The following is a 109690-nucleotide window of genomic DNA, read 5'->3' as shown; positions in this document are numbered from 1 at the left end:
CGGTCTGTCGCAAGAGGTACCCGTGTTGACGCGCCAACCGCTGCGGGCGGACACCCCCGGCCCGTCCCCTTCCCGCCGTACGCGGCCCACCCGCCATCGCGGCTGCGCGAACGCCGGGTGGGCGGTGCGCCGTACGCGGCCCAACCGCCATCGCGGCTGCGCGAACGCCGGGTGGGCGGTGCGCCGTACGCGGCCCACCCGCCATCGCGGCTGCGCGAACGCCGGGTGGGGGGTGCGCCGTACGCGGCTTTCCCCCGTGGTGGCTGCGGGGCGTGACGGTTGGGTTCGGCGGGGGCGCACGGGCGCGTTCGGCGGGGCGCAGGGCTGCGTTCGGCAGGGGCGCGTGACCTGCCGGGTCCGCCGTACGTGATGATCCTGAGGGTTCGTCACGACCCACCTCACCGACCACCTCACAGGGGATTCTTCATGCGCTCCGTGCCGTCCGTACCGTTCACCGTCGCCGCCCTCGCCGCGGCCCTGCTCCTGACCGCCTGTGACAGTGGCGGCGCCGGCGAGGGCGACGCGGGAGGGGACGGCGGCGGGAGGACGACCCGCGCGGCGGCCGCCGCGTGCGCGGCCGACGGGATCGCCGTCGAGGTCGGCCCCGCCAACGCCGCCCCCGTCGCCGGGGACACCGGCAACCTGCCCGTGACGCTGACCAACGAGGGCTCCGAGTGCATCCTCGACGGCTTCCCCGTCGTGAAGTTCTCGGCCGGCGGCGAGAAGGTCGCCGTACCGGTCGACGAGGCGGCGAAGGCGCAGAAGCTGACGCTCGCCGAGGGCGCCGCCGCGTCGTTCACCCTCACGTACGTGCGGGGCGAGGAGGGTGCCGCGGGCAGCCTCGCCGTGGAGGCCCTGGAGATCGCGCTGCCGGGTGCGGCGGAGGGCGGCAGCCACCCGTGGTCGTACGGGCCGGTGGCGGGCGGGGAGGCGGCGCCCGAGGCGTCGGTCGGCGCCTTCCAGCAGGCGGGCGACTGAAGGGCCGGCCTCACTCGAGCCGTCGGCGCGCTCTCACCTCCGCCCGGTCGGCCGCGCGGGCGCCCTCCGTCCAACCGGCCGCGTCGGTCACTCCGCGCAGCCGGGTCGTGGTGGTCTCCGGGAACAGCTGCTCCATCCGTCCGGTGACCGCGACCTCGCGGGAGGCGAGTACCGGCAGGAGCTCGTCGGCCACCTCGCCCCGGGCGGCGGCCTCGGCGGCGGCTTCCTCGGCGGCCTGTTCGGCGGCGGCCTCCAGACGCAGGCCGATGCGGTGGGCGTAGGCGGCGAGGAAGGACTGCCGGAAGGTCCTGGTGCGCTTGCGGCCGCGGGCCCGCTGGGCGGCCTCCGCCTTGGTCATCGCGGTCGTCGCCTGCACCAGGAGCGAGGTGTAGAGCAGTTCGACGGCCTCCAGGTCGGGTGCGAAGCCGACGACGGTGGAGAAGCCGAAGGGTTCGTTCCACACGGCCCGGCAGTGGTTGGCGGAGGCGACCGCGTCCAGCAGCACCGCCTTGGCCTGCTCGTAGGGCGGTTCGACGCCGATCCGGCATGCGGTGGGCTCGTCGGCGGCCGGGGCGTGCGCGGCGAGCAGGGCCTCGTCGATGCTGTGCCGGGCCATCAGCTCCTGCGCCTTGGCGGTGAGCGCCTCGGCCTCGTCCGGGTAGCTCGTCGCCTCGGCCTTGGCGAGCAGGGCGCGGATACGGCCCAGCGCCCTCGACTCGCCCTGTGGCCTGCCGCGGGCGGGCGTGCGGGGCCGCGGCTCGTCCAGGGACTCCAGGGCGGGCAGGCGCGCCAGCAGCCGGTACAGCTCCAGGACGGCGGTGGCGTGGGCGAAGCGGTCGCCCGAGGGCTCCTTTCCGGCCTGCGGGTCCAGCCGGCCGAGTTGGGCGATCTGGGCGGTCCAGCGAGGTCCGCGCGGACGGTCGTCGGACGCCTGGGACCGGATCAGGGAGGCGGCGAGCCGTACGTGGACGTCGTCGAGGTCGCGCCGCACGATCCGTACGACGTCGGCGGGCTCCCAGCCGCGCCGCCACAGGTCGGCGACGAACCCGCGCCCCCGCGCGGCGAGTTCCGCGTCCGCCGCGGGGTCGGCCGCGAGCAGCGAGGCGCCGGTGTCCAGGGCGACGTGGTCGTCGCCGGGGGCATACAGGGCAGCCTCGAAGGCGCGTTCGACGGTGTTGGTCGTGTCGTCCACCCGGCGATCGTGTCACGGGCGCGTCTCACTCCACGAAATTCGCTCGCCCGCGCGGTGGCCCGCACCGAGCATGGCGCACATGGTGGACCCGCATCTGTACACGGCGTTCCTCGTCGCCGCATTGGCCCTGTGCGTCACTCCGGGGCCCGACATGATGTTCGTCGTGGCCATGGGCGGGAAGGGCGGACCCGTCGCCGGGGTGATGGCTGCGGCCGGGGTCGCCTGTGCCATGTTCGTGCACGCCGTCGCCGCGGCGCTCGGGCTGTCGGCGCTGTTCACGACGTTGCCGGTGCTGTACCAGGTGCTGCGGTGGGCGGGGGCGGCGTATCTGCTGTACCTGGCCTACCGGGCGTTCCGGGAGCCGGCGGCGCCGGTCGCGCGGGACGTCCCGGGCGGGGAGCCGGCGGAAGGCGCCGGGGCGGGGCGGTGGCGGGCTTTCTGGCAGGGCGCGGTGACCAATCTGCTCAACCCGAAGGTGATCGTCTTCAACGTCGCCTTCCTGCCGCAGTTCGTGGACCCGGCGCTGGGCCACGTCCCCGGCCAGTTCATGGTGCTGGGGCTGACCTTCGTGGTGATGGGCTTCGCGGTGGACGGTTCGATCGGCCTGCTCTCCGGCAAGCTGTCCGCGCTGCTGCGCCGGAGCCGGCGCGTGGCACGAGGGTTGAGCGTCTTCACGGGGACGGTGTTCGCAGGGCTGGCCGTCCGCTTGGCGGCGACTCCGAAGTAGGCCGGGAGGGGGCGACGGCGGCGGACCGGATGTGTCAACCGACGGTTGACACCGTTGGGGGTGCAACCTACGGTTGACACATGGCGACGAACCCGACCATCACGTCATCCGTCCGTCTCGACGACCTCATCGCGGCCATCAAGAAGGTCCACGACGAGCCCCTCGACCAGCTCCAGGACGCCGTGCTCGCCGGGGAGCACCTGGGCGACGTGGCCGACCACCTGATCGGCCACTTCGTGGACCAGGCCCGGCGTTCCGGCGCGTCCTGGACCGACATCGGCAAGAGCATGGGCGTCACCCGGCAGGCCGCCCAGAAGCGCTTCGTACCGAAGGAGTCCGCCGACCTCGATCCCAACCAGGGCTTCAGCCGTTACACGCCCCGGGCGCGGAACACCGTCATGGCCGCCCACAACGAGGCGGTCGCCGCCCGCACGCCCGAAGGCCGCCCCGAGCACCTGGTCCTCGGCCTGCTGGCCGAGCCGGAGGGCCTGGCCGCCAAGGCGATCACCGCGCAGGGCGTCCCCCTCGACGCCGTACGCCAGGCAGCCGCCTCGGCCCTGCCCCCGGCCGCCGACGACGTACCGGAGCTGATCCCCTACGGCCCCGACGCCAAGAAGGTGCTGGAGCTGACCTTCCGCGAGGCCCTGCGCCTCGGCCACAACTACATCGGCACCGAGCACGTCCTGCTCGCCCTGCTGGAGTTCGAGAACGGCGAGGGCGTGCTGTCCGGGCTCGGCATCACCAAGGCGGCGGTGGAGCAGTACGTCGCGGACGTGCTCGCGCTGATCCAGCAGCAGCCGACGAAGGCGGAGCCGGAGCAGGACTAGCCGGAACAGGGCTGAAGTGCCGCCCCCAGGCCATGGGGGCCATCGCTCCCGGGCCGTCGCGCGGGGCCGTTGTCAGACCCTGGTGCGACACTCACGTTCATGGCCGACAGGTGGGCGCTCGCTCCGGCCGAGGACGGTGGCGTGGACGTCGCCCCCCTCGGTCCGGACGGGCTGCCCGCCGGGCCGGTGGTCCGGGAGGAGGATCTCGCCGAGGCGGTGCGCAGCAGGCCCCGGGTGACGCGGTGGGTGTGGCGGTCCACTGCCGAGGTCTATCCGCGGCTGCTCGCCACGGGGGTGCGAGTGGAGCGGTGCTACGACGTCGAGGACGCCGAGACCCTCCTCCTGGGCCACGAAGGGCGGTACGGCGAGCCACGCTCGGCCGCCGCCGCCCTCGCCCGGCTGCGGGGCGGCCCCGTGCCGCCCGACCCTCCTGCGCGCTCCGCCGAACCGGGCGCGCAGTCACCGCTGTTCGAGCCACAGGGCGCCCGGCTCCCGCTCGACGACCTCCTCGCCGTCTACGCCGAGCAGCTGCGGCGGCACGAGCGGGCCGCCCACCCGGACCGGATGCGGCTGCTGACCGCCGCCGAATCGGCCGGGATGCTGGTGGCCGCCGAGATGAACCACGCGGGCGTCCCCTGGAGCGCGCCCGTGCACCGTGAGGTGCTGCACGACCTGCTGGGCGAGCGGTACGCGGGCGGCGGCGAGCCGCGCCGGCTGGCCGAGCTGGCCGACGAGGTGTCCGCCGCCTTCGGCCGCCGGGTCCGCCCGGATCTGCCCGCCGACGTCGTCAAGGCCTTCGCGCAGGCCGGGATCAAGGTGGGCTCGACCCGCCGCTGGGAGCTGGAGACCGTCGACCACCCGGCGGTGAAACCGCTCATCGAGTACAAGAAGCTGTACCGGATCATGGTCGCCCACGGCTGGTCCTGGCTGCAGGACTGGGTGCGGGACGGGCGGTTCCGGCCCGAGTTCCAGGCGGGCGGCACGGTGACCGGGCGGTGGGTCACCAACGGCGGGGGCGCCCTGCAGATCCCCAAGGTGATCCGGCGCGCCGTCGTCGCCGACCCGGGCTGGCGGCTGGTCGTCGCGGACGCCGACCAGATGGAACCGCGCGTCCTCGCCGCGATCTCCCGCGACCCCGGCCTGATGGAGGTCGCCGGCCGGGAGACCGACCTCTACCAGTCCGTCTCCGACCGCGCCTTCGCCGGCGACCGCGACCAGGCCAAGCTCGCCGTGCTCGGCGCGATCTACGGCCAGACCTCCGGCGACGGGCTGAAGAACCTCGCCGCGCTCAGACGCCGCTTCCCGAAAGCGGTGGAGTACGTCGACGAGGCGGCCCGCGCGGGCGAGGAGGGCAGGCTGGTGCGCACCTGGCTGGGCCGGACCTGCCCGCCGGCCGCCGGGGCGGGCGGAAGCGGCGCGGACGAGGCGGGCCTGCCCCAGGACGACCCGGCCGTCGAGGACCCGGGCGGCGACGGGCGCGCCCAGGACTGGGTCCCCGGCTACGCCTCCACCAACGCCCGCGCGCGGGGGCGGTTCGCCCGCAACTTCGTCGTGCAGGGCAGCGCCGCCGACTGGACCCTGCTCCTGCTCGCCGCCCTCCGGCGCGCCTGCGCGGACATGGCGGCCGAGCTGGTCTTCTTCCAGCACGACGAGGTGATCGTGCACTGTCCCGAGGAGGAGGCGCAGACGGTGGTCGCGGCGATCCGGGAGGCGTCGCAGCTGGCCGCGCGACTGACGTTCGGCGAGACGCCGGTGCGGTTTCCGTTCACGGCGGCGGTGGTGAGGTGTTACGCGGACGCGAAGTGAGCGGGCGGGCGGCGTGCGGTGCGGCGGGACCGGACGGCACCGCCCGCCGAGGCCCCACGGGCGGTGCAGCATGACGCCGGCAGGCAGGTCGTGGCCGCGGTCTGAAGACGATTGCGTCTCGTAGCTCGAAGGACACGATGCGCCGCGGGGGAGACGCCAGGCCCGGCCCGGAAATCACAACTGAGACCAGAACTGAGACCGAGGACCGACGCGCGGCCCGTGACCGGTGTCGTTGACGCGTCCGGTAGCGCAAAAAACCCCAGGTCAAAGGAATTTGGCCTGGGGTTTCAATGGAGCCGCCTTCGGGATTCGAACCCGAGACCTACGCATTACGAGTGCGTTGCTCTGGCCATCTGAGCTAAGGCGGCGCGCCGGTCGCACCATGGTGCGATCAGCAACGTCGGTAAGTCTACACAGTTTCCGGAGGTGCTTCGTACCGGCCCGCGCCGGTGCTACGAGCAGCGCTTCCCGTCCGTCGGCGGGGTGCCGCGCAGGAGGTAGGCGTTGATCGTGCGGTCGATGCAGTCGCTGCCTCGGCCGTACGCCGTGTGGCCGTCGCCGTCGTAGGTCAGGAGGCGGGCCGAGGAGAGCTGGCGGGACAGGGACTGGGCCCAGCGGTAGGGGGTCGCGGGGTCGCGGGTGGTCCCGACCACGACGATCGGGGCGGCGCCCTTCGCCACGATGCGGTGCGGTTCGCCGGTGTGGCCGACGGGCCAGTACGCGCAGTTCAGGGACGCCCAGGCGAGGCCCTCGCCGAAGACCGGGGACGCCTTCTCGAAGTCGGGCAGGGCCTCGCGGACCTCGTCCGGGGCGTCGAAGGCGGGCGGGAGGTCGAGGCAGTTCACGGCGGCATTGGCGGACATCAGGTTGGAGTACCGGCCCTCGGCGTCCCGCTCGTAGTAGCCGTCGGAGAGGACGAGCAGGCCCGCGCCGTCGCCCTCCTTCATCGCCGCCGTGAGCGCCTCGCGCAGCTGCGGCCAGGCCGCCTCGTCGTACATCGCTGCCATGACACCGGTCGTGGCCAGGGACTCGGTGAGCCGGCGTCCGTCCGCGTCGCCCGTGGGCAGCGGCTTGGCGTCGAGCTTCTCGAAGAAGGCATTGAGGTTGCGCCCGACCTGCTCCGGCTTGGTTCCCTTGCCGCCGAGCGGGCAGCCGTTCTGCGTCACGCAGTTCTCGGCGAACGCCCTGAACGCCGTCTCGAAGCCCGCCGTCTGGTCCAGGGTGAGCCTGCGGGCGGGCAGCGTCGGGTCCATCGCGCCGTCCAGCACCAGCCGCCCCGACCGTTCCGGGAACAGCCCGGCGTACGTCGCTCCCAGGAACGTGCCGTACGACGCCCCGACGTAGTTGAGCCGCTCGTCGCCCAGCGCCGCCCGCAGGAGGTCCATGTCCCGGGCCGCCTCGACCGTCGAGACGTGCCGCAGCAGTTTCGGGGCGTCCTCGCCACAGCCCTCGCCGAACTTCCGGTACTGCTCGATCAGCCCGGCCGTCTCCCGCTCGTCGTCCGGTGTGCCGTCCGTCTGCGTGTACGCGTCCATGGCCGGACCGTCCAGGCACTCGACGGGCTCGCTGCGGGCGACCCCGCGCGGGTCGACGGCGACCATGTCGTAGCGGGCGCGGATCTCGGCCGGGTAGCCGATACCGGCGTACTCCTGGAGGTAGCCGATCGCCGAGCCGCCCGGTCCGCCCGGGTTCACCAGGAGGGAGCCCAGGCGCTCGCCGGGCCCGGTGGCCTTCTTGCGGGCGACCGCGAGGCGGACGTCGCCGTCCTGGCCGGGGCGGTCGTAGTCGAGCGGGGCCAGCAGCGTGGTGCATTCGAAGCCGGGCACCCCGCAGGCGCGCCACTTCAGCTTCTGCTCGTAGTACGGCGCGAGCCCGGACGGCGTCGCCCCGGACAGCGCGACCAGCACGGCGGGATCGCCGGCCGCCGACGTGGAACTCGTCGGACTCCCGGGCGAGCAGGCCGCGGCGCCCAGCATCGCCGCCAGCGCGATCAGCGCGGCTGCGGTGCGCGCGCCTCGACCGGACCTGCGCGCGCTGCGGGACCCGGGAAGGGGACGGTTGGTGTGCATCCCGTGATCGTAACGCTGCGCGATCACTTCGGCGCGCTGCGTCGCGGATGTGCCACGGACGGGCGACGCCGTCAACGCGCGGCGGACCCCTCGCCGCTCAGCCGGCTCTGAGCGCCATCGTCATCGCCTCCACCGCCAGCAGCGGCGTCACATTGCGGTCGAGGGCCTCGCGGCAGGCGGCGACGGCCTCGATCCGGCGCAGGGTGGACTCGGGCGTGCTGCCGCGGGCGATCCGCTCCAGGGCGTCCTCGGCGTCGGCGTTGGCGATCGCGATGCGGGAGCCGAGCTGGAGGGCGAGGACGTCTCGGTAGAAGGCGGTGAGGTCGGACAGGGCGACGTCGAGGCTGTCGCGCTGGGTGCGCGTGCGGCGGCGCTTCTGGTTGTCCTCCAGGTCCTTGATCACGCCCGCCGTGCCGCGCGGCATCCGGCCGCCCTGCGACGCGCCGAGCGCCGCCTTCATGTCCTCGGTCTCCTTGGCGTCCGTCTCGTCGGCGAGCGCCTTGGCGTCCGCCGCTGCGGCGTCGACCAGTTCCTGGGCGGCCTTGAGGCAGCCGCCGACGTCGTCGACGCGCAGGGGCAGCTTCAGCACGGCGGCGCGGCGCGCGCGGGCCTCCGGGTCGGTGGCCAGCCGGCGCGCCCGCTCCACATGCCCCTGCGTGGCGCGGGCCGCCGCCATGGCGACGTCCGGTTCGACGCCCTCGCGCCGGACGAGCATGTCGGCGACGGCGTCCACCGACGGGGTGCTCAGCGTCAGCAGCCGGCACCGGGAGCGGATGGTGGGCAGCACGTCCTCGACCGACGGCGCGCACAGCAGCCACACCGTGCGGGACGCGGGCTCCTCCACGGCCTTGAGGACGGCGTTCGCCGATTTCTCGTTCAGCCGCTCGGCGTCCTCCACCAGGATGACCTGCCAGCGGCCGTTCGCCGGGGCGGTGAACGACTGACGGACCGTGTCCCGCATGTCCTCGGCGCGGATCTGCGCGCCGACCGCGGTGACCGTGGTGACGTCCGCGTGGGTGCCGATCAGGGCCGTGTGGCAGCCGTCGCAGAAGCCGCAGCCCGGCGCGCCGCCGAGCGCGCGGTCGGGGCTGACGCACTGGAGGGCGGCGGCGAAGGCCCGCGCCGCCTGGACGTAGCCGGCGCCGGGCGGGCCGGTGAACAGCCAGGCGTGCGTCATCTTCGACGCCTCGGGCGGCGGGGCGTCGGCGGACGCGGCCGTGACCAGGGCGTCGGCGTCCCGTGCCGCGGCGGCGAGCTGCTCGCCGATCCTCTCCTGCCCGACGAGGTCGTCCCACACGCTCATGGGTCACGCCGCCCTTCCGTCACGTTCGCGGTACGCCGTCCATTGTGCGGGCGACCACTGACAACGCCCGCGACGGTCAGCTCCTGCGCCCCCGGCCCCACCCGCGGCGCCCCTGGTCTCCGTCGCGCGAACCGTCGCCGGAGCCGTGGTCGTGGGCGTCGGCATGGGCGTCGTCGCGGCTGTCGTCGTGCGGGCCGAGCAGCTCGTCCGCCAGCGTCGGCAGGTCGTCCAGCGGCGTCTCCTCGGCCCAGTCGGACCGCGGCCTGCGCCGGGGCGTCCCGTCCTCGCCGACCTGCGGCAGCTCCCGCGTACGGTCCTCGGCCGCCTCCGCCCGCAATCCCGCGGCGTCCGGCCGCTCGCCCCGGAAGTAGCCGGGCGGGACCCGGTCCGCCGGGTCCTGTCCCGGCGCTGCGGGCCGTACGGCCGCCCCGTCGGCCCCCGGCGGGACCTGCGGCAGGACCGCCGTCTCGTCCGCCGCGCCCGCGGGCGTCACCTGCGGCAGCACGGCCGTCTCGTCCGCGGCCCCCGGCAAAGGCTGCGGCAGCTCAGTGGTGGCCTCGGCGTCGGCGGCGCCGCGGTCCCGCGGCGCCGCCTCGTCGCGCACCGGACGCAGGACCGCCGTCTCCTCCAGCGGCCCGCCCGTCGCGTTCGTCGGGGTCACCACCGGCGTCGGCACGGTCGCCGCATCCGTCGGGACGGCGGGCGGCGCCGGAGGGCGCGGGCCCTGCGCCGCTGCCGCCGCTGCCTGCTCGGCCGCCCTGCGCGCCTCCTCGGCCCGCAACAGCGCCGCCTCGGCCTCACGCTGCTTCGCCAGCCGGCGCTGCTCCTCCTCGGCGCGCCGACGGGCCTCCTCCGCCCGCTGCCTGGCCTCTTCCTCGGCCTGCTTGCGCCGCCGCTCCTCCTCGGCCCGGCGCCGCTCCTCTTCCTCCGCGCGCGCCTTCTCCTCGGCGAGCAGCCGCGCCCGCTCCTCCTCCGCGCGCCTGCGCGCTTCCTCGGCCCGCTGCCTGGCCTCCTCGGCCTGCCGCTCGGCCTCGCGCCGCTGCGCCTCCTCCAGCTCGCGCCGCTTGCGCTCCTCCTCCTCGGCGCGCAGCCGGGCGAGCAGTTCCTGGCGCTCGCGCTCCAGGCGCTCCTCCTCGGCCTTGCGGGCGGCCTCTTCCTCCGCCTTGCGGCGGGCCTCCTCCTCGGCCTTGCGCCGCGCCTCCTCCTGCGCCTTGATCTCGGCCTCGGAGAGCGGCAGCAACTGGTCGAGCCGGGCCCGGATCACGGTGGTGACGGCCTCGGGCTCCTGGCCGGCGTCCACCACCAGGTAGCGCCCGGGGTCGGAGGAGGCCAGCGTGAGGAAACCGGAGCGCACGCGCGCGTGGAACTCGGCGGGCTCGGACTCCAGCCGGTCCGGCGCCTCCGTGAACCGCTCCCGGGCGGTCTCCGGTGCGACGTCCAGCAGCACGGTCAGGTGCGGGACGAGGCCGTGGGTCGCCCACCGGTTGATGCGGGCGATCTCGGTCGGGGACAGGTCCCGGCCGGCCCCCTGGTAGGCCACCGACGAGTCGATGTACCGGTCCGAAATGACGACGGCGCCGCGCTCCAGCGCCGGCCGCACCACGGTGTCGACGTGCTCCGCGCGGTCGGCGGCGTACAGCAGCGCCTCCGCGCGGTGCGAGAGCCCGGCGCTCGACACGTCGAGCAGGATGGAGCGCAGCCGCTTGCCGACGGGCGTGGCCCCGGGCTCGCGGGTGAGCACCACCTCGTGGCCCTTGGCCCGTATCCACTCGGCGAGCGCCTCGGCCTGGGTGGACTTCCCGGCGCCGTCGCCGCCCTCCAGGGCGATGAAGAAGCCGGAGCCCGCGGGCGACTGCACCGGGTCGTCGCCGCCGAGCAGCGCGTCGCGCAGGTCCTGGCGCAGCGGCACCCCGGAACGGTCGTCGAGCTTGGCCAGCACCAGCGCGGCCACCGGCAGCAGCAGCGCGCCGACCAGCATCAGGGTGTACGCCGCTCCGCCGTGCGCGAACACGAACTTGCCGTTCTCCACGCGGTGCGGCCCGATCAGTGCGGCCAGCACGGGCGCGGCCACGACGGCGAGGGCGACGACGGCCCGGACGACGGCGTGCAGATGCTCGGTGGTCCGCGCCCGCCGGTGCTCCTCCGTCTCCTGGTCGAGCAGCGCGTGCCCGGTGTTCGCCGCCGCGCCCGCGCCGACGCCGGCCAGCGCGACGATCAGCAGCACGGTGGCGACGTCCGGGACGAGGCCGGCGGCCAGCAGGGCGACGCCGGTGAAGGCGAGGGCGAGCGCGAGCATCCGCCGCCGGGACAGCGTCACGAGCACCTTCGGCGCCGTACGGACGCCGACGACGACTCCGCCCGTCAGCAGCAGCACCAGCAACCCGTACGTCACCGGGCCGCCGCCGAGGTCGTTGGCGTGCAGCACGGCGACCGCGCCGGCGGCGGCGACCGCGGCGGCGACGGCCGCGCAGGCGAGCACCAGCAGCGGGACGGCGCCGGTTCGGCCCTTGTCGGCGCCGGCGCCCGCCTTGGGTCGGCGCAGCCCTTCGAGCGGGGACCGCGCGCGGGGGGTGCGGGTGGCGGGCACGTCGAGGAAGGTCAGCACGGACAGCGACGCCGCGAACAGCCCGGCCGCGACGTACGAGGCGAGGGCGGCCTGATGCTGGGCGAACCAGTCGACCCCGGCGCCCAGCAGGTTGTTGAACAGCCCGGCGGTGACCAGCGCGGCGCCCGCCAGCGGGACGGCGGCGAAGCCGGTGCGCAGCCACAGGCGGCGCAGTGCGTCCATGTGGTCCGGCAGCGGCCGTACCGTCGCGCCCTCCGGCGGCGGGGCGGGCAGCAGCGCGGGGGCGGCGCTCGCGCGCGACACCGTCCAGAAGCGCTCGGCGACGCCGGTCACGAAGACGGTGGCGAGCAGGGCGACGAGCGCGTTGTCCGGCGTCCAGTCGATCCACAGCGGCGCGACGATCAGCAGCGCGGCACGCAGCCCGTCCGCGCCGACCATGGTCCAGCGCCGGTCCAGCGGGCCGTCCTGGGAAGTGAGCGAGGTGAGCGGGCCGAGCAGGACCGCCCCGAAGAGGAGCGTGGCGAGAATGCGCGCCCCGAGGACGGTCGCCACTGCGAACGCCGCGCCCCGGTAGCCGCCGCCGAAGGAGCCCTCCGCGACGGCCGCCTGGAGGACCAGGAGGACCAGCACAAGGAGCGCGAGAACGTCACCGACCCCGCTCACCAGTTGTGCGCTCCACAACCGCTTCAGCTGCGGGCGGCGCAGCAGGGCGCGGACGGCGCGCTCGCGGGAGTCGGCGACCAGGGCGTCGTCGGGGGCCGGCTGATGGGCCGTTGGCTGCTCGGCTCGCGTCATGCTTTCAGCCTATCGGGCCGGACCGGCACTCCGGTGGACCCGCCCGAACGTGTGCACGCCCCGACATCCGTACGATGCCGGGGCGTTCGTTTCGCGAACGCGGGGGTACCTGCGACGGACCGGACATATGGCCGAAACGCCGCGCCCGTGGGGCAGCCGGCGACCATCGGGCCGCCGACCGGCGGACGGGCGAGCCGTCGGCCGACCCGTCGGAGGCGGCCGGCCAGTCCCAACCCGGCCAGTCCCGCCGATCAGCCCCGGGCCGGTCCCGGCCCGATCAGCTCCCGGCCGGTCCGGCCCGTCGCGGCCCGCTCAGTCCTCGCCCGCCGCCGACTTCGAAGCCGTCGCCTTCTTCGCGGCGGTCTTCTTCGCGGTCGCGGTCTTGGATGCCGCCGACTTGGCGGTCGTCTTCTTCGCCGTCGTCTTCTTCGCCGCGGTCGTCTTCTTGGCCGCCGTCGTCTTGGCGGCGGCGGTCTTCTTCGCCGGCGCCTTCTTCGCGGGGGCCTTCTTCGCCGTCTTCTTGGCGGGCGCCTTCGCCCGCTTCTCGGCGAGCAGTTCGAATCCGCGCTCCGGGGTGATCGCCTCGACGCTGTCGCCGGAGCGCAGCGTGGCGTTGGTCTCCCCGTCGGTGACGTACGGGCCGAACCGGCCGTCCTTGACCACCACCGGCTTCCCGCTGACCGGGTCCTCGCCCAGTTCCTTCAGCGGCGGCTTGGCGGCCGCGCGGCCACGCTGCTTCGGCTGGGCGTAGATCGCCTGCGCCTCCTCCAGCGTGATCGTGAAGATCTGGTCCTCGGACTGCAGCGAGCGCGAGTCCGTGCCCTTCTTCAGGTACGGCCCGTAGCGGCCGTTCTGCGCGGTGATCTCCTGCCCGTCCGTGTCCGTGCCGACGACGCGCGGCAGCGACATGAGCTTGAGGGCGTCCTCCAGCGTCACCGTGTCCAGCGCCATCGACTTGAACAGCGAGGCCGTGCGCGGCTTGACGGCGTTCTTGCCGGTCTTCGGCGTGCCCTCGGGGAGGATCTCCGTGACGTACGGGCCGTAGCGGCCGTCCTTGGCGACGATGGTGTGGCCGGTGCTCGGGTCGGTGCCCAGCTCGAAGTCGCCGCTCGGCTTGGCGAGCAGCTCCTCCGCCAGCTCGACGGTCAGTTCGTCGGGCGCGAGGTCCTCGGGGATGTCGGCGCGCTGGTGGTTCTCCGCGTCCTTCTCGCCGCGCTCGATGTACGGCCCGTAGCGGCCGACGCGGAGCACGATGCCGTTGCCCACGGGGAACGACGACACCTCGCGGGCGTCGATCGCGCCGAGGTCGGTCACCAGTTCCTTGAGGCCGCCGAGGTGGTCCCCGTCACCGTTGCCGGCGTCGGCAGCGCCGCTGCCGTGGCCGGGGCCCTCGCCGAAGTAGAAGCGCTTCAGCCACGGCACGGCCTGGGCCTCGCCGCGCGCGATGCGGTCGAGGTCGTCCTCCATGCGGGCGGTGAAGTCGTAGTCGACGAGCCGGCCGAAGTGCTTCTCCAGCAGGTTGACCACGGCGAAGGAGAGGAAGGACGGCACGAGGGCCGTGCCCTTCTTGAAGACGTAGCCGCGGTCGAGGATCGTGCCGATGATCGACGCGTACGTCGACGGGCGGCCGATCTCGCGCTCCTCCAGCTCCTTGACCAGCGACGCCTCGGTGTAGCGGGCCGGGGGCTTGGTGGCGTGCCCGTCGACCGTGATCTCCTCGGCGGTCAGGGCGTCGCCCTCGGCGACCTGCGGCAGCCGGCGCTCGCGGTCGTCCAGCTCGGCGTTGGGGTCGTCGGCGCCCTCGACGTAGGCCTTGAGGAAGCCGTGGAAGGTGATGGTCTTGCCGGACGCGCTGAACTCGACGTCGCGGCCGTCGGAGGCGGCGCCGGCGATCTTCACGGTGACGCTGTCGCCGATGGCGTCCTTCATCTGGGAGGCCACGGTCCGCTTCCAGATCAGCTCGTACAGCTTGAACTGGTCGCCGGTCAGACCGGTCTCGGCGGGCGTGCGGAAACGATCACCCGAGGGACGGATCGCCTCGTGCGCCTCCTGCGCGTTCTTGACCTTGCCGGCGTAGGTGCGCGGCTGCGGCGGGAGGTAGTCGGCGCCGTACAGCTGCGTGACCTGGGCGCGGGCGGCGGCGATCGCCGTCTCGCTCAGGGTCGTCGAGTCCGTACGCATGTAGGTGATGTAGCCGTTCTCGTACAGCTTCTGCGCGATCTGCATGGTGGCCTTCGCACCGAAGCCGAGCTTGCGGCTGGCCTCCTGCTGCAGCGTCGTCGTACGGAACGGGGCGTACGGCGAGCGGCGGTACGGCTTCGACTCGACGGAGCGGACGGAGAAGCGGGTGTTCTCCAGGGCGGCTGCCAGCGCGCGGGCGGCGGCCTCGTCGAGGTGCAGGGTGTTGGCGCTCTTGATCTGCCCGAGGGAGTCGAAGTCGCGGCCCTGCGCGACCCGCCTGCCGTCGACCGTCTGCAGGCGTGCGACCAGCGACGACGGGTCGGACGCGTCGCCCGCGCGGCCCGTCCCGAAGGTGCCGGTCAGGTCCCAGTACTCGGCGGAGCGGAAGGCGATGCGCTCGCGTTCCCGCTCGACGACCAGGCGCGTGGCGACGGACTGGACGCGGCCGGCCGACAGGCGCGGCATGACCTTCTTCCACAGGACCGGCGAGACCTCGTAGCCGTAGAGGCGGTCGAGGATGCGGCGGGTCTCCTGGGCGTCGACGAGCTTCTGGTTGAGCTGGCGCGGGTTGGCGACGGCCGCCCGGATCGCGTCCTTGGTGATCTCGTGGAACACCATGCGCTTGACCGGGATCTTCGGCTTGAGGACCTCCTGGAGGTGCCAGGCGATCGCCTCGCCCTCCCGGTCCTCGTCGGTGGCGAGGAAGAGCTCGTCGGAGTCCTTCAGCAGGTCCTTGAGCTTCTTGACCTGCGCCTTCTTGTCGGCGTTGACGACATAGATCGGCTGGAAGTCGTGTTCCACGTCCACACCGAGGCGGCGCACCTCGCCGGTGTACTTCTCCGGCACCTCCGCGGCGCCGTTGGGGAGGTCGCGGATGTGCCCGACGCTCGCTTCGACGACGTAGCCGGGGCCGAGGTAGCCCTTGATCGTCTTCGCCTTGGCAGGCGACTCGACGATGACGAGTCGGCGGCCGCCCTGTGCGGTCTCGCTGGTCGGGGACAACTTCGCTCTTCTCTCCGGTCGACGCTGGGGCCTCCCCAGGCCTTGGTCCCGGGGTCGGGTCATGGTGACGCTGCGGAGTGTGACGGTACATCCCGCCCCCGTGTCAAACGGGAAAAGCCCGCAACGGCCACTCGAACGGTAACCCGACTACCGCCATTCCTGCCGCCCGGAGTGGCCGAGGCCGTTCGGGCGCCGATCCGGAGCGCCACCTCTCAATTAGCCAGGTGAGAGATCCCGAGCGCCTGCCGGACCTGCCGTCAGACCTGCGTCAGGCACCAGGCGCCGACGGCGAGGGAGACGAACGCGACCACGCTCGCGGTGGCCGCCGATGCGACGGGACTCACACCGAGGGCGACGGGCTCACGGCGTCGCACGCGGGTCGCCGTCCAGGCCGCGAGGGCCGCTCCGAACAGGGCGAACGTCAATCCCGCGAAGATCGCCGGTCCGCTCTCCATGGCTCGACGCGCCCCTTTTCTCCGGTCCGTGCGGATCTGTTTTCCGGAGGTTGACACGCGCGGGCGGCGTCCGGGCGAACCTGACGTGAACGTGCGGGCGACGGGCCTGTGGATCACCGGGCCTCGGCGTCCGGTCCGCCCCGCCGGCGGGAGCCGACAGGACGCGGAAGGGCCCGGATCGCCGAGGAAAAAATCATGGTGCGAGACGTTCCCGGCCGCCTTGGCCGGTTTTCGCCCCCGCCCCCGCTCCTGTCCGGTCACCGTCACCTTGGCTGTGACGGTGACCGGGCCGTGGCGGTCACCGCGGCGCGACGACGACCGCGGCGCGACGACGACGCGGCGTGACGACGACCGCGGCGTGGGGCGTGATCGTGCGGGAAGTCACTGCGCCGGTTCGAGGAACCCCTGCTCCACCAGCAGCCTGATCTGCGCCGGCGTGCGGTCCCGCAGCAGCACCGGGTCCTCGCCCATGAGCTGGGCGATGGCGTCGAGGATCCGCCCGGCGGTCAGCGAGCCGTCGCACACGCCCGCGAAGCCCGCGGCGACCGTGTCCACCTTGGTGGCCCGGCGCATGCCGCGGTTCTGCCGCAGCACGACGTGCTCGGGGTCCTCGGCGCCGGGCAGTCCGACCTGTTCCTGGACGATCTCCGGGGCCAGCCGGAAGCACTCCTCCAGCAGGGCGGCGTCGTCGCGGGCGCGCAGGTGGTCGAGGCGGGCGAAGTGCGCCCGGACCGTCTCGCCGAGCGGCTGTTCGACCGGATGCGGCCACTCCTCGACCGTGACCGAGGGCGTCGCGGCCCCCGTCCGGCGCAGGGTGATCCAGCCGAAGCCCACCGCCTTCACCTTGCGCGCCTCGAACTCGTCCAGCCAGGCGTCGTACCGCGCCTGATAGTCGGCCGCGTCACCGCGGTGGTCGCCCGCGTCCCGCAGCCACAGCTCGGCGTACTGCGTGACGTCCTGCACCTCGCGCTGCACGATCCACGCGTCGCACCCCTGCGGTGCCCAGGACCGCAGCCGCTCCTGCCACTCCTCCCCCTCGACGTGCTGCCAGTTGGCGAGGAACTGCGCGAATCCGCCCTCGTTCAGCCGCTCCCCCGCCTGCTGAACGAGCGTCCGGCACAGATCGTCCCCGCCCATCCCGCCGTCGCGGTACGTCAACCGGGCCCCGGGGGAGATGACGAACGGCGGGTTGGAGACGATCAGGTCGTACGTCTCGTCGTCCCGCAGCGGCGTGAAGAGCGAGCCCTCACGCAGGTCGGCGGCCGGGGCGCCGGACAGCGCCAGGGTGAGGGCGGTGATGTGCAGGGCACGGGGGTTGACGTCGGTCGCCGTCACGCGCGTGGCGTGCTGGGCGGCGTGCAGGGCCTGGATGCCGGAGCCCGTGCCCAGGTCGAGGGCGGCGGCGACGGGCGTGCGCACGGTGATGCCGGCCAGGGTGGTGGAGGCGCCGCCGACGCCGAGGACGACGCCTTCGTCGTGCCGCCCGATGCCGCCGGCCCCGCCGACCGCGCAGCCCAGGTCGGAGACGATGAACCAGTCCTCCCCGCCGGGCCCGCCGTACGGCCGCACGTCCACGGTCGCCGCGACCTCGTCCTGCCCCGCACGCGTCAGCCACCCGTCCTCCAGGCACTCGGCGACGGGCAGAACGGCCGCCACGCGCGCGTGCCCCACGGGTTGCTGAAGGAGGAACAGCCGTACGAGCGTCTCCAGCGGCGTGTCTCCCCTGGTGGCCCGGAGCGCGGGGACGGTCTCGCTGCGGGCCAGCGCCGCGTAGGCGGGGGCGCCGAGGAGTTCGAGCAGTCCGTCGGCGGTGAAGTCGGCCGCGAGCAGGGCGTCCCGCAGCCGTGCGACGGTGCCGGGGCGGTCGGCGAAGGGCAGGACGGACAGCGAGGACTGACTGGCGTTACTCACGCCTCCATTGTGACGTGCGCCCGGCTGCCCGCACCCGCGCCGGGGGCTCGCGGGGGGGCGACGTGGGGGTTCCGTTGCGCCGGGCGCGGGTGGGTCGTAGCGGCGGAACAGGGGGGCACGGCACCGGGTGCGGGTGGGCCGTGTCGCCGGGGCGCGGGTGTGTCGTAAGACCGGCGGGTGCCTGGCGGGTGCCCCGTGCGCCCGCCAGGAGCGCGTCGGACGCCCGGCGCGCAGGCCCGTCGGCGGCCGACCGGGCCGCCAGGCCGACCGGGCCGCCAGGCCGACCGGGCCGCCACGGGCGACTACGCCGCCGCAGGCGACTACGCCGCCGCGGGCGAGGCGGAGGCGGAGGCGCTCTTGCAGCTCTCCTGCCTCTGCATCGCCTCGCCGACCTCGCCCTCCTCCAGGGCCTTCAGGGCGTCGCTGCCGCTCTTGCCGAGCTTGTCGAGTCGGCCGGCGATGTCCTTGAGACCCTCGGCGAACTCGGCCTGGTCCTTGGTGTCGAGCTTGTCGACCCGCTTCTGGAGATCGGCGTAGGAGGCGGAGAGGCCGTTCAGCTCCTTGACCGCGTCCTGCTGCTTCTTCTCGCCGTCCTCGACGTCCGGCGCGCCGGCCTTGCTCACAGCCGCACCCATCGCCTTGTAGGCCTCGGACATGTCCCCGAATGCCACCGAGTCGGTCTTCTGGACCTGCTCGGGCTCGCTGTTGTCGGAGGTCTCCTTCTGGATCGCCGCGTTGGCGTCCTGGATCTTCTTCGCCTGCGGTTTGACGGCGTCGCAGACCTGCTTGGCCCAGGCGTCCAGCTTGTCGTCCCCGTCGTCGCCGGTGCATCCCGACAGTGCCAGTACGAGTACCGCACCGCCGGACAGTGCGGCAGCGAGCTTCTTGTTCACCGGTTTGGTCCCTTCCATGGCTCTCGGCCCCGGAACATACACGCCGAGCGGACGGCAGACATATGATAAACATCTGCTTTGATCCATTTTGAAGCCATTTGCGGCAAGGGAGAGCGGGAGAGAGAAGGCTCACGGTGGGGCGCGAAAGCGGCGAGGCGGGCCGGCGAAGCGTCAACGCGCTCCGCCTGCCCGCCCCTTGAGCCGGGTTTCCCGCCCCCCTGCTACGAAACCACCGCCGGATCAACGGGTTTGGCGGTGCCGTCGGCGTCGCCCTCGTCGCCCATGGCGATGCCGCGCCGCTTGGAGGCGTACACCGCCCCCACGATGACCGCCAGGGCGAGGCCCGCGATCAGGACGCGCACGCCGGTGTTCTCGTCCGCGCCGTAGCTGAACTTGATGACGGCGGGCGCGATCAGCAGCGCGACCAGGTTCATCACCTTCAGCAGCGGGTTGATCGCGGGGCCCGCGGTGTCCTTGAAGGGGTCGCCGACCGTGTCACCGATCACGGTCGCGGCGTGGGCGGCGCTGCCCTTGCCGCCGTGGTGGCCGTCCTCGACGAGCTTCTTGGCGTTGTCCCAGGCGCCGCCCGAGTTGGCGAGGAAGACCGCCATCAGCGTGCCGGCCCCGATCGCCCCCGCGAGATACGCGCCGAGCGCGCCGACGCCCAGCGTGAACCCGATGAAGATCGGCGCCAGCACGGCCAGCAGCCCGGGCGTGGCCAGTTCCCGCAGCGCGTCCTTCGTGCAGATGTCGACGACCTTTCCGTACTCCGGTTTCTCGCTGTAGTCCATGATCCCGGGCCGTTCCCGGAACTGCCGCCGCACCTCGAAGACCACCGAACCCGCCGACCGCGACACGGCGTTGATGGCAAGCCCCGAGAAGAGGAAGACGACCGCCGCCCCCGCGATCAGTCCGACCAGGTTGTTGGGCTGCGAGATGTCCATCGCCAGCGTCATCGGCGAGTCCTCGCCGGCGAGTTTCTCGCCGACGTCGCGCGCGCCGGTGGCGATGGCGTCGCGGTACGACCCGAAGAGCGCCGACGCGGCGAGGACGGCCGTGGCGATGGCGATGCCCTTGGTGATGGCCTTGGTCGTGTTGCCGACCGCGTCCAGGTTGGTGAGCACCTGCGCGCCCGCGCCCCGGACGTCGCCGGACATCTCGGCGATGCCCTGGGCGTTGTCGGAGACCGGGCCGAAGGTGTCCATCGCGACGATCACGCCGACCGTGGTGAGCAGTCCGGTGCCGGCCAGCGCGACCGCGAACAGCGCCAGCATGATCGAGGTGCCGCCCAGCAGGAAGGCGCCGTAGACGCCGAGGCCGATCAACAGAGCTGTGTAGACCGCGGATTCCAGGCCGATGGCGATACCGGCGAGGACGACGGTGGCCGGTCCGGTGAGGGAGGTCCGGCCGATGTCCCGGACCGGGCGGCGGCTGGTCTCGGTGAAGTAGCCGGTGAGCTGCTGGATGAGGGCGGCGAGGACGATGCCGATGCCCACTGCGACGAGTGCGAGGATCCGCGGGTCGCCGTCCTTCCCGAGAATCTCGGCGTCGGTGACGCCGTCCAGCTCCGCGTACGTGTCCGGCAGATAGACGAAGACGGCGACGGCGACCAGCACCAGCGAGATCGTGGCGGAGATGAAGAACCCGCGGTTGATCGCGCTCATCCCGCTGCGGTCGGCCCGGCGCGGCGCGACCGCGAAGATGCCGATCATCGCGGTGATCACTCCGATGGCGGGCACGAGCAGCGGGAAGGCCAGCCCGGCGTCGCCGAAGGCGGCGGTGCCGAGGATCAGCGCGGCGACGAGGGTCACGGCGTACGACTCGAAGAGGTCGGCCGCCATGCCCGCGCAGTCGCCGACGTTGTCGCCCACGTTGTCGGCGATGGTCGCGGCGTTGCGCGGGTCGTCCTCCGGGATGCCCTTCTCGACCTTGCCGACCAGGTCGGCGCCGACGTCGGCGGCCTTGGTGAAGATGCCGCCGCCGACCCTCATGAACATGGCGATGAGGGCGGCCCCGAGCCCGAAGCCCTCCAGCACCTTCGGCGCGTCGGCGGTGTACACCAGCACGACGCAGGAGGCGCCGAGCAGCCCGAGGCCCACCGTGAACATGCCGACGACGCCACCCGTGCGAAAGGCGATCTTCATTGCTCTGTGCGATACGGCGGTGAGATCCTTTTCCGGTTCGCCTTCCGCCGGAGTCGCCTCACGGGCCGCCGCGGCGACACGCACATTGCTGCGCACCGCGAGCCACATTCCGATATAGCCGGTGGCCGCCGAGAAGGCCGCGCCGATCAAGAAGAACACCGACCGGCCGGCGCGCTGATTCCAGTCGTCCGCGGGCAGCAGCAGGAGCAGGAAGAACACGGCGACGGCGAATACGCCGAGTGTGCGCAACTGCCGTGCCAGATAGGCGTTCGCGCCCTCCTGGATGGCGGTGGCGATCTTCTTCATGCCGTCGGTGCCCTCGCCCGCGGCGAGTACCTGGCGCAACAGCACCCCGGCCACCACGAGCGCCGCCAGCGCGACGGCCGCGACAATCAGCACCAGGACCCGGTTGCCGTCGGTCAGCACCGCTGCCGCGAAGGCCGTGGAGTGATCCCACTCGTGCGGGGAAGAAAGCTCCGCCATTCGTCCTCCTTGACGCTTGGGCTGAGCTCAAGATGTGGACGGAGTGCAGGTGTCCGAGCCCGATCAGAACAGGGCACGGCAAACCGCGATTCGCGTTCACTCGCTCCACGAAAATGATCGCAGGAAGTCATGGAACCGGAAAGTTCTCATACTCCGGACGCATTCCTCCGGGGCCTTCGCGGGCCGCGGGAAAACACCGAGGGCCCTGCTTGCTCGGCAGGGCCCTCGGTGAAGACTGCGACGACGACTTCGTTGACTGCGATTACTGAAATTCACCGCGGCGACTGCGTGACTGCGGTGACTACTGCAGACAGACTGCGGTGATTACTGCGTCGGAGTGAAAGAGGAGGGCGTCAGGGAAGCGTGACGTTCGGCGGCGGGGTGGTGGGCCAGGTCATGCGGATCCTTCCACCGTGCTCCCCGGCGGTGACCTCCACCTCGTCGACGAGCCCGCTGATGACCGCGAGGCCCATCTCGTCCTCCTCGGTCTCCGGGTCCGGCTCGCCGGCGGCTCCCGCGGCCGAGCGAGCCCCGGGGACCTGATGCGGCGCCTCGTCGCCGACCTCGATGGAGAACTGCTTCTCCTCCTCGATCAGCGACACCGTCACCGGCGCCGCGATCCCGCCGCTCTGGTGGAGTCCGACGGCCCTCGTGCAGGCCTCGCCCACGGCGAGTCTGACCTCGTCGAGGACGGCCTCGTCGACCCCGGCCCTGCGTGCCACCGCCGCCGCCACCAGGCGGGCGGTCCTGACGTGCTCCGGCAACGCGCTGAAGCGGAGTTCGACGGTGGCCATGCGTCCCCCTCTGAGCTACGGGCGTGCTGTCGGGGGGCCGGGCCGTCGAGCCCGGCCCCCCGGTTTCACTCTGCCTCCCCGGGCCCTCGGCCCGGACCGGTGATCAGTCGGTGGCCGCCACCGCTTCCTCGACCGAGGTGTGAATCGGGAACACCTTGGTGAGGCCGGTGATACGGAAGATCTTCAGAATGCGCTCCTGGTTGCAGACCAGGCGCAGCGAGCCCTCATGGGCGCGCACCCGCTTCAGTCCGCCGACCAGCACGCCGAGCCCGGTGGAGTCGAGGAAGTCCACGCCCTCCATGTCGACGACGAGGTGGAAACTGCCGTCGTTCACCAACTCGACCAGCTGCTCGCGCAGCTTGGGCGCGGTATATACGTCGATTTCGCCGCCGACCCTGACGATCGTGCGATCGCCGATGGTCTCGGTCGACAAGGACAGGTCCACGGATCCTCCAGCACCTTGCTATCGAGCGGTCGCCCTCGGGGCATCTCGGGTTTCAGCCCCCGGGACGGTTCGCCAGCCGCGATGGCATTCAATCACTTACCGGCAGGCGTGCACGACGCCTTGGTCCCATTGTCCGTCACGCCAGTGACACACTCGGTGCCGATGGCCGAGAATCACCGATCCGATCGATCCCCGACGCAGCCCGCACCGCGGCCCACTCCGGCCATGGTGCTGGACCGGCTCGCCTCCGGTCCGAGCCGGGCCTCGCGCATCACTCATACGGAGCACTTGCCCCCGCGCGCGGGTCGCCATGCAGTGTGGCCGCACCGGATCCGTTCCGAGGTCGTCGCCGCCGTGCGGGACGCCGGCATCGAGCACCCCTGGGCGCACCAGGCGCGTGCCGCCGAGCACGCCCTGGACGGCGACTCGGTGGTCGTCGCCACCGGGACCGCCTCCGGCAAGTCGCTGGCGTACCTCGTCCCGGTGTTCTCCACCCTCCTGGACGGCGCCGAGGCCCCGAACGGCCGCGGCGCCACCGCGCTCTACCTGGCCCCCACCAAGGCCCTCGCGGCGGACCAGTGCCGGGCCGTGAAGGAGCTCTCCCGCCCGTTGGGCCACGCCGTACGGCCGGCCGTGTACGACGGCGACACCCCGTTCGAGGAACGCGAGTGGATCCGCCAGTACGGGACCTACGTCCTGACCAACCCGGACATGCTCCACCTGGGCATCCTGCCGTCACATCCGCGGTGGGCCTCCTTCCTGAAGGCGCTCAAGTACGTCGTCGTCGACGAGTGCCACACCTACCGCGGCGTCTTCGGCTCGCACGTCGCCCACGTGCTGCGCCGGCTGCGCCGCCTGTGCGCCCGCTACGGCTCCTCTCCCGTGTTCCTGCTGGCCTCGGCGACCGCCGCCGAGCCCGCGGTGGCCGCGCGCCGCCTGACCGGCCTGCCGGTGGTGGAGGTGGCCGACGACGCCTCGCCGCGCGGTGAACTGGTGTTCGCGCTGTGGGAGCCCCCGCTCACCGACATGCAGGGCGAGAGGGGCGCCCCGGTCCGCCGCACCGCCACCGCCGAGACCGCCGACCTCCTCACCGACCTCACGCTCCAGGGCGTGCGCAGTGTCGCCTTCGTCCGCTCCCGGCGCGGGGCCGAGCTGATCTCGGTGATCGCCCAGGAACGGCTCGGCGAGATCGACCGCTCCCTGGCCCGGCGTGTCGCGGCGTACCGGGGCGGCTATCTGCCCGAGGAACGGCGCGCCCTGGAACGAGCCCTCCATTCGGGTGAACTCCTCGGGCTCGCCGCCACCACCGCCCTCGAACTCGGCGTCGACGTGTCCGGCCTCGACGCGGTGGTGATCGCCGGTTATCCGGGCACGCGCGCGTCGCTGTGGCAGCAGGCGGGCCGGGCGGGGCGGTCCGGGCAGGGGGCGCTGGCCGTACTGGTCGCCCGCGACGATCCGCTGGACACCTTCCTCGTCCATCATCCCGAGGCCCTGTTCGACCAGCCGGTGGAATCGACCGTCCTCGACCCCGACAACCCGTACGTCCTCGCCCCGCACCTGTGCGCCGCCGCCGCCGAGCTGCCGCTGGTCGAGGAGGACCTGGAGCTGTTCGGGCCGGCCAGCGCGGAGCTGCTGCCCCAGCTGGAGGCGGCGAAGCTGCTGCGCCGGCGCACCAGGGCCTGGCACTGGACCCGCCGGGAGCGGGCCGCCGACCTGGCCGACATCCGGGGCGAGGGCGGACAGCCGGTGCAGATCGTGGAGTGCGGCACCGGCAGGCTGCTCGGCACGGTCGACGCCGCGTCCGCGCACACCACCGTCCACGAGGGCGCCGTCCACCTCCATCAGGGGCGCACCTATCTGGTGCGCTCCCTCGACCTGGACGATTCGGTCGCCCTGGTCGAGGAGGCCAACCCGCCGTACTCCACGGTCGCCCGCGACACCACCTCCATCTCCGTGCTGGAGACCGACGTCGAGATCCCGTGGGGCGCGGCGCGCCTGTGCTACGGCTCCGTCGAGGTCACCAACCAGGTCGTCTCCTTCCTCCGCCGCCGGCTCATCACCGGCGAGGTGCTGGGCGAGTCCAAACTCGACCTGCCTCCCCGCACCCTGCGCACCCGCGCCGTGTGGTGGACGGTCACCGAGGATCAGCTGGACGAGGCCCGGATCAACCCGGAGATCCTCGGCGGCGCCCTGCACGCCGCCGAGCACGCCTCGATCGGCATGCTGCCCCTCTTCGCCACCTGCGACCGCTGGGACATCGGCGGCGTCTCGATCCCGCTGCACCCCGACACCCTCCTCCCGACGGTCTTCGTCTACGACGGTCATCCGGGCGGCGCGGGATTCGCCGAACGCGCCTTCCACACCGCCCGCTCCTGGCTCACCGCGACCCGCCAGGCCATCGCGTCCTGCGAGTGCGACGCCGGCTGCCCCTCGTGCATCCAGTCCCCCAAGTGCGGCAACGGCAACGATCCGCTGCACAAGAGGGGCGCGGTGCGACTGCTGACGGTGCTGCTGCGGGGGGCGCCCGAGGAGAAGCCGGAAGAGGGGTCGGAGGCGACGCCGGGCGAGGAGCGGTAGCGGCGTTCACGGTGCCGGGCTGCTGGGCGGCAGCGGCCCGGCACTGCCGGACTCCGCAGTCCGGCTGCGCGGTGGCAGCGGCTCCGTGCCGCCCGGCTCCGTGCCCGGCGGCGCCCAGTCCGCGGGGCCCGCCCGGGACCGGACCTCCGCCGTGAACGGTCCCCGCCCCGCGGTCGCCGTCACGTCCGAGATCTCCCCGACGAGCGCGCACCGCGTCAGCCGCGCACCCTGCGCCCGCGCGATCTCGTCCGCCCTGTCGCAGGCCGTCGAGGCGCCCAGCGTCCACTGGTCCGCCGCCGCGAGCGCCGCCAGGTCCGCGCCGCCGGCCGCCCGGTGCCGGGCCAGGACAGCCTGTCCCAGGGCCAGCACCACGCCGAACACCACGCACAGGACGGCGATCGCCCCCACGCTCCAGACGGTGGCCGACCCGCGATCCGCGTCCGGGCTCGCCGGGCGGGTCCACCTCACCCGACGGGTCGGCCCGACCCCGCGGCCCGCGTCAGGGCGCTCCAGGCGGATCCACCTCACCCGACGGGTCGGCGCAGCCCCGCGGTCCCGCACCGCCGGGTGGCCCCGGCTCGGACCGCCCCCGCACGCATGCCGTCTCGTCCTCATCCCGGCGCCCCCTCCGCCAATGCCACGGCCTCCTCCCGCAGTCGGTAACCCAGCCGTCCCACCGCGGGCGCCTCGGCCGTCACCACGACCCGCACCCGGTCCGCCTCCCGGCTGACCGTGACCCTCGCCCCGTGCGGCGCCGCCTCCCGGACCGCCGTCACGACCGCGTCGGGCGAGTCCTGGCGGGCCGCCGCGCGGGCGCCGGTCCTGGCCGCGTCCACGCACTGGATCTGCGCGGCCACGACGAGCACCACCCAGGTGAGCCCCATCGCGAAGATCACCAGCACTGGCAGCACCACCGCGGCCTCCGCCGTGACGAACCCGCCGTCCCGGTCCGTGCGCCGCTCACATCCGCGCATCGAGCGCCCGCTTCACGATGGCCTGCAGCTCCGCGTTGACCTGCCCGCTGGTGATGACCTTGTAGAGGATCGCCGCGAACGCCACCGCGGCGACGATGCCGACGGCGTACTCGGAGGTCACCATGCCCGCCTCCCTCCGCACCCCGCGTGTTCCGCACACCAGCGCCCGCGCCCACGCCCGGACCGCCTGTACCGCCCGTGTCACCTGCTTCATGTGATTCATCCGGTTCGCCTGGTTCATCCCAACTCCCTTCAAGTCCCTGTGCCTGGTTGCGACGTCCGTGTCGTCGCTCGTGGAATTCGGTAGTCGTCGCTTGTCGTTGCTCAGTTGCTCATCGGCCCGGCCTCCTGCCCCCGGCGTGCCTCGTCCGCCGTACCGCCGGAGCGCGCTGCCGCTGTGCTGCCGCGCCGCCGTCAGCCACCACCCCCTCCCAGCACCCCTCCCGCCAGACCGATCACCACGGGCAGCACGCCCATCGCGATGAAGGCGGGCAGGAAGCACAGCCCCACCGGGGCCGTGACCATGACGGCCGCCCGCCGGGCCCGTTCCGTCGCGCTCCGGGCCCAGTCGGCGCGGGCGTCGGCGGCGATCCGGGCGACCGGTGCCGCGGCGGGGAGCCCGGAGACGTCGGCCCGTTCCAGCAACCGCGCCAGTGCTCCCGCGCCGGGTGCGGCGGCCAGCGCGCGCCACGCCTCGGCCGGCGCTCCCCCGAGCCGCACCTCCGCCGCGCCGCGTGCCAGCGCGTCCCCGACGGGACCGCCCAGCGCCTCTCCCACGGCCCGGGCGGCGATCACCGGTCCGGCGCCGGCCGTGATGCAGGCGGCCAGCAGGTCGGCGGCGAGCGGGAGTTGGCGAGCGGCGGCCCGGGCGTCCGACTCGGCCTCGACTCCACCGGCCGCCGCCTGCCGCAGACGCCACCGCCACAGCCCGACCGCACCCGCGGTCCCGACGGCCATGCCCATGACCCCGCCGACCAGCACCCACCCGGCGACCGCCACCACGCCCACCGGCCACCAGCGGCGTACGACCTGTGTGCCCCGCAGGCGCCGCTCGGCGACCACCGCATCAGCCCCGGCCGGCACCAGCCCGCCCAACCTCCTGCGCACCCGGCGTCTTTGCCGCGCTCCCCGCGCCCCCGCCACCAACCACGCGCCGAGCAGCACGACCCCCAGGGCCACCCCCAGCCTGTGGAAAACCTCCGCACTCACACCGCTCCCCTCTCGGATCCCTCGGTCCCTCGATCCCTCACCGCCCGCCGCCCCGCCGCCCCGCCGATGCATCACCACACCGGACCCCGCCCCCGCACAGCACCGCCCCACACCACCGCCCCTCACCCCGTCCCCTCCGCGCCCCGCACGATCCGCAGCACCCACCACAGCCCCACCCCCTCCAACACCCCTCCGACGACCAGGCAGGCCAGACCCGCGCCGGTGTGCAGCAGGACTCGCAGCGGGTCGGCGCCCAGGGCCGACCCCAGGCACAGGCCGAACACCGGCAGCCCGGCGAGCATCACGGCGGTGGCTCGAGCACCGGCCAACTGAGCACGCAGTTCCGCGCGTTGGTCCCGCTCCGCGCGCAGCGCGCCCTCGAGCCGGTCCAGCCCTGCCGCAAGGCCCGCGCCCCGGTCCACGGCGACCTGCCAGCACGCCGCCAGCCCCAGCAGCCCGTCGGCCCCCGGCCGGCGTGCAGCCGTCGCGAGCGCCGACGGGACGTCCCCGCCGAACCGCGCCGCCGCCAGCACGGCCGCCTGCGCCTCACCGAGGCCACCGGACTCCCGTGCCGCCCGCAGCAGCGCCTCACCCGGGTGTCGTCCCGCCCGCACCTCGCCGGCGAGCACTCCGCACAGCGCGATCACCGCGTCCCCGCGGCGCTCCCCTGTCCGCCGCGCCTCCCGGGCCAGCCGCGCCCGCCGCAGCACTGGCACTCCGGCCGCCCCGACGATCACCGGCAGCACGGATGCGCCCAGCACCGCCCCACCCAACCCGACCACCAGGACCCACCACTCGCCCCTGAACCGCCCACGCAGCCCCCGCAGCTCACCGGCACACCATCGCCACCACGACGGCCCGGCCCGCACCACTCCACCGCCTCTGCCACCGCCCCCGGCACGGCCCTCACCCCCGGCCAGCAGCATCCGAGCCCGCGTCGCCCCGGGCCAGCCCCTGCCGATCAACCACAGCGCGGCCCCGCCGCACACCACGGCCGTCCCCGTCACCGACTCCTGCACAGCACCGCTCACCCTTCGTCCTCGTCACCCTCGACCTCGCCCAGCCGCCGCCGCTCACTCGACCGCCCCGCTCCCACCCCGCCGATCACCACTCCACTCCCTCGCCACCACCACCTCCGTCCCCACCGCGCAGCAGCTCCCGCAGCCGCTCCCAGCCCCGCTCCCGCCGGAACGCCTGTTCGCCCCACCGCAGCGCGGGCACCGTCCTCACCAGCCCGGACGGATCCCGCTCCAGCACATGCACTTCCGAGATGAGCCGCCGCCCGGTACGGTCGCGCACCAGGTGCAGCACGACCGAGAGCGCGGCGGCCAACTGGCTGTGCAGCGCGGCTCGGTCGAGCCCGGCTGCGGTGCCGAGCGCCTCCAACCGGGCCGGCACGCCCGCCGCCGCGTTGGCGTGGACGGTGCCGCAGCCTCCCTCGTGGCCCGTGTTCAAGGCGGCCAGCAGATGGACCACTTCAGGACCGCGCACTTCGCCCACGACCAGCCGGTCGGGCCGCATCCGCAACGCCTGCCGCACCAGGTCGTCGAGCGTGACGAGCCCGGCACCCTCCTGGTTGGCAGGTCTGCTCTCCAGCCGGACGACGTGCGGATGGTCCGGCCGCAGCTCGGCCGAGTCCTCGGCGAGCACGATCCGCTCGCCCGGTCCGACCAGCCCCAGCAGGGCGCTCAGCAGCGTCGTCTTTCCGGTGCCGGTGCCCCCGCTGATCAGGAAGGACAGCCGTGCCCGCAGCAAAGCCCACAGCACTCGGTCGCCGCCCGGCGGAACCGTGCCCGCCTCGACCAGCTCCCTGAGCGTGAACGCGCGCGGGCGGACCACGCGCAGGGACAGGCAGGTGCAGTCGACGGCGACCGGCGGCAGCACGGCGTGCAGCCGGGTCCCGTCCGGCAGCCGGGCGTCGACCCACGGCCTGGCGTCGTCCAGACGCCGCCCCGCGACGGCGGCCAGTCGCTGCGCCAGACGTCGTACGGCCGCCGCGTCCGGGAAGGAGACGGGCGTCAGTTCCAGTCCGCCGCCCCGGTCGACCCAGACCCGGTCCGGAGCCGACACCAGGACGTCCGTGACGGAGGGATCGGCCAGCAGCGGCTCCAGCGGACCGCTGCCGACCAGCTCGGAGCGCAGGTGCTCGGCCGCCCCCAGCACCTCGGCGTGGCCGAGCACCCGCCCCTGTTCGCGCAGCGCCTGTGCCACCCGGGCCGGCGTCGGTTCGGCCCCGCTCTCGGCCAGCCGCTGCCGCACCCCGTCCAACAGCGCCGGACCACCCGCCCACCCGGTCTCACCCGAGCCCTGCACCTGTCGAACCCGGCTCACCCCGTTCAGCCTGTTCACTCGGTCCACCCCGTCCACCCCGTCCACCCGGTCCACACCACTCGACCCGCTCAGCCCTCTCACACCGCTCAACCCACTCACCCGCCGCCCCCGCGCGCGACCCTCGGGCCGCTCGCGCCCTTCAGGCCACCCACGCCCCTCACCTCACTCACGCCGCCGGCCCTCACTCCTCGCCCCCTCCCGCCCCTCACGCCGACCCCGCCTCCAGCACCGCCCGCTCCCAGAACTCCTTGCAGAAGCGCGCCAGCGGCCCCCTTCCGCCCGCGCCCGGCGGGGACTTCCCGTCACCGGGGCGCAGCAGGGCGGACTCGACGGGCACCTCGCCCGCCAACGGGAGCCCGAGGAGGCGGGCCACCTCGCGGTCGTCCAGGCCGGGCGCGTACGGGCCGCGCACCGCGACACGCAGGTCGCCGAGGACCATGCCGACGGCGGCGGCGACCCGGCCGCCGGCCGCGACGGCGCGCAGTTCGGCGGGGACCAGCAGGAGTCCGACGTCGAGCTGGGCGAGGACCTCGGCCACCGTCTCGTCCACGCGGCGCGGCAGATCGACGACGACCGCGCCGCCGCGCCTTCTGGCCGCCGCGAGCACCGCCCGGACGGCCTGCGGCGGGACGGCGACGCGGTCGCCCCGGTCCCAGCTGAGCACCCGCAGCGAGTGCAGCTCGGGCAGCGACTCCTCCAGGGCGCCGCTGCCGACCCGGCCGCGCGAGGCGGCGAAGGCGGGCCAGCGCAGCCCGTCGGTGGTCTCCCCGCCGAGGAGGACGTCGAGCCCGCCGCCGAGCGGATCGGCGTCCACGAGCAGGGTGCGCAGCCCTTCACGAGCGGCGGTGACGGCGAGGGCGCAGGCCAGCGTGGACGCCCCGGCCCCGCCGCGCCCGCCGATGACGCCGACGGTGAGGGCGGGTGCACCGACGCCCTCGGCGACGTCGGCGATGCGGTCGACCAGCCACTGCTCGCCGTCGGGCAGCATCAGGACGTGGTCGGCGCCGATCCGCACCGCGCGCTCCCAGACTCCCGGATCGTCCTGGTCGCGGCCGACGAGCACCACGCCCCGCCGCCGGGCCACCCCTCGTACGCGCCGGGCGGCGTCGTCGCCGACCAGGACGAGCGGGGCGGCCTCCCAGCCGCCGCGCTCCGGCAACGAGTGGTGGACCTCGGGCGTGGCGCCCGCGGCGGCGCACAGGCGGAGCAGGTCGTCGAGCAGTCGGGCGTCCTCGGTGACGATCAGTGGTGTGCTCTGGCGCCCTCCGGCGGGCGGCGGATCGTAGGTGACGGATCCGGTCATGTGCGTTCCCCGTTCGCTGCTGGCTGCGGTCCCTCGCGCGGCCGGCGGCCCCGCGATTCCCATAGGTATGGAGAACCGGCGAGCGGCCTCCCTATGAGCGGCCGACGGAATCCGGCCATACGCGCCCGACAAACGGAAGCGGGTCCGGGAACTCGTCCCGCTCGGGCCGCGCAGGAATCACGGTGCAGCGATCCCGGAAATAAAGTGGATCTTGGTGGATAACTGTGGACATCCCGGAGGCTGTGAATATCGCCATCACCCATACCGGTGAAGTCCCGCACGTTGTCCCGCTCGACTTCCACAGAGCAGTACGGCGACTACCGTCCGTGACGGATCATGGGTATGCCGAGGAGGCGGCTTCAGCCGCCTCGGGAGGGTGCGAGCACCGCGACAGGGAGGGAAAAATGCGTCCGGACATGCGACGACCCCCGCCGGGGGGGAGAGCGGGGGTCGTCCCCACGGCCGACTCGGGGGGGGAGGAGTCGGGCCGGGTTAGCACGGTCGCGAACGATCCGTGACTTCCATGGTGTACCCGAGAGCCTTCTCAGGCAAACCCACACGCCCCACCTTACGCCGAATGGGCTGCCCCTATGCTCGGGGGCGTGGAAAACCACTCGTTGCCCCGCACAGCGGCCTTCTTTGACCTGGACAAGACGGTCATTGCGAAGTCCAGCACGCTCACCTTCAGCAAGTCGTTCTACCAAGGCGGTCTGATCAACCGCCGGGGAGTCCTGCGCAGCGCATACGCGCAGTTCGTCTTCCTCGCCGGCAGCGCGGACCACGAACAGATCGAACGGATGCGCGCTTACCTGTCCGCACTGTGCCGCGGGTGGAACGTCGAACAGGTCAAGGAGATCGTCGCCGAGACGCTGCACGACATCATCGACCCGATCATCTACGACGAGGCCGCCTCCCTCATCGAGGAGCACCACACCGCTGGGCGGGACGTCGTGATCGTGTCGACATCGGGGTCGGAGGTCGTCGAGCCGATCGGCGAACTGCTCGGCGCGGACCGTGTGGTGGCCACCCGCATGGTCGTCGGCGACGACGGCTGCTACACGGGCGAGGTGGAGTACTACGCCTACGGGCCCACGAAGGCGGAGGCGATCAGGGAGCTGGCCGAGTCCGAGGGGTACGACCTCTCGCGCTGCTACGCCTACAGCGATTCGGTGACCGACCTGCCGATGCTGGAATCCGTCGGCCACCCGCACGCCGTCAACCCGGACCGTGCCCTGCGCCGCGAGGCCGTCGCGCGCGGCTGGCCGATCCTGGACTTCCGCCGTCCGGTCCGGCTCAAGCAACGGCTGCCGAGGTTCTCGGCGCCGCCCCGGACCGCACTGGTCGCGGCGGCGGCCATAGGCGCCGCGGCGGCCACGGCCGGCCTGGTCTGGTACGCCAACCGCCGCCGCGCCGCGACCGCGTGAACACCAGCCCAGCGCCCCCTGAACCCACCAGACCGAGCGCCCCCCGAGCCTCTCGAACCCCCGCACCCACTGAACCCGACTGACGCACCAGCAAGATTGAACGAACAACCAAAAGAAGCGGGTCCTCCACTTCCGCATCCACCGATTCTGGAGTACAAAGGACATAACGGCCCGCGAGACCAAGGACATCCGAAAGGATCACCTTCAAAACGCACACTGGCCCCACGGACCGAGCATGAACACCGGGCACCCACGCGACGTCGACCCGTCGATTACGGGCCAGCCGCACCAGGTGGCGGGCAAAGTCCCCGACCTGATGGGCACATATCGAGGACGCCTGGTAACCCGGTGAGCATGCCAGCGGCGGTACGAGCACTCGTACCGCCGCATTTTCGTGGGCAACGGCGGGTGCTCGCCGTGCAGGCGATCGCCGTGCGCACCCCTTCGGCAGGGCCGACAGGCCCGGGCCTGCCCTACGCCGCCCCGCGCTGGAGCGCCTCGCAGACCGCCGTCGACTCGCGCGCACCCAGCTCCACGGCCTTCCCGCAGTGCGCGATCCACGCCGCCATGCCCTCCGCGGTGCCGGAGAGGTAGCCGTCGAAGGCCGTCAGGTAGGCCTCGCGGCCCAGCTCGGCGTGGCCCGTCTCCGCCGGGCAGACGGACTTCGGGTCGAGGCCGCTGCCCACCAGCACGATCCGCTCGGCCGCGCGCGCGACCAGGCCGTTGTACGACACGAAGGGGCGCAGCGCGAGCAGCTCGCCGTGCACCACGGCCGCCTGGACCAGGGCCGGCGCGGAACTGCCCGCGATGACCAGCTCGGACAGCCCTTCCAGCCGCCCCGACACCTCCGCCGCACTCGGCAGCGGCTGCCCGATCAGCGGCTCGTCGACCGGCTCGCCCTCCTGCCGGGGCCGCCCCACCCGGTCGGCGTCGTCCGCCGCTGCCACCAGATGCAGCCGGGCCAGCACCCGCAGCGGGGACTGCCGCCAGATGGACAGCAGCTGCCCCGCCTCCGCGGTCAGCCGGAGGGCGGCGCCCATCACGCGCGCCTCGTCGTCGACACCGAAGTCGGTGCGCCGGCGCACCTCCTCCAGCGCCCAGTCGGCCCCGGACAGCGCCGCGGAGCCGCGGGCGCCGCGCAGGGCGGCCTCGGACGTGATCTCGTTGCTGCGCCGGCGCATGACCCGGTGTCCGTAGACCCGGTCCACGGCCTTGCGCACGGACTCCACGGACTCGGCCACGCCGGGCAGGGAGCCCAGGGCCGCGAGCGGATCGGCGGACGCGCCTGTCGTACTCATGAGTACGACCCTACGCACCCAGGGCCCGCGCCCCACGAAGGAGTGGTCTTCTTCACGCGCGTGCGCCCCGCGCCGCCGTCGCGGCACTACGCTTACTGAACATGAAAATTGCTTTCGTCGGGAAGGGCGGCAGCGGCAAGACCACCCTGTCGTCCCTTTTCATCCGTCACCTGGCCGCCGCGGGCGCCCCGGTCGTCGCGGTCGACGCCGACATCAACCAGCACCTCGGGGCCGCGCTCGGGCTCGACGAGCCGGAGGCCGCGGCGCTGCCCGCGATGGGCGACCGGCTGCCGCTGATCAAGGACTACCTGCGCGGCTCCAACCCGCGCATCGCCTCCGCCGAAACGATGATCAAGACGACGCCGCCCGGCGAGGGTTCGCGGCTGCTGCGGGTGCGCGAGGACAACCCGGTCTACGACGCCTGCGCCCGGCCGGTGGAACTCGACGGCGGGGCCGTCCGTTTGATGGTCACCGGCCCCTTCACCGACGCCGACCTGGGGGTCGCCTGCTACCACTCCAAGACCGGAGCGGTGGAGCTGTGCCTGAACCACCTCGTCGACGGCCCCGACGAGTACGTCGTGGTGGACATGACGGCGGGCTCGGACTCCTTCGCCTCGGGCATGTTCACCCGCTTCGACATGACGTTCCTCGTCGCCGAGCCGACCCGGAAGGGGGTCTCCGTCTATCGCCAGTACAAGGAGTACGCCCGCGACTTCGGCGTCGAGCTGAGGGTCGTCGGCAACAAGGTGCAGGGTCCGGACGACCTCGACTTCCTGCGTGCCGAGGTCGGCGACGACCTGCTCGTGACCGTGGGGCACTCCGACTGGGTGCGCGCCATGGAGAAGGGCCGGCCGCCCCGGTTCGAGCTCCTGGAGGACGCCAACCGCCGCGCCCTGGAGACGCTGCGGACGGCCGCCGACGCCACGTACGAGCGGCGGGACTGGGACCGCTACACGCGCCAGATGGTCCACTTCCATCTGAAGAACGCCCAGTCCTGGGGGAACGAGCGCACCGGGGCCGACCTGGCGGCGCAGATCGACCCCGGTTTCGTCCTCGGCGAGGGCGTCACGGCCCCCGCCTGACCGTCAGCGCCGGTCCGCCGGCGCGCCCGGCACGCCCTTCGGGGCCGGGGCCGGGCGGGCGGACAGGAAGGACGCCCAGCCCTGCTTGGGGGCCTCTCCCACCCCGAGCGTGCGCAGCTTGGCCAGCACCGCCGGGTCCTGGGCGTCCAGCCAGTCCGCGAGCTGCCGGAACGAGACGCAGCGCACCTCCGCCTTGGTGCACACCGTCGCGATGACCTCCTCGACGGCGCGCATGTAGGCGCCGCCGTTCCAGGACTCGAAGTGGTTGCCGATGATCAGCGGCGCGCGGTTGCCGTCGTAGGCCCGCTGGAAGCCCATGAGCAGGGCGTCGCGCATCTGGTCCCCCCACTGCCGGTGCTTGGCGGGGTCGCCCTGGGTGGTGGTGCCCGACTGGTTGACCATGAAGTTGTAGTCCATGGTGAGTTGCTCGAAGGAGTGCCCGGGGAACGGCACCAGTTGCATCGACAGGTCCCACAGGCCCTCCTTCTTGCCGGGCCAGACCTGGTTGTTGACGCCGCTGGTGTCGTAGCGGAAGCCCAGTTCGCGGGCGGCCTTGAGGAAGTTGGCGCGGCCCTCCAGGCAGGGGGTGCGGGCGCCGATCAGCTCCTTGTCGTAGTCGAAGGGCAGCGGGGAGGCGCTCCTCATGCCGGAGTTGGTCTTCCAGGACTTCACGAACTGCTTGGCCTGGGCGATCTCGTCCTTCCACTCCTTCACCGACCAGTCGCCGACGCCGCCCGTGCCGCCACAGAAGTGGCCGTTGAAGTGGGTGCCGACCTCGTTGCCCTCCAACCAGGCCAGCCGCAGCTGCTCGACGGTGTCGGCGATGCCCCGGCGGTCGTTGAAGCCGATGTCGGAGCGGCCCGGGGAGTGCTGCGGCGGCCTGTACAGCTCGGCCTTGTCCTTGGGCAGCAGGTAGACGCCGCTGAGGAAGTACGTCATCGTCGCGTTGTTCGCCCTGGCGACCTTGCGGAAGTGGGAGAACAGCCGCTGACTGTCCTCGCCCGCGCCGTCCCAGGAGAACACCACGAACTGCGGTGGGCGCTGACCGGGCTTCAGCCGCTGCGGGCGGGGCAGGTGCGGCTGGGCGCCGGTGAACGCGGTGGAGCCGTCGCCGATCAGCCGGATCGCGCTCTTGGGCGGCGCCGGCGCCGGCCGCGCCTCCCGCGCCCCGCCGCCGCCCTCGCCCTCCCCGCCTTCCCGCGGCCCGTCCGCGCCCCCGCCCTCCCGCGGACCGCTCACCTCCCGGTGCGGCCCGCTCCCCCCTCCCCCGGCGTCGTCGCCGTCGAACGCGCACCCGGCGAGCGATCCGGCACAGACCGCGGCGACCACGACGCCCGCGGCGATCTTCTGGCTGGCGGCCATGTCCGCCCACCTACTTCCTTGACTCGGGCCAACGCCGAAGCGGGCGTTTTCTGACGATCTGCCGGGATTTCCGGCAGCGCCGCCAAGGTCGCACAAGGCCGAGAAGGAATTAATACGACAAGCCGATCAAATGCCCGCATCACTCTCCAGAGTGATTCTCCAGGGCCGTCCGCACGCTCATGTGAGGGCCGTTACAGACCTGAACCCCGCCCCGGCGCCGTCCGTGGGAAGGAATGACCCGGCATGGCGGGCGCCGGCAGCGGTTCCGTACCGCCGGGGGCCGCACACCCGCATAGGTCTAAACCAATTTCCCGACGACCCTTGTCACCGGGCCATTCCGTCTGATGAGCTGTGGCCTGGGACACAACGGACACCCTTCGAAAGGGAGATGTCGTGAGCAACGAAAGCCTGGCCAACCTGCTCAAGGAAGAGCGCAGGTTCCCGCCGCCCGCCGACCTGGCCGCCGCCGCCAACGTCACGGCGGAGGCGTACGAACAGGCCAAGGCTGACAGGCTCGGCTTCTGGGCCGAGCAGGCCCGCCGGCTGACCTGGGCCAAGGAGCCGACCGAGACGCTGGACTGGTCGAACCCGCCGTTCGCCAAGTGGTTCAAGGACGGCACGCTCAACGTCGCCTACAACTGCGTCGACCGGCACGTCGAGGCGGGCCACGGCGACCGGGTCGCCATCCACTTCGAGGGCGAGCCCGGCGACGGCCGCGCCATCACCTACGCCGAGCTGAAGGACGAGGTCTCCAGGGCGGCGAACGCCCTGCTGGACCTGGGCGTGCGCAAGGGCGACCGGGTCGCCGTCTACATGCCGATGATCCCGGAGACGGCGATCGCGATGCTGGCCTGCGCCCGGATCGGCGCGGCCCACTCGGTCGTCTTCGGCGGCTTCTCGGCGGACGCGCTCGCGACCCGTATCCAGGACGCCGACGCCAAGGTCGTCATCACCGCCGACGGCGGCTACCGGCGCGGCAAGCCGTCCGCGCTGAAGCCGGCCGTGGACGAGGCAGTCGAGCGCGCGGGCAACGTCGAGCACGTGCTCGTGGTCCGCCGCACCGGGCAGGACGTCACCTGGCACGACGAGCGGGACGTGTGGTGGCACGAACTGGTCGACCGGCAGAGCGCCGAGCACACCCCCGAGGCCTTCGACGCCGAGCACCCGCTGTTCATCCTCTACACGTCGGGCACGACGGGTAAGCCCAAGGGCATCCTGCACACCTCCGGCGGCTACCTCACCCAGGTGGCGTACACCCACCACGCCGTCTTCGACCTCAAGCCGGAGACCGACGTCTACTGGTGCACCGCCGACGTCGGCTGGGTCACCGGGCACTCGTACATCGTCTACGGGCCGCTCGCCAACGGCGCCACCCAGGTCATGTACGAGGGCACCCCGGACACCCCGCACCAGGGCCGGTTCTGGGAGATCGTGCAGAAGTACGGCGTGACGATCCTCTACACCGCGCCCACCGCGATCCGGACGTTCATGAAGTGGGGCGACGACATCCCCGCCAAGTTCGACCTGAGCAGCCTGCGGGTGCTGGGCTCGGTGGGCGAGCCGATCAACCCCGAGGCGTGGATCTGGTACCGCAAGCACATCGGCGCGGACCGGACCCCGATCGTGGACACCTGGTGGCAGACCGAGACCGGCGCGATGATGATCTCGCCGCTGCCGGGCGTCACCGAGACCAAGCCGGGCTCCGCGCAGCGCCCGCTGCCCGGCATCTGCGCCACCGTCGTGGACGACGAGGCGAACGAGGTGCCCAACGGCGGGGGCGGCTACCTGGTCCTCACCGAGCCGTGGCCGTCCATGCTGCGCACCATCTGGGGCGACGACCAGCGGTTCCTGGACACCTACTGGTCGCGGTTCGAGGGCAGGTACTTCGCCGGCGACGGCGCGAAGAAGGACGACGACGGCGACATCTGGCTGCTCGGCCGGGTGGACGACGTGATGCTGGTGTCCGGGCACAACATCTCCACCACCGAGGTGGAGTCGGCGCTCGTCTCGCACCCGTCCGTCGCCGAGGCGGCCGTGGTCGGCGCGGCCGACGAGACGACCGGGCAGGCGATCGTCGCCTTCGTGATCCTGCGCGGTACGGCGTCGGAGACCGACAGCCTCGTCGGCGAGCTGCGCAACCACGTCGGCGCCGCCCTCGGCCCGATCGCCAAGCCCAAGCGGATCCTGCCGGTGGCGGAGCTGCCCAAGACCCGCTCGGGCAAGATCATGCGCCGGCTGCTGCGCGACGTCGCCGAGAACCGTCAGCTCGGTGACGTGACCACACTGACCGACTCCACGGTCATGGACCTCATCCAGGCCAAGCTCCCGGCCGCGCCCGGCGAGGACTGACGCGACGGGACGACGGGACTGACGCGACGGCTGTCCGGGAGCACCCTCGGACAGCCGTCCGCGGCACCGGACCGGAGATCACTGCGCCGGACCGCCGCAGCTTAGGTAAGCTAAAGAACGCGTCAACAGAGCGACAGTGATCAAAGGTGCGCCGGGAAGTCTGGTCGGCATGTGTTCCGTGCTGCCCGAGACCGGAGGTCCTTCCCATGACCACGCCCCCGCCGCCCGCTCCCCGCAAGGTCTTCGGCCGCCTCTCCCTGCCCGAGCGGAACTTCGTCGCGGACGCCCTGCGCACCGAGACCGTCGGCGGCGTGCTGCTGCTGCTCGCCGCGGTCGCCGCGCTGGCCTGGGCGAACATACCCGCGCTGAGCGACAGCTACGAGAGCGTCAGCCACTTCCACATCGGCCCCGCCTCCCTGGGCCTCGACCTGTCGATCGAACACTGGGCCGCCGACGGGCTCCTGGCGATCTTCTTCTTCGTCGCCGGCATCGAACTCAAGCGCGAGCTGGTCGCCGGCGACCTGCGCGACCCCAGGGCGGCGGCCCTGCCGGTCGTCGCCGCGCTGTGCGGCATGGCCGTACCCGCGCTCGTCTACACCCTCACCAGCTCGGCCGGCGGCGGATCCCTGGCCGGCTGGGCCGTGCCCACCGCGACGGACATCGCGTTCGCGCTCGCCGTGCTGGCCGTCATCGGCACCTCCCTGCCGAGCGCGCTGCGCGCCTTCCTGCTCACGCTCGCCGTGGTCGACGACCTCTTCGCGATCCTGATCATCGCCGTCTTCTTCACCGACGACCTCGACTTCCTCGCCCTCGGCGGCTCGGCGCTCGGCCTCGCCCTGTTCTGGCTGCTGCTGCGCAAGGGCGTGAAGGGCTGGTACGTCTACGTCCCGCTGGCGCTGGTGATCTGGGCGCTGATGTACAACAGCGGCATCCACGCCACCATCGCCGGCGTCGCCATGGGCCTGATGCTGCGCTGCAGCACCCGTGAGGGCGAGGAGCACTCCCCCGGCGGTCACATCGAGCACCTCGTGCGCCCCCTGTCCGCGGGCCTGGCCGTCCCGCTGTTCGCGCTGTTCAGCGCGGGCGTGTCGATCTCCGGCGGCGCCCTCGGGGAGGTGTTCACCCAGCCGGAGACGCTCGGCGTCGTCCTCGGCCTCGTCGTCGGCAAGACCCTCGGCATCTTCGGCGGCACCTGGCTCACCGCCCGCTTCACGCGCGCCTCGCTCAGCGACGACCTGGAGTGGGCGGACGTCTTCGCCGTCGCCTCGCTGGCCGGCATCGGCTTCACCGTCTCGCTGCTGATCGGCGAACTGGCCTTCGAGGGCGACGCGGCGCTCACCGACGAGGTCAAGGCCGCCGTCCTGGCCGGCTCGCTGATCGCGGCGGCCGTCGCCACCGTGCTGCTGAAGTTCCGCAACGCCAAGTACCGGCGGCTCTACGAGGACGAGGAGCGCGACGACGACCTCGACGGCGTCCCCGACGTCTACGAGCTGCACGACCCGGCCTACCACCTGCGGATGGCGGAGATCCACGAGCGAAAGGCCGCCGAACACCGCAGGATCGCCGAGAAGCAGACGGCCGCGCGGCTTGCCGAAGTGCCGGGCGGGGCAGGCGAGGAGCACGACGGTCCGGCATGATCTGACGAGACGGTACAAAAGACGGGACCGTACGCGGGCACACGAGCACGCGACCGTACGCAGGCAGGCACGAGCACGCGCGGACGGGACGGTCCGCAGAAGAGGGAGAACCGCGATGAGCGCACCCGACGGCAGCCCGGTCGGCGCCGAACGCAGCATCGGCCAGCTGTTCGCCACGGCTACCACCGAGATGTCGGCGCTGGTGCACGACGAGATCGCGCTGGCCAAGGCCCAGCTCAGGCAGGACGTCAAGCGCGGTGCGACCAGCGGCGGGGCCTTCATGGCGGCCGGCGTGCTGCTGCTGTTCTCACTGCCCATGCTCAACTTCGCCCTCGCGTACGGCATCCACACCTGGAGCGACTGGAACCTGGCGGTCTGCTTCCTGCTGTCCTTCGCGGCGAACGTGCTGATCGCCGGATTCCTCGCGCTGATCGGCGTGGTGTTCGCGAAGAAGGCGAAGAGGGGCAAGGGCCCGCAGAAGGTGGCCGCGTCGGTGAAGGAGACGGCGGGCGTCCTGCAGAACGCCAAGCCGCATCCGCGACCCGAGCGGCCCGAGCTGACCGGCTCTCCCGCGGACCGCTCCCCGAAGGCCGTCGAAGCTGTGGCACGCTCGTCCTCATGACGGAACCCGGCACTCCTTCGGCGCAGCCCGCCTCGGCCGTACGGCTCGACCTGCCCGGCGGGCAGGAGGTCACGCACCGGGACGTCGCCGCCAACGGCGCGCGTTTCCACATCGCGGAGGTGGGCGACGGGCCGCTGGTGATGCTGGTGCACGGCTTCCCGCAGTTCTGGTGGGCCTGGCGGCACCAGATGGAGGCGCTCGCCGATGCCGGGTTCCGGGCCGTCGCCATGGACCTGCGGGGCGTCGGCGGCAGCGACCGCACCCCGCGCGGCTACGACCCCGCCAACCTCGCCCTGGACATCACCGGCGTGGTCCGCTCCCTGGGCGAGCCGGACGCCGCGCTGGTCGGGCACGACCTGGGCGGATATCTGGCGTGGACGGCGGCCGTGATGCGCCCCAAGCTGGTGCGGCGGCTGGCGGTCACGTCGATGCCGCATCCCCGGCGCTGGCGCTCGGCGATGCTCTCCGACGTCCGGCAGACGGCCGCGAGCTCCTACATCTGGGGCTTCCAGCGGCCCTGGATCCCGGAGCGGCAACTGGTCGCGGACGACGGCGCGCTGGTGGGCCGGCTGATCCGGGAGTGGTCGGGGCCGCGGCTGCCGGAGGACGACGCGGTGGCGGTGTACCGGCGGGCGATGTGCATCCCGTCGACGGCGCACTGCTCGGTCGAGCCCTACCGCTGGCTGGTGCGGTCGATGGCCCGCCCGGACGGCATCCAGTTCAACCGGCGCATGAAGCGCCCCGTGCGCGTGCCCACGCTGCACCTGCACGGCTCCCTCGATCCGGTGATCCGCACCCGCAGCGCCGCCGGTTCCGGCGAGTACGTCGAAGCCCCCTACCGCTGGCGGCTGTTCGACGGTCTCGGCCATTTCCCCCACGAGGAGGACCCGGTGGCGTTCTCCACCGAACTCGTCAACTGGCTGAAAGATCCCGAACCCGACCGGTGATCCGGCCATGACGCCCGGTATACGGACCGGTACGCCTGTCGTACGAACGCCCACTTGCCCGGCGCATAGGCCAAATGAGCGCCCCCCAGGCGGTTATGGACCTTCGGGCGGGGGCAGACGTCGAGGTATGGGCTGGACGCACGACTTCAGTGACGCAGCAGCACGCAACCGTCGCTCGGCCACGGGCCCGAGCTCTCACCGGCAGGGAGGTTCGCCCCAACTGGTGGGCACGGACCCCCGGGTGGGCATTCCGCGCATCCTGCGCCGCCGCGCGCGCTGGGTCTCCGTACGCCTGCGCCATCCGCGCGGCTGAGCCGGCGGTCCGCCGCGGGGCGGCCGGGCGTCGTCACAGGGCGCAGCTGTCGCTGTCCACCTGCTGATTGGCCGTACGGCCCGCGGCGATGTCCTCCTGGATCTCGTCCACCGTGAGGGCGTACCCCGTCTCGGCGTCGTCCAGCGACTTGGCGAAGACCACGCCGTAGACCTCGCCCTCGGGCGTGAGCAGTGGGCCGCCGGAGTTGCCCTGGCGCACGACCGCGTACAGGGAGTAGACGTCGCGGCGGACGGTGCCGCGGTGGTAGATGTCCGGGCCGTTGGCGGTGATGCGCCCGCGTACGCGCGCCGAGCGCACGTCGTACGCGCCGTTCTCCGGGAAGCCGGCGACGATCGCGCTGTCCCCGCTGGCCGCGTCGTCGGTGGTGAACCGCAGCGCGGGCGCGGACAGGTCGGGCACGTCGAGCACGGCGATGTCGCGCTCCCAGTCGTAGAGCACGACCGTCGCGTCGTAGCGCCGGCCCTCGCCGCCGATCTGCACGGTGGGTTCGTCGACGCCGCCGACGACGTGCGCGTTGGTCATGACGCGGCGCTCGGCGAAGACGAAGCCGGTGCCCTCCAGGACCTTGCCGCAACTCTGCGCGGTGCCCATCACCTTGACGATGGACCGCTGGGCGCGCGCGGCGACCCGACTGCCGGCGAGCGCCGGGTCGGGCGGCCGTACGTCGGTGATGGGCTCGTTGGAGAACGGGCTGAAGACCTGCGGGAAGCCGTTCTGCGCGAGGACCGCGGAGAAGTCGGCGAACCAGGTGTCGGCCTGCGCGGGCAGCGCCCGCGAGACGCCCAGCAGCACCTTGGAGCTGCGCACCTCCTTGCCGAGCGTCGGCAGGGTGGTGCCGGCCAGGGCGGAGCCGATCAGCCAGGCCACGAGCAGCATGGCGGCCACGTTGACCAGGGCGCCGCCGGTGGCGTCCAGGGCGCGCGCCGGGGACCAGGTGATGTGCCGGCGCAGCTTGTTGCCGAGGTGGGTGGTGAGCGCCTGGCCGACCGAGGCGCAGACGATGACGACGACGACCGCGACGACGGCGGCGGTCGTGCTCACCTCGGAGTTGTCGGTGAGCAGGTCCCAGACGACGGGCAGCGCGTAGACGGCGACGAGACCGCCGCCCAGGAATCCGATCACCGACAGGATGCCGACGACGAAGCCCTGGCGGTAACCGACGATCGCGAACCACACGGCGGCGACCAGCAACAGGATGTCCAGCACGTTCACCGCTTCAAGCCTCGCCTCGTCACTCCGGCGTCCCCCGGGACACACACCACGAAGGTCACCCTGTCATGACCGCCGGTCGAGTGGGACCAGCTTGTCGCGGTCCCAGGGTCTCTCCCAGCCTGCGTAGTGCAGCAGCCGGTCGATGACCCCGGCGGTGAAGCCCCAGACGAGGGCCGATTCGACCAGAAATGCCGGACCGCGGTGGCCCAGGGGGTGCACGGCCATGGCGCGGTTGGCGGGGTCCGTGAGATCCGCCACGGCGACGGTGAAGACCCGGGCCGTCTCGGCCGGGTCGACCACGCCGACCGGGCTCGGCTCCCGCCACCAGCCCAGCACCGGCGTCACCACGAACTGGCTGACCGGGATGTACAGCCTGGGCAGCACCCCGAACAGCTGCACGCCCGCCGGGTCCAGGCCGGTCTCCTCCTCGGCCTCGCGCAGGGCGGCCCGCAGCGGTCCGTCGCCCAGCGGGTCGCCGTCCTCGGGGTCGAGGGCGCCGCCGGGGAAGGCGGGCTGCCCGGCGTGCGAGCGCAGCGATCCGGCCCGCTCCATCAGCAGCAGCTCGGGGCCGCGGGCGCCCTCGCCGAACAGGATGAGGACGGCGGACTGCCGGCCCGCGCCGTCGTCCGGCGGCAGGAAACGGCTCAGCTGGAGCGGCTCGACCGTCTCCGCGGCCCGCACCACCGGGTCGAGCCAGTCCGGCAGCCCTTCCTTGCTCAGCGTCACCGGGCCCCGCGTCTCGCTCGCTCGTGTCATCGCCACCCCCGCTCTCTCACTGCCAACGACCGGCCACCGCCCGATCGTTCCGTCATCCGGCCCCCAGGGGCGGGGCCGGCCGGCCGCCCGCCTCCAGATACTCCCGCGGCGGGTTGAGCCGCTGGCCCGGGAAGCCGCCCTTCTCGTACTTCAGCAGCTTCTTCGCCTTCTCCGGGTCCGTCTCGCCCTCGCCGTAGGCCGGGCAGAGCGGGGCGATGGGGCAGGCGCCGCAGGCGGGCTTGCGGGCGTGGCAGATGCGGCGGCCGTGCCAGATGACGTGGTGCGACAGGTCGGTCCAGTCGTTCTTGGGGAACAGCGTGCCGACGGCGGCCTCGATCTTGTCGGGGTCCGTCTCGTCGGTCCACTTCCAGCGCCGGACGAGCCGCTGGAAGTGGGTGTCGACGGTGATGCCGGGGCGGCCGAAGGCGTTGCCGAGCACCACGAACGCGGTCTTGCGGCCGACGCCGGGGAGCGTGACGAGGTCCTCCAGGCGGCCGGGGACCTCGCCGCCGAACTGTTCGACCAGGGCCTTGGAGAGCCCTATCACCGACTTGGTCTTGGCCCGGAAGAAGCCGGTCGGACGGAGGATCTCCTCGACCTCCTCGGGGTTGGCGGCGGCCAGGTCCTCGGGGGTGGGGTACCTGGCGAACAGGGCCGGGGTCGTCTGGTTGACGCGCAGGTCGGTGGTCTGCGCCGACAGCACCGTGGCCACGACGAGCTGGAAGGGGTTCTCGAAGTCCAGCTCCGGGTGCGCGTAGGGGTACACCTCGGCGAGCTCGCGGTTGATCCGGCGGGCGCGGCGCACCAGCGCGGTGCGGGACTCGTCGCGGGGCGGCTTCGGCGCGACGGTCTTCGCGGGCGGGGCGCCCACGAGGGCGGCGGTCGCCTTCTTGGGAGCGACGGCGACCTTCTTGGCGGGGCGGACCTTCGCCACCGCAGCGCCCTCGGCGGCCGAGCCCCGAGCCTGCGCGGCATTCGCCGACGCCGCTGCCTCGGCCGCCTTCTTACGGGGCGCCGACTTCTTCCCCGACACCACCTTTGCCGTCTTTGATGTTTTTGTCGGTTTCTTACCGCCACTCGGACCCTGTTCGCCCACAGCGGAATCACGACGTACGGCCACCCGCGCAGCTCCCTCGGCCTGTGCTCTCACCGGCGATTTGGACACCCGGCCAGCCTACGGCCCGCCACCGACATCCGCCCCGGCCCTCGGGGACCGGCCCCCAATTGGCCCCCTGCCGCGTACCCCGGCACACCGGTGCGGCATCCTTGTGACAGATCACACTGTGTGGACCGTCCGGCAAAATGGGCACCACGGTCCCCTGGCAGACGGGGGAGCAGGACCCCTGTGAGCAGGTCGACAAGGAGATAACTCGTGGACGACGTTCTGCGGCGCAATCCGCTCTTCGCGGCGCTCGACGACGAGCAGGCCGCGGAGCTGCGCGCCTCCATGAGTGAGGTGACCCTCGCGCGGGGTGACTCCCTGTTCCACGAGGGCGACCCGGGCGACCGCCTCTACGTGGTCACCGAGGGCAAGGTCAAGCTGCACCGGACGTCGCCCGACGGCCGCGAGAACATGCTGGCCGTCGTCGGCCCCGGCGAGCTGATCGGCGAGCTGTCGCTGTTCGACCCGGGCCCGCGCACGGCGACCGCCACCGCCCTCACCGAGGTCAAGCTGCTCGGCCTCGGCCACGGCGACCTCCAGCCCTGGCTGAACGCCCGCCCCGAGGTGGCCTCCGCCCTGCTCCGCGCGGTCGCCCGCCGGCTGCGCAAGACCAACGACGCGATGTCCGACCTCGTCTTCTCGGACGTCCCCGGGCGTGTGGCCCGCGCCCTGCTGGACCTGTCCCGCCGGTTCGGCGTGCAGTCCGAGGAGGGCATCCACGTCGTCCACGACCTCACGCAGGAGGAGCTGGCCCAGCTGGTCGGCGCGTCCCGCGAGACGGTCAACAAGGCCCTGGCGGACTTCGCCCAGCGCGGCTGGCTCCGCCTGGAGGCCCGCGCGGTGATCCTGCTGGACGTGGAGCGGCTGGCGAAGCGGTCGCGGTAACGCGCCCGGCGCCGGCGCGCGGGCGGGGGGCGAAGGCTCTAGATGAGCCCGTGCTCCTCCAGGTAGTCCAGCTGCGCCCGGACGGACAGTTCCGCCGCCGGCCACAGGGAGCGGTCCACGTCCGCGTAGACATGGGCGACGATCTGGTGCGGGGTGCGGTAGCCGTCCTCGACCGCCGTCTCGACCTGTGCGAGGCGGTGGGCGCGATGGGCGAGGTAGAACTCGACGGCCCCCTGGGCGTCCTCCAGGACCGGCCCGTGACCGGGCAGGACCGTGTGGACGCCGTCGTCCACCGTGAGGGACCTCAGCCGGCGCAGGGAGTCCAGATAGTCCCCGAGGCGGCCGTCGGGGTGCGCCACGACCGTCGTGCCGCGCCCCAGGACGGTGTCGCCGGTCAGGACGGCCCGGTCGGCCGGCAGATGGAAGCACAGGGAGTCCGAGGTGTGCCCCGGCGTGGGCACGACCCTCAGCTCCAGTCCGCCCACGGTGATCACGTCCCCGGCGGCGAGCCCTTCGTCGCCCAGCCGCAGCGCCGGGTCCAGGGCGCGCACCTTGGTGCCGGTCAGCTCGGCGAAGCGGGCGGCGCCCTCCGCGTGGTCGGGGTGGCCGTGGGTGAGCAGAGTGAGGGCGACGCGCTTGCCGGCCCGCTCGGCGACGTCGACCACGCGGGCGAGGTGACCCTCGTCCAGCGGGCCCGGGTCCACGACGACGGCCTGCGCGGAGCCGGGCTCCGACAGGATCCAGGTGTTGGTGCCGTCCAGGGTCATCGCCGACGCGTTGGGTGCGAGGACGTTGACCGCGCGCGGGGTGGCGGGACCGGAGAGGGCACCGCCGCGCGGCTGACCGGGGAGGGCTGCTGCGTCCGTCATGCGGAGGGACCTTCCAGGACGTCGGCGGGGCGGGTCGGGACGGGTTGCGGGCCGCGGTCGGAAGGGCCGCTTTCCGGGCTCGGGCCGGCCAGGTCGCCCTGCGGGCGCGGATGGGCCGGGACGTGCCGGGTGAACTCGTCGTGGCCCGGCCAGGAGAGCACGACCTCGTCGCCCACCAGCCGCGCGGTGGCCAGGACGGGCGTCATGTCCCTCCCGGGTGCGGCGGCGAGGGCCTCGGCGGCCGCGCCGTACGGCATCAGCTGGCGCAGCGTGGCGATGGTCGGCGGCATCATCAGCAGCTCGCCCGCGTCGTACGACGCCGCGGCCTCGGCGGGCCGGATCCACACGGTCCGGTCGGCCTCCGTGGAGGCGTTGCGGGTGCGCTGGCCGGAGGGAAGCGCGGCGACGAAGAACCACGTGTCGTAGCGCCGCGACTCGAACTCGGGGGTGATCCAGCGGGTCCAGGCCCCCAGCAGGTCGGAGCGCAGGACGAGGCCGCGGCGGTCGAGGAACTCGGCGAACGACAGCTCACGGGCGACCAGGGCGGCGCGGTCGGCCTCCCAGTCGGGCCCGGTGGTGTCGCCGACCACCGCGTCGGGAGCGGGCCCGGCCAGCAGGACGCCCGCCTCCTCGTACGTCTCCCGTACGGCCGCGCAGACGATCGCCTGCGCCTCCGCCTCGCCGACGCCGAGCCGCCGCGCCCACCACGCGCGCGCGGGGCCCGCCCAGCCGACGTGGCGTTCGTCGTCACGGGGGTCGACTCCGCCGCCCGGGTACGCGTACGCGCCCGCCGCGAAGGCCATGGAGGCGCGCCGGCGCAGCATGTGGACGACGGGGCCGTCGCCGGTGTCCTTCAGCAGCATGACCGTGGCCGCGCGCCTGGGGGGCACCGGCGTCAGGGAGCCGTCCGCCAGCGCGCGGATGCGGTCCGGCCACTCCGGGGGGTACCACTGACCGTTCGCCATGGGCGGAGGCTATCCCGTAGTGCGCGGATGTTCGAGAGAGGCGATCATCCGCGCGGGGTCGCGTACGAAGGCCCCGCGGGCCCCCGCACCCCGGTACAGGAGCCTCGTACGACCGCCCCACGCGGGAGAACCCCCGTACGCCCGCACGGGAGCCTGCTACGGCCTTCAGGCGTCGGTCAGCTCGACCTGGATGTCGACCTCGACCGGGGCGTCCAGCGGCAGCACCGCCACGCCCACGGCGCTGCGCGCGTGCACGCCCTTGTCGCCGAGGACCTCGCCGAGCAGCTCGCTGGCGCCGTTCAGCACGGCGGGCTGGCCGGTGAAGTCGGAGGCGGAGGCGACATAGCCGACGACCTTCACGACGCGCGCGATGCGGTCCAGGTCGCCGGCGACGGACTTGACGGCCGCCAGGGCGTTCAGGGCGCAGATGCGGGCGAGGTCCTTGGCCTCCTCCGGGGTGACCTCGGCGCCGACCTTGCCGGTGACCGGGAGCCTGCCGTCCACCATCGGCAGCTGGCCGGCGGTGTGGACGTACGGCCCCGACCGCACGGCGGGCTGGTAGGCGGCCAGCGGCGGCACGACCTCCGGCAGTGCGAGGCCCAGCTCGGCGAGCCTCGCCTCGACCGCGCTCACGCCTGCTTCTCCCGCTTCAGGTAGGCCACGAGCTGCTCGGGGTTGTTCGGCCCGGGCACCACCTGGACGAGCTCCCAGCCGTCCTCGCCCCAGGTGTCCAGAATCTGCTTCGTGGCGTGGACGAGCAGCGGAACGGTTGCGTATTCCCACTTGGTCATGGCCCGACTGTATCGGCCCCGCCCGCCCGGCCCCGCCCGGCACCGAGTTGTCCACAGCCTCCCGGTTGGTTCGGGCGCCGACTGGTTACGCTCGAATACGTGAGCAGGCTCCAGGTCGTCAGCGGCAAGGGCGGGACCGGTAAGACGACGGTCGCCGCCGCCCTCGCGCTGGCCCTCGCCACGGAGGGGAAGCGGACGCTCCTCGTCGAGGTCGAGGGCCGGCAAGGCATCGCACAGCTCTTCGAAACAGAGGCGTTGCCCTACGAGGAGCGGAAGATCGCGGTCGCTCCGGGCGGCGGGGAGGTGTACGCCCTCGCCATCGACGCCGAACTGGCCCTTCTGGACTACCTCCAGATGTTCTACAAGCTCGGCAGCGCAGGCCGCGCCCTCAGGAAACTCGGCGCCATAGACTTCGCCACCACCATCGCGCCGGGCGTCCGCGACGTCCTGCTGACCGGCAAGGCGTGCGAGGCGGTCCGCCGCAAGGACAAGGCCGGCCGGTACGTGTACGACTACGTCGTCATGGACGCCCCGCCCACCGGCCGCGTCACCCGCTTCCTCAACGTCAACGACGAGGTCGCCGGACTGGCGAAGATAGGGCCGATACACAATCAGGCGCAGGCCGTGATGCGGGTGCTCAAGTCCCCGGAGACCGCCGTGCACCTGGTGACGCTGCTGGAGGAGATGCCCGTCCAGGAGACCGCGGACGGCATCGCCGAGCTGCGCTCCGCCCGGCTCCCGGTGGGCCGCGTCGTGGTGAACATGGTGCGGCCGGAGGTCCTCGACCCCGCCGACCTGGAGCTGGTGCGGTCCGTCGGGCGCGGGGACGTGGCCCGGTCCCTGTCGGCCGCGGGGCTGGGCGGCGCCCGCCGCGGGCAGCACGCCGAGCGGCTGGTGGACCCGCTGCTCGCGCAGGCCGAGGAGTACGCCGCGCGCTACCGCCTGGAGCACGAACAGCGCTCCGTCCTCGGTGAGCTGGGCCTGCCGCTGCACGAACTGCCGCTGCTCGCCGAGGGCGTGGACCTGGCGGGCCTGTACGAACTGGCCACCGAGCTGCGGAAGCAGGGGATGTCATGAGCCCGGACCCGGCCCAGCAGTCCGACCCCGCCCGTCCCCGTCTGGGGCCCGCGCGCGTGCTGGACGTCGATCCGCTGCTGGACGACCCCGGAACCCGCATCGTGGTGTGCTGCGGCGCGGGCGGCGTCGGCAAGACCACCACGGCCGCGGCGCTCGGCCTGCGCGCCGCCGAGCGCGGCCGGAAGGTCGTCGTGCTCACCATCGACCCGGCGCGCCGGCTCGCCCAGTCCATGGGCATCGACTCCCTCGACAACACCCCGCGCCGGGTCAAGGGCATCGAGGGCGACGGCGAACTGCACGCCATGATGCTGGACATGAAGCGCACCTTCGACGAGATCGTCGAGGCGCACGCGGACCCCGAGCGGGCCGCCGCGATCCTGGCCAACCCCTTCTACCAGTCGCTCTCGGCGGGCTTCGCGGGCACGCAGGAGTACATGGCGATGGAGAAGCTGGGCCAGCTGCGGGCCCGGGACGAGTGGGACCTGATCGTCGTGGACACCCCGCCGTCCCGCTCGGCGCTGGATTTCCTGGACGCGCCGAAGCGGCTCGGCTCCTTCCTCGACGGCAAGCTGATCCGCGTCCTGCTGGCCCCTGCGAAGGTGGGCGGCCGGGCGGGGATGAAGTTCCTCAACGTCGGCATGTCGATGATGACGGGCGTCCTGGGCAAGCTGCTGGGGGGTCAGCTGCTGAAGGACGTCCAGACGTTCGTGGCGGCGATGGACTCGATGTTCGGGGGGTTCCGCACGCGCGCGGACGCCACGTACAAGCTGCTCCAGGCGCCCGGGACGGCGTTCCTGGTGGTGGCGGCCCCGGAGCGGGACGCGCTGCGCGAGGCCGCGTACTTCGTGGAGAGGCTGGCCGCGGAGGACATGCCGCTGGCCGGGCTGGTGCTCAACCGGGTCCACGGCAGCGGCGCCGACCGGCTGTCGGCCGAGCGGGCGCTCACCGCCGCGGAAAATCTTGAGGAGCCTCGCATTGTGGATCAGCGGGGCGGGAAAGCAGTACTTGGCAACTCCCCTGCCCTGCACGGCAGTTCAGAATCCCCCGACGAGTCCGGCGCGACGTCCCCGGCTTCCCCGGCCCGGCCCTCCGGCGAGTCCCCCGCCGCCACGGACCCGGCCGTCACGGACCTGGCCACGGACGCCGCTCCAGGCGACCTCGCGGATGCCGCCCCGAGCGACTCCGCGGACGGTGCCGACGACGCGGAGCGGTCCGTCGACCGGCTCACCGCACGCCTGCTGAGGCTGCACGCCGACCGCATGCACCTGCTCGCGCGGGAGCAGCGCACGCGTGACCGTTTCACCGCCCGCCACCCCGAGGTGGCGGTGACCGAGGTGGCCGCGCTCCCCGGCGACGTCCACGACCTCGCGGGTCTGCGGGACATCGGGCACCGGCTCGCGGCCAACCATCAGGAGCTGCCGCAGACGGAGGTCTGACCAACCGGCAGGAGCTGCCCGAAACGGAGGTCCGACCGGGCGGAGACGGAAGTCCGACGGAGCGGAGCCTGCACCTGGGCGACGGAAGTCCGAGGGGATTCCCGCGCCGGGCTCGGGATCAGCCGACCGCCGCGTAGTTCTCGTACACCTCGTCGTTGTCGAGCGGTACGAGCCCTGCCCCGCGCTCGTACTCCGTCCGCGCCGTCTCCAGGAGCCGGCGCCAGGACGTGACGGTGGGCCGTCTGCGCAGCAGCGCGCGGCGTTCGCGCTCCGTCATGCCTCCCCACACGCCGAACTCGACGCGGTTGTCCAGCGCGTCGGCCAGGCACTCGGTCCGCACCGGGCATCCGGTGCACACCGCCTTGGCCCTGTTCTGCGCTGCTCCCTGAACGAACAGTTCATCCGGATCGGTAGTGCGGCAGGCCGCCTGCGCACTCCAGTCGGTTACCCAGCCCATACCGGCGCCGTCCTCTCCCGAATCGAGGCTCCCCCACGGCGGCAGCGGCATATTCACCGCCGCCAGTTGAGGACGTTACGGAAGGTGGGCACAGCGCAACACCCCCAGCGGGCCCAATCTTGAATGGTCCGAACGGACTATGGGTAAGCGGCAGATCACCCGGGGGAGTGAGCCCGCGACATGCGCGACGATCCCGGCATACCGGGGCGATTCAGTTGCGCCAGAGCGGATGCCGGAAAAAAGCCGGGGGGTCCGGAACGATTCGGGGTCGCCGGACGTATGGAATACATGGTCCTGCTGCTGTGACAGTTGAGAGCAGCTTAGGCCAAGGCCTGCCCGTGTGTCCGGCGAATGGAAAGGTCCGCACACCCCGCCACTCGCCCCGCCGCCGAGACGCACGACCTCCCTCTTCCCCGTTCCCTCCGCCCTCCGCCCGCCCCGGTCGCCGGACGACCAGCCACTCGACAAACACCCCACTCCCCCAGACGTCACAATCCAGGCGATTCGGCACTCGAACATCCCGAGCGCCGACCGCTCCTTCGGTTCGCTCATGACTTCGGATTAGGCTGCACTCATGCCAAAGAAGCGCTCGGGCGGTGGTCTGTCGCCAACCCAGCAGGCCGCCAAGTTCCTCGGTGTCAGTGTGCTCGCGGGAGCCGTGGCGGCCGGCATCGCCCTGCCCGCCGTCGGCGCGCTGGGCCTGGCGGCCAAGGGCTCGGTCGAGAGCTTCGACGAGCTCCCGGCCAACCTCAAGACTCCGCCGCTGAGCCAGCGCACCACCATCCTCGACGCCGACGGCGGCCAGATCGCCACCGTCTACTCGCGCGACCGCACGGTGGTGGAGCTCAAGGACATCTCGCCGTACATGCAGAAGGCGATCGTCGCGATCGAGGATTCGCGCTTCTACCAGCACGGCGCGGTCGACCTGAAGGGCGTCCTGCGCGCCCTCAACCGCAACGCGCAGAGCGGCGGCGTCGCCGAGGGCGCGTCCACGCTCACCCAGCAGTACGTGAAGAACGTCTTCGTGGAGGAGGCCGGCGACGACCCGACCAAGGTCGCGCAGGCCACCCAGCAGACCCTCGGCCGCAAGATCCGCGAGCTGAAGTACGCGATCCAGGTCGAGGAGGAGCTGGGCAAGAAGAAGATCCTCGAGAACTATCTGAACATCACCTTCTTCGGCCAGCAGGCGTACGGCGTCGAGGCCGCCGCCCAGCGCTACTTCTCCAAGCCGGCCAAGGACCTCAACCTCCAGGAGTCGGCCCTCCTCGCCGGCATCGTCCAGTCGCCCAGCCGCTACGACCCGGTGAACGACGAGGCCGAGGCGGTCAAGCGGCGCAACACCGTGCTGGAGCGCATGGCCGAGGTGGGCCACATCTCCCGCGCGCAGGCCGACGAGGCCAAGGAACAGCCGCTCGGTCTGAACGTCAGCCAGCCGAAGAACGGCTGCATCACGGCGGTCAAGGGCGCGGGCTTCTTCTGCGACTACGTGCGCGCCGTGTTCCTCGGCGACCCGGTCTTCGGCAAGACCAAGGAGGACCGGGCCAAGATCTGGAACCAGGGCGGCCTGACCATCCGCACCACGCTCGACCCGCAGGCGCAGGAATCGGTGCAGGCCTCGGTCAAGGACCACGTCAACCAGAACGACGACGTGGCCACCGCCGCGACGATCGTCGAGCCCGGCACCGGCAAGATCCTGGCGATGGGCCAGTCCCGCCCGTACGGCTTCGGCAAGAACGAGACGCAGATCAACCTCTCCGTCGACCAGAAGCTGGGCGGCGGCGCCGGTTACCAGCCCGGTTCGACGTTCAAGCCGATCGTGGCCGCGGCGGCCATCGAGGGCGGGATGCCGGCGACGAAGTCCTACGCCTCGCCGTACGAGATGGAGTACCCGAGCCCGGTCCCGGCCTGCGACGGCAAGACCTGGGTGAACCAGGAGCGCAGCAAGGTCGCCAACGAGAACGAGTCCGAGGTCGGCCCGTACGCCATGAAGGAAGCGACCGCCAAGTCGGTCAACACCTACTACGTCGAGCTGATCAGCGAGATCGGCATCTGCCCGGTGACCGAGATGGCAGCCAAGGTCGGCATCGACAAGCGGGCCGGCGGCACCCCGATCGAGCAGAACCCGTCGATCGCGCTCGGCACCATGGAGCAGTCCCCGCTGACCATGGCCAACGCCTACGCGGCCTTCGCCTCGCGCGGCATGTACTGCACCCCGGTCGCCATCGAGTCGATCAGCCAGAAGATCGGTGACAAGTCGAAGTCGCTGGCGGTGCCGAAGTCGACGTGCTCGCGCGCGATGTCCGAGACGACCGCCGACACCATCAACACCCTGCTGCGGGGCGTGGTCGAGGACGGCACGGGCACGCAGGCCGGCCTGGGCAGCCGTCCGAGCGCGGGCAAGACCGGTACGACGGACGAGCGGTTCGCGGCCTGGTTCGTGGGCTACACGCCGAACATGGCCGGCGCCGTCTGGGTCGGCGACCCCAAGCACGAGCGCAAGATGGTCGACATCACCATCGGCGGCGTCTGGCACGACAAGGTCTTCGGCGGCCAGGTGCCCGGCCCGATCTGGCGCGACATGATGACCGGCGCGCTGGAGGGCAAGCCCGCGCCCGACTTCACCCTCGTGGACATCCCCGACCCGCAGAAGCCGAAGGAGCGGGAGGACGAGGGCGGCAACGACGACAACCGGAACGGCGACGGCAACGGCCGCGGGAACGGCGGCGCCGTCGGCGGCCTGTTCGCCGGCGGCACCACCGGCGGCGACACCCCCGAGCCGACCTTCACCATCCCCGAGGGCTGGATCCAGGGCGGCGACAACGGCGGCGGGAACGGCAACGGGAACGGCGGCGGCAACTGGCCGTAGGCGGTGCGTGAGGAACGCGGTACGGCGATGGGGGCGCCCCTCTCCTTCGAGGAGGGGGCGCCCCCATCGCCGTAGGGGTCCGTACAGGTCCGGAGCTGTCGGGTCCTGTACGGACCTGTCCGGACAGGGACGTACAGGGACGCACAGGACCGAGCACGCACACCGGCCCCAGTACTCGGCCTCCGGGCTCAGCCCGCGAGCAGCTTCTTCACCACGGCGGCGACCCGGCCGCCCTCGGCCTGGCCGGCCACCTTCGGGTTGACGATCTTCATGACCGCCCCCATGGCCCGCGGCCCTTCCGCCCCGGCGGCCCTGGCCTCGGCGACGGCCTGGGCGACGATGTCGTTCAGCTCCTCGTCGCTGAGCTGCTTGGGCAGGTACGCGGCGAGCACCTCGCCCTCCGCCTTCTCCCGCTCGGCGCTCTCGGCGCGACCACCCTGCGCGAAGGCCTCGGCCGCCTCGCGCCGCTTCTTCGCCTCCTTGGTGATCACCTTGAGGACCTCGTCGTCGGAGAGCTCGCGCTTCTCCTTGCCGGCGACCTCCTCCTTGGTGATGGCGGCGAGCGTCAGCCGGAGCGTCGAGGAGCGGAGCTCGTCGCGCTCCTTGATCGCGGCGTTGAGGTCTTCCTGCAGCTTCGACTTGAGCGTGGTCATGAGGTCGATTGTCGCAGGTGCCGAGGACTGGACGCCCATTGATTTCACGGGCGGTCGCCGGAGGGGACGCACCGTGCCCGCACCCGATGCCGGTCTGACACGATGGAAGGCATGCGCGCGCGATACGGAGTACCCCTGGGCATCACGGCGGTCGCGACCGCCGGTCTCGTCTACTCGGTCGGGTTCGAGGCCCGTTCCTTCCGGCTGCGACGGGTGACCGTCCCGGTCCTGCCGCCCGGCATGTCCCCCCTGCGCGTCCTGCACGTCTCCGACATCCACATGGTGAGCGGGCAGCGCAAGAAGCAGCGCTGGCTGCGCTCGCTGGCCGGCCTGCGCCCGGACTTCGTGATCAACACGGGCGACAACCTCTCCGACCCGGAGGGCGTCCCGGAGGTACTGGACGCACTGGGCCCGCTGCTGGAGTTCCCGGGCGCGTACGTCTTCGGCTCCAACGACTACTACGGCCCCAAGCTGCGCAACCCCGCCCGCTACCTGATCGAGAAGGCGCAGGGCAAGCACGGCCTCAACGGCAACGCGCCCGCGGTCGGCGTCATCCACAACCCGTGGGAGGACCTGCGGGACGGTTTCGACGCGGCGGGCTGGCTCAACCTCACCAACACACGGGGCACGCTGAAGATCGACGGTGTGTCCGTGGAGATGACCGGCGTGGACGACCCGCACATCAAGCGGGACCGGTACGCGGAGGTGGCGGGCGGCCCCTCGGTCACGGCCGACTTCTCGATGGGCGTGGTCCACGCGCCGTACCTGCGCAGCCTGGACGCCTTCACGGCCGACGGCTACCCCCTGATCCTGGCCGGCCACACCCACGGCGGCCAGCTGTGCATCCCCTTCTACGGCGCCCTGGTCACCAACTGCGACCTCGACACGGACCGCGTGAAGGGCCTGTCGACGCACTCGGCGGACGGCCGTACGGCGTACCTGCACGTGTCGGCGGGCTGCGGTACGAACCGCTACACGCCGGTACGGTTCGCCTGCCCGCCGGAAGCGACGCTGATGACGCTGGTGGGTGCGGAGAGCCGCTGACCCGCTCGGCGTACCAGGCGTCGCCCGGTGTGCCCCGTTTCCCTACCGTTGGGGGCATGACGTCCCCCATACCCAGGGACATCCCGGACCTCCCCGCGATCCCGGGCATGCCCGCGCCGCGCCCCCCGACGGTCCCCGCGAGCGCGGTGGTGACGCCGGTACGCCGCCCCGTGGCCGCCGCCTGCCGAGCCCTGACGGCAGCGGCGGCCACGACGGGCGTCACCCTCAGCCTCACCGCCGGCGCCCCGCTCCACGCCCTGAGCCACTTCACGGTCCAGAGCGGCATCCTGCTGGCCCTGGCCTTCACCGCGTCGGCGTACCGATCCTGGTCGGCCCGCCCGCCACTCCCGGCGGCGGTGAGTGGCGCGGCCCTCCTGTACGCGCTGATCACGGCGGCGGTCCACCACCTCCTCCCGGCGCCCACCCCCTGGTCCGGGCCGGCGACCCTGCTCCTTCACACGACGCTCCCCATCGCCGCGGCCCTCGACTGGCTCCTCCTGACCACGCCCGGCCGCCTCCGCCTCCGCCACGCGGCCCCGTGGCTCCTCTACCCCCTGACCTACCTGGCCCTGTCCCTGGCCTGCGCCGCCCACCTGTCCCCCGACCACGTCCCCCCGTACCTCGACCCCACCGCCCACGGCTACCTGCCGGCCCTGAGCAACGCCCTCCTCCTCGGCCTCGCCGGCTACGCCCTGGCCCTGCTCCTCATCGCCCTGGACCACACCCGCCCGAACCCACTGCGCCGCCGCGCCAAAACCGGATTTCGTCTCCAGCCACCGGTGGGCTAAAGTAAACGACGTCGCCGCGACAGCGGCCGACGATCGGGGTGTAGCGCAGCTTGGCAGCGCGCTTCGTTCGGGACGAAGAGGTCGTGGGTTCAAATCCCGCCACCCCGACAGAGAAGTACCAGGTCAGGGGCCTGATCCGCTTAGCGGGTCGGGCCCCTGAGTGGTTTCCGGGGACCGTTTGGGAGAAACCTGGGAGAAGATCTTGGTCGGCTTCTCCCAGGAGGTGGCCGCTGGGCGTGTGTGCGGTTCGGCACCCGAGGGCACTCGGACCTGCGCGTTTGCGAATCCAGCCCTGCAGACGGCCGGGAACGACATGCCCAGCAGCCTGAACCGCCGTTAGGATCACGGCACATGGCAGCCCCTCACGCAGCGCGTCCCCATGACCACGCCCGCGCTCTCGCACGGCGAGTTCGGGCGCTTCGAGAGGCCCGCGGGTGGTCACGGGAGCGGCTCGCTAAGGAGGCGGGGATCGCCGTCCGGACGCTGGCGCGGCTGGAGGGTGAGGGGGCGATCCAGTCAGGTTTCCTCACCGTCGGAGCGGTCGCCGAGGCCCTGGAGATCTCCCTCGACGATCTCTTCCGAGAGACCAAGGCCGCACCTGGGCTCTGGTCCGCGGGGTACGAGGGGCGGGACATCGAGTCGTTCGTCGCCTCGCTCCGTGAGAGCCGCATCGACGTCGTAGCGGACGTCCGGCTCACGCCGATCAGCCGTAAGAAGGGCTTCAGCAAGACCCGGCTCGGGGAGGCGCTGGCCGAAGCCGGCATCGAGTACACACACCTGCGTGGCCTGGGCAATCCCAAGGACAACCGGGAACCGTTCTGGGACGGCCGCCTCGATGTGGGCAAGGCGCGCTTCCGCAGCCTGCTCCGGTCCGAGGAGGCGCAGTCGGACCTCGACCGCCTCGCCGAGCACGCCCGGCAGTCGCGAGTAGCGGTGCTGTGCTTCGAAAAGGACGAGAACCGCTGCCACCGGCAGGTCGTGCTGGAGACAGTCTGCAAGCGGACCGCCGTACCCGTGATCCCCCTGGCCTGACTTCGCCCCCCGCTCCCGCACGCGCCCTTGCCAGAGGCGCATGCCTCTCCTCCAATCAGATCGGGGAGATCAGTGGAGGGGGCAGTATGGGGTCGGGGAATCGACAGCGCGCACGCATCATGATCACGGTCAAGACCTATCCCGAGTTGTCCAACAAGTACCGCGAGACCAGTTGCGTGGCGGGCATACGACTGGACCAAGGGGCACCGCAGCACGTGCGGCTCTTTCCGGTGCCGTTCCGGCTCCTTGCCGAGGAGGCTCAATTCTCCAAGTATTCGATCATCGAGGTCGACGTAGAGCCGCACGGCAAGCGTGACTCACGGCCCGAGAGCCTTCGGCCGGACCTCGACACCCTCAAGATTGTGGGCGAAGTGCCAGCCGACGGCGACTGGCAGCAGCGTTACAAGTACGTAGAGCCGCTCGTCGCACCCTCCCTGTGCGCGATCAAGATAGACCAGGAAGCGAACGGAACCTCGCTCGGCGTCTTCCGGCCCACCGAGGTCGCCTTCCGTCTGACGGCAGCCGATCCCTGGCCCGAGTCGAAAGCCGCGCTGGCCGACCAACTCGACCTTTTCGAGCAGGACATGGCCCCCCTTGAGTGGGTGCCCTTGGACTTCCGCTACCGCTTCCGCTGTGCGGACGACGACTGTCCCACACACGACATGGCACTGAAGGACTGGGAGGCCGGAGCGTCGTACCGCAAGTTCCTGCAGAAATACGGCGAACGAACCGTGCACGATAAACTGCGGGAACGCTGGTACGACTCGATGTTCACCCCCGACCGTGCCGTCCACTTCTTCGTCGGCAACATCGCGGCCCATCCCAAGACGTTCATGCTGCTGGGTCTCTTCTACCCGCGACGGGATGTCGTCGAGAACTTCCAGGAGAGCCTGTTCGACCTGTAAGGCTGAGTACGCAGGGCACGGTCCCGGGGAGCGACCGCATCGGGGCCCCAGCCGTCACTCCTATAGCCGTTCCACCTTGACGCTGGTCGTCGCCGCGGCGCCTCATAGTGCCACGGTCAGTTGCATCGCTACCGACGCTCCACTGCGGGCACTGCACCAACGACCTTACCGGCCCCTCCCGGCATCACCGGCAGCAGTGGCATCATGCTGTCGGTGACGTGCAAGATTCGCCTGTCCGCAGCTGGTGTTCACCTGTTCGACCGTGTCTCGGGGATGAACGTGCTGCTCGACGAGGTGCCCGTTTCAGCTGAGCAGTTCTCCCGTGCTCCGCGGTACCTGTCCGTCGCGCTGACCAACGCCTGCGAACTCCGCTGCGCCTACTGCTATGCGCCCAAGCACGCCGCCACGCTCGACAGGGAGCGTGTAGTCGCGTGGGCGGTCGAACTCGATGCTGCCGGGTGCCTCGGGGTCGGCTTCGGAGGAGGGGAACCGACCGCGTACCGAGGGTTTGCCCAGCTGTGTTCGGACATAGCCCGGTCCACGTCTATGGCGGTGACCTTCACGACCCATGGGCACCGGCTCACACCCGAACTCGTCGAATCCCTGCGCGGGGCCGTGCACTTCGTCCGCTTGTCAGTCGACGGGGTCGGAGCCACCTACGAGCGGCTCCGCGGCCGACCGTTCGCGGTCGTGGTCCAGGCGGCCGGGTTGCTCGGCTCCCTCGCTCCGTTCGGCATCAACGCCGTCATCAATGCCGACACGGTCGGCGAACTAGATGACCTCGCCGAGTTCGCCGACAAGATCGGAGCGTCCGAACTTCTGCTTCTGCCGGAGCAGCCAACTGCGGCGACTCCCGGTATAGGCGAGGCCGACGCTCAGCGCCTCGTCGAATGGGCCGCGACCGCCAGGGCCGGGGTTCGGCTCGCGATCTCCCGTACTGGCCTCGAAGCTGCGCTGCCCACGGCGGAGGCCGTCCCAGGCGAGCGCCCCCTCGACGCGCACATGCACGTCGACGCGACCGGATTCCTGCGCCCCCACGCCTACGCGCCCACGGGATTGTCAGTCGGAAGTTCCATCATGGAAGCCGTGCAGGCGTTGAGGGAGGCACGATGAGGATCTGGAACGGCTACGGCTCGGAGCACTCAATGGACCTGGTTCTGATCGGCCGATTCCAGACGGTTACCGGCGCGAAGGCAGCAGAGGAGCGCATGGAGGCGCTGCAGACCCTCGCCGAGGACGCGTGGTCGAACGACGACTGGCGGAGCCCCGACGAGCGCATGCCTCGTGAACTCGGCCAAGCACTGGCCGAGATGAAGCTGTACGACATGGGAAGGTACGACGTCGACGTCTTCGCACTCGACCACACCGTCACCCGCACAGCGGAGACAGTCCGGATCTGGACCGACGAGTCGGACGTTCAGGGCTTCCTGAAGGTGCTTCTTCACTACGGCGCAAAAGTCGAGATCTTCTCTCGCCACGAATGGGACGAGGACGCGATCACCCGGCCGGATGCGAGCAATCGGAGCGACGGTGGATCTGACTGATCTGGAACGCCTGCCCGGCGCAGCCGACCAGAATTTCGAAGCGCTCACGCGGGCCATCGTGTCCCGCCGCTACGGCGCGCTGGGCACGATGCGGGAGCGCCGTAACCAGCCCGGCGTCGAGTTCTACCTGCACGTCGACCATCCCGGTGCTCTGGGCGACCCCGGCCGCGTCTGGGGTTGGTCGTGCAAGTGGTTCATCCTCAACAGCAAGAATGAGCTCAGCGCAGGCCAGCGCAAGCAGATCGAGGAGTCGCTCTCCAAGGCGATCGCGCACGTCGACGGGCTGACCGACTTCGTGCTCTGTCTCCCAGAGCGGCCCGCCAAGGGCGACGAGGAATGGATCAACGGACTCGGTCGGCAGGGGGTCAGCGTCAAACTCTGGTCCACCGAGAACTACGACGCCCAGCTCGCGGGACACGACGAGCTCCGCTCCACCTTCTTCGGTGAGCTCGCTCTCACTGCAGACGTACTGGCACAAGCCCACAAGCGATCTGTTGCACCCATCGAGGCACGGTGGACGCCACGGCTACACACCTCCCACCACGTAGAGCATCGCATCGATCGAGCCTTGCTGCGCCCGGCGTCGTTTGAGTGGTTGCAGCAGCGCACCGACGACATCGCTGCCCGGATCCAGGCACTGCGCGCAGCCGTCGACGGCCTCGACAACACCTTCCGCCAAGACGCCGTAGGGATTGCCGACGACCTGGACCGGTTCGTCGACGACCTGCGGGAGGTCCTTGACGCCGGGAAGAGTCTCCGGCCCTGGGAGGTTCGCGAGCGCCTCGCCGACCAGCGGCCGCCCGCAACTTCTCCCCAAGCATTGCGACGCCTGGTGCTCAAACTGAGAAAGCGTCGCCTGCCCGAGGCCCTGCTGGTTACCGGTCTCGGAGCGGAAATCCGCGACATCGTCCAGTGGCTGCAAGACACACGGGCGGACACCGAAGCCCCCCTGCTCGCCGTCATCGCCGCCGCGGGACAGGGCAAGACGCACCTCGCCGCGCAGATCACCTCGCCGATCGACCAGCCCACGGCAGGAGTCTTCATCCAGGGCGCGAACCTGCCTGCCCGTGGGACGCTCGACGACCTCGCGCGACGGATCCCCGGACTGAAGGTCGACTACTTCGAGGACCTCCTGGAAGCGCTCAACTCAGCTGGTAACCGCGCCGGCTACCGGATTCCGTTGATCATCGACGGCCTGAACGAGGCCGAGCGACCCTCACAGTGGAGGACACTGCTCGCCGGATTGGCACCGGCCCTGGGCACCTACCCTCATGTGGCGGTGATCGTCACCCTCCGTGAGTCGCTCACCGACCAAGCCCTCCCGCAGGACACAGTGCTCCTGGAGCTGGAGTGGCAGCGCGCGGAGGTCAACGACATCCTCCGCGTGTACTTCCATCATTACCTGATCAACCCGGCCGACGCCTGGCTACCGATGGAGGAGTTCCACAACCCGCTGTTCGTCCGCATGTACTGCGAGGCCGCGAACCACTCCCGCCGAGTGCCGGTGGGCGTGGAGGCGCTGCCTCAGTCCCTCATCGGCGTCTTCGAGCTGTACCGGAAGGGCGTGGTCGAGCGGCTGGCCCAAGATCCTGCCCGCATCCCTGTGCCGGCGGACCAGATCCAGCGCCGCCTCACGGCTCTGGCGAGACACCTGTGGACGCACAGCGTCCGTCGGCTTCCGTTCGACGAAGCACGAAGAATCCTCGACGCTGACCAGATGAACTGGGACGAAAGCCTGTTCCGGCGCCTCGCAGAGGAGGGAGTGATCTTCCGTGAAGAGATCAGAGGTTCCGACGACACGGAGTGCGGTTTCGTTTTTGATCGCCTCGCTGGGTACTTGATCGCCGACGCGATTCTGGTGCGCATTCCCCCCGCGGACGTCAACGAGCAGCTCGCGGAGGCAGCTTTCTGGCAGTCCCTCCTAGGCGACCAAGCGCACCCCCTCGGCGAGGACATCCTCATCGGTCTCATCTCACTGCTGCCGCGCCGCTTCGCCCGACACCACCTGTGGCGCGTCGCCCCGGATGAGCACCGTTCGGTGGTGCTCGCCCAGGAACTCACCACCGAGTCGGACTTCCTCGACGATGAGACCGTCGATGCGCTCGCAACCGCGCTCGTTACCGCGCATCCCAGTAAGAGGAAGGGCCGACCAGCGTTCGGCCGTCTCTGGGAGATCCGCAGGTCCGCCCCGCACCGACTGAATGCCGTATTCCTCGACCGCGTCCTGCGCCAACTGCCACTTCCCGAACGTGACCTGCGCTGGACCGAATGGGCTCGAGTCCAAGCTCCAGGGCGGCTGACGACAGACCTAGAACGAGCGATCCAAAGGTGGTCCGGAAGCAGCAATCGCACTGAGAGTGACGACCTGGACGCGCTGGCCATCGCCTGGCTGCTGACTTCCACGGACACGAGCATGCGGGACCTGGCGACGAAAGCCCTACAGCGCTACGGCCGGCCCGAGCCCAAGCGGCTGTTCGACCTCGCCACCCGGATGCTTGATGTCGATGACCCCTACGTCATCGAACGGCTCGTCGCCGCAGCGTTCGGCGCCGTCAGCGCCCACCAGATGCCCGATCCCGGCGGGCCGCTCGAAGACACACTGCGGAACTGGCTAGTGCAACTACGCGACCGCTTCCTCGACGGTGGGACCAAACCCACCTCACACGAGCAACTGCGCGGCCACGTACGTGCCACCTACGAATTCGCCGGCGTCCTCCACCCTGCCGCTGTTCCGGAGGGGGTCGACGCCTTCGCGCCAAGGTTCGCTGCTGTGGCGCCCGCCGAGGTGATGGAGGACGACGACCCCAACGCCGAGGAGTGCACCCGCACCTTCGGCACGGACTTCGAGAACTACATCATCGGGGCCGCCATCAACGGCAGGGACAATTACGACTTCGCCCACCCCGACTACCGCAGGGCCCGCGCCGAGGTCATGGCCCGCGTCTGGCAACTAGGCTGGCGCGACAAGGAACTCGGCAGCGTTGACCAGTGCATTGCCGCGAACGCCGAGCGGCCTTATAACTCCAAGAGGAAGGTGGAGCGGTACGGCAAGAAGTACGGCTGGATCGCCTACCACGAAATGGTTGGACGCCTCGTGGATGTCGGCCGCGCACCGGCCCCCTTCGGGGACGCAGAACGCTTGATGCCCGACATCGACCCGACCTTCCCCGACAGGCCCCCGGTGCTCCCCATGCCCCTCCCCCTGTGGGCACCCGTGGAACCGACCGACGACCGGACTTGGCTCACCTCGGGGACGGTAGCCGTCCCGGAATATCTATGGTCACCTGAGGAGATCCACGGAGTAAAGGACGGCTGGCTCCTGGCCGAAGGATATCTAAACCACCGCCACGAAGGGCGGAGTGTGTTCGGCTTCTTCCGCACCCTCCTGCTGGAGTCAGAAGACGCGGAACCTGCCCAACGGCTAGCCAGCGAGCGTCAGTATCTGGGAAACCACTTCATCCCTCCGCTGCCGACGGTCCGCAACGTACTGGCCGCTGAGATGCCGTGGAGCCCCCGGTTCGAGCTGACCTTCGACGACGATGCCCCACACGCGTTTCCGCATCGCACGCTGCGTCGAGACTGGCAGGATGACGGCATCAGGATCGATCAGGTTGCCGTGGAGTTCGCCTCCGACAGCACCTCGGAGATCGGGCTCGACGGAAGCTACGACGTGCCGTCGTTCGAGTTCGCTGCCAGGTGCGGCCTGCGACAACTTCCCGGCAGTGTGGACCTCGTTGGCCTGGATGGTCGACGGGCCTCCGCAGTCTTCCGCGTGGACAAGCCATGGCGCGGCCACCTACTCTTCCTGCGCCGCGATCTCGTCGAGGGCTTCGCCGGTGAACGCAGGATCATGCAGGTGGCTTGGGGCGAGCGCGAGGTGGCCGTCGACTGGCACTCGGTTCCTTCATGGGTGCGGGCAGCACAGCGCGCTCACACGCACGTGTGGCGTCATATCCGGATGCTTGAGGCAGGCCCGCGCACTACTGAGAATTAACGGGTTCCGTTGCCCGGTCGCCGATGTTGGCCGGGCCACCAACGCGCCGGTCGGCCTCGCCCTGCCCGCGCGCATCCCCGTCCACGCCAGTCGTCTTCGGAATGCGTACACCACCGCCAGCAGCTCCCGTCCGGCAAGGTGGATGGCGTTGCTCTGGTCGTAGCGGGCCGCACCATCGCTTGACGGTGACTCCCAAGGAACCGCCGCCTAGTCCCGTCCTCGGAGCAGCCGGTCCAGAATCGCTACCGGCGACATCGGAGACAGCACCTTTCGGGCGTCGAGCGACGCCTCCCACTGCTCGGTCAGGCCGGCCATGAGGCGGCGGCGCATGCCGGGGGTGACGTGGGCGTAGCGCGCCGACACTGAGCCGTCGATGTGGCCCATGCGCTCGTCCATGAGGACCTTCTCCGTTCCGAGGTCCTCCATGTGGGTGCGGTGGGAGTGGCGCAGACCGTGGGGGGTGAGGCCCCTGGCGATCGGGGTCCAGCAGGAGTCGGCACGGACCTGGGCGTTGCGGCCACGGACCGGCACACCTGGCCACGGGGCACCGAGCAGCGGCACGGGACGGGCCTCCTGGGGCGCCTTCTTCGGGTACCAGCCGGAGGTGGCCGGCGTGAACAGCCACGTGGCGAAGCCGTTGCGACGCCAGTGCGCGGCATTCTCTGTCGGTGCGCCTCCGCGCACGAAGTTCAGCTCCGCGATGGCGAGTTCCACTCGTGTACGGGTGTCTTCCCGGACGCGCTCCGGGTGGTTCAGGACGTTGGAGACAGTGCCGGTGGAGACTCCCGAGCGGCGGGCGACATCGACGAGCTTGGCACCCTGGTGCCCTCCGGTACGGGCAGTGCCTTGCCCCCGAAAGACGTACCGCTTGCCGTGGCACGGACACGGTGTGGGCTTCGTACGGGCGATGTGGTCGGCGACCAGGGCCGACAGCCAGTCCATCGCGTCGATGGTGCGGTAGCTGTCGTCCTTGGGCGGGCAGCGGACCAGCTCGCCCGAGTCCAGCTCGTACAACTGGTGCTCCACGCGTATGGCTCCAGGCCGGGCGTACTGGGTCTCCAATCCGACGATCTCGCCCCACCGCATCCCCGTGTAGCCCTTGAGGACGACGGCGACGAACTCGTCGTCACGGCCGGACAGCAGCGCCGCCCGCTCTGCGATGAGCAGCAGGCCCAGCGGATCGGTGATGACCTTTTCGGGGCCACGGTCGCGCGAGCGGCCGGCGCGTTTGCCACGCCCGCGCCGCTTTGCGGCGGGGTTGGAGGCGATGAGGCCCTCGTCCACGGCGTCTTCCAGGATAAGGTGGAGCGTCGAGCGCCAGGTCTTGACGCTGGACGCCGCGTACGCGGTCTTCTCCTGTTTCTCCCAGGTGTCCACGTCCGAGCGGAGGATGCCGGCGAGGGCCTTGTCGGCGAATACGGGGAGCAGATGTTCCTCGATGTGACGCCGGTAGTTCTGCATGGTCGAAGCCGCCAGGTCCTGGGCCTCGTACCAGCGGTTGGCGTACTCCCCGAATGTCTCCTGGCCGGCCGACGGGTCTCGCCAGGTGCCGCGTCGGATCTTGGCCTCTTCCTCATCCGCGGCCTGTTTGGCTTCCCTCTTGGTCACGAACTTGATCACCGTGCCCGTCGGGTCGGCGACCGTGCCGTACTCGCCCTTGCTGATCTTGTATCTGCCGCGCCAGTAGCTGCCGCGCTTCTCGGTGTAGCCCACGCCTCGGGTTACCTCCTGTCTGTGGTGTACCGGGTGTTGTCAGACGGCAGTGCCGTACTGGGACCTGCGGGGTGGTCGGGCCCGAAGACGTGGGGCGGGCGAGGTGGTGAGCCCTGCCCGTGAAGTGGCAGGCGCCGGCCTACCGACCCGGCTGGACGGAGGGGTCTGCGTTGATGGCCGGTCGGGTCGCAGGGGAGTTGGCTCCTCGTGCATCCGGATGATTTCGGCAAGGTGTTCGGCGGTGAAGCGGTAGGCGCGGCCGACTCGTGTGTGCGGTATCAAGCGCCGATGCGCCCGGTCCTTGACCCACCAAGCCGAGCAGCCGAGCGTCTCGGCGATCTCTTCGGGACGGTAGAGGCGGGGCAGGGCAGCTTCGCCCTCTGTTCGGTGTGGAAGGCCCGTGAGGGCAGAAGGGATCGGGAGGGGAGGCAAGAGGGTGTGTCCTTACGGGGGAGGTGCTCGGTCGTCCTTGCTGCGAGGTGGCCTCAGGCGCTGATTGAGTCCTGCAGCAGAGCAAGTGGGGAGACGTGCAGGGCTTCGGCTATCGCGGCGAGATCGTCGATGTCGCAGCGGCGCTGGGCGCGTTCGATGCGGGACAGCATCGTGTTGGACATCGGCCGGCCGAGAGCGGTGACACGAGCGGCAAGCTCCCGCTGCGGGAGGCCGCGCTCGGTGCGGAGAATTTCGATGTTTCGGGCGGCCCTTATTCCGGCTGGGCCGATTTCCAGTGAACGTGCTGCCATGGCTCCGTTGTAGCGTGCACTCGCCGGTTTGGTTAACCGGCGATCGTCGGCTATGTTGCGCCCCGCGCACACGGCACGCGGGGCTACGCCCCCGTCGTCAGCCCGCGCGTCGAGCACCGCCGACAGCCCGTCTGACGTGGGGTGTTGTGTTGTAGCTTCGCCGCCCGCAGACGTCAACGGTTTGCCGATGTGATCCTTCTGGCTCGGGTTCCTGGGCAACTATTTGGTCAGCGGCCGATCGTGCCCTACCGTTTTCCCACCTCCCCCTCCGACCTGATTTCCGACCGCCTTTCTGCCGTCAGAGATCTGGCCGTTTGGGGCTGGACTTGTCCGCACTGGGTGTGGCTATGTTGACGACAGCCCCGGAAAATCCGCGAGCGGCTCAGCGAGCCGCGCGGCAGCCAGTCGGTAACTCCCCCACACCTGACGCCCCCACCGCCCCGTCGACGGTGAGCCATGGGTGCCCGCCCCCTGGCCACCGAGTGAGGACCGCCCCGCTCTCGGCACGAATCCGCACCATCAAGCCCGAAGCCTTCGTCTCCGAGTCCCTGGCCGCCGTCTCCCTGACCGCCGAGCGCACCTTCTTCGGCCTGCTCACCCAGGCCGACGACCAGGGCCGTCACCGCGACCACGCCGCGATCATCGCCGGACAGCTGTGGGTCCTGCGCCCCGAACACACCCCCGCCGACGTCGAGAAGGACCTCGCCCAGCTCGCCGACGCCGGCCTCATCTGCCGCTACACCGGCCCGGACGACAAGCGTTACCTGCACGTCGTCACCTGGCACCAGCACCAGAAGATCAACCGGCCCAGCAAGAGCCGGCTCCCCGCATGCCCCCACCACGACACCGTCGACGGCGCCACACGAGCCTGCCTCACCGAGGCCGCACCGCCGCCTCACGGAACCCTCCGTGAGGACTCCCGCCAACAGCAGGAGACGGCCATGAATCGCGGAGACGACAGCAAAAGCGCAGGTCAGAACGGTTTCACGGAGCCCTCCGTGAAGGCGCACGACCCGCTCACGGAGCAGTCAGTGAGTCCTCAAGGTCCGGATCTAGGACCTAGGAACATGGATCTAGGAAGTACCCCTTCGGGGGGCGCAAGCGCCCCCGCGCCCGACACCGTCTCGGCCAAGCACCTCATCGCCGAGTACACCGCCGCTTGCGCACACCGTCCGCCCAAGGACGTCCTGGACCATCTCGGTCGCGAGGTACGCAAGCTGCTCAACGAGGGGATCGACCCCGCACACGTCCAGGCCGGCCTCGCGCTGCACCGCGCCAAGGGCCTGCACCCCCGCACCCTGCCGAGCCTCGTGCACGAGGCCATGAACGCCACCCCCGCCAGGCAGGTTGTCCACAGGTCGTGGACGAACCCCGCCGATGTCGCCGCCGCCTATGGAGACCAGCTCTGACCGCCACCCTCACCCGCGAACCCCAGCAGGTCGGGCCCATCGCCGCCCGCCTCAACGGCATCCTGGCCAGGCGTGGCATCGACCCCGCCGCAGCGGCTGCCGGGGAGTCCCCGGCCGAGCCGGTCACCGCCCTGGAACTGGCCGACGCCCGTATCCCCGCCCGCTACCGCCGCGCCCTGGCCGGTCACCCGCAGATCACCGCCTGGGCCGACGAGATCGCCCGAGCCGGCCGCCCCGGCCCCGGCGGACCCGGTATCGCGGAAGGCCCGTCGCTGCTGATCGCCGGTCCCACCGGCACCGGCAAGACCCACCAGGCATACGGTGCCATCCGCACCCTCCTCACCCGCGGGGTCCGCCTGCGCTGGGAAGCCACCACCACCGCCGACCTCCACGCCCGCCTGCGCCCCCGCGCCGGCCACGACACCGAACGCGACCTGCAGACCCTGGCACGCAGCCCGCTGCTGCTCCTGGACGACCTCGGCGCGGCCAGGACCAGCGAATGGACCGAGGAGCTGACCTACCGGCTCATCAACCACCGGTACGAGCACATGCTCCCCACCCTCATCACCACCAACCTCCCCACCGCCGAACTCCGCACCACCCTCGGCGACCGCGTCGCCTCCCGCCTCGCCGAGATGACCGAACGCGTCATCCTCGACGGCCCCGACCGACGCCGCCACCGCCCCACCTGAACCGGCAGCAGTCCGCCGACCACAGGGGCGGACCTCCGAGGGGCCTTCATCCGGGGACCGGAGTGGTGCCGGGACCGAACGCGGGGGCAGACGACCAGTTCCGGGGACCCGGATCAGGGCGGGGGCCGAGGAGGCGGGGACCGAGCACGGGGACCGGGACCGAGAGCGGGGACCGAGCACGGGGACCGGGGACCGGTCCCCAACGTGCGGGGACTATCCGGAAACCAACGCAGCGACAACCCGTCGGGGACCGAGGCCCGACTCGGGGACCGGACCTGGGGACCGGGGACCGAAGTTCGAACGGGGACCGGGGCCGGCCCTCAGCGCACTCACGGGACCCGGGGACCGGTCCCGGCGAAGCAGCAGGTCACGCGGCCTATGGACGCGTGGAAAGTGGAGCGCGACGGGGACCGACGGCCCCTGGACGGGGACCGGCGTCAGCGTCGGGATGAAGTCCGGGGACCGGGAATCGGGGACCGGGGATGGGGACCGGGGACCGATCCCAGGGGACCGGGGATCGGGACCGAACCCGGGGACCGGTCCCCAACGGGCTCATCGGATGCGGGGACCGAGACCGCCGGTCCCCGCAATTTCGGGACCGGCATCCGCCGATGACCCATGCTCGGTCCCCGAACGTCAGCGCCCAGAAGAAGTGGGGACCGGTCCCCACTCTCGGCTCGGTCCGAGAACAGCCCCACCCCCACCTGAGAGCCGTCCGGGCCCTCCCTCCCCACGAGTCACACAACACCACACCGCAGGCCATGCCTCAGCTGGCCGAGAGAGACTTCCGTGCACCAGGCAAACCACGAATCGCCCCCAAGCCCCCGCCGGGACGCCACCACCCTGGCCCCAGGCGGAGCAAGTTATCGGCCAAGACACTCTTCCCCGCCGGGGAAGGCGTCCTGGCCGGAGCCCGCCCCGGGGGTGGCGGCAGCGGACCAGCACCAGGAGGCGCAGGTCCGCCAGGCAGCGACCGAGGACGGATCGCAGCCGGAGGAGAAGCCGTCACCGCGCACGCCCCGCGCCACGAAGAAGACCTCGCGCAAGCGCTCGCCGAAACCGACCGCGCACAAGCGCAACTACGTATGCAGCGTCCGCCTGAACGACGACGAGAAGACCCAGCTCTCCGCCGCCGCTCGCGCGACCCGTACGAGCCTGCCCGCCTTCCTCGCCCGCAGCGGCCTCGCCGCCGCCCAGGACCTCGACAACACCGCCGCCGCCATCGCCGGCCACCGTGAGCTGGTCACCGAACTGTTCGCCGCGCGCCGGCACCTCGGGCAGGTCGGCAACAACCTCAACCAGATCGCCCGCGCCCTCAACACCGGTGCTCACCCAGCCGAACTCGACGCGGTCGTCGCGGCGGTGCAGCGTGCCGTGAGCCGCGTACAGGCAGCCACCGACCGGCTGCTGGAGCAGCACTGACCGGGCATTCGGACGACGCCTCGTCCCCACCAGCCCCAGCACCCGTCTCGGAAACCAGATGATCCCCCGGATACAGAAGCGCGGGCAGCGCACCATCGGCCTCCTGGCCTACCTGTACGGTCCCGGCAAGCACGAAGAGCACGACGACCCGCACCTGGTCGCCTCCTGGGACCACAACGCACTCGACCCCGGCCGCGACCTCTCCGCCACCCTCAAGCAGCTCCAGCAGCTCCTGGACCAGCCCGTCGACAACCTCGACCAGGCCGAGCGGCCTCGAAAGCACGTGTGGCACCTGTCCGTCCGCAACGCCGCCGAGGACCGGCTCCTGACCGACGAGGAGTGGGGCGAGGTGGCCCGCCGGATGGTCGCCGCCGCTGGCATTGACGACCCCGACCAGGACGCGGGCTGCCGATGGGTGGCCGTCCGGCATGCCGACGACCACATCCACATCGTCGCCACCCTCGTCCGCGAGGACGGCTACAAGCCCGACCTCGGCCACGACGCCGCCCGCGTCCAGGCCCAGGCCCGCACCCTGGAGATGGAGCTTGGCCTGCGCCGCCTCAACAAGGGCGACGGCACCGCCGCCCAGCGGCCCACCAGCGCCGAACGTCACAAGGCCGACCGGCAGGGCCGCCAGCGCACCGTCCGGGAGGAACTGCGCGAGACCGTACGGCGGGCGGTGGCCGGCACCGTCGGCGAGGAGGAGTTCTTCGACCGGCTGGCCGCCGCCGGCCTGATCGTCCACAAGCACATCGCGCCATCGGGCGATCTCCTCGGCTACAAGGTCGCCCTGCCCTTCGACCACAACAAAAACGGCGAGCCCGTGTTCTACTCCGGCTCGCGACTGGCCCCCGATCTGTCCCTGCCCCGCATCCGCAAACGCTGGCCCGGCCACACCACGGACCAGCACAGCGACAAGCCGACGGAGCCGGCCACGAACACGACGCTCAGTGGCCCGGCGGCAGCACGGCGCCGAGCAGCCGCTGCGGCATGGCAGACGATCCTGGTCATCGATCACGACGAAGAGGCGACGGTGGCCGCGCACATCGCTGCCGCGGGCGAGGTCCTGGACGCGCTCGCAGCCACGTCAGCCGCCCACACCCGACGCGAACTGCGGGAGGCCGCCTTCGCGTTCGAGCGCGCCACACGCTCCCACATCCGCTCGCAGCACGGGCATGACCAGGCACTACGGCAAGCCGCCCGCGACCTCGTCCGCAGCGGCCCGGCCCTCGGCCGCGGGAAGGACGGAGCGACCACCGCCATGGTGATCGACATGCTGTTCTTCCTCGTCACCGCCGCCACCCACTGGCACGCGAAGAAGGGCCACGCCCAACAGGCAGCCGCCGCCCGCCAGGCGGCCGAGCACCTGCGCGCCGCATACCAGGCCGCCGCCGCCCAACCCCTCGGCGCGCTCTACCAGCGCGGCCGGCGCCTGGGCCGACCGCTCCTCCAGCGGCAGACGGCCATGCTGCGCAAAGCCGTGCCGGAGCTGGCCGAGCAGATCCTCAGCGAGCCCGGCTGGTACGCGCTCGCCGCCACCATCACCGACGCCGAGGCCGCCGGCCACGACCCCGCCGCTCTCCTGACCACCGCCGCAGGACGACGGGAACTCAACACGGCGCAGTCCGTAAGCGACGTGCTGGTATGGCGTCTACGCCGCACCGCCGACCTGCCCGCCGACACCAGCCACGCGGTCACAGGCCGCCACACGGCGGGACGCCCGGCCAACCCAGCGGCACAGCACGCACAGGGCCGGCCGGGAACCCGGCTGGGCCGACCCTAGCTGCAGACCCATTACCTCAAGCCCATGGTGATGCAAGGGGTGAAGGCCGCTGCGCGGCGGACCAGCCCAGGACCGGGACCACAGGCAACGCCTTCGCGAGCGCTCTCGGGCAGCAGACGGGGAGCTGGCCGCGGCGCTCGCGGTTGAGTACAGGTACTCATGCGTGCCGACACCACTCGCGGCACCGTGCATCCATGACCGACATCCCAGCCCAGAGACGGCGACGCCCCTGGTCGCACCGGACCCGCCTGGGCGTGGACCTCGCCTTCGCCATCCCGTTGTTCCTGCTGGAGGCCGGGTGGCTCGCGCTGGACGCGGTATACGGCTACGGCCTCGACGTATGGGCAGCACAAGGCGAGCAAACGCACATCGACGCGGCCGCTCTCGCGTACATGTGGCGACTACGGACACTACAGATCACCGTGCTCGTCCTGGCGGTTCTCGCGGCGGTCTCCCGCGCCCGATGGACCGTGATCACGAACCTGCTGGTCGCCCTCCTGGCAGGCGGAACACTGATGGCCGCACAGCACGACTGGGACTACAGACACGCTCCGCCACCCGGATGTGTCCGCTACGGCCCGAACTGCTGAGCCGGGCCGTGTCTCCAGTTCAAGTGCTGATGAGGCGGCTGTCGAAGCCGGCGCCGAGGAGGCGTTCGTAGGCGTCATGCACATCCCCCGGTACCTCCTGCTCGACGGTGAAGCCGAGCTTCGGGTACTCGATCACCCGTTGCAGATCGCCTACGAGCATGTCCACGACCAGCTTCTCGTCACCGATGGACTCGATGTAGTCGTCCAGCTCCAGCGGCTCGGAAGCGCACACGACCTCCACCTCGGGCCAGAGCTTGCGGCAGGTGGCGTACGAGCGCCGCTCCATGTACGGCTTGGAGATCAGCAGCAGCGACTCGACCGCGACGCCGGCCTCGGCCAGCAGCTCCCGCGAGAAGGTGATGTTCTGCCCGGTGTTCGCGGCCTTCGGCTCGACCAGGATCGCCTCGTCCGGCACACCCAGGTTCAGCGCGTGCTCGCGGTAGTGGACGGCTTCGCCCCGTGGGAAGCGGGCACGGGTCGTGGGGCTGTTGCCGCCGCTGAAAACCAGGACCGGAAACAGGCCGGCGCGGTAGAGATCGGCGGCCGTGGTCGCCACTCCGAGATCGTGGCTGCCCAGGCCGATCGCCGCCGAGCAGGGCCGCTGTTCATGGCCCATCTGGTGGTAGTTCCAGATCAACGTCGCGTCGTGGAACTGCTCGTCGGTGATCTGGCGCTGCTCGCGCTGCGGCACTGGCACTCCCTGGCTCATCCCTACCGGCCTTTCCGGATGCCCTCGACGCTGCGCAGCTGGTGGCTCAGCCCGTACTGCCGGGCCACCTGCGCTGCCTGATCGAGGACGGGCAGCCCATCATTCCGGGACATCCAGGTTCCGAAAGCGGACCGCAAACGCCGTGCCTCGGGTCGCGTACTGGCAGGCAGTGCAGTACAGCGCTGGTGACGACGATGTCCCCGTCACGCCGTTCGGCATCGGAGCATACGAGGACGACCGTGGCGGTGCCGGCAAGATCGTCGCCCGGCTGGCGTCTGGAGAAGGGCTCCAGGGGGAGGTGGAGAAGCCCGAGGTCAGCCCCGCGGGCATCGGACGGGCTCCCCCAGGATGGGCGCGAACTCGGTCTCGACAGGCACCAGTTGCCACCCATACGCATGCCGAAGCGCCAGGCTTGTCGGCGACTCACCCGTCCGTGCGCGGTAGCTTTTCATAAGGGCAAGGGAGAGGAAGCAACCAGCATGCCGCAACCCATGGGTGCCACGGATCAGCCAGCCAAGCAGGGGCTCATCCTCGACTTCGCCGGGGTGTTGACCGCTGACCCGCGGTCCATGCACCGAGCCTGGTGCGAGTCTGAAGGGCTTCGCCCGGAAGCGTGGCGTGCCACGCTCAACGATGACCCTGAGGGCCGACGGTTGTACGCGGCGCTGGAGGTCGGTGAGATCGACCAGGAGGAGTGGAACAAGCGCACTGCGGCCCTTCTCGGTGACCATGTCGCACCGGAGAACCTGATGGGTCGGGCCTGGTCCGCGGTTCCCGCGGCCCGGCGTATGGCCGCGCTCGCGCGTACCGCCAAGGACGCGGGATACCGCCTCGCTCTCTTGTCGAACAGCTTCGGCTTGGACCCCTTCAACCCGTATGAGCACGCCGACGTTTGGGACCTCTTTGACATACACGTCATCTCCGAGCAGGTCGGCATGGCGAAGCCCGACCCTGCCATCTACGAGCTGACGCTGGAACGCCTCGGGCTTCCTGGACAGGCATGCGTGTTCGTTGACGACCACCCTCGGAACCTCCCACCGGCAAAAGCCCTGGGCATCACCACCGTCCTCGCGACGGACGAAGCGTCCACGGTGGCTGAACTGGAAGAGCTGCTCGGTGTGAGCGCCACGCTTTCCGTCCAGCGGTGACTTCCAGCCAACTCGCCACTGCCCTCGTGCCTATGACTGTTGCTGGTCGTAAAGCAGTGGGTACGGTCCGTGCCTGGCCGAACGGGGAGGAGCTGCTGGCATGCAATGGTCCGAGTACAGCACCGCTGAACGGCTCAAGACGCTGCGCGGTGGCATGACGCAGGAGCAGTTGGCGGAAGCCGCCAACGTCTCCGTGGGCGTCGTAAGGAAGTTGGAGCGGGGCGGCACCGCTTCCCTGCCGTCGCTTCTGTCCATCGCCTCCGCCCTCGGCACCGACATCGCCGTGCTCCTCGGCCAGCAGGCACCCCGTCGCTCCATGGACCGCGACGAGCGGGCGGCATTGCGGGCGCTGTCCGCCGCCACACACGATGCCGCCATCGGCATCCCCACCGACACCGAGCCGGGCACAGTTGAAGAACTCCGTGCTGTCGTCCGGCGCGCTGACGCTGCCTACTGGGCGGGGCGCTACACCGAACTCGGCTCGTTGCTTGGGGCTTTGCTTCCTGAAGCTCGTGCCAGGTACGACTTGGCGGACGCCGGCGAGCGGGAGGCCGCGGCCGGTGTCCTGGCCGATGTCTTCCAGACCGCCGGGATGGCCGCGAACGTGTGGGGGTCACGGGACCTGGCCTACGCGGCGCTCACCTACGGCCGGCAGATCGCCGTGCAGGCCGGTGACGACCTGCGAGATGCCCATCTGGCCGCCACCACGGCGTGGGTGAATCTCCGCGACGGGCGGACCGCACAGGGTTTCGCCCTCGCCGCGGCTCAGGCCGACCGGATCGAGCCCAAGATGTCCGAGCACGACCCGGACCGGTTGTCGGTGTACGGGCAGCTCGTCACGAACGCGGCTGTGGCCGCATCCCGCGGTGGCTCCTCGCCGGACACCGCACGGGAGTACCTCTCCCAGGCCCACGCGGTCGGCGCCCGCCTCGGGGTGGAACATGCCCGTGGCCGGCATGCCCAGCCCTTCGGGCCTCTGTACGCCGGCACGCAGGCCATGAGCATCGCCGTCGCCCTCGGCGACACCGGCGGTGCGCTGCGACTCATGGACACGGTCCGGCTGGACGACACGGTGCCCCTCGCCACTCGGGCCCGGTACGGTCTCGACGTCGCCTTGACGCACGTGGAGTGCCGCCGATGGGACCAGGCTGCCGACACCCTGGAAAAAGTCTGCGGCATGGCGCCGGCGTGGGTGCGGCACCAGATGCTGCCCGGAGTGATCATTTCTCGCCTCGCCGGTGTGTCCGTCGGGCGGCTCCGCAGGCTCGCCCGCGCGGCTGGTGTGCCCCTCGCCGTCCGCTGACCGGCCACCGCCACGTGCCGTAGCAGCTCTCACGGCCGCCACCAGTCCGACCGCCACGTCCCGTTGCAGTTCTGCTGGAGGACGAGAGCGCGGCAGCACGGGGCGTGTCAGGCCATCGAGTCATGAGTTCCTGGCGCCGCCACGGGCCGTGCCTGTCCTGCGGACAGGGCAGGCAGCACGCTGATCACATGCCGAAATCCTCACCCGGCGGCATCGGACACGTGCCGGTCGCCATCTACTCCTGCGCGTTCGAGTCGGCCGCTGTCCGCGAGGCCGAACGCCGCGCACGCCGCTACGCCGACGCCCGGCACTGGCACGTGGCCGGCGCCTGGTCCGACGACAACCCATGTGTGCCGTTGGACGGCCGCCCGGCTTGGGCGGCTGTCACGAGCACACTGTCCTCCGGCCTGGTCCGCGGCATCATCGTCGCCGGAATCTCCCACCTCGCGGACGATGCCGCGCAGTTCGCCGCGCTCGGTGTGCTCATCCGTGACCGAGGCGGTTTCCTCGCCGAGGCGACGTCCCCGCCACCCCGCCAGACCGCCGGACGACAGGAACACCGACGCGTTCTGCTCGAAGCCTCCTCAGGCTGGTGGCTGTGGAAAGACCCCGCTCCCGGAGCCGCCTCGTGACCCGGGCACGGGCAGGAGTCGGTGATCTGGTCGAGGACACCGGCGGACGCCACGCCATCGTCACCGACATCAAGCAGGGTGCTGTGTGGGTCCTGCGTCCGGTGTCGGGCGGCACGACGAATCAGTGGGAGACGGATGAGCCCGACAGCCTCCACGTCATCGAGACGCGCGAGGAACGCGTGCACCGAGAGAGCACCGCTTGATGCACTGCCGCCATGAGGCCCACGGCGGAGCCGGCCCCACCGGGCCAGCAACGGAGCATGCGCGCCCACGACTCACCACTCATCGCCAGAACACTTCCCCAGACACGCCCGGAAGGTGGACCCGCCGTGTACGCATTCGGCATCTGCATCGACCGGCACTACCTCACCCCCGGCCTCGCCACGATCGCCTCGCTGGCCGACAGCCTCAGCCCCCGCGCCCGCAAGGCCGCGGCGCTGCGCTTACTCAGCTTCGACCTCGGACCACCCCAGGCACTGCTGCTGGCCCACCTCGCCAAGCGAGTCGGCTTCGGCTCGTTCGCCCTGGCCCGCCGTTCCCCACTGCGCTCCGCGCGGATGGCGGACACCTCGTACATCACCGTCACCACGTATCTGCGGTTCGAGTTCACGCCCGACTTCGTCCGCCGCCCCTACCTGGTCTACGTGGACGCCGACGTCCTGGTCCGCGGTGACCTGACCACCCCGCTCCATGCTCTTCGCTCGGGCGAGGTAGGTGCGGTACGCGACGAGTTCAACCCGTCCGTCGGCGGATGCCCCGCCCTGCCGGGCGTCGTGGACCGCTGGCCGCATCTGAGAAACCGCCCTTACTACAACGCCGGTCTTCTGTGGGCTCACACCGGTGATCTGCCGCGCGTCCATCACGGCGTGGAGCAGGCCCTGGCCAGACACCGCCGGCACATCCTCCACAACGACCAGGACGCCCTGAATCTGTGGCTCCTCCGCACCGGCCGCGTGCGGCCGGTCGGCGCCGCGTACAACCGGTTCGAGGTGGGTCGGTATCTCGAACGTGGCGATTGGGTACGTCGCGTCGTCAGCCGCCCTCTGCGGCCCGACCCGGCCGCCCGTCTCATCCACTTCGTGGGCCCGGAGAAGCCATGGCAGGCAGACTGCCCGGGTACGGCCGACGTACTGGAGTACCGCGCTCTGCTGAAGCGGACCCTTCGGCATGTCCGCGCGCTGGGCGCCGCCCATCCCGAGCCGGCGGGGCTTCGATGACCACGCCGCCCGCCATGGTCTCGCATGCGTGCAGCGCTCTCCTCGGGGCATCCGCCCGGACCGTGGAGCGCCTGTCGTCGGGCTCCCGGACGGCGGTGTTCCGGGCGGGCCTTTGTGACGGTCGCAGCGTGATCGTGAAGCTGTACGACCACACCGCCCGCCGCAACGCGCTGACCGAGGCCGCCGCCATCCGCGCGGCCGGCGTCGCCGTACCGGTCCCGCAGGTACTCGCCCGCGGTGCGATCTCCGGAGAAGGGGCCACCGCGCTCATCACCCGTGACCTCGGGGGGCAGACGCTGGGGGCCTTCGTGCGGTCCGGCCACATTCCGCATGCCCAGGCTCTCCGGGACCTCGGCTGCCTCCTCGGGCGTCTGCACGGGGCACCGGTCGAGCACGTGGTGCCGCGCCGCCCGTTCTTCGACTCGGTCTCCTCCCTGGTGAGCCGTTGCCCACCCGAGCTGCTGAGCCGGATCGGTCCCGCCCTCGCCATCATCGCCGGCACACCGGACCGGGCACCCAGCGTGTGGTGCCACGGCGACATCCACTTCGACAACGTCGTACTCTCCGACCCGCGCGGCAGGCGCTACCTGGTCGACTTCACGGATGCCGCGCCGGGCCGACGGGAGGCGGACGTCGCTCACGCCCTCGTCATGACCGCGGCGCACATGCCGTGGGACCGGCGCGCGCTGATCGGCGCCTACCGGCATCCCCTGGACGAATCACGGTTGTCGGCCTGGGTGGTGCTCCACACCGTCCGTTGCTGGGTCCACGCCTCGCCTGGTTCGAGCCGCTCCCTGTGGTCGGGCCGCCTGGACGACCTGGCCCGCCAGACACCGCACCTCTTCCGCACGTCCCGAAGGGAAGGGACTTTCCGATGACCAGCCCTGGACTGACGGTGGTCATTCCAGCCCACAATGAAGCGGCGTACCTGCCCCGTTACCTCCCTACTGTCCTCGCCTCCCTCGAACGGTGGCAGGAGAAGAGCGGTGAGCGGGGAGAGGTGATCGTGGTGGACAACGCCTCCACCGACGCCACCACCGACATGGCTGCCTCCTTCGGCGTCCGAGTGATCAGCGAGACCGTCCGCAACATCGGCCGGGTCCGCAACACCGGAGCGACTGCCGCCCGTGGCCGCAGGCTGTTCTTCACGGACGCAGACGTCGCCCTGCCCATGGAGGCGATCACTGCCGCGGCCACCGTCATGGACGGCGGCGCTGCCGGCGGCGCCATCCCGCCCCTGTACACCCCCAAGCGGCTCGGCGCACGGCTGCTCTGCGCGTACTGGGACCACTACCGTGACACGCGCGGCGGCGCCCAAGGCGTCGCCCAGTTCGCGACCGCGGTCGCCTTCCAGGAGATCGGCGGATACCGCGAGGACCTTTTCATGAGCGAGGACGTGGAGTTCTTCCACCGGCTGGCGGCCCACGGCCGCAGCGTGAACGCCCCGGTCGTGATCCTCGACGAGCTGCGCGTACGCCCCTCCACCCGCCGCTACGACCAGTGGTCCAGCCTCCGGATGCTTTGGTGGCAGAACCCCGTCACCGCACGGTTGCGGCTCAGCTCCCCTCGCATGTGGCGCCACTGGTACCAGAGCACCGTCCGATGACCCCGGAGCCCACCATGACCACGACGCTGCCCGTGCCGGACGCGGAAGGGATCTATACCTTCCCCAATGACCTCATGCACGCCCACCAGCAGTGGACCGAGCACCTGGCCGAGCGCCACCGGGCTCACGACCACCGGGTGATCGCACTCAGGGCCCCACACAGCGGAGATCGCTACTTCATCGAGAAACGGCGCCCGACCGGCCGCCCGGTGCTCGCCATCGAACCCCACCACGACGACTTCGCCCTGTCCGCCTCCGGCACCTTCCTGGCCCATCCCCGGCTACTCACCGTGGCCACGGTGTTCACCCGCTCCACCAGCGTCCACCCGGCCCTGGAGGACACCTACGTCACCGAAGCCGCCGTATCCGACCTGCGCAGCCGGGAAGGCGCCGCCGCGCTGGCCCCTTTCGCCGCCCATCGGATCGCCCTCGGCCACCAGGACGCAGCGCCCCCGTACCGACCCTTCGATCCACAACGCCTGGACCGGATCACGGACGAGCTCCGAGAGATCGCCGAAGCCCACCCCGACGCCGAACTCCTCGCCCCGGCCGCCGTCACCCGCCACCCCGACCACCTCCTCGTACACACGGCAGCAGTACGACTCGGATGCCGCTGGTTCTGGGAAGACCTCGCCTTCTGGCCCACCTACGCCCTGGCCGGCTGCGATCAACACCTCTTCCGAGCACGCACCGGCCACGCCCTGGTAGCCGAGCCCGCCGACATCACCGACGTCGTGCTCGACAAGGTCACGGTGCTGCACATGCACGGCTCGCAGATGCACCCGGTCCGCAAGATGTACCGGCCGATCCGGCACGCGTGGACGACCGCGGCCGGCCTCCTGAGCCGCACGGGAGCCTTTGCCGAGCGCTTCTACCGGACGGAGTCGTCGTGAAGATCATCGCGCTCGAAGGGCCGTCGTACGCCGGCAAGTCCACCGTCATTCACCACCTGCGCACGCGCGGCATCGAGAACCGGGCCTTCGTCTCGGACTGCTACGTCCAGCACATCGCTCATCGCGCCGACATCCCGCCCGCCCGGACCGCGTCTGCCGCCGAACAGCTCGCCGCGTTCGAGACGTTCATGGGCATCGAAGGCACTCGCGTGCGCCGGGCGCTCGCCAGCGCCAAGCCCGTCGTCCTCCTGGACCGCTCGGTGGACACCCTCCTGGCCCACGCCCACGCGCTCGACGCCCTGTTCGGCTACGACGTCCACCACCGCCTGCGCGACCGCCTCCAGGAGCTGCCGTTCCTGCGCCCCCACCACACCCTCTACCTGGACGTGCCGGCCGAGGAGCTGGCCCTGCGCCGCAAGGCGGCCGGGCACACGGCGGCCGAGTCCGGGTACTTCCTCCACGAGCCGACGTTCCTGGCACACGCGCGGGACTATTTCGTCTCCGCAGCACAGCCACCCGTGTCACGGGAGGTGACCGTCATCCCCGCCGACACCGGCCCGCACGCGGTCGCGCACGCGGTGGAGGCCCTCGTGACGTACTGGACCAGGTGACCGGCCGATGCCCACAGCCCTCTTCGCCTGGCGGCGTACCCCGCCTCCGTTCCTCATCGGCGGAGCGGAGGTCACCCAGCAACTCCTCGCCGAAGCACTCGTGGCAGCCGGATGGCAGACCGTCTACCTCGGCTCCCACCAAGCGCCCTGGGACCAGTCCCCACAGGTCATCCAGATGCGGACCTACCTCGGCGCAAACGACACCGAGTACGAGGAGACCGAGGAGGATCTGCGCTACAGGTGGAACGGAGTGGACTGCATAGCCGTACCGCAGCAGCGGATCACGTCAGCCCTGCGGAGCATGCTGTCCCACGTGCGGCCGGACGTGGTGTTCACTTCCCAGGAAGGTGCGGCCGACATTGCCGCCCGAGCCCGGCCCACCGCTCTCGTCGCAGGCATCCTGCACTCGGTGTCCAGGACGGGACTGGGCGTCCTCGACGGTCGTCCGCACCATGGACTGGCCGTGTCCGAGTTCGTCATCCGACGGGCGCCCCGGACCGATGGCACCCGGCTGTCCGTCCTGTATCCGTCCTTCACCCCACCGAAGCCGGAGCAACACCGCAGCGAGCGGACCAGGGCCGTGCTCATGGTCAACCCCATCCCGGCGAAAGGCTCCGAGCTGCTGCACCAGCTCATCCGCCGCATGCCCGAACAGCGCTTCACCCTGGTGGAAGGCTGGTGGAACACCGCGGAGGAGTTCGCCGGCTACCCCAACGTCACCTGGGTGCCGCGGGTCTACGACATGAGCCCCCTCTACCGCAGCCACCGCCTCCTGCTCGTGCCGTCCACGGTGGAGGACGCCTTCCCCCGCGTGATCATCGAAGCCGCACTGCACGGGACCCCGAGCATCGGCACCGGCCGGGGCGGCATCCCCGAAGCCATAGGCAACGCGGGCATCGTGCTTCCCGCCGAGGCCGGCGCGGAAGGGTGGGCGGAGGCCATCCGCACCGCCGACCACCACACCCTGGGCGAACAGGCCCGGCAACGTGCGACCGCCTTCACCCGCCCCCGTCTGCCGGACCTCGAACGCCTCGGCATCTAGCCCGCGGCGAAGGCGTCCTCGACCTGATCCAGCCGGTCCGTCCACCAGTGCAGCAGCGCCTCGTCGGCGGTGAACAGCTCATCGAAGGAGAGGTCACCGCGGTCGTAGTGGAACTCCAGCTGCCAGAAGTCCGTCATCCGCTTCCACCACAGCCGCCGGGCACCGTCCACCAGCGCAGACGGCTTCAGCGGCACCACCGACCGATACCCCTCGACGAACGCCGAGACCCGCGCGAGGTCGAACACCCCGCCCACCCCGAACTGCACCTGCCCCGTCCGAACGACCTCTTCCGCGTACGGACGCACCGCGACCCGGTCCCAGTCCAGGACGGCGGCAAGTTCTCCGCCTTCCCAGAGCAGATTGCGGTACTGCACGTCACCGTGCGTCCACCCGTGACCACCCTCAGGCGTCACGGATCGCGGACGTTGATCGGCGTGCTTGAAGACGAGGGCCCGCCGACGCTCCAAGGCGACAGCGGCTTCCTTGTCGAAGTCGCTGTCCGTGCCCTTGTCGCGTACGGCCGCGGACAACCGCTCGGCCTTCTCCACCGCCCGCTCCGGCGACGTGACGTCCGCGGCGATCGTCTCCGGCACCCGGGGCAGCAGCCCCCGACCGCAAGCCCTGCCCAGGCTCAGGTGCAGGCGACCCAGCTCCGCACCCAGTGCGCTCACCTGGGACAGGGTGAGATCAACACCCCGGACATGGGATCCGGCCACCCACGGGAACAGGCACCAGACGCCACCTCCGACCTGCGCCACCAGCGACCCCGAGACCGTGGGTACTGGGGCACTCACCGGGACTCCGTCGGCGGCGAGGGCTGCCAGCACCCGGAGATTGCGCTGCAACCGCTCCAGGGAGACGTCCGTGACCCGCTTCAAAGCGAACTGCCCGGCCGGGGTGTTCAGCCTCCAGTTCGCATTCATCAGCCCGTCGGCGAGATAGCGACGCTCCCACACGCCTCCGAGATCGAAGGCATCGATCAACTCTGAGAGCGCACTGTCGGGGATATCGCTTCGGACCGCCACGGTGGCATCAATCACCCCACGGACGATACGCGAGCCCACCCCACCCGAGCACAACGATCACCGGGCGCCTGCCCAGCCTTCAAGAAAGCCGGCTCCCGAGCTTCCATCGGTGATCACTCGGCTGATCAACTCCGCAGAGGCCGCCCACGTCGGCGGCACCCGTTGACAACGAACACGGCATCGCACACCACTGGCGGTCCCGGCTTCTCCCCAACGTTGAAGTCGTCCCCACAGGCACGACCTCGGCCGACACCGACCGCGTACGGTTCCCACTCGTGCGCTGAGTACTCGCTCCCTCGGATGGCACGCCGCTTGGCAGCCGAGCTCACTGGTGGACGGCGACGCCCTCGCGGGGCTGCTCCTGCGCGAGTCACGCAAGATCCCTACGGCCCTCTCCGTCGCCGTTCAGTCCCAAATCGACAGAGTGCACTCCGCCGTAGCGACCGGAAAACACCAACTTGCCCTGCGCGACCGTAGGCTGTCCCCGTTCCCCCTCTTCCCACAGGTGGCATGGGGTCGAACCGAGCCGAACGCCCGTACCCAAATCGAGCGCAATAAGTCGCCCGCCGCGGTGGGCCACGTACACGATGTCCTCAACCACGATGGGGGCAGTCGTGAAATCTCCCCGTTCCTTGAAACACCACCGTTCGGTGCCAGTTGCTGCGTCAAGGGCAGTCAGCACGTGCGGCGCGCTTACCACGAGCACAAGGTCCCTTGCGGCAACCGGAGCGAGGGGCGTGCGCTGCTGGGTTCTATAGCTCCAACGGCACCGACGAGGTACGGAACCGTACGTCTGAAGAATGCCAGAACGACCCAGCACGTGACCCGCCGAACTCGATGCGACAGGTGGAAAAGCCATGTCGTCGGCCAGTTTCCATCGTCTGGACTCTACGCCACTAGTGGGATGGACGGCCACCAAGTACTGGGCCGATTTGACCTCCTCCAAGAGGTAGAGCATCTGGTCTGAAGCAGCCCAGTGCGGCAAAAGCGAACCCCGCGGTTCGTAGACCCAGCGCTGCTCTCCGTCGCTCGGGTCCAGGGCCAGGGCACAGCCCTTCGATCGCTGAGTAGCGCTGCCTTGATCAGCGGGAGGCCCTGCAAGGACGATCAGGCTGCCGGCTGCAACGCGTGCTTGGGTGAGAATAGGGTGCCCCGGGAGAAGAGTCGGCCCACGCTGGGCCCCGCTTCGGGGGTCAAGGGCGAAGAGTCCTCCATCTTGACCAGGCGCATACAACACACCCTCAACGAAGGCTATCCTCGCAGGGTCGACGCGCAGTCGGACTTCCCAACGAGGTCTGAAAGTCGGCAGATTCAGCGCCTTCAAGCGATCAGGTACGGCAGGGAGGAAGAGAGCCTGGTCTCCGGCTACGGGCACATGCGGGAAGAGAGTCCTGATCCCGCCCATCTGCCTCTTGCCAGTGCGGCCGTCGATCAGCGTCAGCCGGTAGTGGTCCCAAATGATGAACCACCCCTGCGTCCAAACGGGATGGTGCGCCTGGTCGGTGAACGAGGGGTCCTTCCAGCCGGCCGTCAGTCGCACTCGCCGCGCCTTCGATGGCTTCACCGTCGGCCCATCGCTATCGGCGGGCGTGCGTTCCTCGTCAAGAGTCCCCATCACGCGGGCATAGGCATCGATCTCGGCGACGAACTGCTCGACCGTCTCTGTTGACAGTTCAGCGTCGAAGGGAACCTTCACATAACGAGGCGGCTTAGGAGCTGCCCTCAGAACCTTCGTCAGATTCACCCAGAACAGCCGTCCGGCCTCCATGTCGTAGATGACCCCAATAACAGGGATCGGGCGGGTGGACCAGTCGCCTGCGTGGCTCCCCACGGGAATCGCGTAGCCGCTGGCACGCCGGTATTTACTCGACCGCCCGCCAGCAGTCTTCACCTGCACCGCGATCATGCGGCCGGTCCGCTTTCGGCCCCGGGTGAAGTCAACGATCAGGTCCTCGCCCATATCGGCGCTGCCGTCGACCGTGTGCACGACATGATCAAGATCTTCCAGCAGCGTCCGCAGGGCATTCACCCCAGCAAGCTCGATCCGGCGAGTAGGTGGGACAGTAGCCACGTATCTCCCTGCGCAGTGGAACGGCAATCGACTGTAGCGCCATGTGAGGGAGCGGGCCCCCACGGGCGCCAACCCCGAGCCCCGTGGCCCACCACCAAACCAGACGGCACCGCCCTCTGGCCTCGGGAAGCATCCGCGCACCCGGCTGCCGCCGCTTCCTTGTCAGCGGGGATGGGTACAGTGCTCGCCAAACTGGAGACCAAGGGGGAGGCATGGCCATCGGCCACAACCAATACGAATCACTCATGACGCGGCTGAGGGAAGAGATCCCGGGCCTGGCAGATCAGCTGGACGAAGAGGTCCGGCATGGCCGCGTTGTCTCGGCGCAGGACCACCTTCAGGAGGAGGGGCAGTACTACGAGCGGGCAAGCCGTCTTGCTGCGACCAAGCTGCCGGCCCTCGGGCAGGGCGACATCGCTGTTATCCCGTACACAGGTGAGGAACGTCTCCAACTTGTCCGTGAAGCAGTGCTGACTCTGGCCGAGACGATGTATGCCACGCGAAAGTCTGTGCTGGACGCCGTCAGGGAACGAGGAATGGGCTCGAGAATCGAATTTGGAGATCCAGAGCTGGAGGTCCCGTCTCAGCTCGATCTGCAGAGTGAGACTGCACAGGCGTGGGCCGCACTCCAGACGGTGCGCGAGCTGCTTGCGGACGGCCAGGATACGTACTCGGAGGCCCTCCAGTGAGCAAAGCCAACCTCGTGCAGGCCATCGAGAAAGCGATCGGCGCTTTGGAGCCGGTCTACCGCAACAGCGCCGACGAGTCTGATCTCTACGAGGCGTCTCTGATGGTGCTATGCCTTGACGCCGTGAAAGATGTGGGAGGAACCACACTCCTCACGCAGGACGGCTCGAACCCGGCCTCCGCGCTCCGCTTCCGGAGGTCGCCGGGCAACCTCTGGACCGGCGCCTTTACATACGGCCTGGTCAGCCTCCCCGGCACCCAAAAGCGGCTCGAGATTCATCTGGGCGTGTACGTCGCCGGCCGATCAAAGGTCGCGCACGAGTGCGACGTAGCGATCATCGATCAGCGAGAGGCTGAACGTAGTCGGCTGGCCGGGGTGCACCCTAGGAGCCACAAGCTCGTCGCCACGATCGAGGCCAAGCATTACGCCACGTCACCGGGGCTGGGTGTCGGTCGCAGCTTCCTCGGCCTGGCCCAGGAACTAGGGCAGGACAACTGCTCGCTGGTGTATCCGTCACGAAGTTCCACCAACCTCGCGGCACTCATAGCTCACCGTAGGAGCGAGGCGTACGAGCAGCTCCTGCCCGGCGCGCCAGCGGCAGCACGGTTGCGCGCACACCTCGATCAAGCGATCCGCAAGTGGAAGGCCCGCCAGATCTGAGGATTGGCCGCGTAGCGCCGTGGCGAGGTACTGGACCTGCCACGGCGCTCAGACGCTTGGATCCCGATCCCACCTGGCGCAGAGCTCATCGCTACTCCTATACCCCAGCTGGTTCCCCGTAAGAGCCTTCCCCCCCCTCCCACTCCGTAGAGCAGATCCGCGCCAGATCCAGCACCCGCTCCGGCACTCCGCGACTTCGTCCAGCCCCTTGTTCGGTCATGCTCCGCCCCTCCCAGGTCAGTCCCCACGATCACTGCTGGACGCAAGTCGGCGACGGGCCCACTTCGCCGGGGGGCATCCACTGCTCCAGCACCTCCTCGTGTACCGCCGCACCTGCGTAAACTTGCTTACGCAACGTGCCGCACGACCACGGTCCAGACACCACCGCCGCTCAGCGTGGGAGAAATCTGGGAGATGATCTTCTCTCACGGACCTAGCGAAGCCAACCAAAACCATCCCGCCCCAAGCCTCCGACCAGGGTGGATTCCCTCCAGGCCCGGTAATGATCTTGTCCGAACCTCATTCGGGACGAAGAGGTCGTGGGTTCAAATCCCGCCACCCCGACAGTGAAGTACCAGGTCAGGGCCTGATCCATCAAGGGGATCAGGCCCTGTCGGGTTTCCGGAGATCGTTCGGGAGGAATCCGGGAGAGGGTCTTGGTCGGGGTCTCCAGCCTCGTCGGGGACTGGGTGACCGGACGGAAACCATGCCGGAGAAGTCGGCGTCCGCCCCCGTGACACAGGACCTGTGGGTCGGCGGTGGACGGATCAGGCCGGTGTCTCGTGCGGTCCGGGAGTGCGGAGTGTTCGGGATGCACGTTTTCGACAAGTGGGTTCGGCTACCTCGCTGAACGGCGTGAACCGTGGAGACCTTCGTACGTGTCCCGGACGCCACCGGCGAGGCCGTACCCGAGGACGATCTCTTCGCCGGACTGCGCTGATCCACTCCTCGGGGGCGGGGCCCTGAAGGGCTTGGCCGGCACCGGCCGGTGCGGAATCAGCCGGGTGAATTCGGGCCGAACGGCGGTGAGTTGAGCCGTAGACTTCGGCCGTCAACGCCGACGATGTCCGGCTGTTGCGCGCGGGGGAGGAGAGTCGCATGCAGGACCCTTCGGAGTCGATGGGGATCGCCGGGCCTGAGGAGAACGGACGGAGCGATACCGCCGGCTCACCTGTCGTGGACGATCCGACGTCCCACTCGGACATCGACTCGACGACGGCGTCGGCGGTCCTGGTGGAGGTGCTCCCCGGGGTGGCTGTCGTCGCCGGTGAGGTCCCGCCGGAGCTGAAGCCCGATCTGATCGACTTCGGGATCGTGCCGGCTGCCGACCGCGAGCGGATCTCGGCGATTCTGGCCTCGATCGGGAACGCGACGACCGTGGCCGGCAATCTCGGAAACGCGTTCGCCGGCGTGCAGGGGCTCTACAGGATCGGCGACACGGCACGGGCCCTGCTGAACAGCGGCGCGACGCTCGCCGTCAAGGACGGTGGGAACCTCGGAACGGTGATGGTTCCCGGCCGCATCCTGCATCACGCCCGCTTCTACCCCGTGACTGCGGTGAGCAGGGCGCAGACCGCGGCCTCGATCGGGCCGGCGCTGGCCATGGTCGGCCTTCAGATGATGCTGAGTGAGGTCTCGGGCCTCGTCAGGACCAACCTCGCGGTGACAAGTCAGGTCCTCACCGCCGTCCGCAAGGACCAGTGGACCGAACTGACGGGGCTCGTCGCCGCCGTCGATCGTGCGGTCGACCAGGCGCGAGAGATCGAAGCGGTCCCGACGTCCTTGTGGGAGGACGTCGCAGGCAGTGGAGCGCTGCTGCAGAAGCAGTTGGAGCGCTATCAGGGGAACGTCCGCGACCACGTCCGGCAGATCGGCCGGGGCGACGCACGCAGCCACCGTGAGTATCTGCACAGGAACGCCGAGGCGATCGCGTTCGACGCCTACGCCCTCCTGTCCTCCCTCAAGGCATGGACCGGGTATCACGCGCTGCGCGCCGCAAGGGCCAGAGCTGCTGGACGCGAGGACGCCGCCGAGGCGCAGTACGCCGAGGTCATCGCGCGCGACACCCGAGCGGAGTTCGACTCCACTCTCGCAGCGTCGACGAGCCTCGTCGACGCGCTGACGCGGGAGCTGCGGATCACCGCCGAGCTACCCGGACCCGACGCATGGCCGCTGCCGGGGAAGCGGAAGGACGTGAAAGCGGCCCGCGAGACCTCCGCGCGTCTTCTGGAGGCGATCGAACCTCTTGCCGACGCTCTCCATCCGCCGGCCCCTCCGCTCGAGGCTCCGGGCGTCGTCTGCGCGCCCGAATCGCTGGATCTCAAGCCGTACCTTCGCATCCTGCGCTGGCTCCTCGAAGACGGCGAGACGCTACGCGTCCTCGGCTTCCCCGACCAGCTCGACGCCCTCGGTCCCCTTTCTGCGATCGTCGGCGGAGCGAAGGAGAAGTTGGCGGCTGCGAGGGACAAGGCTGCGGCGAAAACGCTGGTCGCCGTCACGGATCGCCGCGTCATCACGGCCAAGGCGAACGCATTCCTCGAGCAGGCCGAGATCCGACAGGACATCCCGATCGATCAAGTGCGATACGTCCGAGCAACGACCACGCACGACAGAAGCGCGCGCTTGGCGATCGACCTCATCACGCGCGACGAGAACATCCGGTGGCTCTTCCACACCGACATCGACAACCTTCGCGTGGGAGCGCTTGCCGCCGTGCTGGCCGAGTCGATGACGATCCCGGACGGCGAACGCGAGGAGCTGCAACGGCGGCGCTACGCCCCGATCGAGGCGGGCGAGAAGAGCGAGAGTACTGGCACGAGGTCTACCGAACCGACTGGATCCGAGGCCACGACCGAGGATGCCGAGTAGGCACCATCCTCACGCGGTGCCGGATTCGACCCGATAGACGTTCTGCCGTGGCGCAGCGCCTCAGCGGCGCATACGGGGCGACCAGGGCGTGCAGGCGGCGGCGAACTGCTCCGGCGACAGGGCGCGGATGCACTCGCCGCTGAGGACCCACCGCACCAGGGTGCCGATGCAGGACACTCTCCCCGGATGACTTCGGCCACCCCACCGCCGCTGTCCGGCCCTCTCCTCCCCTGCTCGTACGGTTCCTTCCAGCACTCCGGTGCCGCATCGGGCAACGTTCGCCCTGTTGTCGGATGACGATGGCGGCTCATGGTGAGCGGCGCGGTTACCTCGGCGTTGAGTTGGTGGTCGGCCCAGAGGCAGCTGTCGGGCAGCAGGTCGGTGCTCGAGACGGTTCGGAGGTGGTCACCGGCGCGCCGACGATGACCTATAGGGCAGGGAAGCCGCCGCGCCGATGAGAACGAGTTCGGCGCAGGGCCTCCGGTGAAGTGGTAGGCGTTCACCGCGGTGACGATCCGGCCGCCCTGGACGAGAGGACTCGAGCCGATCGACCACGTCGCGGCCGGGACCGGTGGGGAAGCGGCCACGGCGTAACCGACGCAGGCGAACCGTCTTCGTGCCACGTTGACACACCCTCTCCCCGCACGTTGACTGGCAGCACGGCGCAGGGCATGGCGCTCCGGTGTACCGGAGTTGCGGTGCTCGCCTCGCCCGCACGCGAGCGTCGACATGACCAGACATGACCAACGGCGCCTTCTGGCGCAGCGGAAGGCATCCATCATGTACGACCAGTCACGCGCCCAGCAGCCCGCCGGCCAGCCCCGGAGCGCCGACCCGCGGCGTGTTTCGGGGCCCGAGCCGCTGGTGCCGGCGGCCCGGCGGGACGAGGTCGCCTCGCGGCTTCGGCACGCCATCAATACCTTCGCCGACGATCCGCGCGAGGCGCTGGAGGAGGCGGAGGCGGCCTATGACGAGGCCGTAGCCCAGCTCGTGAGCGCGTTGGAGGAGCGGCGGCGGGTGCTGCGTGCCGGGTGGCAGGAACGGGAGGGCGAGCAGGAGCAGTCCGACGAGCTGCGGCACGCGCTGCGGCAGTACCGGGAACTCACCCAGCGGATGCTCGGTCTCTAGGCGTGACGGCCGCGAGCCCGCGCCGCCGACGTGCGCGGAGTAGTGTGGGGTCACCGAGGGCATTTCGCACACCGGCTTCCACGCCGGGTCGTTCTCGGAGAACGATGAAACCCGGGCCGCCTCAGACGCGGCCCGGAGACGGGTCCGCATCATGCCGGCGACCTTGCATCCGATCCCTCCGCACCACGAGCCCGCCGCACCTCCCGCGGCGCGTCTCGCACTGAAGACCGACGGCCTCTCCCGCGGGCTGCTGGACGGCGCCTGGTGGCCCCGCTCGCGGGATCTGCTCACCGAACTTCCGCTTCTGGCCGCCGTGTTGGACCCCTTGTGGGGCCGCACCACCCGCGTCGCCGTCAACCCGGCACACTGGCCGGTCATCCCGCGCAAGGTTCCCGTGGACGGCCACGTCGTCAAGGTCGGCTGGTTCACCCTGGAGATCGACCCGCACAAGCTGCTGCTGCTCTCCTACGGCATCGGTCGCTGGGACCTGTTGGTCGTCCCGCCCGAGGCGGACGCGGAGTCGGCGGCCCGTCTCATGGCCGCCGCGTCGGACGACGACGGCCCGCCGTCGACCGCCAGCGCGCTCATCGCCGCGGACGCGGCCGAGCACGGTGTCGCCGTCGTCGCCGTTCCGGAACAGGCCGATCCCGCCGATCCGGATCATCAGGCCGTTCGCTCGGCCATCGGTTCCACGGGGGTGTGAGCGGCCGGGAAGGAGTCGGGCCGCCCGTCGGACGGCGGCGGTGTGCTCCTAGGGCCTCGACGGCCAGTCCAGCAGGCGGGCGCCGATCACCGCCGTCTGGAGGGTGTAGCGGTGGACCGGGTCCGAAGGGTCCGCGCCCGTGAGTTTGTGGATGCGTTCGAGGCGGTACGTGAACGCGCGCACGCTCAGGGACAGGCGGCGGGCCGCCTCCGTGGCGATGCAGCCGGAGTCGAAGTAGGCGGCGAGCGTGGCCAGGAGGGGTTCGGCGCCGCCGCGGGCCTGGCGCAGGGGGCCGAGGACGCTGGCCACGAGGTCGGCCATCGCCTGCCGGTCGCGGGCGAGTACGGGGTAGACCAGCAGGTCGGCGGCGCGCAGCACGGGGTCGTCCAGGTCGAGGCGGTCGGCCAGGTCGAGGGTGTTCAGGGCCTCCTCGTAGGAGTGGGCGACGCCGGCCGCCCCCGACTGAGGGCGCCCGATGGCCACCCGGCCCCCGTCCGTGGCGGCGTACGCCTGCTTGGCGAAGTACGTGAGGACGTCCTCCTGGTCGCCGGGCGCGATGCACACGAGCCGGCCGTCCTTGGTGGTGAGCAGGATGCTGCGGTCGCCGAAGCGGCCGATCAGCGCGCGCTCCACCTCCTGGGGGACCGGGTCTCCCTCGTCGTACGCCGCCGCTCCGCGCGCCACCGCCACCGCGTGCGCGTACGACAGCCGCAGCCCGTAGCGTTCCGCGCGCTCGGCGAGCCGGCCCAGGTCGCTGCGGCCGTAGAGCAGGTCGTCGATGAACTCCCGGCGTGCCGCCTCCTCCTGGCGTACGGCGTGGAGCTGGGCGCGTTCGTAACCCTCGGCGAACGCGTCGACGGCCTGGGCGGCGGCGGCCAGGACGCCGTCGGCGCCGGCGCCGTTGCCGCGGGGCCAGTGCGAGCGGGTCGCGGCAAGGTGGGCGCCGACCAGGGCGCGCAGGCCGAGGCCGGCTTCCGCGGCCTTCTCCCCGAGGGCCCTGCGCGAGTCCAGTTCGTCGCGGGTGAGCCGGCGGCCGGTCGCCGAGGCGTCGGCGAGGATGCGGGCGTACCCCTCCAGGTACTCCTCGGGCACGTCGCGCCCCGCCATGTGCGCCCCCCGTCGTGCGACCCGCGTGACCGTCACGGCGGCCTTTGCCGTGCCCGTCACCGTGCCCGTGCTCGTCGCGGTGCTCGTGTCCGTCGCCGTGCTCGTGCTCGTGACCGTGGCCATCGTCTTCCTCGCCTTCCTATCGCACAGGTCCGGGGTCGGTCATCTCGCTGCCGCTGTCGGCCGTCGATCCCATGAGCCGTCTGTCCCGACGGACGAGCACGGCTGTCGTGATCGCGACGATCAGAGCGGCGGCGAGGGGCGGGATGAGGAAAGGCGTCATGGCTGGTCCTCCCGTCCGGTGGCACGGCATGGCTTGGCATGGCTGATCACGGGTGCGGGGCCCGCGGCGACGGTCCGTCCCGCCATCGCGCGGGCGAGGGCTCGATGCCGGGCACCTGCCGGTACCCGGCATCAGGAGCACTCCGTGTGCTCCCCTCCGCCCTTATCCTGCCGAAGGCGCGGCCGTCGGCGCATTGCCGGACTCCGGCAGTCTTCGGTGGGCGCTCAGTGCCGGTCGGCGTCAGGCGGGCGGGGCGTACGCGCCGGGTTCGACCGGGCCGGGCCGTGGTTCGGTCGAGCCGGGCTCGGGGGAAACCAGGCCCGCTGGTCCAAGGCAAGCGGGCCCGGCCGGACCAGGGGCGATCTGGCCGGCCCAGGGGCGATCCGGCCGGACCGAGGGCTGGTCGGGCCGGGCCCCGGGTCGATCGCGCCGGGGCGTACGCGCCAGGTCATGCGGGCCGGGTGGGCCTGTGGGCCGAGTAGGCCGGGTGGGCCGGGTGGGCCGGGCCGGGAAGTTCAGGGCCGGGTCGTCCCTCCACCTCGGCATCGGCCGTGCGCGTCCGCCGCGCCGGCCGCCGTCCGGTGGCGTGCCGGGCCCCCACCGCCAACACGGCCGACGTGGCGGCGAAGGCGACGACGAGGCGGTTGAACCACGCGTAGCCGCCGTCGGCGGGGTACGTCGTTCCGTCGTCCAGGACGCAGTCGAAGGCCGGTGGGAGGTACGAGGCACGGTGGCCTTCGAGCCGCTCCACCATGTGGTCGGATACGCCCTCGCGGCAGGCGGGCGCCGGGGAGGAGTCCGCCCCGACCGGTACTCGTGGCCGGCAGGTTCCACGGAGCCGAGCGCCATGACCAGCAGCATGACCGCGGCCGCCGCCGACATGCCCGCGCCCCGGCGCGCCAGCCGCACGCGCCAGTCGGGACGTCGGCCCGGCAGGACCACGGACACCAGCTTGACCACCACGGCGATGGCCACAAAGGAGCGGCGAAGGGAGCCGCCGGGGCCGGCAGGACGAACACGTTCCGGCTCCCCCTTCGCCGACCCGGCAACCCGGCAACCCGGCGACCCGGCGATCAGGCGATCAGGCGCAGGGACGCGGACGTCGTCGGACGGCCTGGTCGGTCCGTCACGGTACGCCACCGATCCCGACCGGGTCGTCGTCGGCCTGTCCGCTGTCCATTTCTCGGACGCTTCGTCCGTGGCCGCGCCGGACGCCGTCGAGATCGAGAACGCCGAGCGCGGCAGGACGGTCGGGATCAGCGGCCCGAGCGAGTCCGGCGCCCGCCTGCACGGCGTCCTCGGCGGCTCGTTGACCGGCGTCCCCTGCTCCCGTCGCCCGGGATCACCGGGAGCCGTACGGCAACAGCGCCATCTCGCGGGCGTTCTTGACGGCTCGCGCGATCTGCCGCTGCTGCTGCCGCGTCACGTGGGTCACGCGGCGGCTGCGGATCTTGCCGCGGTCGGAGATGAACTTCCGCAGCAGGTCGGTGTCCTTGTAGTCGACGTACGTGATGCCGGCGGCGTCCAGCGGGTTGGCGCGGGGGCGCCTGGCCGCCTGTCGGCCGGGGATCGGGCGTCGGGGCATGGGAAGCGTTCCTTTCGCAATGAGTGCGGCACATGTGCGGCTTCGTCGCCTGTCGCGACGGCGTTCAGTGCACCGGGTCGAGCAACTCGTCGAAGGCGTGAGGCAGTCGGCGCCAGCCGTCCCTGCCCGCCGCGTACTCGGCCTCGGTGAGCAAACAGGAGTCGAGCAGCGCGAGCAGGCCCTCGCGGTCGAGGCCGGGGGACGTGAAGGTGAGGTGCTGGCAGCGGTCGCCGTGCTCCGGGTGCCAGTCCACCGAGGCGGCGGCACGGCGTTCCGCGGGCACCATCTCCCAGGCCGCGTCGGGCAGGGCGGCGAGCCAGGGGCCGGCCGACTCCACGCACAGGGCGCCGCCGGCCGCGTCCCAGGACAGCAGGGTGTCGGGGCGGTCGGCCAGCCAGAACCGTCCGCGGCTGCGGGCCGCGGCGCAGGTCAGGTCCTCCAGCGCGGCGTAGAGACGCTCCGGGTGGAAGGGCCGTTCGCGCCGCCACACCATGGTGGTCACGCCGTGCTCGTCGCGCTCCTGCGGCAGCAGCGCGGAGGCGGGGTGCACCCGGGCGGCCGCCGCGTCCGCGTCGAAGCCGGCCAGCAGGGCGGGACCGAAGGCGGGGCTCGCCGCCCCCACCTTCCGTGCACCCGGCGTGAGTTGGGCGAGCAGCGCGTGATCGGTCCCGTCGGCGGTCTCCCCGTATGCCGTGTCCTCGGCGAGAGCGATCACGGTCGGGTACTCCAGCTGCCGCGCGAAGGTGTCCGCGACGGTGCGCCGGTCGGTCGGGGCGGCGGCGAGGCCGGCGTCGGACAGGTCGTCGCCGTTGGAGAGGTACGGCAGCACGAGCGCCGGATCGACGGCGGTGGCGACGCCGGTCAGGGCCAGGGGGGCGCCCGCGGCGGTGATGACGGGGGCCATGGAGTGGGGTTCGACGGAGTCCCACAGTTCCACGACCGCCAGCCGGTGCCCGTCCGCCTCGGCGATGCGCAGCAGTTCGGGGACGAGGTCCTCGCGCAGGGCGCAGCAGGCGCAGTCGTTGACCAGGGGGGCCTCACCGCTGTCCAGCAGGCCGACGGCGTCGCGTACCGTCCGGTGGACCGTGCCGTCGACGGCGTGCGTCAGGTCGTGGTGCAGCGCCACGGAGCCGGGGACCGTGCGCAGGATCTCCTCGACGGCGGCCCGGCGGGCGTCGGCGTGCAGCCCGGCGACGATCGCGACGGGCAGCCGCGCACGGCCGCCGCTCACCGCTCGCTCCCGTCGCTGCGTGCGCTGCGCTCGCTCCGGTCGCTGGGCTCGTTCCGCTCGTTCCGCGCACTCCGCTCACTCCGGCCGGAGGCTCCGTAGCGCCGTTCGAAGCGCTCGACGCGGCCCGCGGTGTCCAGGACGCGCTGGGTGCCGGTGTAGAAGGGGTGGCTCGCGGAGGAGATCTCGACGTCGACGACCGGGTAGGTGTTGCCGTCCTCCCAGACGACGGTCTTGTCACTGGTGAGGGTCGACCGCGTGAGGAACGCGTAGTCGGCGGCCCGGTCGCGGAAGACGACGGGGCGGTACTCGGGGTGGATTCCGCGCTTCACGGCTCTCAGCGCTCCTCACGGAAGTCGACGTGCCGCCCGGCGACCGGGTCGTACTTGCGCAGCGTCAGGCGGTCGGGGTTGTTACGGCGGTTCTTGCGGGTGACGTAGGTGTAGCCGGTGCCGACGGTGGACCTCAGTTTGATGATCGGGCGGAGTTCGTTTCGGGCCATGGGCAGCAGCATACGTTATTGGTTTTCATTTTCATCTAGGGGTAGTGTGCTGACCGCCACGCACCGCACCCCACGCTCCAGAAGGAGGAAACATGTCCGCCCACTGCCAACTCACCGGCCGGCAGCCCGGCTTCGGGCACCAGATCTCGCACTCCCACCGGCGCAGCAAGCGCCGCTTCGACCCGAACATCCAGCGCAAGCGCTACTGGCTGCCGAGTGAGGGCCGCTACGTCCGCCTCACCCTCTCCGCCAAGGGCCTCAAGACGGTCGACGTCATCGGCGTCGAGGCCGCGGTCGCGCGCATCCGCGCCCGGGGAGGGAAGGTCTGATGGCGAAGAAGAGCAAGATCGCAAAGAACGAGCAGCGCCGTCTCGTCGTGGCGCGCTACGCCGCCCGCCGCGCCGCGCTGAAAGCCGTCATCGCCTCCCCCCGCACCTCCGACGACGAACGCGACGCCGCCCAGCGGGAACTGCGCCGCCAGCCCCGCGACGCCAGCGCCACCCGCGTCCGCAACCGCGACGCCGTGGACGGCCGTCCGCGCGGCCACCTGCGCACGTTCGGCCTGTCCCGCATCCGCGTGCGGGAGATGGCGCACGCGGGGGAGCTGCCGGGGGTGACCAAGAGCAGTTGGTGAGGGCGGGCGGCGGCCTCGCCGACCCTCGCCACGGGCGCCCGAGCACCCGGGCGGCACCGCGGGGTGGTTCCGGAACGCGCCAGAGACCTGCCTTCTGCCAGCGGCAGAACACCGGCCCGACCGGGCTCGGCCATCACTACAGTCCAGGCTCATGACGGCAGTTGCCACGCGCACGATCGAATACGCGGCCGACGGCCTGACGATGATCGGGCACCTCGCGCTCCCGGCCGGTGGCGACCGCCGGGCCGCGGTCCTGGTCGGGCCCGAGGGGGTGGGGCTCAGCGACGTCGAACGCCGCCGCGCCGATGCGCTCGCCGAGCTGGGATACGTGGCGCTGGCCTTCGACCTCCACGGCGGGCGCTACTTGGGCGACCCCGAGGAGATGTCGGCCCGTTGCATGCCGCTGCTCGCCGACCCCGACCGGATGCGAGGCATCGGCCACGCGGCGCTCGACGTGCTCCGCGCCGAGCCGCGGACCGACCCGGACCGGATCGCCGCCGTCGGCTACGGCACCGGGGGCGCCATCGCGCTGGAACTCGGGCGCGACGGCGTCGACCTGCGCGCGATCGCGACAGTCAACGGACTGACCACGGGCCGACCGGGCGAGACGGCGCGCATTCACTGCCCGGTGTGGGCCGGGGTCGGGTCGGAAGACCCGATCATGCCGCCCACGCAACGGGACGCGTTCACCGCCGAGATGCAGGCTGCGGGCGTCGACTGGCGCCTCGTGGTCTACGGCGGCGCCTTGCACGCCTTCCATCACCCACCGGTCGACCACATCGTGCTTCCCGGGGTCGGTCATCACCCTCAGCACGCGCGGCGAGCCTGGCGGGACGTCGTCGACCTGCTCGCCGAGTGCCTGCCCGTAACGGAGTGATCCGGGCGGACTGGGGTTCGGTCGCAGGCCCTGACGACTCGTTGCTTCGAGGCATCGCTCCGGAGAGCGTCACTCGGACTCCTGCGGACGGCGGTGTGCGGGGATGCCGAGGTGGAAGGCCGGTCGCTGACCTCGGCGTTGGGTCTCGTCGCGCCTCGCGCGGAGGAAGGTGAGGGTGAGGTCGATGCCCTCGATCGCACCCTTCCGGCCTCGTCCTCGGCCTGCCTCCTTCGTTGCAGGAGCAAGACCCCCACGGCCCCGCACCGCGCTTCTCCACCCCCGCCTGGACAGCCTTCATGGGCGGCCTGAAGCTCACCGCGTCGTGAAGGCCCCGCCGTTGACGTGAAGGGTCTGGCCGGTGACGTGCCGGGCGCCCGGGGAGGCGAGGAAGTACGACATCTCGGCGATGTCCTCCACCGTGCCGGCGCGCTTGTTGTGCGTCTCCTGGACCAGCGCGTTGTGGCGCTCGTCGGTCATCCGGCCGCGGAAGAAGTCGGTGCCGGTGATGTAGCCCGCGGAGATGACGTTGCTGGTGATGCCGTGCGGGGCGAGTTCGGCGGACAGGGAGGCGTTCCAGGCGGCCAGTGCCGCTTTCGCCGCGCCGTACGAGCCGCCCCGGCGCTCGGCGCCGATCGAGCCGATGCTGATGACGGAGCCGCCCGGGGCGAGCTCGTCCCGCACGGCGGTGGTGGTCAGGACAGCGGTGAGAAGGTTCTGGGCGAAGCGGGGATCGACGCCGCCACCCTCGACCTGCTCTCCGTCATCCGCCGCTCCGGGCCGCCCTACACGCTCACGACCCGGGAGATCGCGCAGCGGACTCTGGTGACCGCCGGAGCGATCTCGCAGCGCGTCGCCCGGGCCGAGGCGGAGGGTCTCGTCCGGAGAGCGCCCGGAACCACCGGCCGCCGGGCGGTGGAGGTGTCACTGACCGCCGAGGGGCACGCGCTCATCGAGCGGTCCGTCGACGCCGTCCTCGGCCGCGAGGCCTCACTCGTGAGTGATCTGTCGGCGCAGGAGCGGGACTCGCTCATCGGGCTGCTGGAGAAGCTGACGACGGACGTCCGACGACGCATCCGGGACGTCGAGAGCTGAACCGCACGGCCTGCCCGGTCGCACGCCGGCCTGTCCGGTTGCACGCCGGACCACCACACCGCCCCCCCCAGCCCGCCACGCACCGGTCATGGCCCCTGGTCGAGGCCCTTCGGGACCCGCCGGGACCTCGTGCGCGAGGGTCCGGCGGGTCGCCGTACCCCTCAAAGAACCGGGGGTAAGGAACTACCCGCCCGCCCACCCTCCCGGCCCGCTTCACCCGTGCGGGTGACCGGCTTGCAGCGGTGGGCTACGGACGGTTACCTTCGCCGCGACAACCGCAAACAGATACGGCCCCCGGCCGGGACTGGCATCCCGATCGAGGGCCTGACCGCTCAGGAAGTAGACGCCTTCCCGATGGCTGACTCGCAGTCTAACGCGCGCCTGCGCGCCGACGCCGGAGCTCCGACATCCGGCGTGATCCACGTCCGCACCCGGCTCACCGCCGACTTCACCGTGCTCTCCAACGCCCTCGCGCAGCGGCGTGGCAGCGCGGTCACGATCGGGGTGGCGGCGTACATCTCCTCGCTGCCGGACGGTTCGCCGGTGAGCATCTCCGCACTGTGCGAGCACTTCTCGGAGGGCGAGATCCTGATCTCGCGGGCGCTCAGGGAGCTGGAGGCCGCCGGATATCTGGGGCGCCGCCGGGAGCGGCTGCCCAGCGGACGCATCCGTACGAGAACGTACTTCTACGACGTCCCCAGCGGGGGTGGCGACCCCGGCGGGGACGATCCCGAGCCGCCGCAGCCGCCCCCTCCGCGTCCGTCGGTCCGGCACCGGAGGCAGGCCCAGCCCGATGCCGAGCCGGAGCCGTCGGCCGCTCTCGCCGACGCCGACCCGGAGGCCGTCGCCGTGCTCGCCGCCCTGCGCCGGGTCGACCCGCGGCTGGTCCTGTCCGGGCGGGAGGCCGCGCGGCTGGCGCCGGCCGTGAGCGAGTGGCTTGCGGTGGGCGTCGATCCGTACCGGATCACCGAGCTGCTCACCGCCGGACTCCCCGACCGCTTCCACGCCGCCCGGCGCACATCCTCGCCTTCCGCCTGCGCGAGACGCCCCTGCCCGCCCCGGCACGGCACACACAGCCCGTGGAACGCCGTCCGGCCCCCGTCGTCCCCCTCCAGACCTGCGACGGCTGAGAACGCGCGTTCCGCGCACCGGAACCGGGACGCTGCCGGGACTGCCGGGCGGGGAGCGGGCTGCGAGCGGCGGGTTGAGGCGACGGCGAAGGCGAGGTGGGCGGTCCGCCCGCAGGCGGGAGGTCTGATGTGCGACGATGCGAAGACCGGTGCCAGAGGAGGTGGGGCATGGTCGACAGATTCAAGGACGGACTTCTGACGCCCGCGGAAACGGCCTCCTGCCTGGAGATCCCACAGTCGACGCTCATGTCGTGGCTGAAGGGCAAGGCAGCCGGCGCACCCCTGGTTCACCAGGTCGAGCCGGTTCGGAAGGGGCAGCCTTCGGTGCCCTTCATCGCGGTGGCCGAGGCGCATGCCCTTCGTTCCTTGCGTTCCCTGGGACTCCGTATGAGCGAGATCAGGGAGGCCGCCGCCGCCGTACGGGACGCCTTCGACACCCCCTATGGACTCGTCTCGAAGCGAATCGCCACCGACGGCGTGGACATCTTCATCGAGCATGGTCTCGGCGATCTTCGCCGGGCCCGCGACGGCCAGGCGCCCATCCGGGAAGTGGTCTGCGACTATCTCCGCTACCTGTCCTGGGAGCCGGGTGACGACTTCCCCTCCAGCCTGCGGCTGAGGCAGTATCCGGAATCCGTGCCGGTCGTGATCGATCCCCGGTTCGGCCATGGTCTGCCCGTGGTGGCCGCCAACCGGGTCACGGTGAAGGCGATCACCGACCTGTGGGAAGCCGGGGAGAGCGTCGAGGACATCGCGTACGACTACGACATGACGCCCGAGCAGGTGGACGCGCTGTGCCGGGCCGTGGTGCGTCTTGCCGCCTGAGTTCTTCCTGGACCGGAATCTCGGGCGGCGTGTGGCAGAAGGGCTGAGGCTCTGCGGGTGGACGGTTCACCGCATCGCCGATGTCTTCCCGGACGATGGGCAGGACGTTACCGACGAGGACTGGATCACTCATGGCCTCGACCAGGGCTGGGTCCCGCTCTCGAAGGACGGGCGCATCAAGACCCGGGACTTGGAGATCCAACCCGTCCTCGACCGCGCCGCGGTGCTGTTCTACCTCGACAACCAGCAGATGCGGACCACCGAAATGGTCGATCGGCTCGTCGCGCACCGCGACGCGATCCACCGCGCGGTCGAGAAGGGCGGCCCCGCCGCATACGCGGTCCGACGCGATCGCGTCGAGCGCACATGGCCACCCTGACCGAGGTCGAGCCGGCCACCGCACGCTGACCCACCCAACCCGGCCACCCTCCAGCAACCCGCAACGAAAAGTTGCGGATCTCCGAGGCGGCGCCTAGAGTCATACGCAACCGATAGTTGCCCAATTCTCACGGGAGGTCCGTCATGGAGCGGGAGTTCGGAAAGCTGGAGCGCGAGATTCGCATCGACGCGTCGCCGGAGATCGTGTTCGAGGTGGTGAGCCGGCCGGAGCACATGAAGATGTGGTGGCCCGACGACGCGACGTTCGAGCCCGTAACGGGGTCGGTCGGCGAGCTGGTGTGGGGGGACCGTGCGGGGGTGGAGGCGATCACCGTGGTGGACGTGGATCCGCCGCGCAGCTTCGCCTTCCTCTGGGTCGCGCCCCAGGGCGAGACGCCGGAGCCGAGCAACTCCCTCCTGGTCACCTTCGAGCTGGAGCCCTCCGGCGACGGCACGATCCTGCGGCTGACCGAGAGCGGCTGGCGGGAGAGGGGCTGGGAGGCCGCCGTACTCGAGCAGGCCTTCCACGACCACGAGCGCGGCTGGGACCTGTACCTGCCCCGGCTGCAGAAGTACGCCGCCTCGGTGGTGGCGCGATGAGCGTCGCCGTCGACGACGAACTCTGGTCGGCGATCGGGGACCCGATCCGGCGGCGGCTGCTCGACATCCTGCTCGCGGAAGGCGTCGGCACGCCGACCAGCCTGAGCGACCGTCTCCCCATCACACGGCAGGCGGTCACCAAACACCTCGGCGTCCTCGGCCGCGTCGGCCTCGTGCACGCGACGCAGCAGGGCCGCGAGCGGCGCTACGAAGTCGACGAGGCCCAACTCGCCCGGGCCGTACGACAGCTGAACGACGTCGGCAGGACATGGGACGCACGGCTCAACCGCATCAAGCGCATCGCCGAAGAGATCCAGCGAGGACGGTCATGAACGGGTTGCTGCTGGACGGCAAGAACGCCGTGGTCTACGGAGGCGGAGGCGCCATCGGCGGCGCCGTGGCGCGGGTGTTCGCCCGGGAAGGCGCCCGGGTCTTCCTCGCCGGGCGGACGCAGGCCCGGCTCGACGCCGTCGCGCACGACATCACCGCGGCGGGCGGCACCGTCGAGACCGCGCAGGTCGACGTCCTCGACCAGCAGGCCGTCGAGAAGCACGCCGACGACATCGCGGCGCGGGCCGGCGGCATCGACGTCGCCCTCAACGCCGTCAGCGTCATGCACGACCAGGGGACCCCGCTGGCCGACCTGTCGCTCGAGGAGTTCATGCGGCCGGTCGACGGATTCCTGCGGACGCTGTTCATCACCAGCAAGGCCGTGGCGCGGCACATGGGCGGGGAGCGTCCCGGCGTGATCCTGACCCTCTCCGAGCCGGGTTCCAAGCTCGCGGTGGGCGGCATCCTGGGGCACAGCGTGAGCGCGGCCGGCAAGGAGGCCTTCTCGCGAGTGCTGGCCGCGGAGCTGGCGCCCGCCAACGTCCGGGTGATCTGCATCCGGCCGCACGCCGTCGTGGACGGGCCGGCCGCGGGGTCGTACACCAAGGACCTCTTCGCACCGATGGCGGCCGCGGGCGGGCAGTCGGTCGAGGAGATGCTCACGGACGGGGGGATGGTGGACGGGACGCTGCTGAAGCGGTTGCCCACGCTCTGCGAGATCGCGGAGACCGCCGCGTTCCTCGCGTCCGACCGCGCCGGCGCCATGACCGGGACCGTCGCCAATCTGTCCGCCGGCGCACTCGTCGACTGACGCCAGGAACAGCGGCCCGACGACCGGGACAACCGGCCACCGGAACAACCCGCCCAGCGGAACAACCGGCCACCGGCACACCCCGACGGCCGGAACGACCGACGGCCGAACGCAGGAACACAGGAACACGAGGACAGGAGATCCGCTGTGTCCGATCTGGTCGACAAGGCCGAACTGCTGCGCTCCCTGCACGTCCCGGGCGACCCGCTCGTGCTGCCGAACGTCTGGGACGCGGCCGGCGCCCGCCTCGTCGTCGCCGCGGGCTTCCCCGTGGTCGCCACCACGAGCAACGCCATCGCCGCCGCCCTCGGCTACGAAGACGGCGAACGGGCCCCGAGCGGCGAGATGATGTTCGTCGCCCAGCGCATCGCCGCCTCGGTCGACGTGCCGGTCACCGTCGACGTCGAGGCCGGCTACGGGATGACGCCGGAGGAACTGGTCGAACAGCTCGTCGGCATCGGAGTCGCCGGCTGCAACATCGAGGACAGCGATCACGCGCACGGCGGACTGCTCGACGTCGACGCCCGCGCGTCCTACGTCGCCGGAATGCGCGCCGCCGCCGACCGGATCGGCGTGCCGCTGGTCGTCAACGCCCGGATCGACTCCTTCCTCCCCACCTCGCGCCTGGCCGACGACCACAAGCGCGCCGACGCGATCGCCAGGGCCGCGGCCTACCGGTCGGCCGGCGCGGACTGCGTCTTCCCGCCCGGCGCCGGACCGGACGACCTCCGCGCCGTCGCCGCCGCGACCGGCGCTCCCCTGAACGCCGGTCTCCCGCTCAACGGCGGCTCGCAGGTCGGCGGCACGCTGGACGCACTTCGGACGATCGGCGTCGTACGGGTCTCCGTGGGGCCGCAGTTGTACCGCGGCGCGCTCGACCGGCTGCGCTCCGACGTGCGGCTGCTGTCCGAGGTGCGGCGGAAAGAGGTCAGGGACCCGTCACCGACTTGATCGTGTACGGGTGGGTGGCGCGCTGCCAGACGAGGGTGAAGCGTGCGGTCGGGCGGGTGTCGAGCTGGGGGACCCGGCCGTCCGACGTGACGGTCTTCGCCGTGCCGAACGCGCCGGAACGGCTGACCGGGCGGGCCGTCGCCTTGGTGTAGCTGTACGGCGTCGTGGACGTCGGCACGACCGTGTGGAAGGCCACCATGCCGTCGCCGTCGTCGTCCAGGGCCAGGTCGGGGCGGTCGCCGAGGCCGAGGACGGTGGTGGCGCCGCGGGAGCCGGAGGCGGAGAGGCGGCGACCGAGGAGTTCGAGCTTGCCGGTGCTGTTGTAGCGGGTCCAGACGATCACCGAGTCGCCGTCGAGGTCGGTGGCCGGCGCGTGGTGGAAGCCTGCCCGGTCCGTCGACGCCGAGATGCGCAGCGGCGACGCCAGGGCGTTGGTACGGCTCATGCGGGAGGCCCAGACCTGGGGGCGGTCGCCGCCGCCGGAACGGTACGAGACGACCGCGTCGCCGTCCCGGTCCACCCCGACCCGCACCATGCCGAAGCCGCCGTACGACGCGATGGACGACGTCAGGACCTTGGTGGACGAGATCGAGCCGGAGGCGACCCGGCGGGCCACCACCTCCGAGCCGCGCACCCACGCCACGACGAACCTGCCGTCGCGGCCGACGCCGATGGCGGGTTTCTCGGCGGAGGCGCTGCCGAGGGTGATGGGCGCGCCCACGGTGCCGTCGAGCATGAGGCGGCGGGCTACGGCGTACCAGCTGCCGTCGCGGATCTCCGTCCACGCCGCCATCGCCGTGCCGCCCGGTGTCACCGCCACCACGGGGCCGGTCGCCGGGGCGGAGGTGGACAGCTGCCGGACCGAGCCGGTGACCGTGCCGCTCGCCGCGACGCGGCGGCCGACCACGTGGCCGTCCTGCTCCCAGACCACCGCCGAGTCGCCGGTGTCGTCGGAGTCGACTTCCGGCCAGGAACCGGCGCTTCATCGAACGCCGGTGACGTGCTGCACGCGGAGCCACTCTTCCCCCAACTCGTCGACGCAGCGCGGCGAACGGGGCCGCGCCTCTGTACCCAGCGCAACGTCAGCCTCAAACGTCACACTTCGGCCGTCGTCGGGTCGTCGGCGGCGGTCTTCGGTCCTTCGTGGGCGGTCGTCGGCGGTCGTCGGCCCGTCGTCGCCGTGGAACCAACCGCCCCGCCGGTGCAGTGTTCTCCCTCATGGGGAGCGTGACGTATCAGGGTCTGCCGGGCGGGGCGCCCGCGCACATGGTGGTGTGCGGGGACGACGGGCTCGCGCACCGGCTCGCGGGCGAGTTGCGCGGGGTGTACGAGGAGCAGGTGACGCTGGTCGTGCCGCCGTCCGGGCGGCGGGTGCGGCAGCCGGTGGTGGGGCGGGCCCGGGCCGCGTCGGCGGCGTTCCTGGACCGGGTGCGGGTCGTGGGCGCCGCGGGGCGGGGCGGCGGCAACGGCGGCGCCGCCCGCGGGGACGGGGAGGGCGCGGGGAACGTACGGGTGGTCGAGGCCGCCGAGCCGACCGAGTCCGTGCTGGCCGACGCCGGTGTGGAGCGGGCGGCCGCGCTGGCGCTCGTGTACGACGACGACGAGACCAACATCCGCGCCGCCCTCACCGCCCGCCGGCTCAACCCCCGGCTGCGGCTGGTCCTGCGGCTGTACAACCGCCGGCTGGGCCAGCACATAGAGGAACTCCTCGACCAGGCCTCCCTGCTGGCCGTCGCCGGGCCGGACGGCACGCCCGCCGCGTCCGGGCTCGACGCCTCCACCACCGTCCTGTCCGACGCCGACACCGCCGCGCCGGCGCTGGCCGCCACCGCGCTCGCCGGGACCAGCAAGGTCGTCCAGACGCAGGGGCTGATACTGCGCGCGGTGGAACGGCAGCCCCCGGAGCCCGGGCTGGTGGCCGAGCCGGGGCTCGTCACACTGGCCCTGCTCTCCGCCACCAGCAACGACCCGGCCGGGGCCGACGGTTCGGAGAGCAGCGGGGCGCAGGGGCCGCAGCTGCTGCCGGACGCGGCCACCGTGCAGGCCGCCACCGGGCGCGGGACCGTCGTCCTGGAGCAGGTGTCGTACGCCGGGCCCGCCGTGCCCGCCCAGCGCGCCGGGGTGCCGCCGCTGGCCTCGCTCTTCTCGCGGCGGCTGCGGTGGACGCTGGCCGGGCTGGTGGCGTGCGTGGTCGCGCTGTCCGTCGCGCTGACCGTGGTCACCGGGGACCATCCGCTGCGCGCCACCTACCTCACCCTCCTCGACCTCTTCGCCATCAACGAGGCCGCCACACAGGAGGCCACCGCGCGGCAGATCCTCCAACTCCTCACCGGGCTCCTCGGATTGCTGCTCATGCCCGTGCTGCTGGCCGCCGTGCTGGAGGCGCTCGGCACCTTCCGCACCGCGTCCGCCCTGCGCAAGCCGCCGCGCGGGCTGAGCGGGCACGTCGTGCTGCTCGGGCTGGGGAAGATCGGCACCCGGGTGCTGACCCGGCTGCGGGAGCTGCAGATCCCCGTGGTGTGCGTCGAGTCCGACCCCGAGGCCCGCGGCCTCGCGACGGCGCGGCGCTTACGGGTCCCGGTGGTGCTCGGGGACGTCACCCAGGAGGGCGTCCTGGAATCCGCCAAGATCCACCGGGCGAACGCGCTGCTCGCCCTCACCAGCGCCGACACCACCAACCTGGAGGCCGTCCTCTACGCCCGCGCGCTGCGGCCCGACCTGCGGGTCGTGCTGCGGCTGTACGACGACGACTTCGCCACCGCCGTCTACCGCACCCTGCGCGCGGCGCACCCCGGCGCGCTGACCCGCAGCCGCAGCGTGACCCACCTCGCGGCGCCCGCGTTCGCCGGGGCGATGTACGGGCGGCACGTCCTCGGCGCGATCCCCGTCGAGCGGCGGGTCCTCCTCGTCGTCGCCCTCGAGGTCCGGGGCCAGCACCAACTGGAGGGCAGGACCGTCGCCGAGGCGTTCAAGCCCGGCGCGTGGCGCGTCCTCGCCCTGGACGCGGCCCACCGGCCGGACGCCCCGGACCTCACGTCCCCCGGCTCGGCCCCGGTCTGGGCCCTGGGCCCCGACCACGTCCTCAAGCCGGGCGACCGCGTGGTCCTGGCGGCGACCAGGCAGGGCCTGGCGGAACTGCTGGGCCGCAGGCGAAGCGAGCGGGCGGGGGCGTAGCCACCCGGCGGGAGCGCAGCCACCGGCCGGGGCACAGCCACCCGGCGGGAGCGCAGCCACCCGGCGGGAACCCACCCACCGGCCGGAACCCAGCCACCCGGCCGGAGCACAGCCACCCGGCCGGAACCCACCCACCGGCCGGAGCACAGCCACCCGGCGGGGCCGCAGCCACCGGCCAGGGCGCAGCCGCCGGACCGCCGGCGTCACCGCCCGCTGTACCAGCCGGCGATCGCCGCCGGACCGGCAGCGTCACCTCCCGACCACCGGCGTCACCGCCGCCGACGAACGCCGGGCGCGGGATGCCGGGCGCGGGATGCCGGCGGCGGTGTTCCGCGCCCCGGCGTGCCCGCACCCCGTGGTCCCGCACCCCCGGCACCCTCGTCCCGGCGTCCCCAGGAGGCTCAGCAGGCTCGGCAGGCTCGGCCTGAGTCCGGGCCGCTCCCCCGCCGGGCCCCGGCACGGGCTGCCCTCAGACCGCCAGTCCCTTCAGGTGCCGTTCCGCGAAGTCCAGCTCCAGGCGGACCTGCTTGATGCGTTCGTCCACCACCAGGGAGCCGTGGCCCGCGTCGTAGCGGTACACCTCGTGGACCGCGCCTCTCGCCTCCAGGCGCTTGACGTAGTTCTCGATCTGGCGGATCGGGCAACGCGGGTCGTTCACGCCGGCCGAGATGTACACCGGCGCCTTGACCCGGTCGACGTACGTCAGCGGGGACGACGCCTCGAAGCGCTCCGGCACCTCCTCGGGGGTGCCGCCGAGGAGGGTGCGGTCGAGGGCCTTCAGGGCCTCCATCTCGTCGTGGTACGCGGTGACGTAGTCGGCCACCGGGACCGCCGCGATGCCGAGCGTCCATGCCTCGGGCTGGACGCCCAGGCCGAGCAGGGTGAGGTAGCCGCCCCAGGAACCGCCCGAGAGGATCAGGCGGGCCGGGTCGGCGAGGCCGGAGGCGACCGCCCACTCCCGGACCGCCGCGATGTCCTCCAGCTCGATCAGGCCCACCCGGTGCTTGAGGGCGTCCGTCCAGGCGCGGCCGTAGCCGGTGGAGCCGCGGTAGTTGACGCGGACGACCGCGTACCCGTGGTCCACCCAGGCGGCCGGGCCGGCGGCGAAGGAGTCGCTGTCGTGCCAGGTCGGGCCGCCGTGGATGTCGAACACCGTGGGCAGCGGGCCGGTCGCCCCCGCCGGCTTCTGCACCAGCGCGTGGATCCGGCCGCCGGGGCCCTCCACCCACACGTCCTCCACCGGCACCGACCCCGGCGACTTCATGCCGGGCGGGTCGAGCACCACCCCGCCCGCCGTCGAGCGCACCGCGGACGGCTGCGCGGCCGACGACCACAGGTACTCCACGGTGCCGTCCGGGCGGGCCGTCGCCCCCGACACCGTGCCCTGCGGGGTCGTGATGCGGCCCAGCTCCCGCGTGGCCAGGTCGAACCGGAACAGCTCACTGCGCGCCTCGTGACTGTGGACGATCAGCAGCGCCGAGCCGTCCGGGTACCACTCGGCGCTGACGTCGCCCGGCAGCTCCAGCGCCAGGTCCGTCTCCTCGCCCGAGGCCACGTTCCACACCAGCGGCTCCCAGCGGCCCCGCCGCTGATGCCCGATGAGCAGCCGCGTGTCGCCGTCGACCGGCGCGAAACCGAGCACCTCCAGGCCCAGCTCCAGCGTCCCGTCCTTGGTGTCGTCCAGCTCGGCGACCGTCGTGCCGTCGGGGCGCAGCACCCGCAGCGCCGAGTGCATGGCGTCGCCGTGCTCGGTGTGCTCGACGGCGATCAGCGAACCGTCGTGGGACAGGTCGCCGACGCCCGCCGACTCGCGGTGCCGGTAGATCTCCACCGGCTCGCCCTCGCCGAGGCGCGCGAGGTGGATCGTCGTGCCGTCCTCGTCGGTGGAGCGGCCGACGACCGCCGTCCGCCCGTCCCGGCCGAGCGCGAGGCCCGCCGGGTAGGAGGGCTCGAGGCCGGGCACGGCCGGCTCGTCCGCGCCGCCGGTGAAGGGCTGCCGGCGCCAGATGCCGAACTCGTCGCCGTCCTTGTCGTCGAACCACCAGATCCAGGCGCCGTCCGGGGAGAGCACACCGTCCGTCGTGCCGTTCGGCCGGTTCGTGACCTGGCGCTGCTCACCGGTCGCGCGGTCCCAGGCGTACAACTCGTACGTCCCCGTCGCGTTCGAGACGAACAGGGAGCGGTCCGGGGCGTCCCACGCCCAGTCGGGCAGCGACACCCGCGGCGCCCTGAACCGCTTCTCCCAGTCCGGCATCTGATCGTTCCGCGAGGCGGACCCGTTGCTCTCAGTCATGGCCCCATACTGCCTGCCCGCACCGACAGTCCGCTGGCCCGCTCCCCAGCCTGTGGAAAACTCCCTCGCTCTTCCACCGCGCCCCCACCCCGCGACCGGCCGTCCACAGCCGGACCCGTACCGTTGAGGGCGTGTACCGGTTTCTGCTGACGCCCCGCTGGTGGGGGATCAACGTCTTCGTGCTCCTCGCCATCCCCTTCTGCGTCTTCATGGGGTCCTGGCAGCTGAGCCGGTTCGAGGACCGGGTCGCCGACCACGAGAGCGCCCGCGAGCAGGCCGCCACCGACCGGGAACAGGCCGCCCGGCCGCTCGCCGAGCTGCTGCCCGTGGACAAGAAGACCTCCGGCGACCAGACCACCGCCACCGGCCGCTACGGCGAGCAGCTCCTCGTCCCCGACCGCGAGCTGGACGGCGAGCGCGGCTTCTACGTCCTGACCCTGCTGCGCACCGGCGACGGCAAGGCCCTCCCCGTCGTCCGCGGCTGGCTGCCCGGCGCCGCCGACCGCGCGAAGGCCCCCGCGCCGCCCGCCGGGAAGGTCACCGTCACCGGCGCGCTCCAGGCCTCGGAGCTGCCCGGCGAGAACGGCGTGCCCGCCAAGAGCGGTCTGCCGGCCGGGCAGACCGGCGCGATCAGCGCGGCGTCGCTGGTGAACCTCGTCCCCTACGACGTCCACGACGCCTGGGTCACCCTCAACCAGGGCGACTCGGGGATGCGGGCCGTGCCGGTGAGCGCGGCGCCCGACACGGGCCTCGACCTCAAGGCGTTCCAGAACCTCGG

The 109690-nt window shown here is 71.5% G+C and carries 99 protein-coding genes, 2 tRNA genes and 2 pseudogenes (1 of these 103 cut by a window edge); 57 read left to right on the top strand and 46 right to left on the bottom strand.

All coding sequences use genetic code 11. The features are described 5' to 3' along the window. Positions 1 to 435: 435 nt before the first annotated feature. Positions 436 to 978: a DUF4232 domain-containing protein gene (locus ABZY13_RS15310; RefSeq protein WP_356630725.1), complete on the top strand. Its 543-nt coding sequence runs from the start codon at positions 436 to 438 to the stop codon at positions 976 to 978. A gap of 10 nt (positions 979 to 988) precedes the next feature. On the opposite strand, the gene ABZY13_RS15305 is transcribed toward ABZY13_RS15310, so the two are convergent. Next, positions 989 to 2170, bottom strand: coding sequence for a DUF2786 domain-containing protein (locus ABZY13_RS15305; RefSeq protein WP_356630705.1), 1182 nt, complete (start codon positions 2168 to 2170; stop codon positions 989 to 991). Between the two features lie 79 nt (positions 2171 to 2249). Between ABZY13_RS15305 and ABZY13_RS15300 the strand changes: the two genes are divergently transcribed. The 3 genes from ABZY13_RS15300 to ABZY13_RS15290 all read left to right on the top strand — a co-directional run bounded on the left by ABZY13_RS15300 (position 2250) and on the right by ABZY13_RS15290 (position 5530). Next, positions 2250 to 2897, top strand: coding sequence for a LysE family translocator (locus ABZY13_RS15300; RefSeq protein ID WP_356630703.1), 648 nt, complete (start codon positions 2250 to 2252; stop codon positions 2895 to 2897). Between the two features lie 80 nt (positions 2898 to 2977). Beyond that, a complete protein-coding gene (locus ABZY13_RS15295) occupies positions 2978 to 3724 on the top strand; it encodes a Clp protease N-terminal domain-containing protein (protein ID WP_356630701.1) in 747 nt (248 codons plus the stop codon). 99 nt (positions 3725 to 3823) lie between these two features. Continuing rightward, entirely contained in the window at positions 3824 to 5530 is a 1707-nt protein-coding gene (locus tag ABZY13_RS15290; protein WP_356630699.1) for a bifunctional 3'-5' exonuclease/DNA polymerase, read from the top strand. Between the two features lie 291 nt (positions 5531 to 5821). Here the strand turns inward: ABZY13_RS15290 and ABZY13_RS15285 are convergent. From ABZY13_RS15285 to bldG, 11 genes are all read right to left on the bottom strand, one after another. After that, a tRNA-Thr gene (locus ABZY13_RS15285) sits at positions 5822 to 5898 on the bottom strand. 84 nt (positions 5899 to 5982) lie between these two features. Then, positions 5983 to 7599, bottom strand: a complete 1617-nt coding sequence (locus tag ABZY13_RS15280) for an alpha/beta hydrolase (RefSeq protein ID WP_356630697.1) — start codon at positions 7597 to 7599, stop codon at positions 5983 to 5985. 97 nt (positions 7600 to 7696) lie between these two features. Further along, positions 7697 to 8902 carry a DNA polymerase III subunit delta' gene (locus tag ABZY13_RS15275; protein ID WP_356630695.1) on the bottom strand — a complete coding sequence of 402 codons (1206 nt, stop codon included), beginning with the start codon at positions 8900 to 8902 and terminating at the stop codon, positions 7697 to 7699. Between the two features lie 76 nt (positions 8903 to 8978). Beyond that, positions 8979 to 12263, bottom strand: coding sequence for a dTMP kinase (gene tmk, locus ABZY13_RS15270; RefSeq protein WP_356630693.1), 3285 nt, complete (start codon positions 12261 to 12263; stop codon positions 8979 to 8981). Positions 12264 to 12575: 312 nt separating this feature from the next. After that, complete coding sequence (topA, locus tag ABZY13_RS15265) at positions 12576 to 15446, bottom strand: type I DNA topoisomerase (protein WP_356630690.1); 2871 nt, start codon at positions 15444 to 15446, stop codon at positions 12576 to 12578. A 257-nt stretch (positions 15447 to 15703) separates the two neighbouring features. Continuing rightward, positions 15704 to 15901, bottom strand: coding sequence for a hypothetical protein (locus ABZY13_RS15260; RefSeq protein ID WP_356630688.1), 198 nt, complete (start codon positions 15899 to 15901; stop codon positions 15704 to 15706). A 381-nt stretch (positions 15902 to 16282) separates the two neighbouring features. Beyond that, the gene (locus ABZY13_RS15255; protein WP_356630723.1) at positions 16283 to 17788 is read right to left on the bottom strand and encodes a class I SAM-dependent methyltransferase; all 1506 of its coding nucleotides are present in this window, start codon (positions 17786 to 17788) and stop codon (positions 16283 to 16285) included. Between the two features lie 344 nt (positions 17789 to 18132). Then, positions 18133 to 18723: a small secreted protein gene (locus ABZY13_RS15250; protein ID WP_356630686.1), complete on the bottom strand. Its 591-nt coding sequence runs from the start codon at positions 18721 to 18723 to the stop codon at positions 18133 to 18135. A 203-nt stretch (positions 18724 to 18926) separates the two neighbouring features. Further along, positions 18927 to 21332: a sodium-translocating pyrophosphatase gene (locus ABZY13_RS15245; protein ID WP_356630684.1), complete on the bottom strand. Its 2406-nt coding sequence runs from the start codon at positions 21330 to 21332 to the stop codon at positions 18927 to 18929. Between the two features lie 353 nt (positions 21333 to 21685). Next, positions 21686 to 22126 (bottom strand): ATP-binding protein, encoded by a 441-nt coding sequence (locus tag ABZY13_RS15240; protein WP_356630682.1) that lies wholly within the window; start codon positions 22124 to 22126, stop codon positions 21686 to 21688. Positions 22127 to 22229: 103 nt separating this feature from the next. Beyond that, positions 22230 to 22571, bottom strand: a complete 342-nt coding sequence (gene bldG / locus ABZY13_RS15235; RefSeq protein WP_024885807.1) for an anti-sigma factor antagonist BldG — start codon at positions 22569 to 22571, stop codon at positions 22230 to 22232. Between the two features lie 81 nt (positions 22572 to 22652). Between bldG and ABZY13_RS15230 the strand changes: the two genes are divergently transcribed. Then, the gene (locus ABZY13_RS15230; protein WP_356630680.1) at positions 22653 to 25148 is read left to right on the top strand and encodes a DEAD/DEAH box helicase; all 2496 of its coding nucleotides are present in this window, start codon (positions 22653 to 22655) and stop codon (positions 25146 to 25148) included. Positions 25149 to 25154: 6 nt separating this feature from the next. Here ABZY13_RS15230 and ABZY13_RS15225 read toward each other — a convergent pair whose 3' ends face one another. The 7 genes from ABZY13_RS15225 to ssd form a co-directional block, all read right to left on the bottom strand. Next, a complete protein-coding gene (locus ABZY13_RS15225) occupies positions 25155 to 25616 on the bottom strand; it encodes an Rv3654c family TadE-like protein (protein WP_356630678.1) in 462 nt (153 codons plus the stop codon). Positions 25617 to 25759: 143 nt separating this feature from the next. Then, on the bottom strand, positions 25760 to 26122 hold the full coding sequence (locus ABZY13_RS15220) for a TadE family type IV pilus minor pilin (RefSeq protein ID WP_356630676.1): 363 nt from the start codon (positions 26120 to 26122) through the stop codon (positions 25760 to 25762). Next, positions 26109 to 26363 (bottom strand): DUF4244 domain-containing protein, encoded by a 255-nt coding sequence (locus tag ABZY13_RS15215; RefSeq protein WP_356630674.1) that lies wholly within the window; start codon positions 26361 to 26363, stop codon positions 26109 to 26111. Before ABZY13_RS15215 ends, ABZY13_RS15220 begins: the two co-directional genes overlap by 14 nt. Before the next feature lie 173 nt (positions 26364 to 26536). Next, the gene (locus ABZY13_RS15210; protein WP_356630672.1) at positions 26537 to 27331 is read right to left on the bottom strand and encodes a type II secretion system F family protein; all 795 of its coding nucleotides are present in this window, start codon (positions 27329 to 27331) and stop codon (positions 26537 to 26539) included. A 122-nt stretch (positions 27332 to 27453) separates the two neighbouring features. After that, positions 27454 to 28362, bottom strand: coding sequence for a type II secretion system F family protein (locus ABZY13_RS15205; RefSeq protein WP_356630670.1), 909 nt, complete (start codon positions 28360 to 28362; stop codon positions 27454 to 27456). A gap of 73 nt (positions 28363 to 28435) precedes the next feature. Further along, positions 28436 to 29662 carry a TadA family conjugal transfer-associated ATPase gene (locus ABZY13_RS15200; protein ID WP_356630668.1) on the bottom strand — a complete coding sequence of 409 codons (1227 nt, stop codon included), beginning with the start codon at positions 29660 to 29662 and terminating at the stop codon, positions 28436 to 28438. 205 nt (positions 29663 to 29867) lie between these two features. Continuing rightward, positions 29868 to 30965, bottom strand: coding sequence for a septum site-determining protein Ssd (gene ssd, locus ABZY13_RS15195; RefSeq protein WP_356630666.1), 1098 nt, complete (start codon positions 30963 to 30965; stop codon positions 29868 to 29870). A 590-nt stretch (positions 30966 to 31555) separates the two neighbouring features. Here ssd and ABZY13_RS15190 point away from each other — a divergent pair. Further along, a complete protein-coding gene (locus ABZY13_RS15190) occupies positions 31556 to 32389 on the top strand; it encodes an HAD-IB family hydrolase (protein WP_356630664.1) in 834 nt (277 codons plus the stop codon). 473 nt (positions 32390 to 32862) lie between these two features. On the opposite strand, the gene ABZY13_RS15185 is transcribed toward ABZY13_RS15190, so the two are convergent. Continuing rightward, a complete protein-coding gene (locus ABZY13_RS15185; RefSeq protein ID WP_356630662.1) occupies positions 32863 to 33687 on the bottom strand; it encodes an oxidoreductase in 825 nt (274 codons plus the stop codon). A gap of 101 nt (positions 33688 to 33788) precedes the next feature. On the opposite strand from ABZY13_RS15185, the gene ABZY13_RS15180 reads away from it, so the two are divergent. Beyond that, entirely contained in the window at positions 33789 to 34769 is a 981-nt protein-coding gene (locus ABZY13_RS15180) for an ATP-binding protein (RefSeq protein ID WP_356630660.1), read from the top strand. 3 nt (positions 34770 to 34772) lie between these two features. Here ABZY13_RS15180 and ABZY13_RS15175 read toward each other — a convergent pair whose 3' ends face one another. Further along, positions 34773 to 36131 (bottom strand): hypothetical protein, encoded by a 1359-nt coding sequence (locus ABZY13_RS15175; RefSeq protein WP_356630658.1) that lies wholly within the window; start codon positions 36129 to 36131, stop codon positions 34773 to 34775. Between the two features lie 393 nt (positions 36132 to 36524). Between ABZY13_RS15175 and acs the strand changes: the two genes are divergently transcribed. The 5 genes from acs to ABZY13_RS15150 all read left to right on the top strand — a co-directional run bounded on the left by acs (position 36525) and on the right by ABZY13_RS15150 (position 41999). Then, complete coding sequence (gene acs / locus ABZY13_RS15170; protein WP_356630656.1) at positions 36525 to 38480, top strand: acetate--CoA ligase; 1956 nt, start codon at positions 36525 to 36527, stop codon at positions 38478 to 38480. Positions 38481 to 38686: 206 nt separating this feature from the next. Beyond that, positions 38687 to 40117 (top strand): Na+/H+ antiporter NhaA, encoded by a 1431-nt coding sequence (gene nhaA, locus ABZY13_RS15165; RefSeq protein ID WP_356630654.1) that lies wholly within the window; start codon positions 38687 to 38689, stop codon positions 40115 to 40117. A gap of 115 nt (positions 40118 to 40232) precedes the next feature. After that, complete coding sequence (locus ABZY13_RS15160) at positions 40233 to 40739, top strand: phage holin family protein (protein ID WP_356630652.1); 507 nt, start codon at positions 40233 to 40235, stop codon at positions 40737 to 40739. Continuing rightward, positions 40736 to 41686, top strand: a complete 951-nt coding sequence (locus ABZY13_RS15155) for an alpha/beta hydrolase (protein ID WP_356630650.1) — start codon at positions 40736 to 40738, stop codon at positions 41684 to 41686. Before ABZY13_RS15160 ends, ABZY13_RS15155 begins: the two co-directional genes overlap by 4 nt. A gap of 127 nt (positions 41687 to 41813) precedes the next feature. Further along, entirely contained in the window at positions 41814 to 41999 is a 186-nt protein-coding gene (locus tag ABZY13_RS15150; protein WP_356630648.1) for a hypothetical protein, read from the top strand. Between the two features lie 33 nt (positions 42000 to 42032). Here the strand turns inward: ABZY13_RS15150 and ABZY13_RS15145 are convergent, their stop codons facing one another. From ABZY13_RS15145 to nth, 3 genes are all read right to left on the bottom strand, one after another. Beyond that, on the bottom strand, positions 42033 to 43232 hold the full coding sequence (locus tag ABZY13_RS15145) for a MarP family serine protease (protein WP_356630646.1): 1200 nt from the start codon (positions 43230 to 43232) through the stop codon (positions 42033 to 42035). Positions 43233 to 43295: 63 nt separating this feature from the next. After that, a complete protein-coding gene (locus ABZY13_RS15140) occupies positions 43296 to 43988 on the bottom strand; it encodes a CoA pyrophosphatase (RefSeq protein ID WP_356630644.1) in 693 nt (230 codons plus the stop codon). Positions 43989 to 44040: 52 nt separating this feature from the next. Further along, complete coding sequence (gene nth, locus ABZY13_RS15135) at positions 44041 to 45024, bottom strand: endonuclease III (RefSeq protein ID WP_356630642.1); 984 nt, start codon at positions 45022 to 45024, stop codon at positions 44041 to 44043. Between the two features lie 336 nt (positions 45025 to 45360). Between nth and ABZY13_RS15130 the strand changes: the two genes are divergently transcribed. Further along, positions 45361 to 46035: a Crp/Fnr family transcriptional regulator gene (locus ABZY13_RS15130; protein ID WP_031115987.1), complete on the top strand. Its 675-nt coding sequence runs from the start codon at positions 45361 to 45363 to the stop codon at positions 46033 to 46035. Positions 46036 to 46073: 38 nt separating this feature from the next. Here ABZY13_RS15130 and ABZY13_RS15125 read toward each other — a convergent pair whose 3' ends face one another. The 4 genes from ABZY13_RS15125 to ABZY13_RS15110 all read right to left on the bottom strand — a co-directional run bounded on the left by ABZY13_RS15125 (position 46074) and on the right by ABZY13_RS15110 (position 48660). Next, positions 46074 to 46904 carry an MBL fold metallo-hydrolase gene (locus tag ABZY13_RS15125; RefSeq protein WP_356630640.1) on the bottom strand — a complete coding sequence of 277 codons (831 nt, stop codon included), beginning with the start codon at positions 46902 to 46904 and terminating at the stop codon, positions 46074 to 46076. Then, positions 46901 to 47869 (bottom strand): NUDIX hydrolase, encoded by a 969-nt coding sequence (locus ABZY13_RS15120; RefSeq protein ID WP_356630638.1) that lies wholly within the window; start codon positions 47867 to 47869, stop codon positions 46901 to 46903. Before ABZY13_RS15120 ends, ABZY13_RS15125 begins: the two co-directional genes overlap by 4 nt. Before the next feature lie 165 nt (positions 47870 to 48034). Then, positions 48035 to 48502, bottom strand: a complete 468-nt coding sequence (locus tag ABZY13_RS15115; RefSeq protein ID WP_356630636.1) for a RidA family protein — start codon at positions 48500 to 48502, stop codon at positions 48035 to 48037. Then, entirely contained in the window at positions 48499 to 48660 is a 162-nt protein-coding gene (locus ABZY13_RS15110) for a DUF4177 domain-containing protein (protein WP_003975360.1), read from the bottom strand. Before ABZY13_RS15110 ends, ABZY13_RS15115 begins: the two co-directional genes overlap by 4 nt. Positions 48661 to 48759: 99 nt before the next feature. Here ABZY13_RS15110 and ABZY13_RS15105 point away from each other — a divergent pair, with 99 nt between their 5' ends. Next, on the top strand, positions 48760 to 49737 hold the full coding sequence (locus ABZY13_RS15105; protein WP_356630634.1) for an ArsA-related P-loop ATPase: 978 nt from the start codon (positions 48760 to 48762) through the stop codon (positions 49735 to 49737). Beyond that, a complete protein-coding gene (locus ABZY13_RS15100) occupies positions 49734 to 51173 on the top strand; it encodes an ArsA family ATPase (RefSeq protein ID WP_356630632.1) in 1440 nt (479 codons plus the stop codon). The genes ABZY13_RS15105 and ABZY13_RS15100 overlap by 4 nt, the downstream gene beginning before the upstream one ends. A 118-nt stretch (positions 51174 to 51291) precedes the next feature. Here ABZY13_RS15100 and wblA read toward each other — a convergent pair whose 3' ends face one another. Then, on the bottom strand, positions 51292 to 51630 hold the full coding sequence (wblA, locus tag ABZY13_RS15095) for a transcriptional regulator WblA (RefSeq protein WP_356630630.1): 339 nt from the start codon (positions 51628 to 51630) through the stop codon (positions 51292 to 51294). A gap of 574 nt (positions 51631 to 52204) precedes the next feature. Between wblA and ABZY13_RS15090 the strand changes: the two genes are divergently transcribed. After that, positions 52205 to 54496, top strand: a complete 2292-nt coding sequence (locus ABZY13_RS15090) for a transglycosylase domain-containing protein (protein ID WP_356630628.1) — start codon at positions 52205 to 52207, stop codon at positions 54494 to 54496. Between the two features lie 188 nt (positions 54497 to 54684). On the opposite strand, the gene ABZY13_RS15085 is transcribed toward ABZY13_RS15090, so the two are convergent. Further along, on the bottom strand, positions 54685 to 55149 hold the full coding sequence (locus ABZY13_RS15085; RefSeq protein WP_356630626.1) for a GatB/YqeY domain-containing protein: 465 nt from the start codon (positions 55147 to 55149) through the stop codon (positions 54685 to 54687). A 111-nt stretch (positions 55150 to 55260) separates the two neighbouring features. Between ABZY13_RS15085 and ABZY13_RS15080 the strand changes: the two genes are divergently transcribed. The 8 genes from ABZY13_RS15080 (at position 55261) to ABZY13_RS15045 (ending at position 64456) form a co-directional block, all read left to right on the top strand. Further along, a complete protein-coding gene (locus ABZY13_RS15080; RefSeq protein WP_356630624.1) occupies positions 55261 to 56193 on the top strand; it encodes a metallophosphoesterase in 933 nt (310 codons plus the stop codon). Between the two features lie 56 nt (positions 56194 to 56249). Next, positions 56250 to 56981, top strand: a complete 732-nt coding sequence (locus ABZY13_RS15075) for a Pr6Pr family membrane protein (protein WP_356630622.1) — start codon at positions 56250 to 56252, stop codon at positions 56979 to 56981. A 34-nt stretch (positions 56982 to 57015) separates the two neighbouring features. Further along, positions 57016 to 57089: transfer RNA gene (locus tag ABZY13_RS15070), tRNA-Pro, on the top strand. A gap of 243 nt (positions 57090 to 57332) precedes the next feature. Next, positions 57333 to 58013, top strand: coding sequence for a DUF488 family protein (locus tag ABZY13_RS15065; protein ID WP_356630620.1), 681 nt, complete (start codon positions 57333 to 57335; stop codon positions 58011 to 58013). A gap of 119 nt (positions 58014 to 58132) precedes the next feature. After that, positions 58133 to 58918 carry a hypothetical protein gene (locus tag ABZY13_RS15060; protein WP_356630618.1) on the top strand — a complete coding sequence of 262 codons (786 nt, stop codon included), beginning with the start codon at positions 58133 to 58135 and terminating at the stop codon, positions 58916 to 58918. Positions 58919 to 59122: 204 nt separating this feature from the next. Next, a complete protein-coding gene (locus ABZY13_RS15055) occupies positions 59123 to 60031 on the top strand; it encodes a radical SAM protein (protein WP_356630616.1) in 909 nt (302 codons plus the stop codon). Next, complete coding sequence (locus ABZY13_RS15050; protein WP_356630614.1) at positions 60028 to 60462, top strand: DUF6375 family protein; 435 nt, start codon at positions 60028 to 60030, stop codon at positions 60460 to 60462. The genes ABZY13_RS15055 and ABZY13_RS15050 overlap by 4 nt, the downstream gene beginning before the upstream one ends. Then, positions 60449 to 64456, top strand: a complete 4008-nt coding sequence (locus ABZY13_RS15045; RefSeq protein ID WP_356630612.1) for an ATP-binding protein — start codon at positions 60449 to 60451, stop codon at positions 64454 to 64456. Before ABZY13_RS15050 ends, ABZY13_RS15045 begins: the two co-directional genes overlap by 14 nt. Positions 64457 to 64663: 207 nt before the next feature. On the opposite strand, the gene ABZY13_RS15040 is transcribed toward ABZY13_RS15045, so the two are convergent. The 3 genes from ABZY13_RS15040 to ABZY13_RS15030 all read right to left on the bottom strand — a co-directional run bounded on the left by ABZY13_RS15040 (position 64664) and on the right by ABZY13_RS15030 (position 66912). Next, the gene (locus ABZY13_RS15040) at positions 64664 to 66169 is read right to left on the bottom strand and encodes a LacI family DNA-binding transcriptional regulator (protein ID WP_356630610.1); all 1506 of its coding nucleotides are present in this window, start codon (positions 66167 to 66169) and stop codon (positions 64664 to 64666) included. A gap of 39 nt (positions 66170 to 66208) precedes the next feature. Next, positions 66209 to 66535, bottom strand: coding sequence for a helix-turn-helix domain-containing protein (locus ABZY13_RS15035; protein WP_356630721.1), 327 nt, complete (start codon positions 66533 to 66535; stop codon positions 66209 to 66211). Positions 66536 to 66654: 119 nt separating this feature from the next. Beyond that, a complete protein-coding gene (locus tag ABZY13_RS15030) occupies positions 66655 to 66912 on the bottom strand; it encodes a helix-turn-helix transcriptional regulator (protein ID WP_356630608.1) in 258 nt (85 codons plus the stop codon). 482 nt (positions 66913 to 67394) lie between these two features. Here ABZY13_RS15030 and ABZY13_RS15025 point away from each other — a divergent pair, with 482 nt between their 5' ends. The 5 genes from ABZY13_RS15025 (at position 67395) to ABZY13_RS15005 (ending at position 72808) form a co-directional block, all read left to right on the top strand. Then, complete coding sequence (locus tag ABZY13_RS15025) at positions 67395 to 68321, top strand: hypothetical protein (protein ID WP_356630606.1); 927 nt, start codon at positions 67395 to 67397, stop codon at positions 68319 to 68321. Then, entirely contained in the window at positions 68318 to 69013 is a 696-nt protein-coding gene (locus tag ABZY13_RS15020; RefSeq protein WP_356630719.1) for an ATP-binding protein, read from the top strand. The genes ABZY13_RS15025 and ABZY13_RS15020 overlap by 4 nt, the downstream gene beginning before the upstream one ends. A gap of 924 nt (positions 69014 to 69937) precedes the next feature. Then, a complete protein-coding gene (gene mobC, locus ABZY13_RS15015; protein ID WP_356630604.1) occupies positions 69938 to 70435 on the top strand; it encodes a plasmid mobilization relaxosome protein MobC in 498 nt (165 codons plus the stop codon). A 58-nt stretch (positions 70436 to 70493) separates the two neighbouring features. After that, complete coding sequence (locus ABZY13_RS15010; RefSeq protein ID WP_356630602.1) at positions 70494 to 72218, top strand: mobilization protein; 1725 nt, start codon at positions 70494 to 70496, stop codon at positions 72216 to 72218. 194 nt (positions 72219 to 72412) lie between these two features. Then, positions 72413 to 72808, top strand: coding sequence for a DUF6234 family protein (locus ABZY13_RS15005; protein ID WP_356630601.1), 396 nt, complete (start codon positions 72413 to 72415; stop codon positions 72806 to 72808). A 19-nt stretch (positions 72809 to 72827) separates the two neighbouring features. Here the strand turns inward: ABZY13_RS15005 and ABZY13_RS15000 are convergent, their stop codons facing one another. After that, positions 72828 to 73517 carry a YdcF family protein gene (locus tag ABZY13_RS15000; protein WP_356630599.1) on the bottom strand — a complete coding sequence of 230 codons (690 nt, stop codon included), beginning with the start codon at positions 73515 to 73517 and terminating at the stop codon, positions 72828 to 72830. Positions 73518 to 73996: 479 nt separating this feature from the next. Here ABZY13_RS15000 and ABZY13_RS14995 point away from each other — a divergent pair, with 479 nt between their 5' ends. From ABZY13_RS14995 to ABZY13_RS14950, 10 genes are all read left to right on the top strand, one after another. Further along, complete coding sequence (locus ABZY13_RS14995) at positions 73997 to 74665, top strand: HAD-IA family hydrolase (protein WP_356630597.1); 669 nt, start codon at positions 73997 to 73999, stop codon at positions 74663 to 74665. A 100-nt stretch (positions 74666 to 74765) separates the two neighbouring features. Then, a complete protein-coding gene (locus tag ABZY13_RS14990; RefSeq protein WP_356630595.1) occupies positions 74766 to 75968 on the top strand; it encodes a helix-turn-helix transcriptional regulator in 1203 nt (400 codons plus the stop codon). Between the two features lie 188 nt (positions 75969 to 76156). After that, positions 76157 to 76600: a hypothetical protein gene (locus ABZY13_RS14985; RefSeq protein ID WP_356630593.1), complete on the top strand. Its 444-nt coding sequence runs from the start codon at positions 76157 to 76159 to the stop codon at positions 76598 to 76600. Further along, positions 76597 to 76803: a hypothetical protein gene (locus ABZY13_RS14980; RefSeq protein ID WP_019983969.1), complete on the top strand. Its 207-nt coding sequence runs from the start codon at positions 76597 to 76599 to the stop codon at positions 76801 to 76803. The genes ABZY13_RS14985 and ABZY13_RS14980 overlap by 4 nt, the downstream gene beginning before the upstream one ends. Positions 76804 to 76929: 126 nt before the next feature. Then, positions 76930 to 77817: a glycosyltransferase gene (locus ABZY13_RS14975; RefSeq protein WP_356630591.1), complete on the top strand. Its 888-nt coding sequence runs from the start codon at positions 76930 to 76932 to the stop codon at positions 77815 to 77817. After that, positions 77814 to 78695, top strand: a complete 882-nt coding sequence (locus tag ABZY13_RS14970; RefSeq protein ID WP_356630589.1) for an aminoglycoside phosphotransferase family protein — start codon at positions 77814 to 77816, stop codon at positions 78693 to 78695. The genes ABZY13_RS14975 and ABZY13_RS14970 overlap by 4 nt, the downstream gene beginning before the upstream one ends. After that, a complete protein-coding gene (locus ABZY13_RS14965) occupies positions 78692 to 79423 on the top strand; it encodes a glycosyltransferase (RefSeq protein ID WP_356630587.1) in 732 nt (243 codons plus the stop codon). The genes ABZY13_RS14970 and ABZY13_RS14965 overlap by 4 nt, the downstream gene beginning before the upstream one ends. 14 nt (positions 79424 to 79437) lie before the next feature. Next, on the top strand, positions 79438 to 80316 hold the full coding sequence (locus ABZY13_RS14960) for a PIG-L family deacetylase (protein WP_356630585.1): 879 nt from the start codon (positions 79438 to 79440) through the stop codon (positions 80314 to 80316). Further along, positions 80313 to 80927, top strand: coding sequence for a hypothetical protein (locus ABZY13_RS14955; protein WP_356630583.1), 615 nt, complete (start codon positions 80313 to 80315; stop codon positions 80925 to 80927). The genes ABZY13_RS14960 and ABZY13_RS14955 overlap by 4 nt, the downstream gene beginning before the upstream one ends. A gap of 7 nt (positions 80928 to 80934) precedes the next feature. After that, positions 80935 to 81969, top strand: a complete 1035-nt coding sequence (locus ABZY13_RS14950) for a glycosyltransferase (RefSeq protein ID WP_356630581.1) — start codon at positions 80935 to 80937, stop codon at positions 81967 to 81969. On the opposite strand, the gene ABZY13_RS14945 is transcribed toward ABZY13_RS14950, so the two are convergent. Both ABZY13_RS14945 and ABZY13_RS14940 read right to left on the bottom strand, forming a co-directional pair. Further along, positions 81966 to 83009: a phosphotransferase gene (locus ABZY13_RS14945; protein ID WP_356630579.1), complete on the bottom strand. Its 1044-nt coding sequence runs from the start codon at positions 83007 to 83009 to the stop codon at positions 81966 to 81968. The two genes, ABZY13_RS14950 and ABZY13_RS14945, sit on opposite strands and share 4 nt — an antisense overlap. A gap of 355 nt (positions 83010 to 83364) precedes the next feature. Next, the gene (locus ABZY13_RS14940; RefSeq protein WP_356630577.1) at positions 83365 to 85065 is read right to left on the bottom strand and encodes a PQQ-binding-like beta-propeller repeat protein; all 1701 of its coding nucleotides are present in this window, start codon (positions 85063 to 85065) and stop codon (positions 83365 to 83367) included. A gap of 212 nt (positions 85066 to 85277) precedes the next feature. Between ABZY13_RS14940 and ABZY13_RS14935 the strand changes: the two genes are divergently transcribed. The 5 genes from ABZY13_RS14935 (at position 85278) to ABZY13_RS14915 (ending at position 91112) form a co-directional block, all read left to right on the top strand. After that, entirely contained in the window at positions 85278 to 85754 is a 477-nt protein-coding gene (locus ABZY13_RS14935) for a hypothetical protein (RefSeq protein ID WP_356630575.1), read from the top strand. Then, positions 85751 to 86413 (top strand): hypothetical protein, encoded by a 663-nt coding sequence (locus tag ABZY13_RS14930; RefSeq protein WP_356630573.1) that lies wholly within the window; start codon positions 85751 to 85753, stop codon positions 86411 to 86413. Before ABZY13_RS14935 ends, ABZY13_RS14930 begins: the two co-directional genes overlap by 4 nt. A 1098-nt stretch (positions 86414 to 87511) precedes the next feature. Beyond that, positions 87512 to 89281, top strand: a complete 1770-nt coding sequence (locus ABZY13_RS14925) for a hypothetical protein (protein ID WP_356630571.1) — start codon at positions 87512 to 87514, stop codon at positions 89279 to 89281. Between the two features lie 780 nt (positions 89282 to 90061). Then, a complete protein-coding gene (locus tag ABZY13_RS14920; RefSeq protein WP_356630569.1) occupies positions 90062 to 90409 on the top strand; it encodes a hypothetical protein in 348 nt (115 codons plus the stop codon). A gap of 151 nt (positions 90410 to 90560) precedes the next feature. Further along, on the top strand, positions 90561 to 91112 hold the full coding sequence (locus tag ABZY13_RS14915) for a DUF5994 family protein (RefSeq protein WP_356630567.1): 552 nt from the start codon (positions 90561 to 90563) through the stop codon (positions 91110 to 91112). A gap of 48 nt (positions 91113 to 91160) precedes the next feature. On the opposite strand, the gene ABZY13_RS14910 is transcribed toward ABZY13_RS14915, so the two are convergent. From ABZY13_RS14910 to rpmG, 7 genes and pseudogenes are all read right to left on the bottom strand, one after another. Continuing rightward, positions 91161 to 92219 (bottom strand): helix-turn-helix domain-containing protein, encoded by a 1059-nt coding sequence (locus tag ABZY13_RS14910; protein WP_356630717.1) that lies wholly within the window; start codon positions 92217 to 92219, stop codon positions 91161 to 91163. A gap of 139 nt (positions 92220 to 92358) precedes the next feature. Next, positions 92359 to 92502 carry a hypothetical protein gene (locus ABZY13_RS14905; protein ID WP_356630565.1) on the bottom strand — a complete coding sequence of 48 codons (144 nt, stop codon included), beginning with the start codon at positions 92500 to 92502 and terminating at the stop codon, positions 92359 to 92361. 448 nt (positions 92503 to 92950) lie between these two features. Continuing rightward, entirely contained in the window at positions 92951 to 93256 is a 306-nt protein-coding gene (locus ABZY13_RS14900; protein ID WP_356630563.1) for a hypothetical protein, read from the bottom strand. Between the two features lie 588 nt (positions 93257 to 93844). Beyond that, entirely contained in the window at positions 93845 to 94087 is a 243-nt protein-coding gene (rpsR, locus tag ABZY13_RS14895; RefSeq protein ID WP_356630561.1) for a 30S ribosomal protein S18, read from the bottom strand. A 64-nt stretch (positions 94088 to 94151) separates the two neighbouring features. Next, positions 94152 to 95318 carry a GTP-binding protein gene (locus tag ABZY13_RS14890; RefSeq protein ID WP_356630559.1) on the bottom strand — a complete coding sequence of 389 codons (1167 nt, stop codon included), beginning with the start codon at positions 95316 to 95318 and terminating at the stop codon, positions 94152 to 94154. Positions 95319 to 95410: 92 nt separating this feature from the next. Then, positions 95411 to 95647: pseudogene (locus tag ABZY13_RS14885) on the bottom strand (type B 50S ribosomal protein L31); the annotation flags it as partial. Positions 95648 to 95652: 5 nt separating this feature from the next. Next, a complete protein-coding gene (gene rpmG, locus ABZY13_RS14880; protein ID WP_356630557.1) occupies positions 95653 to 95817 on the bottom strand; it encodes a 50S ribosomal protein L33 in 165 nt (54 codons plus the stop codon). Positions 95818 to 95909: 92 nt separating this feature from the next. Between rpmG and rpmB the strand changes: the two genes are divergently transcribed. From rpmB to ABZY13_RS14865, 3 genes are all read left to right on the top strand, one after another. Beyond that, positions 95910 to 96146 carry a 50S ribosomal protein L28 gene (gene rpmB / locus ABZY13_RS14875; RefSeq protein ID WP_356630555.1) on the top strand — a complete coding sequence of 79 codons (237 nt, stop codon included), beginning with the start codon at positions 95910 to 95912 and terminating at the stop codon, positions 96144 to 96146. Further along, positions 96146 to 96451, top strand: a complete 306-nt coding sequence (gene rpsN / locus ABZY13_RS14870) for a 30S ribosomal protein S14 (protein ID WP_356630553.1) — start codon at positions 96146 to 96148, stop codon at positions 96449 to 96451. Before rpmB ends, rpsN begins: the two co-directional genes overlap by 1 nt. A 151-nt stretch (positions 96452 to 96602) precedes the next feature. Next, positions 96603 to 97328, top strand: a complete 726-nt coding sequence (locus tag ABZY13_RS14865; RefSeq protein ID WP_356630551.1) for a dienelactone hydrolase family protein — start codon at positions 96603 to 96605, stop codon at positions 97326 to 97328. A gap of 312 nt (positions 97329 to 97640) precedes the next feature. Here the strand turns inward: ABZY13_RS14865 and ABZY13_RS14860 are convergent, their stop codons facing one another. Then, the gene (locus ABZY13_RS14860) at positions 97641 to 98009 is read right to left on the bottom strand and encodes an SDR family oxidoreductase (protein WP_356630549.1); all 369 of its coding nucleotides are present in this window, start codon (positions 98007 to 98009) and stop codon (positions 97641 to 97643) included. 33 nt (positions 98010 to 98042) lie between these two features. On the opposite strand from ABZY13_RS14860, the gene ABZY13_RS14855 reads away from it, so the two are divergent. The 8 genes and pseudogenes from ABZY13_RS14855 to ABZY13_RS14820 all read left to right on the top strand — a co-directional run bounded on the left by ABZY13_RS14855 (position 98043) and on the right by ABZY13_RS14820 (position 103445). Continuing rightward, positions 98043 to 98420, top strand: a complete 378-nt coding sequence (locus tag ABZY13_RS14855; RefSeq protein WP_356630715.1) for a MarR family transcriptional regulator — start codon at positions 98043 to 98045, stop codon at positions 98418 to 98420. Between the two features lie 354 nt (positions 98421 to 98774). Then, positions 98775 to 99547 (top strand): annotated as a pseudogene (locus tag ABZY13_RS14850) (hypothetical protein); the annotation flags it as partial. 171 nt (positions 99548 to 99718) lie between these two features. After that, complete coding sequence (locus ABZY13_RS14845) at positions 99719 to 100375, top strand: DUF433 domain-containing protein (protein ID WP_356630547.1); 657 nt, start codon at positions 99719 to 99721, stop codon at positions 100373 to 100375. Positions 100376 to 100406: 31 nt separating this feature from the next. After that, positions 100407 to 100754, top strand: coding sequence for a toxin-antitoxin system, toxin component, PIN family protein (locus ABZY13_RS14840; RefSeq protein ID WP_356630545.1), 348 nt, complete (start codon positions 100407 to 100409; stop codon positions 100752 to 100754). Positions 100755 to 100897: 143 nt separating this feature from the next. Next, positions 100898 to 101353 (top strand): SRPBCC domain-containing protein, encoded by a 456-nt coding sequence (locus ABZY13_RS14835; protein WP_356630543.1) that lies wholly within the window; start codon positions 100898 to 100900, stop codon positions 101351 to 101353. Continuing rightward, a complete protein-coding gene (locus ABZY13_RS14830) occupies positions 101350 to 101685 on the top strand; it encodes a helix-turn-helix domain-containing protein (protein ID WP_356630541.1) in 336 nt (111 codons plus the stop codon). Before ABZY13_RS14835 ends, ABZY13_RS14830 begins: the two co-directional genes overlap by 4 nt. Further along, the gene (locus ABZY13_RS14825) at positions 101682 to 102494 is read left to right on the top strand and encodes an SDR family oxidoreductase (RefSeq protein ID WP_356630539.1); all 813 of its coding nucleotides are present in this window, start codon (positions 101682 to 101684) and stop codon (positions 102492 to 102494) included. Before ABZY13_RS14830 ends, ABZY13_RS14825 begins: the two co-directional genes overlap by 4 nt. A gap of 147 nt (positions 102495 to 102641) precedes the next feature. Then, positions 102642 to 103445 (top strand): isocitrate lyase/phosphoenolpyruvate mutase family protein, encoded by an 804-nt coding sequence (locus tag ABZY13_RS14820; protein ID WP_356630537.1) that lies wholly within the window; start codon positions 102642 to 102644, stop codon positions 103443 to 103445. On the opposite strand, the gene ABZY13_RS14815 is transcribed toward ABZY13_RS14820, so the two are convergent. Further along, entirely contained in the window at positions 103423 to 104376 is a 954-nt protein-coding gene (locus ABZY13_RS14815; RefSeq protein ID WP_356630535.1) for a hypothetical protein, read from the bottom strand. The genes ABZY13_RS14820 and ABZY13_RS14815 overlap by 23 nt on opposite strands. Positions 104377 to 104711: 335 nt before the next feature. Here ABZY13_RS14815 and ABZY13_RS14810 point away from each other — a divergent pair, with 335 nt between their 5' ends. Further along, positions 104712 to 106619, top strand: coding sequence for an NAD-binding protein (locus tag ABZY13_RS14810; protein WP_356630713.1), 1908 nt, complete (start codon positions 104712 to 104714; stop codon positions 106617 to 106619). Positions 106620 to 107088: 469 nt separating this feature from the next. On the opposite strand, the gene ABZY13_RS14805 is transcribed toward ABZY13_RS14810, so the two are convergent. Then, positions 107089 to 108912: a prolyl oligopeptidase family serine peptidase gene (locus ABZY13_RS14805; RefSeq protein WP_356630533.1), complete on the bottom strand. Its 1824-nt coding sequence runs from the start codon at positions 108910 to 108912 to the stop codon at positions 107089 to 107091. A 131-nt stretch (positions 108913 to 109043) separates the two neighbouring features. On the opposite strand from ABZY13_RS14805, the gene ABZY13_RS14800 reads away from it, so the two are divergent. Then, on the top strand, positions 109044 to 109690 hold the 5' portion of the coding sequence (locus tag ABZY13_RS14800) for an SURF1 family protein (protein WP_356630531.1). It continues 217 nt past the right edge of the window; 647 of the gene's 864 nt are visible here — the first part of the coding sequence; its start codon is at positions 109044 to 109046; its stop codon lies beyond the right edge, outside the window.

Origin of the sequence: Streptomyces sp. NPDC006610, assembly GCF_040611575.1 — a bacterium.
Taxonomy (GTDB): domain Bacteria; phylum Actinomycetota; class Actinomycetes; order Streptomycetales; family Streptomycetaceae; genus Streptomyces.
Note: the sequence above shows the minus strand (reverse complement) of the source record. Positions and strands in the feature narration are given on the sequence as shown.

Bases quoted from the DNA above. Each gene is read 5' to 3' on its own strand.
- rpmG (WP_356630557.1), bottom strand. From the start codon at position 95,817: ATGGCCCGAAACGAACTCCGCCCGATCATCAAACTGAGGTCCACCGTC.
- ABZY13_RS15245 (WP_356630684.1), bottom strand. From the start codon at position 21,332: ATGGCGGAGCTTTCTTCCCCGCACGAGTGGGATCACTCCACGGCCTTC.
- ABZY13_RS15085 (WP_356630626.1), bottom strand. From the start codon at position 55,149: ATGACCACGCTCAAGTCGAAGCTGCAGGAAGACCTCAACGCCGCGATC.
- ABZY13_RS14835 (WP_356630543.1), top strand. From the start codon at position 100,898: ATGGAGCGGGAGTTCGGAAAGCTGGAGCGCGAGATTCGCATCGACGCG.
- ABZY13_RS14805 (WP_356630533.1), bottom strand. From the start codon at position 108,912: ATGACTGAGAGCAACGGGTCCGCCTCGCGGAACGATCAGATGCCGGAC.
- ABZY13_RS14920 (WP_356630569.1), top strand. From the start codon at position 90,062: ATGTACGACCAGTCACGCGCCCAGCAGCCCGCCGGCCAGCCCCGGAGC.
- ABZY13_RS15140 (WP_356630644.1), bottom strand. From the start codon at position 43,988: ATGACACGAGCGAGCGAGACGCGGGGCCCGGTGACGCTGAGCAAGGAA.
- ABZY13_RS15215 (WP_356630674.1), bottom strand. From the start codon at position 26,363: ATGAACCAGGCGAACCGGATGAATCACATGAAGCAGGTGACACGGGCG.
- ABZY13_RS15110 (WP_003975360.1), bottom strand. From the start codon at position 48,660: ATGACCAAGTGGGAATACGCAACCGTTCCGCTGCTCGTCCACGCCACG.
- ABZY13_RS15280 (WP_356630697.1), bottom strand. From the start codon at position 7,599: ATGCACACCAACCGTCCCCTTCCCGGGTCCCGCAGCGCGCGCAGGTCC.
- ABZY13_RS15050 (WP_356630614.1), top strand. From the start codon at position 60,028: ATGAGGATCTGGAACGGCTACGGCTCGGAGCACTCAATGGACCTGGTT.
- wblA (WP_356630630.1), bottom strand. From the start codon at position 51,630: ATGGGCTGGGTAACCGACTGGAGTGCGCAGGCGGCCTGCCGCACTACC.
- nhaA (WP_356630654.1), top strand. From the start codon at position 38,687: ATGACCACGCCCCCGCCGCCCGCTCCCCGCAAGGTCTTCGGCCGCCTC.
- ABZY13_RS14935 (WP_356630575.1), top strand. From the start codon at position 85,278: ATGGCCATCGGCCACAACCAATACGAATCACTCATGACGCGGCTGAGG.
- ABZY13_RS15060 (WP_356630618.1), top strand. From the start codon at position 58,133: ATGATCACGGTCAAGACCTATCCCGAGTTGTCCAACAAGTACCGCGAG.
- ABZY13_RS15240 (WP_356630682.1), bottom strand. From the start codon at position 22,126: ATGGCCACCGTCGAACTCCGCTTCAGCGCGTTGCCGGAGCACGTCAGG.
- ABZY13_RS14910 (WP_356630717.1), bottom strand. From the start codon at position 92,219: ATGGCGGGGCGCGACGTGCCCGAGGAGTACCTGGAGGGGTACGCCCGC.
- ABZY13_RS15160 (WP_356630652.1), top strand. From the start codon at position 40,233: ATGAGCGCACCCGACGGCAGCCCGGTCGGCGCCGAACGCAGCATCGGC.
- ABZY13_RS15030 (WP_356630608.1), bottom strand. From the start codon at position 66,912: ATGGCAGCACGTTCACTGGAAATCGGCCCAGCCGGAATAAGGGCCGCC.
- ABZY13_RS15075 (WP_356630622.1), top strand. From the start codon at position 56,250: ATGACGTCCCCCATACCCAGGGACATCCCGGACCTCCCCGCGATCCCG.
- ABZY13_RS14845 (WP_356630547.1), top strand. From the start codon at position 99,719: ATGGTCGACAGATTCAAGGACGGACTTCTGACGCCCGCGGAAACGGCC.
- ABZY13_RS15010 (WP_356630602.1), top strand. From the start codon at position 70,494: ATGATCCCCCGGATACAGAAGCGCGGGCAGCGCACCATCGGCCTCCTG.
- ABZY13_RS15185 (WP_356630662.1), bottom strand. From the start codon at position 33,687: ATGAGTACGACAGGCGCGTCCGCCGATCCGCTCGCGGCCCTGGGCTCC.
- ABZY13_RS14905 (WP_356630565.1), bottom strand. From the start codon at position 92,502: ATGACGCCTTTCCTCATCCCGCCCCTCGCCGCCGCTCTGATCGTCGCG.
- ABZY13_RS14900 (WP_356630563.1), bottom strand. From the start codon at position 93,256: ATGGTGGAGCGGCTCGAAGGCCACCGTGCCTCGTACCTCCCACCGGCC.
- ABZY13_RS15275 (WP_356630695.1), bottom strand. From the start codon at position 8,902: ATGAGCGTGTGGGACGACCTCGTCGGGCAGGAGAGGATCGGCGAGCAG.
- ABZY13_RS14995 (WP_356630597.1), top strand. From the start codon at position 73,997: ATGCCGCAACCCATGGGTGCCACGGATCAGCCAGCCAAGCAGGGGCTC.
- rpsN (WP_356630553.1), top strand. From the start codon at position 96,146: ATGGCGAAGAAGAGCAAGATCGCAAAGAACGAGCAGCGCCGTCTCGTC.
- ABZY13_RS15290 (WP_356630699.1), top strand. From the start codon at position 3,824: ATGGCCGACAGGTGGGCGCTCGCTCCGGCCGAGGACGGTGGCGTGGAC.
- rpsR (WP_356630561.1), bottom strand. From the start codon at position 94,087: ATGCCCCGACGCCCGATCCCCGGCCGACAGGCGGCCAGGCGCCCCCGC.
- ABZY13_RS14830 (WP_356630541.1), top strand. From the start codon at position 101,350: ATGAGCGTCGCCGTCGACGACGAACTCTGGTCGGCGATCGGGGACCCG.
- rpmB (WP_356630555.1), top strand. From the start codon at position 95,910: ATGTCCGCCCACTGCCAACTCACCGGCCGGCAGCCCGGCTTCGGGCAC.
- ABZY13_RS15300 (WP_356630703.1), top strand. From the start codon at position 2,250: ATGGTGGACCCGCATCTGTACACGGCGTTCCTCGTCGCCGCATTGGCC.
- ABZY13_RS15260 (WP_356630688.1), bottom strand. From the start codon at position 15,901: ATGGAGAGCGGACCGGCGATCTTCGCGGGATTGACGTTCGCCCTGTTC.
- ABZY13_RS15065 (WP_356630620.1), top strand. From the start codon at position 57,333: ATGGCAGCCCCTCACGCAGCGCGTCCCCATGACCACGCCCGCGCTCTC.
- ABZY13_RS14960 (WP_356630585.1), top strand. From the start codon at position 79,438: ATGACCACGACGCTGCCCGTGCCGGACGCGGAAGGGATCTATACCTTC.
- tmk (WP_356630693.1), bottom strand. From the start codon at position 12,263: ATGACGCGAGCCGAGCAGCCAACGGCCCATCAGCCGGCCCCCGACGAC.
- ABZY13_RS15250 (WP_356630686.1), bottom strand. From the start codon at position 18,723: ATGGAAGGGACCAAACCGGTGAACAAGAAGCTCGCTGCCGCACTGTCC.
- ABZY13_RS15080 (WP_356630624.1), top strand. From the start codon at position 55,261: ATGCGCGCGCGATACGGAGTACCCCTGGGCATCACGGCGGTCGCGACC.
- ABZY13_RS14925 (WP_356630571.1), top strand. From the start codon at position 87,512: ATGCAGGACCCTTCGGAGTCGATGGGGATCGCCGGGCCTGAGGAGAAC.
- ABZY13_RS14810 (WP_356630713.1), top strand. From the start codon at position 104,712: ATGGTGGTGTGCGGGGACGACGGGCTCGCGCACCGGCTCGCGGGCGAG.
- ABZY13_RS14865 (WP_356630551.1), top strand. From the start codon at position 96,603: ATGACGGCAGTTGCCACGCGCACGATCGAATACGCGGCCGACGGCCTG.
- ABZY13_RS15000 (WP_356630599.1), bottom strand. From the start codon at position 73,517: ATGAGCCAGGGAGTGCCAGTGCCGCAGCGCGAGCAGCGCCAGATCACC.
- ABZY13_RS14985 (WP_356630593.1), top strand. From the start codon at position 76,157: ATGCCGAAATCCTCACCCGGCGGCATCGGACACGTGCCGGTCGCCATC.
- ABZY13_RS15155 (WP_356630650.1), top strand. From the start codon at position 40,736: ATGACGGAACCCGGCACTCCTTCGGCGCAGCCCGCCTCGGCCGTACGG.
- ABZY13_RS15180 (WP_356630660.1), top strand. From the start codon at position 33,789: ATGAAAATTGCTTTCGTCGGGAAGGGCGGCAGCGGCAAGACCACCCTG.
- ABZY13_RS14970 (WP_356630589.1), top strand. From the start codon at position 77,814: ATGACCACGCCGCCCGCCATGGTCTCGCATGCGTGCAGCGCTCTCCTC.
- ssd (WP_356630666.1), bottom strand. From the start codon at position 30,965: ATGACCGGATCCGTCACCTACGATCCGCCGCCCGCCGGAGGGCGCCAG.
- ABZY13_RS15190 (WP_356630664.1), top strand. From the start codon at position 31,556: ATGCTCGGGGGCGTGGAAAACCACTCGTTGCCCCGCACAGCGGCCTTC.
- ABZY13_RS14990 (WP_356630595.1), top strand. From the start codon at position 74,766: ATGCAATGGTCCGAGTACAGCACCGCTGAACGGCTCAAGACGCTGCGC.
- ABZY13_RS15295 (WP_356630701.1), top strand. From the start codon at position 2,978: ATGGCGACGAACCCGACCATCACGTCATCCGTCCGTCTCGACGACCTC.
- ABZY13_RS15055 (WP_356630616.1), top strand. From the start codon at position 59,123: ATGCTGTCGGTGACGTGCAAGATTCGCCTGTCCGCAGCTGGTGTTCAC.
- ABZY13_RS15150 (WP_356630648.1), top strand. From the start codon at position 41,814: ATGGGCTGGACGCACGACTTCAGTGACGCAGCAGCACGCAACCGTCGC.
- ABZY13_RS14965 (WP_356630587.1), top strand. From the start codon at position 78,692: ATGACCAGCCCTGGACTGACGGTGGTCATTCCAGCCCACAATGAAGCG.
- ABZY13_RS15220 (WP_356630676.1), bottom strand. From the start codon at position 26,122: ATGCGCGGATGTGAGCGGCGCACGGACCGGGACGGCGGGTTCGTCACG.
- ABZY13_RS14825 (WP_356630539.1), top strand. From the start codon at position 101,682: ATGAACGGGTTGCTGCTGGACGGCAAGAACGCCGTGGTCTACGGAGGC.
- ABZY13_RS14950 (WP_356630581.1), top strand. From the start codon at position 80,935: ATGCCCACAGCCCTCTTCGCCTGGCGGCGTACCCCGCCTCCGTTCCTC.
- ABZY13_RS15175 (WP_356630658.1), bottom strand. From the start codon at position 36,131: ATGGCCGCCAGCCAGAAGATCGCCGCGGGCGTCGTGGTCGCCGCGGTC.
- ABZY13_RS15090 (WP_356630628.1), top strand. From the start codon at position 52,205: ATGCCAAAGAAGCGCTCGGGCGGTGGTCTGTCGCCAACCCAGCAGGCC.
- ABZY13_RS15125 (WP_356630640.1), bottom strand. From the start codon at position 46,904: ATGACGGACGCAGCAGCCCTCCCCGGTCAGCCGCGCGGCGGTGCCCTC.
- ABZY13_RS15100 (WP_356630632.1), top strand. From the start codon at position 49,734: ATGAGCCCGGACCCGGCCCAGCAGTCCGACCCCGCCCGTCCCCGTCTG.
- ABZY13_RS15120 (WP_356630638.1), bottom strand. From the start codon at position 47,869: ATGGCGAACGGTCAGTGGTACCCCCCGGAGTGGCCGGACCGCATCCGC.
- ABZY13_RS15230 (WP_356630680.1), top strand. From the start codon at position 22,653: ATGGCATTCAATCACTTACCGGCAGGCGTGCACGACGCCTTGGTCCCA.
- ABZY13_RS15005 (WP_356630601.1), top strand. From the start codon at position 72,413: ATGACCGACATCCCAGCCCAGAGACGGCGACGCCCCTGGTCGCACCGG.
- ABZY13_RS14915 (WP_356630567.1), top strand. From the start codon at position 90,561: ATGCCGGCGACCTTGCATCCGATCCCTCCGCACCACGAGCCCGCCGCA.